The organism is Holdemania sp. 1001302B_160321_E10 (genome assembly GCF_015552275.1).
Classification (GTDB): Bacteria; Bacillota_I; Bacilli_A; order Erysipelotrichales; family Erysipelotrichaceae; genus Holdemania.
Map to the genome: position 1 here is coordinate 1 of NZ_JADNEM010000004.1, position 113,004 is coordinate 113,004.

The window sequence follows — 113,004 nt, forward strand, 5'->3', positions numbered from 1 at the left end:
GGACGGCTGTATTCCGATATTTTGATCTCCCTTTTCTTCGGTACGCCATCTCGTTGGTCTGTACCCCGCTTTGTCTTCATGAATCTGGTTGGCTTCAACGATCATTTCTTTCATCTCCCATCACTTCTAATATTGCAGTTTTTTTGAAAAAGCCTCGCTCATTTCGATGAAATTTGATAAATATTAACCAATTTTGAAGAAAGTAATGAAACTATTTTCAATATTTACTCCTTGAAGGTAATCTCCTGCCCTCCCTCCAGCAGGAAAACAAAAAAGCGGCTCCAACGATGTCCGCTCTGCCTCCCTGAAGCGAGACCGGATTCATTCGATAAAGCCACTTTTTTACGATCATCTAATATTACGGTGAAATGCTATCCGATCAGGAAAGTCCGCTTATGCGACGGCGGAGTCCTTTTCGTAAGCCTGCGCCATCCGGGCCAGACTCTCTTCCAACAAAGACGTCGGACAGGCCAAGTTGATCCGCTCAAAGCCGCTGCCTTCCTCGCCGAACAAATACCCTTCGTCCAAGAACAACAGCGCTTTCTTTGTCATGAATTCTTCCTGTTCGTTTTGATTCGCGAAATAAGCCCGCAGATCCACCCATAACAGATATGTTCCTTCCAGCGGAGATACAACCGCCTTCGGGAAATGGCTGGCGAAGAATTCGACAGCCGTTTTGCGGTTGGTTTCCAACAAATCTAACAGCTCGTCCAGCCAGCCCTCGCAATGACGATAAGCCAGCGTTGCCGCTTCATAGGCCATGATGTTCAGATGACCGTTGATATAACTGCTCATCGTGGCCTTGTAGGCTGCGCGCAGCTCAGCGTTGGGAATCACGATATTCGAGCACTGCATCCCCGCCAGATTGAACGTCTTCGAGACCGACGTGCAGACGATCATGCGGTCGCTCAATTCCGGCGACAACGAAGCGAAGACGGTATGCTCGTAACCTGGCAGAATCAGATCGAAATGAATCTCATCGGAAACGATCAGAACGTCGTGTTTCAGACACAGTTCGCCAACCCGCATCAGCTCCGCCTTCGTCCAGACGCGGCCGATCGGATTATGCGGACTGCAGAAGATCAACATTTTCACTTCCGGATCGGCCAGCTTGGCTTCCAGATCGTCAAAATTGATAGAATATACGCCTTCCTGATTGATCAGACTGCTGGTCACCGTCGTGCAGCCGCAGGCTTCAATCGTCTTTTTAAACGGATAGTAGACCGGTGTGAGGATCGCAATCTTTTCACCCGGTTTTACAAACGCGCGGACGGCGACGTTGATCGCCGTGACGACGCCCGGAAGCAGAACCAGCCACTCTTTTTCGATTGTCCAATGATGGCGGCGCTGCATCCAGTTCACCGTTTCCGTGTAGTAATCCTCACCAGCGTCGGTATAGCCTAAGATCCGGTGATCGAGAAACTGTTTCAGACCTTCAATGATCTCCGGCGGATTCATTAATTCCATATCCGCGACAGATAACGGAACGATTCCTTCCGGCACTTCCGGGTTTTGCTTACGCATCCCTTTCCACTTGCTGGAATTCTGGGGCTGTCGGTTAATTCGGGTTGTGAAATCATAGCTCATACGCATTTCCCCCACTTTCTGACTTCAGCTTACAACCAGGACTTGAAACACAGAACTTATTTCCGGATATAACCGCTCTTGATGCAGGCTTCTCTGACCGCCTTGGAAACGGCCGGGACGACGCGGGAATCAAACGGCGATGGAATGATGTATTCTTCCGTCAGCTCTTCCGCCGGAATCAGATCGGCGATCGCCTGAGCGGCCGCAATTTTGACGTCCTCGGTAATCCGGGTCGCTTTCGCGTCCAATGCGCCGCGGAAAATGCTCGGGAAGGCTAACAGGTTGTTGACCTGGTTCGGGAAATCGGAACGGCCGGTCGCGGCGATCAGCGCTCCGCCCTTTTTCGCTTCATAGTAATCAATTTCCGGTGTCGGATTCGCTAAAGCGACGATGAAGCAATCTTTGTTCATCGTGGCGATGTCTTCCTTCGTCAACAGGTTGCCCTTGGAAACGCCGATGAACACATCCGCGCCCACTAACGCCGCCTTTAAGTCCGCCGGGCTTTCGCCATGCAGATTGGTGTATTCGAGCAGCTCCTGCTTCAGCGGGTTGTAGCTGTCCTTTTTATCCGGATGCAATACGCCCTTGGAATCAAACGCCAGAATGTTCTTGAAACCGTAGTTGTACATCATCTTGATAATCGAGCTGCCGGCCGCGCCGACGCCGTTGACGATGACCTTCATGTCTTCCGGCTTTCTGCCTGTTAACCGCAGACCGTTGATCAGTGCCGCCAGCACGACGATCGCCGTACCATGCTGATCGTCATGGAAGACCGGGATGTTCAGTTCTTCAATCAGACGCCGTTCGATCTCCACGCAGCGCGGAGCGCTGATGTCTTCCAGATTGATCGCGCCCAAACCTGGGGAAATCAGCTTGCAAACCTTGATGATGTCTTCCGGATCCTTGGAATCGACGCAGATCGGAAACGCGTCCAGCCCGGCGAAGCGGTGCATCAATAACGCCTTACCTTCCATGACCGGCAGACCGGCGACCGCGCCGATATCGCCTAAGCCCAGCACCGCAGTACCGTCGGTGACAACCGCAACAGTGTTGCCCTTGCCGGTATAGCGGTAGGCATTTTCCGGATCTTTGTTGATTTCCAGACATGGCTGAGCGACGCCCGGCGTGTAGGCCAGCGTCAGATCTTCCGGCGTTTCGCAGGGAACCTTCGGTTCGATCGATAATTTGCCATGGTGCAGTTCGTGCAGTTTCAGTGCGTCTTCATAAACAGTCATTGTGTTATCCCTCCACTTTTTCTTTCTTCTTATTCTTGGCTAAACGTTTCTTGCCCGGAATACCCGGCTTGGTCATTTCCTGAACATCCATGATGATTTCCAGGTCATGCTCGGTAATCAATCCGCTTTCCAGCAGCACCTCGCGCAGCGTGCGGTTTTCGATCAGCGCCTGCTTAGCGATCCGGCTGGCGTTAGCGTAGCCGATATGCGGGGCAAAGGCCGTGATCGGGGAAACCGAGCGTTCAACGAAGAACAGGCAGTTTTCCTTATTCGCCTTGATGCCGTCGATCGCGTTCAGACGCAGCGTATGGCAAGCGTTAGCCATAATCTCAATCGACTCGAATAGATTCTTAAACAGCACCGGCTCGAAGACATTCAGCTCCAGCTGTCCGGCTTCCGCCGCCTTGGCGATTGTCACATCGTTGCCGATGACGTTGAAGCAGGCCTGGTTGCAGACCTCGGCGATGACCGGATTGACCTTGCCCGGCATGATCGAGCTGCCCGGCTGCCGGTCCGGCAGCTTGATTTCCGCTAAGCCGGCTTTCGGCCCGGAGGCCATCATCCGCAAATCGTTGCACATCTTGGACAGATTGACCGCCAGCACCTTCAGCGCGCCGGAGGCAAACGCCAGCGTATCGCAGTTGCGGGTGCCGTCGACCAGATCCTTGGCGGAGCTGAGCGTGATGCCGCTGATTTCTGAAAGCACCGGCACGATCATCTTCTTGTATTTTTCATCCGCATTCAAGCCTGTGCCGACAGCCGTCGCGCCCATGTTGACGGCCTTTAAATCGTTGAAGGCGACGCGGATCCGCTTGATATCGCGGCCGACCATCGTCGCATAAGCGTGAAATTCCTGGCCTAAACGGATTGGAACGGCGTCCTGCAGGTGCGTCCGGCCCATCTTGATCACGCCGTCGAATTCCTTCGCTTTTTTAAGCAGGGAATGCTGCAGCTCGGTCAATTCGCCCAACAGCACCTCAACCAACGCCAGCGCCGTCAGACGGCCGGCGGTCGGGAAGACGTCGTTAGTCGACTGACCGAAGTTGATGTGATCGTTCGGATGGATATAATCGTAGACGCCGATCTCGCGGCCGGCCAGCTGCGCAGCCCGGTTGGCGATGACTTCGTTGGCGTTCATATTAAACGACGTGCCCGCCCCGCCTTGGATGCAGTCGGTAATAAACCACGAATCCAGCTTGCCGGAGATGACCTCGTCGCACGCCTCGGTGATATACTTCAGGCGTTCGTCATCCAGGAATCCGCACTGGTTGTTGCAGTAAGCGCTGGCTTTTTTGACCTTGCCGATCGAGCGGATCATCTGCGTATGCATCCGCCGGCCGGTGATCTGGAAATTGGTCATGGCCCGCTGTGTCTGCGCGCCGTAGAGGGCCTCCTTCGGGACTTCGATTTCGCCCAGTGAATCATGTTCCCACCGGAACTGTTCCGGGGTTTGTTCTGTTGCGTTCATGCTTTTTGTGAATTCTCCTTTTCTTCTTTCCACTCGTCTTCCGTGAACACCCGGACGCCGTTTTGGATCAGCAGCTCGGTTGTCAAACCATGGCCTTCCCTCAGCGTGCGGGTGAAACTTCCATCATAAATCAAACCTTTGCCGCAGGAGGGACTTTTGGCTTTCAGCACCGCCAGCGTGATGTGATGTTTCTGAATCAGCGCCAGCGCGGCTTCGGCGCCCTTGCGGTACTCGGCAGTACAGTCCTTACCGGATTGCGTGCAGATCTGGCAGCCCTGGCGTTCGCACGGATCGCGCGGGATGCCCAGTCCGCCCAGCACTTCCGGACAGATCGCCACGGCTTCCCCGCGTTCAACCATTTCCTTCAGCGCTTGCACGGTATTGGCCTTGCCGTCATAGCGGCAGGCCCTCCCCGCCAGACAGGCGCTGACGGCGATCATTCAAAATCCTCAGCGTACAGATCGTTTCCCTGACTGTCGAAGCAGACGAAGACCGGGAAATCCTCGACCTCCAGCCGCCGGATCGCTTCGCTTTGTAAATCCTCAAACGCGATCGTTTCGGCTTTTTTCACGCGCAGGCCCAACAACGCGCCGGCTCCCCCAACCGCGGCGAAATAGACCGCCTGATTGCGGATGATCGCCTGCTTGACCGCATCGCTGCGCTTGCCTTTGCCGATCATGCCGGCCAGGCCCAGATCCAGCAGCTGCGGAGTATAGACATCCATGCGCGTCGCCGTGGTCGGGCCGGCGCTGCCAAAGGTCATCCCCGGAGGCGTCTGGGTGGGTCCGACATAGTAAATCATCTGATCCTTCAGATCAAACGGCAGCGGTGCTCCGGCGTCCAGCAGCTCCTTCATCCGTTTGTGCGCCGCATCCCGCGCCGTATAGATCACGCCGCTTAACAGCACCTGTTCCCCTGCGCGCAGGGACCGGCGGTCTTCCATCGTTAACGGCAGTTGAATTTTCTTCATTACAGCACCACCTTTTTATGCCGGGTTACATGGCAGTTGATGTTCACCGCCACCGGCATGCCCGCGATGTGCGTCGGGAACCATTCGATATTGACCTTCAGCGCCGTCGCGCGGCCCTTCAGCCCCATCGGTCCGATGTTGAGCTGATTGATCTGTTCAAGGCATTCACGTTCCAGCTGGCGGTATTGTTCGTTCTCATTCTCGCTGTCCAGAGGCCGGACTAACGCCCGCTTAGCCAGGTAGGCGGCATAATCCATCGTCCCGCCGACACCGACGCCGACGACCATCGGCGGACAGGCGTTCGGGCCGGCCAGCTTGACGGTTTCCAGAATGAAATTCCGGACGCCTTCGACGCCCTCAGCCGGCTTGCACATTTTGATGCGCGAGCAGTTCTCCGAGCCGAAGCCCTTCGCCGCACATTCGATTACGACCTGATCGCCTTCCACGATCTCCGTGTAGATCACCGCCGGAGTGTTGGTCAGCGTATTCTTCCGCTCAAACACCGGATCACTGACGACGGAATTGCGCAAATAGCTTTCCTGATAGGCTTCCTCTACGCCCTTGTTGACCGCGTCCTTTAACGATCCTCCAATAAAGTGAACGTCCTGACCGATCGTCAGCCAGACGACCGCCATTCCGGTATCCTGGCAGATCGGCAGCCGTTTCGTCCTGGCCAGCTCAGCGTTTTCCATTAACAGCGCCAGCGCCTGTTTGGCCCTGGGTTTGTCTTCCTTTTCGGCATAGGTGACCAGTTTCGCCATCACGTCGTCAGGATATTCAAAGGCGATGCCGCTGCAGCAGTCCCTTACGATTTCCTGTATTTCTTTGACTTCAATTTCTCGCATACTCCTAAGCCCTTTCTGTTTGTTATTGTAACACAAACAAATCGGGGAATGAACTGCTTAATCCGCGCATTCCAGGATGTTCCTTGACAAGATATAAATTCTTTCATCAAGGAACGCAGCACATTTGAAACCACTTTCAGAAACATCGTTTCACTGCCATTTTCAATGATTCGGGAATACAATAGAAATTGAGGTGAAAGCATGAAAAAAATTGAGATTGAAAAACTGGATCGGAATCTGATTTCCCTGATCCATAACGACTGGGCCGTGCTGACGGTTCAGGACGAGGGCAAGGTCAACGGCATGACCGTCAACTGGGTTCAGATGGGCTGGCTGTGGAACAAAGCGGTGGTCACCGTGTACGTTCGGCCGCAGCGTCACACCTACCCGCTGATCGAACGGGAAAACAGCTTCTCGCTGGCGTTCTTCGACAACGATCAACGGGAAAAGCTGGCGTATCTGGGCAAAGCCAGCGGCAAAGATGAGGATAAGCTGGCGCATGTCGGCTATACGACAACTCTGCTCGACGGAGCGCCGTGCATTGATCAGGCGCGTCTGGTGCTGGTTCTGAAGAAGCTGGCGACGATGGAAGTCAGCGACGCTGAGTTTATCGACAAAGCCGTGGAAGACGCAAGTTATCCAAACCGTGATTACCACAAGGCTTATACGTGTGAAATTGTCGCCGCTTATCTAAACGAGGCATAATTTTCAAACAATTCGCAAACGGATTTGATTTTCTTGTACTGTTTCCTTGTGCAGTGTCCTTGTGCAGTGTTCTTGTGCAGTGTCCATAAAAAAAGCTGTGGTCGCTCCGGCTGATTCCTGCCTGATTGATGACCACAGCTTTTTATCTTCTTTCTCAAAGTATGCAGGCGCGCATCTTTTTGCGATGCTGCTTTCCATGTCGATTTTTTTAAATTATAAGGATTGCGCAGATTCAGCCTAACAATGCCACTGAATTTTTGCCGGACAGGGTTCGTCCTTGACGGATTGAGCTGAAAGCGAAGCATACGCATCCTGCCAGATTTGACGGGTCAGCTCCTCCATTTCAGACGCAGGCAAATCCAGTCCCTGATCATAGACAAGGGCCGCGGCCGCATAGAACAGAAACCCCAGCGCATTGGTCGGCGTGGTCAGTGTGCCGCAGGCCGCAGCGATCGCGCGGGCAGCGGCCTGGGTGATCGGATCTGGGGTTTCCCGGGCGATCTGGCCGGCTTCCTGAATCCACGGTTTTCCTGTCTTTCCCGGCTGATTTTGCTGCACAACCATTTGACACGCCTGAATCAGCGCAGTCAGCCGGTTATCCCCGCCGGCTTTTTTCTGATAGATCGGCAAGATCCTGCTTTCAACATACCCAAGAGACCAGCGCGCCAGTGTGGTTTCACTCTGAGTTTCGATCAGCCGCATCATTGCGATGCATTCCGGCGAATTGACATCGCCCAACATTTTTCGTAATTTTGCCATTTTCCTTATTTCCTTCTGATTTAAATCAAAATGCCTTCGCAATGATCCAATTCGTGCTGAATCACCTGCGCGGTAAAACCGCTGAATGTCCGTTGCTTGATTCGGCCCTGTTCATCCTGATAGCGCAGCTGCAGCTTTTCAAAGCGCTGCGCCCGGCGCGTGCCTGACAGTGATAAACAGCCTTCCTCAGCCGTATATTTTCTCCCTTCGACCTTAATGACCTGCGGATTGATCAGCACCAGCGGCTGATCCGCAACAAAAACCGCGATTATCCGGACGGACTGACCGATCATGTTGGCGGCCATTCCGGCGCAGTGATCCGCATGCGCCCTCAGCGTGTCCTTCAGATCTGCCGCAACGGCCAGATCCATGTCCGTTGCCTCCCGGCTGGGGCGGCTGAGCAGAATCGGATCCGTTACTATTTCTCGAATCATGAAATAAATCACCCTTTCTTTTCAACGTTTGTTTTCTCCTGAACCGGTTTCTTCAAATTTCGTTTCAGGAGAATATCATGGCGCTGCGCCGCTGCCTGCAGCTGATTTACCGCCGCGGCAGCTTTTTCCTTTACTGGCATCGCCGGATCCAGCGACCGCAATCTTGTCATGACCGTTTCCAGCTCCGCCAAAGGAAGCAGCGTCACGGCCCGACAATAAAAGCTTTTGCGGCGGCCTTCGTTATAATCTTCCAGCAATTCCGCCAGGATTGCCAGTTTCTGTTCCATCTGTGCTTCAAAAGCGGCAGGCCCGATCCTTTTCAACTGATCCAGATCCTTCAGCCGGTGATGGCAGGTCACAAACGAAACGGTATCCTCAATGGCGGCCATCAGCTTGCAGGGATAGTGTTCGCATTGGCTGCAATATTCAATCCCGCCTTGTTCTGCGGCGCATTTCAAAAGCTTGCAGCGGGGTCTGCCCGGCGCTCCGCAGCCGGGACAATGACCGCCCAGATACAGTGTGCAGCAGCCGCAGGCCAGACCGCACAGCGAGAACTTCGGATAGGCCCGCAAGCCTTCATTTTTTATCGTCATTTTGTTTCTTCCTCTCCTTTACCGGAGCTGCCATTGATATTTTGCCATATCTACGCAGCCGTTGGGCTTAAATTCAACGCCCTCCGCTTCCAGCAGGCACCGCTGTTCATCCCATCCCGGCGCTGTCCGGCCCTGGCTGTTGACCACGCGGTGGCACGGATAATCACCGTAGAACGCAGAATGTGAACAGGCTTTGCCGACATGCCGGCCATGGCGGGGATATCCGGCCAGCTCGGCGATCTGGCCATAGCTGGCAACCTGGCCATAGGGAATCTCGCTGATCACCGCCAGCACCAGCGCTTCAAAATCTTCCTTCATCGCCGTTCTCCCTTTCAGTTTGCTTGATTAATTGTTTCCAGCAGCGAATCGCTTCCGATTCAAATTTATCGCGGTGATAGATCATCCAGTTCTGATTTTCCAATTCGATTCCTTCGATCTTTACTTCCGTCAGCTCGCCAGCCGCCAGGGGTGAACGAACCATCTGCCGGGGTAATAATGCGATCCCCAAGCCGGCCAGCGCGGCTTGCTTCAGAACTTGGGAATTGACGCTTTCCCAGGCGGGTTTGACCTGGATCTGGCGCAGCCGCAGCGCACTGTCCAGACTGTCGCGGATCGCGCTGCCCGGCTCCCGCAATAACCACGCCTGATCCCCCAGCTGGTCCAGCTTCAACGTTTCAAATCCGGCAGCCGGCAGGTCCGGACGGCAGACAAAGGCCAGCCGATAGCGGGAAAATGGCAGCTTCACAATGCTTTCTTCCTCACATATTCCTTCGGTAAAGCCCAGATCCACTTCATTCGCCAGCACTTTCCTGACGATTTCCTTCGCCCGATCCACCTGAACCTGCACCGGCGTCTTCGGACATTGCCGACGAAACTGCGTTATCAGAGAAGGCAGCCACATATTGGCGATCGTAATGCTCGATCCGATCCGTAATGGCGCCTGCTTTTCCAGATCAGCTGTGCTTTGTTCAAGATCTTCAATCGCTTCGAGAATGGGAACAAGCTTATGGTACAGCTGCATACCGCGTCCGTTGACCCTGCAGTGACGGCCGATCCGGTCTAATAACGTGTAGCCTAACTGCTGCTCCATTTCACTCACCACATGCGAGACCGCCGGCTGACTCATATATAAGACCTTCGCTGCCCGGGTAACGCTTCCCTGCTCGACCACGGCCCGAAATACTTTCCACTGCCGGATTGTCATCCTGATCCCTCCTTTGCGGCACGCTGTCCTATTTTGCCGCTGTCTTTTTAGCATAACTAAATAGTAATGGAAAACATAGATTTTTGCAATTTTACTTCATCCTTTATTTTACAGATAATAGATCCGGAGGGTGAAACTTATGAAATCATGGAAAACCGGACTCTGGCTTTTCGCCGTCAATTTGTATATCAGTACGTTTACGTTCGGAGGCGGATACATCGTCATTCCGATGATCCGCAAGATCTTTGTGCAGCAGAAACAGCTCTTTACGGAATCCGAGCTGTTGGAGATGGCGGCGATTGCCCAATCCTCACCCGGTGCGATCGCTGTCAACCTCTCAGTTCTGGCCGGCCGGCGTACGCTGGGCATGGCCGGAGCCTGGATCAGTGCGGTGGGGGCCGTTATGCCTTCGTTTATCATCCTGGCGCTGATTTCTTCCTGTTATGATGCCTTCCGCACCCAGCCGGTCATCAATGCCTGCCTTAAAGGCATGGAAGCCGGGGTTGCGGCGCTGATCGTGCAGCTGGTCTATGAGATGAGCGCTGTGATCTTGAAGCAGAAGCAAACGCTTCACAGCTTGATTTTACCCGTCACGTTTTTCTGCGGTTTTGTCCTGGAAATTCCGGCGATGACGCTGCTTTTGTTCTGGACGGGGATCTCGCTTGTACTCAGTTTTATCAATAATCAACGGAGGAACAGGGCATGAATCTGATTCTGGACTTGTTTGTCACCTTTTTAAAAATTGGTTTGTTCAGCATCGGCGGCGGTTATGCGACCCTGCCTCTGATTCAGCAGCAGGCTGTCGTCGTTCATCCGTGGCTGACGCTGCAGGAATTCACCGACATCATCACGCTGTCGCAGATGACGCCCGGTCCGCTGGCAGTCAACACCTCGACGTTTGTCGGCATGCGTTTAGGCGGGCTGGCCGGGGCGATCGCGGCGACCGGGGGCTGCGTGCTGTGCGGAATTTTGATCAGTCTGGCGCTGCAGCGCTTTTTCAGCCGCAACGGCGATCAGAAAGCGGTATTGCATCTGCTTGAAACGTTGAAATCGGCTTCTGTGGGTCTGATCGCCGCCTCCGCCGCGACGATTGTTCTGATCGCGCTGTGCGGGGTTTCCTCATGGAAGCAGCCGCTGCAATTCAACGGGACGGCACTGATTCTATTTGCGCTGTCGCTGGCGGCGATCGTCAAAGGAAAACTGGGTCCGATTCCCGTTTTGATCCTCAGCGCGCTGGCCGGTTGTCTGTTTTATCTCTAACCTTCCTTATTGAGAAAATCTTAAGTTCCAAAAATGAACGAAATCAGGTAGAATAAAAGCGCAAGACCACAGATTAAAATCAGGGAAATTCTAAATCTGCGGGTATGGAGGAGGAACTATGAAAAAACTTGCTGCTGCTTTATTAACAATCGCTTTATTACTGACCACTGGCTGCTCCGGAGGCACCAGTAAAGAAACCGGCAACGTCATCGCCCGGCACTCCGAGGATGAAGACGGTCTTTATTACGGCAACCTTGGCGATACAATGCGCAACGAATTCTTCGACTTCATCGTTGAAGACGCCGCGCTGACCGACAGCTTCGGCGGGTATACCGCAAAAGAGGGGATGCAGCTGTTATGCATCACTGTGAAAGAAACCAACACCTTTGGCGAAGCGCTGCCGATGTTTGATCAGGATTTCGTGCTGACTTGGGAATCGACGGAGGAATTGTACTATCCGTTAGTCAATCTTGACGACAAGTCGGTCATGCCGGAAGAATTTGAGCTGGCCAAAGGCAAGTCCGCGACGTACAAGCTGGTCTTTGAGGTTCCGGCGGAGGAACCGGAATTCCTGTTGATTTATCTGGAGGAATTCGACAATGATGAAACTGGCGACATGTTCGTCGTCACGCTCAACCCGAACGCTCAGTAAATCGTCCAGGCTGGTTTTCTAACCGGGGCGTTCGCAATCCGACAGGAAACGGGGTGCGGCTGAGCTTGAAAATCAGCCGGTAAGGGAGCGCCGGCACTTATCTTTATCCAGTTACAAATAGTAAAATCAGGCAGAATCAGCGCGGCCCTTTCGGGTAAGCCTTGGCAGGCGCTGGATTTCTGCCTTTTTTATATTCTGCTTTTTCTTGATTTTCAGCTTTTTTAACATTCTGTTGTTCTTGATGTCCTGTTTTTTCCTTAGTTGTTTATTCCTTATTTCCTGTTTTTTCCCTTATGTCCTGTTTTTCCCTTATGTCCTGCTTTTCCCTTATGTCCTGCTTTTTCATGAGGCTCTGTTTTCTCGCACGACTTTTCCCTGATCCTCCCTCTTATTCAAAACCTTCCCCGGCAATTCTGCTGCGCAAGCCAAAACACTGCCAGACCTGCCGCTAATCCACAATTTCCGCGCCTGTCCCGAATTGGCATGACTTCCTTCTGCTTTTCATTGGTCTGCCCACAGCGTGTCCGTCATGAATCACCCTATACCTTGCATTCCTTCCTTCATCTCGATACAATGAGGGTAACAGGAATGAGAAGGAGAATCGACGCATGAAACCGAAAATAGAAATTTGCTGCGGAAGCGCGCAGGATTGTCTGGCCGCTCAGGCCGGGGGCGCGGATCGGATCGAGCTGAACTCCGCCCTGGCTTTGGGCGGCTTGACGCCGACGCTGGCCAATCTGATTCAGGCGAAAAAAGCCGTGTCGCTGCCGATCATTGCAATGGTACGCAGCCGGGGCGCAGGCTTCTGCACCACCGACGCGGAATTTGAAATCTTATTGACCGACGCCGAACTGCTTTTAAAGCACGGGGCGGCGGGTCTGGCCTTCGGCGCATTAAACGCCGACCGCACCATCAATGCCGCGCAAACCCGGGCCATGGCTGACCTGGCCCATCAGTATGGCAGGGAGTTTGTTTTCCATCGGGCGTTCGACTGCACCGTTGATTTCGATGCCGCGATGCGGCAGCTGATCGACTGGAAGGTGGACCGGGTGCTGACCAGCGGCGGGGAAGCGAAAGCGGAACAGGGAATTGAAACGATCGCGAGGCTGCAGCGAAACTATGGCAGTCAGATTGAAATTCTAGCTGGCAGCGGCGTCAATGCGGGCAACGCGCAGCTTTTGTTAAAGCAGACTGGCGTTTGCCAGCTGCATTCCTCATGCAAAGACTGGCTGACCGATCCGACGACCGCCGGCAATCACGTCACTTACGCCTTTGCTTCGGCGCCGCATGAGCTGGATTATGATGTGGTCAGCGAAAAGAAGGTTCGTGAATTAACGCTGGCCGCCGCTGGATAAGTTCCTCTTTGGAATACAGCAGCTCTTGCCTGATGCACAAAGCGGCGGCTGAAAAGCCAAACGAAAACCGATTCTTCACCTTTGCATCAACCAAGGTCAGGAATCGGTTTTTTTCTTCTTCCGGGAATGTCCCGGCTGTTTTATGATTTTCACTTCGGGTTGAGGTTCAATCCATTCTTCTTTATCTTCATTGACCAGACCCGCGGTTTCCAGCGACGCCAGTTCACTCAGCTTCGGCCACAGCCCATCCTGCCGCGCCAGTTCTTTGGTCAGCATCCGGATCACGCGCTGATGCCCCGAGGAACATTGATGAAAGCAATTCAACAGCTCCACGTCTTTGTTCTGCAGCACGATCTCCTGGCTTTTCCGCACGCGCCCATGATAATCCAACAGATAGTTGAAATCGACGCCGAAGATTTCCGCCATGCCGAACAGCGTGTTGATATCCGGTTCCGCGACATTATTCTCATACCGGGAAATCGCGCCGTCGCTCAAGCTTAAATCCTGCCCCAGAGCTTCCTGGCTGATTCCCCGTTCTTCCCGCAGCAGACGCAGATTCTCGCCCAATGAGAGTTTTGCTTTCATCCGGCCCCTCCCTTCCTTGTTTTCGTATAAGAATCATATCGTAAAACAACGTAAAAATTTGCCATTTCTCGTTAATGGATAATCTTTATTTTTCTCTTTATACGAGATAAAATAGAGTTCGACCAGGAGGTGCTTATGGAAAATCCATTTCAGGTTAATTTGAACCTGCTGCCAAACGACGCAAAGACTGATCTTCCCCGGCTGGAAGCTCTGCTTTTCCTCTGCTGCAGCCATGCCGCGCTGCGTTGTCCCTACACAAAGACTCCCTGCGATCAGCGCTGCATCGCCCATATCGAGCAGACGCGAAAAGGTGCAGCTGAAACAGACTGACCGGATATTTACAGAATTTGTCTGACTTCAAGGCTGATCTTCCTCCTTTTTCTTTTGCCCTGCAGTCTCCTGAAAAGCCGGTAAATTTTAATTTGTGGAAAAGTAGCGCGGCGGACTTGTCAGGACGGGGGAAAAGTGTTATATTATCTTAGCAGTCACTTATCAAGAGTGCTAAAAGGAGGAAATCATTATGGCTAAAAAACAGTTTAAAGCTGAATCCAAGCGTCTTTTGGATCTGATGATTCATTCTATCTATACCAACAAGGAAATCTTTCTGCGGGAACTGATCTCCAACGCGTCAGACGCCCTGGACAAGCGGTATTACCTGTCGCTGACCGATGAAAATCAGCGCGTCGATAAGAGCGAATTAAAAATCCGGATCGATCTGGACAAGGACAACCGCACGATCACGCTGACTGACAGCGGCATCGGCATGACCCAGGAGGAACTGGAGACCAACCTCGGCACGATCGCACACAGCGGTTCGCTGGAATTCAAGCAGAAGCTGGAGGAAGGCACCAGCGATGTCGATATCATCGGTCAGTTCGGCGTCGGTTTCTACTCCGCGTTCATGGTTGCCCAGCGGATCATCGTCGAAACCCGCAGCGCCCAGAGTGAACAGGGTTATTCCTGGATCTCCAACGGCGAGGACGGCTACACCATTTCGCCGATCATGAAGGAGACTGTCGGCACGAAGATCATCCTTGAATTGAAGGAAGAAAGCGAAGACGACAAGGTCGACGAATATCTTGACGAATACACGATCAAAAACCTGATCCGCAAGTATTCCGATTATGTCCGCTGGCCGATTGAGATGGAAGTGGAAACGACCAAAACCGTCGAAGGCAAGGACGAACCGGAAACGGTAAAGGAAATCCAGACGCTGAACTCGATGGTTCCGTTATGGAAGCGCAACAAATCGGAAATCAAGGAAGATGAATACAACGAGTTCTATAAGAACAAATTCATGGATTGGGAAAATCCGGCCAAAGTCATGCATTATTCCGTGGAAGGCACGACGTCCTACAACGCGCTGTTGTTCATCCCGGCCAAAACACCGTACAACTTCTACAGCGCCGATTATGAACCGGGACTGCAGCTTTACTGCAAGGGCGTGTTCATCATGGACAAAGCCAAGGATCTGGTACCGGATTACTTCCGCTTCGTCCGCGGTCTGGTCGACAGCGACGATCTGAATCTAAACATCTCGCGTGAAATCCTCCAGCAGGACCGGCAGATGAAAACGCTGGCCAAGAGCATTGAGAAAAAGATCAAGAATACCTTGGAAGACATGCTGAAAAACGATCGGGAGAAATATGAAGAATTCTTCAAGAACTTCGGTCTGTCGCTGAAATTCGGCGTCTACCAGGACTATGGCATGCACAAGGATCAGCTGCAGGATCTGTTATTGTTCAAGTCCACGCACAACGATGAATACACGACGCTGGACGAATATGTCTCCCGAATGAAGGAAGGCCAGGATCAGATCTACTTCGCCAGCGGCGAGAGCATTGAGCTGATCAAAAAGCTGCCGCAGATGGAAAAGCTCCAGGACAAAGGCTATGAAGTCCTGTATTTCACAGACGACGTCGACGAATTCGCCGCCAACATCATGATGGAATACAAGGAAAAGAAGTTCAAGTCGATCAATCAGGGTGATCTGGATCTGGACGATGAGGAAGAAAAGAAGGCCAAGGAAGAGAAGACGCAGGAAAACAAGTCGATGCTGGACAAGATGAAGGAAGCACTGGGCGAAAAAGTCAAGGAAGTCCGCCTGTCCTCCCGTCTGAAATCCCATCCGGTCTGCCTGGTCTCCGACGAAGGTCTGTCGATGGAAATGGAAAAAGTCCTGAATCAGATGCCAAACCAGAATGAAGTCAAGGCTGGCAAAATTCTGGAAATCAATCCGGATCATGAGATCTTCGCGACGCTGCAGAAGATTTATGACAAGCATCCGGAACTGATGGACGAATACACCGATCTGCTTTATACGCAGGCGATGTTAATCGAAGGCTACAAGATTGAAGATCCGATCGCGTATGCCAATCAGGTCTGCGATCTGATGATCCGCGCCAACCAGGAATAAGCTTCAATCAAAACCCAGATAAAAAACAAGGAAGAAATGGAAGAACACCTGTCTAAAGCGTGTTCTATCCCTTCTTCCTTTTCTTTTCCCCCAGCTTAATGCTATAATTACATTTACTCAGGTTAGATTATTATTTAATGAATAACAAGGAGGAATAAGGCATGAATTCTCTGACAGAGATCAACGCCCGGCAGCTTCTCGGTCTGCTTGCGAACTGTTTCGACATGATCGATCCGCGCCTGATTGGCCATGAGCTGCGTTCAGCTTCCTATGCCGACCAGCTGCTGGAAGCCGCGGGGATTGAGGGAGAAACCCGGCGGGATCTGGACTGCCTTGTTTTTCTGCATGATATCGGCGCTTACAAAACGGAAGAAATTGCGCGGATGATCCAGTTTGAAACAGAAACGTGTTGGGATCATGCGATCTACGGCATGCTTTTCCTGCACCATTACTCTCCGTTTTCCACGATGGCCGACGCGGTCATGTTTCATCACAGCCGCTATGACAAAATGCTGGAAGCGGGAATTGATCGCAGAACAGCCCAGACTGCCAGTCTGATCAGTTTCTGCGACCGTCTGGATATCTTTCTCACCTATGGTCACGGAACCCTCGCTCAATTTTTACAACGAATCCGCCGCAGGGAATACGCAGGCTGGTTTTATCCTGCGCTTTTGGAACTGGCTGAGAAAGCCGACCTGAAATCCGTTGCGGCCGCGAGGCCGGATTTTCTGTTTCAGCGGGAACGGCAGTTCCCATTTTCATCGCGCCAGATAGAAACGCTGCTGACGATGTTGATCGTCGTCATCGACTTTCGTTCCCGCCACACGGTTACGCACACGATGATCACCGCCTCGACGGCAGTGCAGCTGGGACGCCGGTGCGGCGTTTCCGCTGATGATCAACAGGCGCTGAAAATTGCCGGAATGTTCCATGACTTGGGGAAAATCGGCATTCCGCTGGACATTCTGGAAAATCCCGGACGGCTGACCCCAGCGGAAATGACAATCATGAAGACGCATGTGGAAAAAACAGCGGCAATCCTGAACGGCTGGGTCAGTGAGGAAATCTGCGATATCGCGCTGCGTCATCATGAAAAGCTGGATGGTTCCGGTTATCCGGACGGACTAACACTCCAGCAGCTGACGCTTCCCCAGCGGATTCTGGCCGTCGCCGACATCTTCAGCGCTTTGACTGGGGAGCGCAGTTACAAACAGGCTTACCCGCTGGAACGCTCATGCCGGATTCTGGCCGAGATGCGGGATGCGGGCCAGCTGGATCCGCAGGTCGTCAACGCCGTGCTGGACGATCCGCAGGGATTAGACGCCCTCAATCAACAAAACTGCCGGGAAATTATCGACAGCTATCAATGCATCCAGGCTGAAAGCCAGGCTCTGTATGGCTGCCTGACGGATCTGACGCAGGCGGAGAGCTGCCTTAACGAACTATGGCAGAAACTCAAAGCGGACGCTTCAACACCCCATTCCGCAAGCGCAATGTTGAAAGAAGACTTCCTTTAAAGTTAAACTTCATCCTGAGGCCGGACAATCCGGTCTTTTTTCATTGTTGGCAAAGCTCTTGCCGCCTGGCAGCAGATTTCAGCCCCCCGGCGTGTCCGCTCCATCGTAAAAACGACGGGTGAACTTCGCTGAACGTTCCCCATCGTTTTCCAACGTGCCGCTTCGTTTATCTTTTCAGGCCATTTTCCTTTTCCGTTTCAGCCCGCGCTAACCACTGCAGCCTGTTTTCCAGCGGCTGCGGCTTCGCTGATATTTCTTTCCCGCTTCAAGGCGGATGTACTCATTTTCTTCGCCGCTTATTCACCGGTGTAATCGCGGTCGAAGGTGATGACCGTGTACCACTTTTTCTTCTGCCGACTTAATTGGGCATTGATCTGATCGCGGATCTCGTCAAAACTCAGCTTGCACGCAAACGGAACAACGATATCAAAAATCAGGTTCGTGTGCGTGGGTCCGCTGACCATCCGGAAATCATGAAAACTTAACTGTTCGTCAATCCGGGCAAGAATTTCCTGCATCATCTTCCGCGCTTCTTCAATCTCCTGATTATCCGTTTCAATCGGATCCATGTGAATCGTAAACATGACGTGCAGCTGCTCGTAAATTGCCTTTTCCACCTCGTCGATCGTATCGTGGATCTGAAGCAGATTGTCGTGAGCGCTGACCTCGGCATGCGCGCTGCCGATCAAATTACCCGGGCCATAGCTGTGGATGATCAAATCATGCAGACCCAGAATTTCCGGACGACTCAGCATGATCTGTGAGATTTTGCCCACCAGCTCTTTATCTGCCGGCTGTCCTAACAGCTCGCCGATCGTATCTTTTATTATGCCGTAGCCGGAAAACAGGACGAATATCGAAACGACCACGCCCATAATTCCATCGACCGGCCAGCTGACAAACGCTGACAGCACCAGAGAAACCACCGTCGCCGCCGTGGCGATCACATCGTTCAGGCTATCCTGCGCCGTCGCCAGCATCACCGACGAATCAATCCGCCGGCCCAGTTTCCGATTAAAGCCGCACATCCAGAATTTCACGCCGATCGACGCCAGCAGCGAGATCAGCACAACCCAGCTGAACCGGACAGTTTCCGGATGAATGACCTTCATGACGGAGCTTTTTAACAGCTCAAAACCGACGATCAGAATGACCGACGCCAGCACCAGCGACGTCAGATATTCAATCCGGCCATGACCGAACGGGTGATCCTTATCCGCCGGCTTCGCCGCCAATTTGTAGCCAAACAGCGTCACGACGCAGCTGGCGCTGTCCGAGAGGTTATTGAACGCATCCGAGGTGATGGAAATGGAATGAGCGATTGTTCCCATGACCAGCTTCACCGCAAACAACAATACGTTGCAGGCAATCCCGGTCAGGCTGCTCAGAAATCCATAATTCTCCCGAACTTTCGGATCCTCAGTCTGCGCATAATTGTTAACAAATTTTCTAATCAGAAATTCAGTCATCGAACTCACTCCCTTGAGTGATTAGTTTACCACAAAAGGTTCGGGTTAGCCCAGACTATTTTACGTTCAGCACTCCGGCGCGGGCCTTATTCACACTCCGGCTTTCCCATAAGCGCAGACGGACCGGAAAATAAGGCATAAAAACAAGCAGCGGAAACAGGGTAAGCGGCCAGACTGACCCGGTCTGGGCATACGCTGGTTCCATGACGTGAACGCGCAGCGACGGAGGCATCAGAAAAAACAAGCCGCAGAACAACAAGGCCAGCGCCGTCAGCCAGTCCAGCGACCAGCGGATTTCCTGACGTTCGCTTTTCTTCATGGAAGCGACCCATCGACATCCTGACATCGCGATCACGCCGTTCAAGACTACCCCGATCTGCCAGCCTGGATTTCCGGCCATCGGCTGCAGCGCCAGAATCACCCCGCCGGCCAGCCCGGATAAAACCGCCGCTTTCCACGGCCAGCGCCGGCGGCTCTCCGTTTGAAAGAAAACCAGCGCGCAAGCCGTGACCGCAAGCAGGAATACTCCTGCGCTGCCATATCCGGAAATCAGATATCCCATTCCCGCCAGCTGTCCGCCAGCCGCCAACATTCCTTTATGTTTTAACTCCATCGTTTGTCCCTCCCTTAATGCGTCCTAATCATACCACAGCCGCGATTTTTCATTGTCCGATTAATCGGACAGTGATACAATATTTTTAAGAAATTTTAATCAGGAGGGGATCTTTCGTGGCGAATCAGCGGTCGCAGAAACAAAAGCTGTTGGAAATCCTGCGTCTGCTTGAACAGGAAACAGACAGCGATCATCCGATCAAATGTGATGAAATCATCGCCTTACTTAATCAGAAAGGGATCAGCGCCGAGCGCAAGTCCGTGTATTCCGATCTCGATATTCTGCGTCAGGCAGGCTGGGATATCCGCTATCAGAAAAATCGGGGCTACTGGCTGCGCCGGCGCTACACCCTCGCGCAGCTGAAACTGCTCAGCGACGCCGTCGGCTCACTGGCTATTCTCTCCGCTGACCAGGCGGAACAGCTCAACGCGACGCTGGGGCAGGAATGTTCGCGCTATCAGCAGCCGCAGTTAACGCCGGTTCTGCCGGCCCGCCGCGATTCTGACGTCGACATTCTCGGCAACATTGATCAGATCCTGAAGGCGCTGCGCGAAAATGTGGAAATCGAGTTCCGGTACTTTGACATCACCGTGCATAAACAGAAACGCTACCGCCGTCAGTCGCAGTCCTATCAGCTCTTTCCTTACGCGCTGATCCGTGAAAACCAGCGGTATTATTGCGTATGCTACTCGTTTCATCATCAGGGCTTCTCCCATTACCGGCTGGATAAAATGGAACAGATCCGGCTGAGGAGCGAACCGCTGCCCCGGATTCCTTTCGATCTGAAGGAATATGCCGCCCGCAGCTTCGGCATGTACGCCAGCGACCCCGTCAACATGACGCTGCGCTTTGATTTATCTCTGGCGAATACCGTTTTCGATCGGTTCGGTCAGGACGTCATGATCACGCGCATCACCGATCAGGATTTTGATGTCAATTTGACTTTGAGCGTCGCCCCGCCCTTTTTGGGCTGGTTGTTTCAGTTTGGCCGGAAGGTCCAAATCCTGCAGCCCTCTTCGCTGAAGGCAAAAATGCGGGAAGCTGCTGAAGCCGCGCTGGCTTCGTTAAATGACGAATCGGTAAAGCCGCCCTTTGCGGACTAATGCCTTGCAAGCTGGCCGCTGATTTTCCGACATGGCTGCCCACCTGTATCCTTGAACATCCTTCACGCTTCAAAAGCCGGGATGTTGAAGCTGTCGGAAATAAGCTTTAATCACTGGCAAGAGCGTTTTTTATCCGTTTTTTCGCTTTTAAAACCATTGAATATCGTTTATTTTGTGAACAGATCTTCCTTCCATTTTGGTAATTATCTGAAAATTCAATGTTTTGAACAGATGAAAATGATATAATAAATGCACATTCAAAGGAGAGAAGCCTATGAAGCTCTGTATCGGTTTGTGCGACGATAATCCGCTCCATCTGCGTATGATCGCGCAGGAACTCCGACGTTTGTGCGAAATGCGGGAAATCGAAGCTGAGATTCACCCCTGGGACAGCGGCGCACAGCTGCTGAAAGACCTGGAATCCTACGAAATCCAGCTCTATATTCTGGATATCCGGATGCCGGGCATCACCGGAATCGAGGTCGCGAAACAAATCAATCTGGTCCAGCCCTCAGCGCAGATTATTTTCATTTCCAGTTATCTGGAGTATTTTTCCGACGTTTACGAAACCGAACATCTGTATTTCGTCCTGAAATCGCAGATGGCGCAGCGGCTGCCGGATGCCCTGGACCGGGCGCTGAACAAGCTGGGACAAGCCCAGGCCGGTGTCAGCTTCATGCTTCGCAGCCGCAGCCAGGTCATTCCGATTCCGATTCATTCGATTCTCTGCATCGAAAAGGAACTGCGTAAGATTATCGTCACAACCACGCATGACCACTATGAAATGTACGCAAAGCTGCAGGAAGTGCTGTCCCAGCTGCCGCCGGATGAATTCTTCCAATGCCACCGTTCCTACATCGTGGCATTCCGGCATATCGAACAGATCTGCGGCAATGAAATTCTGCTTTCCAACGGTAAGCATATTCCGATTGGCAGGACTTTTATGAAACCGCTGAAAGAAGCGCTGTTAAAGCGGCAGTTTTCGAAATGAAACCCCGGCATACAACCAGGATTTCCCAGCATTGAAGCCTTCTGTCAAAGCGCAAACCTGACGTTTGCGTTTTTATTTTGGACGTTAATGCCGATCTTCACTTTTTCTACGTTATTGCCGATCTTCACTTTCCTATCCACCGTAAATCCTTGCTTTTTTGCCCTCCGCCAGCTTTGCGGCAGCGGCGAAGCTGGCGGCAGACTGGCTTTTAACCGCCGGGTTTTACAAATCGGGCAAGGCCAAAAACGCATTGAAAAGAAAAGAACGCAAGAAAACAGCCGGGTCCGTCATTTTCAGGAAACCGGCTGTTCGTTTCTTCTTAAAATCCGCCGCATTCAAGCGTCAGGCCGTCTACTCAAACCGCAAGGCATCAGGCTGCATTAGGCAAGGTCTGCGGTTGAATTTCACAGACATAATATTGCAGCTTTGCCTGATCAGCCGGATAACGCTTATGGAAACGCGTACAAATCCGCTGCGCCGCGATCTCGCCGTCTTCCTGCCGCCGCAGATTCATCATCACCGCGTACTGACTTCTGGAAATCCGGCAGAAAATATCGCTGCTGCGCAGTTCGCTTTCCAACACCCGGCTCAGATATTCCAGCTGATCGTTTTCCGGCTGCGCGCCTTTAATGCTCCGCAGTTCCATCATCATCAGATAGAAGCTGTCCCGTGACCGCTGAATTTCCCGCACCCGCGCCTGATACAGCTTTTGAAAAACGGATCGATCGCAGAAAAACGCCAGCGGCTCGCTGATATCCTCGTTCAGGGAAGAAACCAGTTCCTCCATCGTCACCGCTTCGCCGTTTTCCACGCTGATAAAATAGATCAATGCCTGCGACTTGCCCTGGAATTCAATTCCATACTCCTTCCGAAACGCCGCCGCGACCTGTTCATAATAATGAATCGCTTCGTTGTATTGCCGCTGTCGGATCATCACCCGGAGCATCAGATAGTTGACCTGATCGTTAAACGGTTCGACTGCCAAAAGCGCCTTGTATAAATTCTGCGCTTGTTGAACCAGCTCGTTCTGTTCCAGATCCTCCGCGATTTTATCGGTGATGTTCAGAACTTTCTGCCACTGTTTTTCCCGTTCCTCCACAATCCACGCGTCTTCCAGATCCGCTAAAAATTCGCCCTGGATTAAGCTCGTCAACGTTTTGGCGTCGCCGCAGTCGGGCCGCAGCGCGATCTTGTCCAGATGCGCAATATCCAGATCGAAATCCGCCGACGGATTCAATCGGTAACCGCCCCGGACGGTCTGGATCCAATCCCGGCCGCCTCCGCCCGGCAGTTCTTCCAGCGCTTTGCGCAAGCGGAAAATGGCGAACTTCAGCGCGTTCAGCGGATTCCGGCTGTCCGGCCAGAATACTTCAATTAACTGTTCCTTGGTGATGGCCCGGTCGCGGTGAAGGATCAAATAGGCGAAAATGGAAGCGATCTGCTTTCCCATTGAAGCCCCGAAGTTGATTTCCTTTCCCCGCACCCGAAGCGTAAACTTTCCCATCATCGTGATTTTCCACTTCATGTTCATCCACGTGTACCTCACATTATCATCAGTGTAACAAATTTTCCGGCAAATGAGAAATACAATCTCAAAATTATTTGAGGTTAGCCAGAATCACGGCCGCAGCGATCAGATTTTCAAGCCCCGCCAGAACTGCAATCCGGACAAACGAAGGTTTTGATACCTTGTGATGAGCGATGATCATGCCTGCGGCCAGCCCCAGTGCGCCGCCCAGAAAAGCGAGCGTAAAAAACACCCTTTCAGGAACCCGCCAGCGATGGGTGCGGGCGCAGAATTTATCCCACAGACACAACACGATTTCCACCAGGTTCACAAACCAGAAGGCATAGAAGCCAAAATTCATAACACCGGCTGATCCTTCGGATCATGGTTGAGTACCTCGCAGCCGTCGCTGGTCACCAGCACAAGGTCCTCAATCCGTACCCCGCCGACGCCCGGCAGATAGATCCCCGGTTCAATCGAGAAGCACATGCCTTCCTCAACGATAATTTCATCGACCGCGCTGACGTCGAATGGTTCATGCACGCTTAAACCGATCCCATGTCCGGTACGGTGGATGAAATACGGACCATAGCCCGCTTCCTCAATCACCTGACGGCAGGCCCGGTCAATGTCGCAGAACCGCACGCCCGGCTTCACTGCCGCAATTCCCGCCAGATTCGCCCGCCGCACGGTCTCATAGACTTCTTCCATTGAGTTCTGCCCGACGAAGTATGTCCGCGTCATGTCCGAACAATACCCTTCAAATTGACAGCCCATGTCGACGATCACCGACATGCCTTCTTCTAAAACCTTATCTGACGGCACGGCATGCGGATCGGCGCAGTTTTCCGCAAACGCGACGATCGTGTCGAAGGACGGATCGCTGTCCGCCAGTTCCCTGAATGCCGCGTTGATTTCCTGTTCCAGCTGCTTCTCACTCTTGCCCACCTGAATCAGCTCGCGCACCCGTGCCATGACTTTATCGTTATTCAGCGAAGCCTGGCGCATCTTTGCCTGCTCGGACGGATCCTTAACGCTGCGGATGCGGTCGACAAGATTACCGTCGACGATTTCCAGATCCGGGCGCAGCGCCATCAGACGGATCAGAAAGCCTGCGGACCAGAACTTGTCGATCCCGACCTTCCCGCTTAAGAATTGGGAAACGACCTGTACCCCATCCTCGGTATCGTTGTAGCGGACAAGCTCAAAGTCAGCCTGAGGGGTCATCGGAAACAGCTCGTTAAGCACCAGCTTCGGCAACCCTTCCGTCGTAACGACTAATGCGATCAGCCGTTCGCCGCAAGAGAAGCGGCGCCCGATAAAATATTCGACCGCGCTGTGATCGGAAATCACACAAGCACGCAGCCCTTCCTCCTGCATTTTCTTTTGAAGTCGTTCTACCCGTTCTTTCATGATGTTTTCCTTTTATCCTTTCTTTTTACTTCGTTTCAAACCGGGAGCAATCCGGTTTCTGTCTTTCTGCAAGCACTGACGGCTCTTCCGCCAAGAGCGGCGCTTGTTTCCTTACGGCGATGTCTTCCGCATGCGACTTGAGGGACGCCGGTTCCGCTTTCTCTGGCGTTGATCCGGCTTCCTCGGCCAGAACCACGTTGAGCCATTTGCGGTGGGCTCCGACGATCGGTATCGTGTCCAGCTGATCTTCAGCGATCCAGAAGCAATGCTCCGGCAGCGCTTCGTTGACCTGATTGTTCCATAGTCCGCGATAACATTCCATATTCCACACGCGATGGGAAAACACATGCTTGCGCCGTCCCTTATAATCGAGCTGATCCGTGAGTTCCAGCGGCACCGCGCTTTGCGGCAGACGGTACAGTCCTTCCATCAGCCCGTCCGACCAGTCGTCGCTCAGCAGAATCTGATGTTGATCGTTCTCGATCCAATACGTATACAGCTGCAGTTCCAGCGGCGGTTTCGCCTTTTTCTTAACTGGGTATTGACGCCAGCTGCCATCCTGCCCCGCGCCGCACATCGGCGCTAACGGACAAAGCAGGCACTGAGGATTTTTCGGCGTGCAGACCAGCGCGCCGATCTCCATCATCGCCTGGGTAAACACCGCGGGATCGCTGCCCTCCATCCAGTCGTACACCTGACGCCAGACAAAATCAACCGTCGTTTTCTTCGTGATATCCTCGCCATATCGGAGCACGCGCGTCGTCACCCGCAGGACGTTGCCATCGACAGCCGGTGCGCGCAGGCCGTAAGCGATGCTGCCGATCGCCCCGGCAGTGTAAAAGCCAATCCCGGGTATCGTCCGCAGCTGTTCGACATCGGCCGGCAAGATTCCGCCATAGCGCCCGGCCACAACCTTCGCGCCCTCATGCAGCTTGCGCGCCCGGTTATAATAGCCTAACCCCTGCCAACCATGCAGCACATCTTCTATCGGCGCCTTGGCTAACGCTTCCACGGTCGGCCAGCGCTCCATCCAGCGCCTGTAATACGGAAGCATGGAATCGATCCGCGTCTGCTGCGCCATGATCTCGCTGACCCAGATTGCATAGGGATCACGGGTCTGGCGGAATGGCAGCTCGCGATGATGGATCTTATACCATGCGCATAGTTCTTCCTGAAAATTCATTTTCTTCACCGCGCTTATTGTACCGTGTTTTCCGTTAAAACTCAAACTTCACGCAGCAGGATTGGACGTTTGTTTCCGACGGATCCGCCGCCACAGTCCGTGAATGATCAAGCCGCCGGCGATCATCGCCAGAAAATAACAGAAATTCCCCGCCGGAATCCCCCAGAGCCGGGCGATCTCGCGAAATACCAGCTGGGTATTGGCAAGCTTGGGTGAGAGATAAAACATCGACAATTCACCATATCGGGAAAGGACAAGGTTCAGGATTTCCGCGATCCCCGTAAGTCCTGCGAGCAGTCCGAGCATTTTCACCGCGCCCCAAACATCATCCTCCATCGCTGCGCTGGTTCCGCACAGAATGCCGATCACGATCAGCAGATCGTGCCACAGAAACGAGAACAGCGTCAGAAACACATACCGGCTCATCATATCGGATGGATCAAGATATACGGCAATTCCGCCCAGCAGTGCATAATTTGCCAGAAATGTGATAATCGTTTTTCGCCTTTTTTTAAGCAATGGCAGAAGCAGGCAGAGATACATCGGCATGCTGCACAGCTGAAACGGGAAGTACCACCAGTTATAGACGCCCTGATCGACGATCAGAAAGCGGAACAGCTGCTTGAGAACTTCCCCGCTTGCCAACAGAACGCCGAGACAGAATAACAGCTTTTGTCTGCGGCTTTCATTCATCCCCCGCAGCCGCCACGCGCCAAGCGCAAACACTACCGCCACCCCGATCATCGCCGCATGAAAACTTCCATAAGGCACAGGAGCCTCCATCATTAAGCCCGACTTCAGATAACCAGCGCGCATAAGCATCCCTTCTTCGTCTTTATTATAACGCGCGGGTCAAACCGTGGTAAAATAGAAACAGGTTCGAAAGAAACAGTTCGGTTTTCCAAAAAACAAACGATCCCCGTCAAAAGTGTAAAGCAATCCGGGCGCGGACCGAAACGAAACCCAAACGAAACCGGAAAAGCTTGAAAACTCGATTTAAAAACAGGATCATGAACACAAATCATAAAAAAAATCTGCAAGCGATTTAGAAAAAGGAGTGGATCATCATGGAAGAAACGCTGCAAACGCTGCAAAGCATTCTTGATCAGGGCCGGCGCATTGTCTTTTTTACCGGCGCGGGCGCGTCCACGGAAAGCGGCATCCCGGATTTCCGCAGCGTCGATGGACTGTATCGCCAACAGTACGATTACCCGCCGGAGGAAATCATCAGTCATCATTTTTTCAAGGCGAATCCAAAAGAGTTCTACCGGTTTTACCGCAGCCGCATGCTTTATCCCAACGCCCGGCCCAACGCCGCTCACCGCTTGATGGCCGAGCTGGAAAAAACTGGCCGGTGTCTGGGCGTCGTGACGCAGAATATCGACAATCTGCATACCCTCGCCGGCAGCCAAAACGTCGCGGAGCTGCACGGCTCAATCATGCGGAATTACTGCGTGCACTGTCATCATGAGGAAGGTCTGGATTTTATTCTGAATACGAAGGATCTGCCGCGGTGTCCGATCTGCGGCGGTCTGATGAAACCGGACGTCGTTCTGTATGAGGAAGCGCTTGACGAATCTGTCATGGACAAAGCGTTAACCTGGATCCGGCAGGCGGACGTATTGATCATCTGCGGCACTTCGCTGGCAGTCTATCCGGCTGCCGGGATGGTGCGGTATTTCACCGGCGATCAGCTCGTCGTCATCAATAAGACGGCAACGCCAATGGACGATAACGCCGATCTTTGTATTCAGGCGCCGCTGGCGGAAACGCTGGGCCAGATGCACGTTGAATCAACAAACCATTCCTGAAAAGGACTACGAGGATCGCGCTCCGCAAGTGAATCCTGCAGGATGGCTTTTACCTTTATACCGCAGTGTCCGGCAGGCTCCCTCATGGACTCAACTTAAAAGGAATTCCCGTTCAATTCGTGGAATTCCCTTTTTGTATTTGTCGAACGATCTTTCGGACTTCTGCGACCGCCTGTTCCTCAAGCGCAGCGATCTCGCTGGCGCTGAACGGCCGCGCTTCCCGCCTTCCTCAAATTGAAGTCGCGGCGGCATAATAAAGTCCCTCCACCTGAAAATAAGCGATACTGGAATAAGCAAAACTCCCGGTGTCCCCGGTATGGAAATCAGTCTCAACAAGTTTAACGAGCACCTCGGTATCCTTCTCCAGAAAGCGCGTCGTGGCAACGGTTTTATCTTGAATTTCCAGAATTTTTCTCAGAATATAGCTGTGGAACTGAGGCGTGCTTGAAACTTCCAGATTGATGTAATCGTAAAGTTCATCCGGATCCGCGGTCAAGTTCTGAATGCTGAACACCTTGTTCGTCTGAAAATGCAGATGCGGAAGATTGAAGAACAGTTCGTAAAGCTCGTCCGCTTGTTCCAAATCGAAACTTGATTCGATCTGAGCCAACGTAACTGCCGGCGGCGTAAACAACGGATAAAACAGAACGATAGCGAAGCTCAAAGCATACGCTGATCGCCATCTTTTCTTCATCATTGCGTCTCCTCCTCAGTTCAATGGCCGATCGCAATAAACGACAGCCCTTGACAGTTAAAACTTTGTTATCCGGATAAAGAATCTTCCTTCTAAAGAATCTTCCTTTTAAAAACAACGGGTTTGTTCCGCCCGTTGTTATGTGATCGCTGTGTGTTTCAAAAAATAACCTGGCTTTAATCCTTCACGTCATAAGCACTGAAGACGCGCTGGCCATTGTAAACCTCGGTGCCCCTGGCCTGCAGCATTTCATCGACGGTGACCAGCTGATAACCCGCGTCGATCAGCTGCGGAAGCAGCGATTCGACCGCCGTCACCGTTTCCGCGTGAATGTCATGCATCAGAACGATCGAGCCATCCTTGACCGCGGCCATGGTATTCTCCACCGTCTGTACCGGGTCGAGGGTTTTCCAATCCAGCGTGTCGATACTCCACATGATTAACGGATAAGCGGAGTTTTCTTTCACCGTTGCGTTCGCCGCGCCGTAAGGCGGCCGGAAATGCTTGATCGTATATTGCCAGCCGGTCAGCTCCTGCACCAGTTCGGTCGTGCGGTTGAGCTGAAATAACAAATTGTCGCCCTTCAGCTTTGTCAGCTTCGGATGATTGTAGGAATGAGAAGCCGCCTCGCTGGCGGAGTTGATGACCATCAGTGTGGTTTCCGGATATTTCTCCACCCGCATGCCCTGCATGAAGAACGTGGCGGCGGAGTCGTAATGCTGCAGAAGATTGATCAGCTGCGGCGTGTTGGTCGGATGCGGCCCATCGTCGAAGGTCAGCGCGACCATCGGTTTATCAGGATCGATCACCCGCGGCGCAATCCGGACGTTATTTTCCGGCAATGTACCCTGCCCGAGATCCAGCAGGAAATGCTCGCCCAGATTGGATATCGGAAACTCCCAGCGGTAGGCGTTTTCTCCCAGTTTGCCCGCTGGAAAATTGAAGATCAACGTGCCATCCCGCAATGTGAAATCCGCAAAATTGCCAGAATCCCAGGCCGTCGCTTCGATCAGCGGCAGCGTGTATGCAGTCTCTTTCCAGTGATCGTCTGCTTTCAGCTGAGCCCGCAGATTCGCCGACAGCCATTTCAGCGCGTCTTCATCGAATAATGACGAAGAATCGATCCAGTGATGTTCGCTTAAATCATACAAATACGACTGCCGTTGTTCCTGTACCGTTTCATTTTCATTCCGTGAAATCGTATATTCCAATGACACATAACGATCCTGATTCACATTCATCTGATAATCCGCCTTGATCATCAACGGTTTCTTTTCCTTTTGATAGCCCTCGGTCTGCGTCTTCAGGTCGTTGAAAAGCGTCTCGGCGTTGTGCGCCAGTGCCTCTTGAAAGGTACTGTCGGCACTTTGCGGATAATAGACCGCAAGCAGAACATCCTTGCTTTTATCCTTCAGTTTCTCCGAGGAAGAGATCTGCGGTTTCAGAAATGACGGCTCGCGGTTTGTCAGAAGCCAGGCCCCTCCGGCTCCGATCAAGACCAGCGCGACAATGGCGATCACCATCAGAATCGCCAGATTTCCTTTATTAATCCGGCGTCCTCTTTTTCTTCTATTCTGTGTTTTCATTCTATCCAATCGTCCTTTCCGTACGATAGAAAATTTCTACCCCTTTATAAGATCATTGAAAAGCGCAGAAAGTTTAAATTTTCCGCTTTCTTTTTTATTGTCGTCCACTTTTCGGCTTGTCAGACATTTTTCAAAATTTGAACTGTCTGTATGTTCATTTTAGCTAAAATCATTCGGGAACTCAATGACAACGACTTGACGAAGTCTTACAAATTCATGACGGAAATCGGACTGATCTGATTCGCGCTGATTTCAGGTTTTGACGATTTCCCAAATTTCACAAAGTGGAAACAAAAATGACGCAGCGCGGCGTGGTTCTTACTCGGTTTCGGGTAGACATAGAATATCCATACAAAGAAGCAGGCAGGATAAAGCGTTAAATGAAGCTTTATCCTGCCTGACGTTTTCTTTGCCCAATTTCGAGTAAGAACCCGCGGCGTCGGACTGGCATTTTTAAATTGACATCGAAAATCAGAGGGGTTATCATCAACTTAGATGTAGTATCATCCATTTTTTACTTTTTCGTGTTTATCTAGTTTGCTTTTCTGCGTTTTCCATTCGCATCCAGCACATTCACAATCGTTATGAATATAGAAAGGAGTTCTGATCATGGATCAAACAGCTCGAAAAATAACCAAAATCGCCCGCGAAGTCCGCAAGTTCACCACCCGTTCGTTAAAAGCAGAAGGTCTCGGAACGGCGGAACTGGATTTCATTCACGTCGTTCGGAAAAATCCCGGCATCACTCAGGCGGGCGTCCGCAGCGTGCTTGGAATTGACAAAGGAGCCTGCGCGCGGCGGGCGGCCAATCTGGAACAGAAAGGCTATCTGATCCGGACTTTGGATCCTGACGACAAGCGGGCCCGGCGCTTAATGGCCACAGCGAAGGCAGATGCTCTAAAGCAGTCCAAAGCCGCGATTGAAGCCGAATTTTACGCCTGGCTGCTGGAAGAGTTCAGCGAAGCGGAAACGGAGGTCTTCGTCAGCTTGTTAAACCGGCTGTATCTGCGCTGCAAAAAGGAAAGCCAAGCTGGATTTCCACATGTGAGCCAGCGGCTGGATTCCCCGAAGGAGGATTGATCCATGGCAAACAAATCAAAGGCGCAGCGCCGGCCTGATCGGCTGAGCACCTATTTTTACCAGGAGCGGGGCGTCCTGACCGGCGTCGCGTTTTCCGGTATTCTTTACAACCTCGGCCTGACGGCCGGGCCCTTTTTTGAGGGACAGCTTACCCTGTGTCTGACGGCGGTTCTGGCGAAAGAAAAAACCGGGGCCGATATGGCGGGATTGGCGCTGGCGTATCTGGCGGTGATCCTGATTGTCCAGGGAGCGCGTTGTCTTAAGCGGTTCGGGGTCCGGCGTTTTGCCAATGATACGGCCCGTTCGATGCGGCGGGTGCTGTACCGCAATCTCGTTTATCAAAATCCCGCCGCTTTGAGTGCGGATGAGGCCGGAAGCCTGATGACCAAGGCCATCAGCGACGTCGACGCGTGCGCCGAAGGCATGCGCAAATTTACGACGGAGGTGTTCGATACCGGCGTGGTCATGATCGCCTATCTGGGAATGTTGCTGATTTACGACGTTCGGCTTACGCTTTTAGCCTGCCTGTTCATGCCGCTGGCCGCCTTTTTGGCGGAGAAATTGAAACATCCGATCACCCGCAGCGCAGCGGCTTACAAAATCAGCGTCAGTCAGCTTAACACGATGATGCTCGATCGGGTGAGCAATGCGCTGACCTACCGTGTCTTCGGCTGTGAAAATCAACGGAATCAGGCAATCGGAAAACAACTGGCCGTCGTTGAAAAAAACGCCGTCGTTTCCAATGTCTGGGAAAACGCGATGCAGCCGCTGTACAACATCATCGCGATGATCGGCGTCCTGTTTGTTCTGATCCGCGGCGCACAAAACATGTTGGGCGTTGGCTGGGCCGTCTGGGATATCGCCGCCTTTACAACTTATCTGGCCTGTTTTACCCGGCTGGCATTAAAGAGTTCACATGCCGCCAAGCTGTTCAATGCGGTTCAGAAAGCGAAGGTATCCTGGCAGCGGATCAAGCCGCAGCTGCAGCCGGTGATCCTTCCTGATTCAACCCTGCCGCCCGCTGTCGGCCCCGTCAAGTTAAAAATTGAAGATTGTACCTTCGCTTATCCCCATCAGCCGCCGTTGTTTGAGCATCTGACGCTGCAGGCTCAGGCGGGACAGATCATCGGGATCACCGGTCCTCTGGCTTGCGGAAAGTCAACGTTGGGCCGGTTATTCTTAGGCGAACTGTCCTACACCGGCAGCCTGCAGATCAACGGTCTGGAAATATCGCAGCTCAACAGCGTGCAGATCAGCCGGCTGGTCGGTTATCTGGGCCATGCCCCGCAGCTGCTCAGCGACACGATTGAAGAAAATCTTCAGCTTGGCGAGAATCTGGACTGCATGTCCTGGTTAAAGCTCACAGCGCTGGACGCAGAAGTTGCCACGATGCCCAAAGGACTTCAGACTCGAATCGGTGATCAGGGGACGCGTCTGTCCGGCGGTCAGCAGGCCCGCCTCGCTCTGGCGCGAACCTTGGCCCGGCCTTGTCCGGTGCTGGTGCTCGACGATCCGTTTTCCGCCGTCGATCCCGCCACGGAAGCTGAAATTCTGCGCAATCTGCGCATGCTGGCCCAAGACCGGGTCATATTGCTGATCTCCCATCGTCTGGTCCATTTTGCCCAGTTTGATCAGGTGCTCTGGCTGGAAAACGGCACTGCCCGAGTCGCCGATCCTGCGACGATGATGGCGGAGAATCCCGCTTATGCCCAACTGGTTGAAAAGCAGCAGAAGAAAGCAGGCGCCGACGATGAAAAAGAATAACGCTTCCCTGACGCTGAAAGCCAGCGTCCGCACCGTGATCGTCCAGCAGCGCCTGTTCCTCTCGCTGCTGGTAATCGTGATTCTGGCCGGGACGGGCGCCGCCCTGCTTCCGCCGTTGGTGCTCGAGCAAATCGTCAACCGGCTGACCCATCGGCAGTCCATCGGTTTTCCGCTGGCGCTGGCATATTTTCTATTTCTGGCGCTGGCCGGCGCGCTGGAATCTCTGCAGACGGCGCTGATCACCCGGACCGGACAGAAAATCACCCGGCAGGTTCGTCAGGATCTGTGTGCCAAACTCGATACTCTGCCGGCTGCCTGTTTTGCGCGTGAGGATCCGGGGAAAACCGTTTCTCTGTTGGTTAACGATGTCGATGCGCTGAGCGCGCTGTTTGACGACGGCGTCCTCAACATGGCTGCCGACAGCTTGAAAGTGATTGGAGTTTTGATCATGATCTTTACCCGCAGCCTCGGATTGGGTTTGATTCTGATCGTGATCACACCGTTGTTGTTCGCCCTGACCCGACATTTTCAAAAACGGATGCTGCAGGCTCAGAAAACAAATCGGGCGGCGATCGCGCAGGTCAACCATCTCGTTCCGGAAACGTTGAACTGCCTGCGGATGATCCGCTCGCTGAACAAGCAGGAAATGATGGAAAAGCGGTATGACCGGCACTTGCAGCAAAGTTATCAAAGTCTGGAAAAAGCGAATTTCTATGATTCCGTCTACTCGCCGATCATCGTTTTCAGCAGCAGCGCTGTCATCGCCGTCATGATGGTTCTAGCCACGCTGTCCGGAGACTGGCAATCGTTGTTCGGCATGTCGGTCGGTTCAGCGGTCGCCGTGACGGCTTATGTCGGTAAGATTTTCACTCCCCTGGAAAACATCGGCATGGAAATTGAGAACATCCAATCGGCGGTTGCCGGCATTCAGCGGATCGAGACCTTCTTCCGCCAGCCGCAGCGAAAACAGCCCAAAACAACACTGGCGCTATCCGCCCTGCCGGCCGATGAACCGGCGCTGGCGCTGAATCACGTTACCTTTGGATATGAAAAGGAAGAAATCGTGCTGAGCGATTGTTCGTTCCGTGTTCGCCAAGGGGAAACAGTCACGCTGGCCGGCCGGACCGGAGCCGGGAAAAGCACAATTTTTAAATTGATCCTCGGCTTGTATTCGCCTCAGCAGGGATCCGTTACGATCTTCGGCACGCCAGCCGATCAGATCAGCGACCAACAGAAACGGCGCTTGTTCGGCTATGTGGAACAAACGTTGCGGCCGGTCAGCGGCACAGTCAGCGATCAGATTTCCCTGTTTGACGAAACGATCACCGCCGATCAAATTACTGAGGCCGTGCGGTTAGTCGGTCTGGACTCGGTCATTGACCAGCTGCCGCAGGGACTCGCGACGCCCTGGGATCCAGCGCTCTTTTCCCAGGGTCAGCTGCAGCTGTTAGCGATCGCCCGAGCGGTTGCAGCTGATCCGCGAATCCTGCTTCTGGATGAAATCACCGCCAATCTGGACAGCGGCACAGAAGCGTTGGTCATGGAAGCGCTGCGCCGGGCTTCGCTCAACCGTACTGTGATCTCCATTTCTCACCGCTTATATCAACAAAATGGAAACGGCAGACTGATTTCCATTTAGGAATCGCCGCTTTCTTTTCGATCCCACTGCAATAGGTTTTCTTACTCAATCACGAAAAGGGATAACAGGATAAGCAGGAACACTGCGTGTTTCAACTTCTCCTGATTTCAGATTTTTCCATGATTTAACGACAAACTCCCGCTCTCATGCGGGAGTCAGAACCGGAGTTTTATAGGAAAGGCGTCATGTAAAGCGGTAAATAAGTGATTCCATTTTCTTCTTTCAGATCACCTGGATGCAGCACATACGGGATATACAGCTGTTCTTTGTATTGAGAACAGAATTTCTTTAAAGAGGTCAGAGTGTAATTCTTGCTTGACTTAACTTCAATCGGTGAGATATTGTGCCGATTGGTAATCTTGCTTTTCGCCACTAAAAAATCAATTTCCATACGGCTGGAAGCATCATTCCGGGAAGAATTGGAGTAAAAATATAACTTATGTCCGCTAGCGGTGAGCATTTGTGCAACAACATTTTCCACAATCATCCCTTTATTAAATTCCAATTTATCAAATAGAAGTTTTTTATAAATTTCTTCACTGACAATTCCATTTTCATCGAAAGCATGACTGATCAGAAGCCCGGTATCAGCCATATAACATTTTAATGTCATCCTTTCCATGTTGAGTTTTAAGCCAAGCACAGGCGCTGTTGAATTGTAGGCGATATTGGTTATCATCGCGTCAGACAGCCAAAAAATCGCTTCTTCATAATCTCTGAAACGGGCTTCTTTTTTTAAGGAGGATAGTTTGAATTTCTTTTCATGTTTTTGAAGCTGCGAGGGGATATCATCAAAAATTTGTTCTACTTTCATCTCATATCCCTGTGCATGTTTGATGATATCTGCCCGGTAAAGTTCCAGGATATTTCGTTTTATCCGATCTACCCGGTCAAAATCTTTTGTACGAATATAAGTCTCTACGGCTTGAGGCATTCCCCCAACAATGAGGTATTGCCTAAAATAATCCATCGCTTTCCGATGGAGCGCCTGTCCCATCGGCCGGCGTTCTTCAAAACATTTGCGGATGAGGTCCATGAACATCTCATTATCCAGTGCCCAGAGAAATTCTTCAAAATCAAGAGGAAACATTTTAACATGCCGTTCTTCTGAAGGAATTACGATATCTTTAATATTCGCTTTAATTGACATTAAAGAACCTGTTTCAAGATAGTCATAACGACCATCCGCCACAAGGTACTTAATCGCTGCGCGAGCTCTTGGAAAAAGCTGAACTTCATCAAAGATAATGAGCGTATTATGTTCATAACACCGGACATTATAGTAATTTGATAAATAAAGAAAAAAAGTATCCAAATCATTGAGGTAATGCTCAAACAAATCCGTGATCTCTTTAGAGACCCGGTTAAAGTCGATCAGAATATAAGTTCGGTATTCAGCTTTCGCAAATTCCTCAGCAATATAACTTTTTCCTACCCGCCGCGCTCCGTCGATCAGCATAGCGGTATGTCCTGCATCTTCACGTTTCCATTGGACAAGCGTATCATAGATTTTCCGTTTCATAAACACACCTCCGTATTTATCGGCAATATCCTTTTGGTTTCAGTATACCATAGAAAGAACTTATTTTACACGTTTTCAAGATTTTTAATCGCGCAATATCACACGTTTTCAAGATTTTTATAGCATTTCTATCACACATTTTCTAGAATTTTAAATAATATCGTATTCACATTTTCAATGTTTTCAGGATGATACCGCAATCCAAAATGTTTAAAAACAGGAATGGACAATCAAAGTGATACTAAAAACCAGACAAATCCGTGATCTCGCCGAGGCGTTTTCCGAAACTGTCTGGTTTTTCCTTTTTATCTTAAGGTCAAGCTATTCCCCGCCTTGATTCAGCGGCCGGAACAGAATAAACTCGTTTCCTGTTTCATCCTTGACCTGTTTTGGACATAGCCCAAAAACAGACTGCGGCAGACCGCTGATCAGAAAATCCTCCGGCGTGCCCGTGAACACCCGCGTCCCCTGATCCAGTACGCAGATCTGATCGGCCAGTTCGACGGCATCCGCCAGCTCGTGCAGAATCAAAACCACCGTTTTGCCTTCCGCCTTCATCCGGCGCAAAAGCGCATAGACAACACGGCGGTATTCCATGTCCAAACTGGCCGTGGGTTCGTCCAACAGCACCACCGGCGTATCCTGCGCCAGCAGCATCGCAAAGTAAGCCAGCTGGCGTTCGCCGCCGGAACAGTGACAGACTAAATCCTCCGCATGCGCCGCGATCTCGGCCTGTTCCATGGCCCGCTGTACTTTCTGTTCATCCGCAGCGCTTAACTGTCCGCCCCATCCCAGATAGGGCTGACGGCCGTAACTCGTCAACGTGCGCACGGTGATCGGCGGCCGCGGCAACACCTGCGGCAGCAGTGCGATCCGGCGGGATCGTTCCTGCGGGGTCAGAGAGCGCAGCGAACAGCCGTCCAGCGTCACCTGACCGTGCCAGCGGGTCTGCGTCATCGCCAGGCATCGCAAGAGCGACGTCTTACCGCTGCCATTGCGCCCTAGCAGCACCGTGATCTGACCCGCTTCCGCTTGAAAATCAACCTGCTTGAGAATGGTTTTAGATCCCAGCCGCAGGCTGATCTGCTGGGCCCTAAGCATAACGCCCCCGCCGCTGGAACAGGATAAACAGGAAGAACGGCGCGCCCAACAGCGCCATCAGAATCCCCGCCGGCAATTCCGCCGGGGAAAAGAGCGTCCGTCCCGCTAAGTCCGACAGCACGACTAAATTCGCGCCCAACAGCGCGGTCACCGGCACCAGCATCCGCAGGTCATGACCCGCCAGCTTCCGCGCCAGATGCGGCACGATCAAGCCGACAAACCCCAGCAGCCCGGCATACGTAACTACTGCCGCGCACAGCGCGCTGGCCAGAATCAGACAGATCAACCGCAGCGCTTTGACCCTTACGCCTAACGTGGCGGCCAGCTCATCGCCCAGACACAACAGATTTAACTGCGGTGCTAATCCCCAGGCAAGACCCGTTCCCACTCCGATCATGATCGTGGGGAAAACCAGATCCGCCCCCTGAACGCCGGAAAATCCGCCGATCGAAAACGCCGAATACGACGCCAGCGCGTCGGGAACCAGCTGTGAAAGAAAAGAGATCCCGGCGCTGAGCAGCGAGCTGACCGCGACCCCGGCCAGCAGCACCGTCGACTTGGACTGATGTCCGCCCGCGCTCACCGAAATTCCCAACACCAGAAACGTCGTGAACAACGCGCCCGCAAACGCCGCCAGCGGCAGAACCGCAAACGCCATCGGGAACAGGCAAAGCAGAACCATGACCGCAAAGCCCGCGCCGGAATTCACGCCGATGATATTCGGCGAACACAAATCGTTTCCCGTCGCGCTTTGAAGCAAAAGACCGGAGACCGCCAGCCCCACGCCGGCCAGCACAGCCCCGGCAACCCGCGGCAGCCGCAGCTGCAGCACGATCAGCCGCACCGTCGGATCGCCGCCGCCCGTAAAGACGGCGATCACCTCATCCAGCGGAAACCGGGCGCTGCCCAGCGCCAGTCCGCTCAGTCCCAGCACCGCTAAGAATAGAAAGAGAAACAGGATCAGAACCCGTTTCTTCTTGATCTTCATGAAAAGCTCTCCGGATACAACAGGCCGGCTAACACGCGGTAGGCTTCAGCCCAGCGGGCGTTGGGTTTATAATGAAACAAGTCTTTGGACAAATAGGTGCAGCGGCCGTTTTTCACCGCTTCCAGATCACGCCAGCCGCTTTCCTGAAGCAGGCTGTCCATATAAGCTCGGGCCGCTTCCTCATTGCCCTGGGGAACGATCAGGATCACATCTGGCTGATTCAGCAGAATGCTTTCCAACGCCAGTCCCTCGGACAAAGCGCCGGCTTCATCCGCGATGTTGACCGCGCCCAGTTCCTCCAGCATGCCGCCGACGAAGTGATCCTTCGCCGTTTTCGCCTTTGTCGCGGAATAGCCTGAGCCCGCCCGGATAAATAAGACCGAGATCGGTTCCTGGCCCCAGCGGGCCTGCGTCACTTCCGCCAGCAGCGTCTCGATCTCTTGCTGGACGTTGAGTCCGTAGGTCTTGTAGGCCTCAGTATTCCCGGTGATCTGCGTGAATAATTTTAATAAGGAAAGATAATCCGCAAAGCTTTCCTCTTTCAAGGCCGCGCATGGAATCCCATAGCCGCTTAACTGACCGCACAGCTCAGCCTGCGCACCCATATCCGCCGAAGCGATCACAAAGTCCGGCTGCTGGGCGATCAGCTGCTCCGCATCGATCTTTAACCCGGCGCCATCGTCCACCAGCGGCGTCTCAGCGTTGACAAATCCGCGTTTCACGCTGTCGCCGACCGTTACCGCGACGTCCCCGCCCGCCAGCTGCCACAGCTCGGCATACGAGGAAAACAACACCGCCGGCCGTTGAGGGGCCTGGGACAATGTGATTTCCCGATCCAGCGCGTCGGTAAAGGTCAGCGGATAACTTGCAGCTGCCGCGTTTTCTTCCGGCTGCGGTGCCGCCGCCGGTGTTGTTTGACAGCCGGCCACCACCGCCAGGATCATCAGCACGGCCAGAACCTTGACCGCTTTATTTTTCACTTTAAATTCAGACAAAAAAATGTCCGGTTTTCTGCTCATCTTCAATCCTCCTGATTTCATCATTTCTCCGGCGCATCACAGCCGGAAAAACGCAGTCCCTGCGGACTGCGGCAGTCCGCTTCCCGGATTCTTTTCAAATCCGGGAAGCCTGCCTGATCGTTGAAATGTCAATAATCACGCCAACATTCGATCGTCAAGATTGAACGTCAGCCGACTCACGAAGATTATTTTAAAGCCCTCGCCCGACATTGCGGTATGGCAAATCTCAATTCGTAAGCGAAACGAGCGTTGCCGCTCGTCTTTTAGTATTTCATTGTCTATCCATTAAATACCGTTTCTTCCGTGAATGAAAGAAACAATTCCTGAAAAGCTGGACAGCTGCCCAGTTCCAGATCGGAGATCGTCACGAACAGCGCGGGATAAGCCGCTGCCCAGCCCCGGCTTTCCTGCCGGACTTCCTGAGCGTGATGACCTGCACACAACATCAGAAAATTCAGTTCAATCCGCCGGGCTCCGCTTTGATTCCATTTTTCCAGCAGCTCGCCTAAGCTTGGATCGCCATGCAGCAGCGCGATCGACAGATCATCGCGGCCCGCCGCTCTCAGCTGTGTCTGCAGCACGGCATAAGCCGAATTCGCTCCCTGCGCGCAGCCATGTCCCAACAAAACCCGGGTCACCCCTGGCTCGGCGGGAAACAGTGCGTCCAGCGTCTGAGCGCAAGCCTGACTTCTTGAGGGTAACAGCGGCGGAATCAGGATCAGCTGATCAAAATCAGCCCGTCGTTGTTCCGCCTCACTCTGCAGCTTATCCCACTCCGCGCCTTCCGCTAACAACAGACTGTTCACTGCCACGCGCCGGCAGCCTTGTTCTGCAAGCTGGCTCAGCGCCTCGCCGACTAACGGCAGCGGTTTTCCCTGTGCTGCCAGATGCGCCTGAATCCGCGGACTGGTCAGTGCCAGCGCGTTAGGAAGCGGGGGAAATTGCTGAACCGCGGACTGATGCACAGCGGCGAAGCAGCGCTCAAACCGCTGCGGATCGGCGGTTCCAAACGCCGCGCTTACCCAACCGTCAAGCATGACCAAACTAGCACTTCGCTCCGCCGACAACCGTCTTCTTCAGGATGCTGTCCTTGTCGATCGAGCCGTTGAGCAGCTTGTCTTCCACATAATCGAAGCCCAAGCGCGCGATCGTATCGGCAAAGCGTTCGCCGGTAATCCCTTCATCGCGATAGAACAGGATCGCCCGTTCGACTAACGCCAGCACTTCTTCCTCGCTCGTGAAGATCCGCGACAGCGGTTTGCCTTCCGCGACCTTCTTGCCCCAGCGGCCGCCGATGTAAACTTTATAGCCGTAGGTGCTTTCTTCAATCGCCTTGAACGGACACTTGGATACGCATCGTCCGCAATGATTGCACAGGTCGGCGTCGATCTGAAGCTTGCCGTCGACCATCTTCGCCGCCCCGATCGGACAGGTTTTCTCAATCTGACAAACCTGACAGCCGCGGCACTTCGCCATGTTGATCTCCGGGATCCGCTGCCCAACGATGCCTAAATCGTTCAGATTCGGCTTGACGCAGTTGTTCGGACAGCCGCCGACTGCCAGCTTAAACTTATGCGGCAGCACGACATCATGATAGCCGATATAAAACAGATCGTGTAATTTCTGACTTAACTGGAACGTGTCGATCAGACCATACTGACAGGTTGTGCCCTTGCAGGAAACGACCGGACGAACCTTCGATCCCGTGCCGCCGGTTTCCAGCCCGGCATCGTTTAAGAACGTCATCAGCGCGTCCAGATTCGCGTAAGGAACACCCTGGACTTCTAACGTCAGGCGCGTCGTCATCGTGACTTCGCCGGTTCCAAACAGTTCAGCCGCTTCGGCGATCTTGCGCTGTTCCTCACTGGTGATCTTGCCGTTGCGGGTGATCACGCGGACGTTGAAGCGATCCGGATAACGCTTATCCTGTAAACAGCCCAAGCCCTTGACGCGCTTGATTTCATCCGGCGGAATCGCCGCCCCAGCAAACTGCACCTTCACTTCATTCATCGTGACGCCGCCTTCCAGGACGACCGTCTGGGTATAGCCGAAGTGACGCAGCCGGTTCTGAAGCAGATACGCGCGGCGGCCGCGGTTGCAGACCAACAACAGTTTGGCATCGCGGTCAAGACCTTCAATCGGACCGTTGACCTGAGCCAGATCCACCCATTTTGCGCCGGCGATCGTCGGCTTCGGCAGCACGTCGACAACCTGATAGTCCTTTGCGGCTCCATTGGCATAGTCCGCCGGCGTCATCGACATCATCGCACCGGACAGCTTATTTTCCAAGACCAGGCAAGCCTGGACAAACGGATGTATCGCGGTGGAGAACGGCGGTGCGTAGGAATAGTCCAGACTGTTGAACGCTTCCAGCGTCATGCCCGCGGCAATGCCCGTTACGGCGATGTCGATCATTTTATCGACGCCGCTGCCCAGCACCTGGATGCCCAGAAGCTGATGCGTCGAACGATCGGCGATCAATTTTGTCATAAAGAAGGAAGAACCTGGATAATAGTGTGCTTTATCATCGCTGGCGCAGACCACCGTGACCGGTTCATAGCCAGCTTCCCGGGCCTGCGCTTCCGTCAGGCCGGTGCGGCCGGCGTTAAAGCCTTCGCCCAAGCGCACGACGCCGGTGCCCAGACAGCCGCCATATGCCGTTTCCGTTCCAGTCATCGTGCAGGCTAAAGCCCGCGCGGTAATGTTGGCCGTCGATCCCATCGCCGACCACTGAGGCTGACGGGTCTGTTGGTTCCTTACCAGCGCGCAGTCGCCGGCGGCATAGACGTCAGGAATGTTGGTACGCATCATTTCATCAACGACAATCGCGCCCTTTTCCATCGCCAGACCGCTGCCGCCCAGGAACGTCGTCGCCGGACGGATGCCGATCGCCAGCACGACCAGATCCGCGCCGATCCGGGTGCCGTTAGCCAGCACGCCGTCCGCCCGTTCCGTACCGGTGATCTCGCTTAACGGTGTTCCGGTCAGAACCCGGATGCCATTCTGGCGCAGACGCCGGCGGGCATATCCCGCCATTTCCGGATCGAAAATCTTCGGCAGTATCTGATCCGCCGCGTCGATCACGGTGACCGCCAGACCCTGAGCCTGTAAATTCTCCGCAATTTCCAAGCCGATGAAGCCCGCGCCCACCACGACGGCGCTGCGGCAATGCCGGTCCTGAACGTAAGACCGCAAAGCGATCGCGTCATCCGGCGTCCGCATCGTAAAGACACCCGGCAGCCGGATGCCTTCCACCTGCGGAACAAACGGCGTCGCACCGGTCGCGATGACCAGCTTGTCATAGCTTTCCAGCCACGTCTGTCCCTGGCACAGCGCCGTGACGGTTTTCGCCTGGAAATTGACGCTTGTCACTTCACAGCGGGTCACGACCTCCACGCCCGTCAGTCCCGTATATTTTTCCGGGGTATTGACGATCAATTCCTCCCGGCTTTCAATCATCCCTCCGACATAATACGGAAGACCGCATCCAGCGTAGGAAATATCCGCGCTCTGCGTCAGAATTTTTACCTCCGCGCTGCGGTTTTGACGTTTGATCTTGGCCGCCGCTTTGGTCCCGGCCGCGACGCCGCCGATCACTAATACTTTCATACCCAGCTCCTCCTTATCAGACTGTGATTTTGTACAATCATTGAACAGTCTCTCACGTTGTAAAATTATAGCACAGGGTCTATAATAAAAGAAAATTGTTAATACTTATCTGTTGATTCGTTTTTCTTATGAGGTGAACCCATGATTGATTATCGAATCCCAACCTTTTTAGCGCTTTATGAACTGATGAATTACCGCCGCACTGCCGAACAGCTGAAACTCAGCCAGCCTGCCGTCACTCAGCAGATTCATGCGCTGGAACGGGAATATGGCTGCCGGCTGTTCACTTATGACGGAAGCCGTCTGTACCGCACCCCGGAAGCGGAAAAGCTGGCGCAGTATGCCCGCGCCGCCGTGTATAACGACCAGCGGATGCGCCAGGAACTGTCCGCTCCCAAAATTCTGACGCTCCGCCTCGGCGCAACCAAAACGATCGGCGAATTCATCATCGGCGAAGATCTCTGCCGCTTCCTCAAGCGGCCTGACCGCACCTTGGAAATCGTGGTGGAAAACACACGCGAGCTGCTTCACCGTCTGGATCAGGAGGAGTTGGACTTCGCGTTGGTGGAGGGCAGCTTCGATAAAAGCCGTTACGGCTACCGGCGCTTTCAATCTGCTCCGTTTGTCGGGCTGTGTCATCGCGATCATCCCTTTGCGGGCAGAAAAGTCACCGGTGAAGCCCTGGCCGATCAAAGCGTCATCCTGCGTGAAGCGGGATCCGGAACACGCGCGATCTTTGAGAAATCACTGCAGGAGAGCGGGTATTCACTGGATAAAATCGGACGGATCATCTGCGTCAACAATTTCGCCCTGATCGTGCGGATGGTGAGTGAAAACCTCGGCGTTTCCTTCGCCTATTCCGCCGTCGCCGCAGGTCATCCCGAGCTGACGACCTTCTCGCTGGAAGGCTTGAGCGAACAGCGGGAGTTTAATTTCGTGTATTTAAACGGGACGCACGCCGATCAGCTGATCGACGAGATCTTCCCGAATTCTTCTTGCCAACAGAGTGATTATGAAAGAGGTGGGTTATGAATTATCGGAAAATGAGCGAAGCCGACGCCCGGCTGATCGAACAGTGGCGCTATCCCGGCGAATACGCAATCTATGATGAACCACGGTTCTCAGAAATTCCCGCCAGTCAGCGCGAGCATTTCATCAGTTTCTTTGAACAGGATCAGCTGATCGGCTTTGTTAATTTATTGGAGGAAGAAACGGAGGTTTTTTTTGGTATCGGCGTTCATCCGCAGGTTTGTTCCCGCGGCGTCGGCACGGCGATCACCCGGGAAGCGATTGCGATTGCCAAACAGCGCTGGCCGCACAAGCCTTTGTATCTGGAAGTCAGGACGTGGAATCAGCGGGCTGTGGCTTGTTATGAAAGGGCAGGTTTTGTGATTACCAAAAAAGTCCAGCTGACGACTCAGTTGGGACCTGGGCTTTTTTATCACATGGAAACCAACCGGCCTGTTGAATCGGTCAGGGATACTGCCGCTAAATCATCGAAGTGATGAATCCTCAGCGCCCGCCAATCGGTTCATAAGTACTTTTACATGATTCCCATTACGAAAATAGCCGGGCAGCAGATCACAGGTCAACCGGCTGGACTATACATTGGATAAAATCATTCTCTTCGATTTAATTATCGTCAATTAGATCACTTTATAATAGAGCTTCATTCTAAACAGATTATAGAAAAGAATATCGAAGGACAATTCGTAAATTATCAGTTATAAAAGAAATAATTCACTTCATTTTTTATCAGATAGAACTGATAAAATAATACACCCCTTAGATATTTCAGGGTATAATTTAAAAATATTTCATTGCCGATTATGGAATTCGCGAAGCAATCTATGACGGAAATCTTAAAGATATCAATTTAATTCTGGAGAATATTGTTTGTATGGAATTGCTGCGCCGGGTTATACTGTGACCGTAGGCCGAGCCGCAGAAAAAGAAGTCGATTTTATCTGTGATAAAAAAGGTTCAAGATTGTATATTCAAGTTACATATCGTTTGGCTTCTGAGGAAACAATCCAACGTAAATTCAGCGTCTATGATTTGATCCGTGATCACTATTCAAAATACATAGTTTCCATGGATGAATTGAATTTGAGCAGGAACAGCATCAAGCACCAGAATATTCGTGACTTTCTCTTAACCGAAAATTGGGAATAAGAATTCAATTTCATCAAGGATTTACACTCTCGGCTTTCAAAGCAATACTGTCTGTTAATGTTCATTGTTGAAAGTGATACTTGTTTTCTGTCAGTCTTGTCACATCCTTTTTAATTTTTAATATTCATCCTCAAGTAAAAAATCCGCCAAATGCACAATTTTAACACCGTTGATATTTCCGGCAGCCAGTTCGTCCAGCGTTACCACATATTTTGGGTAGTGGTCTTTAATTTCAAGGAGATTGGCAACCTCCCGATCAGATTCCTCCGGCAGTCTGCGGCACACCTGAACGTAAATCCGTTCATCACGACGCACCGCTACGAAATCGATCTCTCTTGTTTCATTTTTGCCAATATAAACATCATAGCCTTTTCGCCGTAGTTCAAAGTAAACGATGTTTTCGAGCATGGCTGCAATAGACTTGGGGTTAAAGCCGATGATGCAGAATTGGAGAGAAGAATCGGCAAGATAAAACTTCTCCTGCGTTTTCAGTACAGATTTTCCTTGTAAATCGTATCTCTGGCAGCGATAAATTACAAAAGCCTTTTCCAGCCAATTCGGATAGTTGTAAACTGCTTCAACAGACAGGAAACGCCCCTCGCTTTTCAGAAACTTCACGATTGCATTCGCAGAAAAGGTTTTTCCTACATTTTCAACAATAAAGCGAACAACACGGTTGAACAAATCAAAATTCGCTATATTGTGCCGTTTTGTAATATCGCTTGTTATGACAGAGTTGTAAATGCCCTCTACGATCTGATAAGCAGCACGCTCGTCAAAGCTGCCGAGTGCAACAATGGGGAAACCACCCAACCGGATATATTCATTCAAAAGTTCTCTCGTTGAAAGACCGCTTTGTTTTTTAAACTCCAAGTACTCTGCAAAAGACAAGGTATAAACCGGAATAGAAATATATCGCCCTGTCAGATAGGTTGAAATTTCGCTGGACATCAATTTTGAATTGGAGCCGGTTACATAAATATCGGTGTCGGTATTTTCAAGCAGACTGTTCACCGCTTTTTCCCAACCGTCGATTTCCTGCACTTCATCAAGAAAAAGGTAATATCGTCCACCGCTATTCATCTGCGCCTTGATGCCTTCATACATATTTTTATCCGTCATACCGTCGTCAAAATCCTCCGAGGTATAACACATACTGATAATATGATCTGCGGCAACGCCGTTGTTCTGCAGGTCATCCCGCAGCATTTCTAAAATAGTGGATTTTCCGCAGCGTCGGATGCCGGCCAGTATTTTTACAAGCGGTACATCACGGTAGGTTTTCAGCAGTTCCATATACTGTGATCTTATAATCATCATATCGCCCCCCTGTTTATCACAAATAGTATAGCCAAAAAAACTACGCTTCAGTAAATAGTTTTTACCGAAAAACCATAAAAACTTTGGAATATTCTATGCTTTTTCGTTTTAAAATAAATTTATTTTCATTGAAAAACGGCACAGGTGATCTTCGTGTGTTGTCATCCTAGAGATACGTTTTTGTGTATGGGTTGGATTTGACGCTTACCTTAGATGTGTTGATTACCCATTTCCGAGTAAGAGCCTTTGAAGTCTCTTTCAGCTTTTTCTTTGCATTTTCTTTTTATTTATTTTGATTCTTTTCGCTCTTTTTTCACTCATTTTTCCTGATGTTCAAAAGTATATCAATCCTTTTAAGCATGAAAAAGCCACCATGATCATTACTGAAAACTCAGTGTATCAGGTGGTTTCATTAAAAATATAAGCTACATTCTAGTCTTGTAGCATAAAACCTTGAGAGAATGATGCTCAATCCCGCTGAGCTACGGTTGCGTTAGCGAAAAACCACGCCCTCATGCTTACGCTTGTTATTCCTCGCCATAGGTCCGGCCGGGAAGCATCGTTTTCATCGGTACGTTATCGGTTGTTTCAATCAGCTTTTTCAACAGCCAATCCTTCATCTTTGCGATTTCCGCGCTGTAACGCTTGTCGTCGACGACGTTCTTTTCCTCAAACGGATCCTGACTTAAATCATAAAATTCATCTTTTTCAAACAGCCGATAGACATATTTATAGCGCGGGCCGCGAACCATGAACGCCTTTGTGTGCTCCGGCATTCGGGTCTGCGCTTCCAGACGCGGCCAGTAAATTGACTCCCGGCCGGTGTAGCCCTCCATCGCCTGTTTTTCACCTTTGATTCGACCACCTTCACTTAAGACGTATTCATGCAGCTCAACATCATCCTGAAACAAAGAGGTCAGCGATTTTCCAAACTGCGTATAGTCCAGCTCATAGCCCATCAGCTCCGCAACCGTCTGCGGCATATCGTTCAACTCCACCATTGCAGAACAAGTCCGTGCCTGATACGGGGTACCCTTGGCGGGACGGATCATGCATGGAATATGCACAAGACAATCCTCAAACGTATTCTGAGTTTTCTCCACCAGCCCATAATCCCCCGTGAAATCGCCATGATCCGCAAACGCGATCACATGCGTATCATCGTAATAGCCTTCCGCTTTCAGCGCGCCGATCACGCGGCCGAGCTGATGATCCAGCTTCGCGACCATTCCGTAGTATGTTGCCCGGATTTCCCGGAAATCCGCGTCAGTCAAAGACGTCAGATTCTGATTCTTCCGGATCCGATAAAGCAGGCTCGGCTTATCCTTCAGCTCTTCAATATTCCGTGTTTTACGTTGGATTTGACCACGGTCAACCTGCGAAAACCACGGCTGTTCCACTTCATAGGGCGGATGCGGCAGATTCAGCGAAACATACAGGCAGAACGGCTCTTTCAGCTCCTTGTTCCGGATCATCTCCAGCGTCCGCTCGATTACCAGATCATCCTGCGTTTTCGCCGCTTCCGCCTGTGTCATCTCGCCGAAATAAAAGGAATAATAATGCGGATTCTCCGCAATCTCGGCAGGCGAAACAGTTTGGCCGATGCGATGAATCGCATTCGTGCTCATTTCATAACCGATATATTCAAGATCGCAGGTCGCCCGCATTTCCGCTTCGTCCTGACGGTTGAAATAATGCGATTTCCCCATCAAATACACATGATAACCATTCTTTTTCAAGGATTTCAAAAGGCTCGGGTCGTCCTTCTCCAGAAAGTAATGAATCGTCCGATGACCGTTGGTGTGCGGATACCAGCCGGTATTAAAGCTGCAGCGGCTGGGAACGCAGATCGGCGACTGACAAAACGCATTTTCGAACAGAATCCCTTCCTTGGCCAGCGCGTCGTAATTCGGCGTCGTCAGCTCGGTATTGCCCAGACAGCTCAGACTGTCCGCCCGCAGCTGGTCCGCAATAAAAAACAAACAATTTTTTCTTTTTTCCATAGTGTCCTTTCCTGTACCGGGCTTGATTGAAGAATCAATCTAAATCTTCGCCCCGGGAAGCGAGCACTTTTTTCAGCCAGGTATAGGAATCCTTCGGAATCCGCCGGCCGCTTCCCTTTCCCTCGTCGTCGATATCCGTGTAAATAAAACCATACCGCTTACTCATCTCGCTGGACGAGCAGCTGACGATGTCCAGCGGAGCCCAGAAATAATACCCCCGCAGATCCACGCCGTCCGCCAGCGCTTCCTTCATCTGCCGGATGTGCTCACGGTAAAACGCAGGCCGATAGTCGTCATGAATATGACCGTCCTCCGTTATTTGATCGAACAATCCGATCCCGTTTTCCGTGATATAAATCGGGCATTGATAGCGGTCGTAAAACAAATTCAGAAACGTGCGCAGGCCCAGCGGATCCACCGACCAGCCCCATGGGTTAGCGGGAAGCTCCGGATTGCGGAACACTTCGTTGCCCTGTTCAAAATGGGCCTGATCGCACAACCGGGTGTAATAATAGGAAAAGCTGAAAAAGTCGCAGTGATGACGCAATTTCTCCTCTTCCGCCGGCGAGATACGAATCTTCCAGCCATTGTCTTTAAAATAGCGCAGCGCATAGCCGGGAATTTTTCCGCGCAGCAGCACGTCGCCGTAGAAGTATTCCATCTGGTTATGCCGCACCGTCGCCAGCACATCCTCTGGCCGGCACGTTGCCGGGTAGGCCGGACCACCGCATAACATCATCCCGATTTCGTTATCCGGATAATGCTTATGGGCATATTCGGTAATCCCCGCACAGGCGATCATCTCGTTGACGACGCCCTGCATTTTCGCTTCCGCCAGATTGTCCACCTGATCGCTGGCAATGCCGAGATGATTAAACGATTCGTGCGTGATCAGATTGATCTGATTCACCAGAATCCATTTTTTGACCTTATCATGATACCGGTCGAGCAGCACTTTCCCGTATTTCTCGAAAAAGCCGATCGTCTCTTTTGAATACCAGCCGCGGTAGTTCAGCGTCAGAGCCAGCGGCATCTCGTAATGCGACATCGTGATCATCGGCTCCATCCCATTCGCCAGAATTTCGTCAATCAGGCGGTCGTAAAACTCCAGCCCTTTTTCATTCGGCTCGGCGTCATCGCCCTGCGGAAAAATCCGCGCCCAGTTGATCGACGTCCGAAACGACGTCAGCCCCAGTCCGTCCTTTCCCAGAAGTTTCAGGTCTTCTTTGTAAGTATGATAAAAGTCGATTCCGCGGCGTTTCGGGAAATTCCGTCCTTCCGCATGGACCGCGTTCTGAATGACTGCGGTCGTGATTTCAGCGTTGCTGCGTTTCTCCAATGGAATGTCTTTTTGATATTCGTTAATATCTGCGACGCACAGACCTTTTCCATCCTCAAACGCCGCCCCCTCCATCTGATTCGCCGCAAATCCGCCGCCCCACAGGAAATCCTTGCCGAATTGCATTTCACTCATCTTCGTTTTCTCCTTTCTCACTAAAGCAGCGAGATCAGTTCTTCACACAGCACATGAATCGTATCGGCGGACATCATGAGATCCTCGGCATGCGTTAAAATCATCTTGACCTGCACGGTTTCGCCTGCGGCTTCCTGCTGGATCAGCTGCATGTGGACTTTCTCCGCCTGAATCAGATGTCGACTGCCTTCCGCCAACAGCTCCCGCGCTTTCGACTTATCCGCGTCCTTCGCATGCCTCAAGGCTTCGACAAAGGAAGAGCGGGCTTCCCCGGCAAACGTAATGATCTGAAAGCAGATTTCTTCAAATTGTTCCTGATTCATGCGACACCCATCGCTTTCTTCGCGTCTTCCAGCACTTTCTTGCCGTCGATTTTGCCATAGGCAAGCATATCAATCAGCACGACCGGAATTCCCGGGAACTCTTTAACCAGGGCATCATAGCTGAATCGCAGCTGCGGTCCGACCATCAAGATATCAATACTGCCCCGTTTTTCCCGCACATAGGCGTTGCCGACCGCTTCGATCGTGCATTCAAAGCCTTGTTCCTGTGCGGCGGTTTTCATGCGTTTGACCATCAGACTTGTAGACATTCCGCTTGCGCAGACCAGCAAAATATGTTTCATCGTTTTCCTCCCATTTTCAGGCGTCCCTGCCAAACTGGAAAGGCGCTTTTATTCCGCGCCTTTTCCGCACTTTAATTTTTTGTTTCCAGTGTTCCCTGTTCCTTCAGCAGCTGCTTGTCGTACAGCTTAACAAACGGCAGATACAGAAGCACGTCGAGGACGATCAGTAAGATCCAGACGACCGCGGCTTTCCAGTCCAGCGTCGCCAATGCCAGCTGAATCGGAGACGGAAGAACCCACGGTACGTTGATGAACATCTTCCCGATGATATTCGTGCTCATTAAGAAATAGAAAATCGTCGTGTTGATCATCGGAACAAAGATAAACGGAATAAACAGATAGCTGTTCAGAACGATCGGATAACCGTAAACGATCGGTTCGCTGATATTGAAAATCGTTCCTGCGCCGCCCAAGCGCGTAATCGCTTTTAAATGATCGGATTTGGCGACGATCAGCGCGGCGATCACCAGGGCCAGGGCAGCGCCGCTGCCGCCGGTATTCATGATCGCGTTGTTCGGTGAATAACAGAAGATATGCGTCATCGACTGGCCGGCCGCATACGCCTCGGCATTCTCAGCCAGATTCATTAACAGCACGGAACTCATGACGGAATTGACGATATTTCCGCCATTAACGCCGATCACCCAGAGCGCGTTGAGCAGGAAGACATAGATCAACATCGCCGGCAGCGTGTCGGAGGCGCTCAATAACGGCTTGAAGACGTTCAGGATGAAATCCGGAATGATCACGCCGGTCGCTTTCAGGCACAAAACGTTAAGCAAATAGAAGACGATGACGTTGATGACCAGCGGTATCAGCTGTTCAAACGGCGCCGAGACATTCGGAGGTACCGAATCCGGCAGCGTGATTTTGATATTTTTCTCAAACAGGACATGCGTGATAAAGACCGACAGGCAGGACACAAACATCGCGAAGAACAATCCCCGTCCGCCTAAGAAGCCCATTGAAATACCGCCGTCGAAGGTGCAGCCGATCATGAAGAACAAGACGGCCGACGTCATGCACGAAGTCATTTTGTCCAGCTTGTAAGAATCGGCCAGATTGTAAGTGATCGCAAGCAGGCAGTAGACGGAAAGCATATTCATTGTCACATTGTTGACCAGTGCCGCAAATGTTCCCAAACTTCCCTGCGCCAGACTTTGCCACAAAGCAAGCACGCCGTAGAAGAAATTCCCTTCCCCAAGAATTGCCGGATCCGGAGCTGCCGTAATTAAAGTCGCCAGTCCGCCGACAATCGTGACCGGAATGGAAATCGTAATGCCCCGGACAATCGCAGATGTAAAATTATTGTTTTGAATGAACGCAGAGAATTTACCCAGTGGCTTTTCCAAAATCCCCATTATTTTCTGCATAATACCATGTGTAGAGTAAATCTACATCCTCCTTTCATAACAGGAACCGAGCTCATGTGTCATCTATTTGCAAATATTTTCCACATCTTCATTCTTACATGATTTGAGAAATTTATCAATAATAAAATGAAAAATTTCTTAAAACTGTTTTTTTCCCAGTTTCTTCCTCATTCTTTATGCTATAATATGAAATATGAATATCATTGATCGCATTGAAGCGGCAAAGCCGAATTTCACTAAAAGTGATGAACTGATTTACAACTGTATCAAGGAAGACTACTGGATTATCATCCGCGAAGCTTCCACTATCGTCGATTTAGCGGAGAAATGTCATGTCTCCAAATCGGCCATTTTGCGTTTCGCCAAGAAATTAGGTTATTCCGGCTATTCTGAATTCAAATATGACTTTTCGCTCGTCGGTCACAGCAGCGTGCCTGAGGAAGTCCATGAAAGTAAATTTGATTACATCCTGGACTCCTATACGCTGGCGATTCAAAATATCCGCCAGTATCTGAAAGAAAAAGATTTTATCACCTTGGCAAAAAAAATACTCAGCGCCAGGAAAATCCGGCTGTGCGGCTATAACCGTTCCGGTTTTACGGCAATGCAGTTTAAATACCGGCTGATCAACATCGACATTGAATCCGAGGTCATCACCGATACGCTGATGCTCCACTCGCTGGCTTCCTCCTCCGCCGAGAATGAAATCTTCTTTTTCTTCACGGTCCGAGGCGTCAGCTCCACTCCGCTGAACACGTATATCCAGACCTGTCATGACACAAAGAAAACGGTCGTAGTGGTCACGATGAATCCCAACACGATCTATAAAAAATACGCGACCCATTTCATCCTGCTGCCCAACATCAAGGTCAAGGGTGTCTTTCTGGACGAACAGGCCATCTTTCATATCTTTATCGAGATCCTGGTTTCCTACATCAGCGAACGGCTTTTAATTGAAGAAAACAAAGATCCCGAACAGGTGAAATGACCACGCAGAAAAAAGCCAATTCGTTTGGCTTACGTTTAGCCAGCCGCTTGTGTTCGATCGTTAACGACAGTCCGTCCGCCTCGGTCGAGGTTGTGCTGGCCGAATATCTTTTACAGCATTATAATACGCTGGGGACATTGAATATTTATCAGTTCGCTGAAGATTGCCATGTTCCCCGCAGCAGTATCCATCGTTTCTGCGGCAAGCTGGGTTACGCGAATTTCAGCGAACTCAAGCTTTCCTGCCGCCATGAACAAGATTCCTATCAGTATTTCACCGCCCTTTCTGAAAAAAGTGATTTCCGCGATCATCTGTGCGAAGAGATGATTCAGATGGTGCGCGATATGAAGGGCAGGATCAGCGAACCGTTGTTAAGCCGTCTGGCAGCGCAGATTCACGACGCCCGCACCGTCTATCTTCTGGCTTCCTATTCTTCCATTTCCGCGCTGAAGGATTTTCAGCGTCCGATGATTCTATGCGGCAAGCTGGTCCGCGTCGTCGCTTCGCCGGACGATCATGACCGATTGAAAAAAGCCTCGGCTGATGATCTCATTCTCGTCGTTTCCGCAATGGGAAAATTCGCTGAAGCTTATCATGATTTTATCCAGCCGCTGTCCGGCAAAAAAATTTTAATCACTGCCTCGCATCAGCCGGAAATCCAGACGCCTTATGATCAAGTCATCCTGATCAGCTCTATGGATTGCCATCACATCAAAACGGCGTATGCCAAGTATGGCGTCAGTTATTTCTTCGATAGTCTTTACAGCGTTTATTATCGTAACTATGGAATCGTTGCGGAATAAATTCGTCAAACAGCCGTCTGATCGCACGACGGCTGTTTTTCGAATGGGGATTATAGCTTATGCTAAATCGCGGCCGTTGGTCGCGATTACCTTTTTATACCAGGCAAAGGAATCTTTCTTATAACGCCGATAAGTACCCTGACCAAAATCGTCCGCATCGACATAGATGAATCCATATCGCTTTGACATCTGAATGTCGCTCATGCTGACAAGGTCGATGCAGCCCCAGGTCGTATAGCCCATCAGCTCGACGCCATCGTCGATTGCCGCCTTCATCGCTTCGATATGTTCGCGCAGATAATTGATCCGGTAGTCGTCATGGACTGCGCCGTCCTCCTTCAGCTGATCAAACGCGCCCAGACCATTCTCCGTAACAAAGCATGGCAAATGATACCGGTCATACAATTCATTTAAAGCAATCCTCAGGCCCATCGGGTCGATTGTCCATCCCCAGTCCGATGCCTGCAAATATGGATTTTTCTGCTGCTTGACAAAATTCTCGAACGGTTCCGTCTTACCCGGTTCACTGGTCACAACATTGGTGAAATAATAACTGAACGAGATGAAATCGACCGTGCCCTCTTTCAAGATGGCTTCATAATTATCGACAGGATCAATTTTAATATTTTGTTCTTCATAATATTTTTTTATGAAATACGGATACTCGCCAAAAACCATCACGTCGTTAAAAAACAGATTGAACTGGTCGCTTTTCTGAGTTAAGAATACGTCTTCCGGCTTGCAGGTCAGCGGATAGGTTTGCGAGCGCTGCGTCATGTTGCCGATCAAAATGCCCGGCGCTGTGTCATGCGCGTATTTCACGGTTAAAGCGCTGGCGATGAACTGATGATGCAGCGCCTGATGAATACAGGATAACCGATCCCGCTTACTTTTCTCAACAAACATGCCGCCGCCCAAATACGGACTCCAGCAGATCATATTGATCTCGTTGAACGTCAGCCAGTATTTGACTTCCTGCTTATATTCGTCGATCAAAAACTTTGTATAGGTTAAAAAATAGTCGATCACAACCTGATCTTCCCAGCCGTTGACCGTTTCAGTCAGCGCGGCTGGCATGTCGTAGTGGATCATCGTGACCAGCGGTTCAATGTGATATTTATGGCATTCTCTGAAAACCTGATGGTAGAATTCAACGCCTTCCTTCAACGGTTCTTTTTCCGTTCCCGTTGGAAACAGGCGCGACCAGGCTATCGACATCCGGAATGTCTTAAACCCCATCTCACCGAACAAACGGATATCTTCCTTGAAATGATGATAAAAATCGTTGCCGCGGCGGAAGGCCAGATTCCTCTGGCAAGCCTGCGCTTTATTTTCCAGATATTCTTCTTCCGTGATTTGCATCAGACTGCGTCCGTTTCTTTCCGCTAATGGAATATGCTTGAGATAATCAAGATGGGACGGGCCTCTGCCGCCTTCGTCAAAACCGCCCTCCAGCTGGGCTGCGGACGTTGCGCCGCCCCATAAAAAACCGTTTGGAAATTCCTTTTTCATTCGCTGCTTGAGCCTCCTTTTGTTGGCTTTATCTTAGCATTCACAGCTTGAAAAATGGGTACCAAACGACGCTACCCATTTCAGGGCGGCAACGCTTCCCCGCGGCTTGGAATTACAAATTGGATTATTGAAAGATAAAAACGACGTTCCCGGTTGAGATCTCATGAAGAATTCCATTGGTGTCAAGACGATTGCCCTAGGTTTTTTTTGAGTTCTTTTTTGTTGTCTCTTCTGCGCCCCAGCGCTTTTCAGTTTCATCTGACAAGGGCTGTTTTCAATAAGCTTCAGGCAACCTTAGAATATATTGCATATAAAAAACCGGAAATCCTGACAAGACTTCCGGTCGTTCTTGATTGGTGTTCCCGAGGCGATTCGAACGCCCGACACCCGCCTTAGGAGTAGACCCGATACGATGAAACCAAGTGCAACACAGTGCAAGAAAATCCTTGGAAATACAAGGTTTTTCACTGTTTCAAATCCTATCTGGTATTACGCTTCATAAGCATTTTCATAGGGATTTTACACCGTCCAATTGGCTCGAAATTAGCAAGGCTTTCGATTTTCGGTGGACGTTGCAAGTGCAAGCAAATTCCTCTATGTAACTTCTCGTGATACGAAATGATAGGAAATCCTATTCATTCTCGTGCGGAGGCGCTGATGTCTTTAGACACCATCTTAGGTCAGTTTACAAGGAACTACACGCAGACCACGAAACGGGGGCTGCTGACAACAAATAAAGGCTGAATATCAAGCACCGGGGAAGTGCGAGATATTCAGCCTGTTTTGTTGTTCGGGGTTTCCAAAGGGGCACCCTTTGGCACACGACTTTGCTTGCAAAGTGTAGTGTGTTATACGCTCTGTCGGCGTTGCTGCGAAAATGAGGTTGCCAACTGGGAGGGCAAGGGCATTTGAAGCAGCAGGAAAGCAAGGCTGTGATTGTGTGGCGTGGAACCGCAAACACAGGGTTGGTTTTATCAGCAGACAGGGCGTATATGAAAACTCTCGTTTCTCGTTCAACGCTGGACTTGTAGACACACTTCCACAAAAATTATGATTTATTTTCGGTTCAGAATGGTTTCCACCGTTTGCTGTGGCGTTTGATTGGAATTATCCAGCCAAAAACCAATTTTAGGGGGTGTCTGCATAAATGTATTGTATAACGCCTCAACTGTAAAACCGGTATATCCTGTTTTTCCTCGGTGCAGCTCTCTTTCTTTGATTACTTCCACATTCGGGCAAAGGACAATCACTTCTACCGGATAATCTTGCAGATAAGACAACATTCGGTTTAATTCATCGCCATAGTAGTTATCTTGAATAACCACTGAAAAGCCATCTTCAAAATAAGACTTTGCTACATCAGCAGTCAGTTTGTAACGAAGATGTAGCTGGCGAATGGCTTCTTCCGATGGGCTATCTGACATATCCTCTCTCCCGGAAACAATCATTTTTCGGAATACATCACCACGAAGATGGACACATTTCTCTAACGATTCTGCCAGCAATTCAGAAACGGTAGATTTTCCAGAAGCCATTAACCCTGTAATCAGGTACATTTTTTGATTCATTTGATTTTCCCCCTTTCCGTTTTAATCTCAAAATCGCTGCAAGAACCAATTAGAGTATGCTTTCCAAATAGCAGAGCAAATCTTCTTTCACAAGCGGTTCACAGTGACTAAGAATACAATACTTGCAATCTGTTGATTGAATCATACACATCAAAGATTTTAACTTGTCCTTGTCCATATATCCATCATTAAAGAAATCCTCACTGGTAGAATCCCCTAAAAAAAGAACTTTTTCTTCCGGTACATAAACACAAACAGTATCTTCTGAATGCGGCGAAACCGTATGAAAAATCTGAGCAGTGATGCCACCTAAGTCCAAGGTTAACTTATCGGAAAAAGATACATCAGACAGCACAATGGTCAGTTTATCCTGTCCGTAATATTCTTTCCTAAAATGAACATCTTCTTTTTTCAGGATTTCGATATAGCTGGGGTCCACTGCCTGTTTCTGCTGGTCTTTGAGAAACCCGTTTGTCCTGTCGTGGGCAATACTGATTCCATTGATGGCGTGCATCCCAAAGGTGTGGTCATAATGCCAGTGTGTGATAACCGTAAAATCCGGCTTGTTAAAATGTTCCACTTCAATTGCCCTGTAAAAATCCTGAACATGAGAAGCCGAATATCCGGCGTCGACTGCCAGAGAGAATTTATCTCCTTTGAGATAGGCTAACATTGGTCTGTCCACTTCGGGATCATGTTCTAAAAAATAGATTCGGTTGGTTAATTGATTCAATCCCATTTTTTGTCCCACCTTTCGGGCAATAAGTCTTTTAATGTAACTTCTCTGCCGTTATCAATGGCAACAATCGCATTTTCGTTTTCTATGTCTAACTGTGAAATCAATTCTCTGCATCTCCCACAAGGCGGCAGGATGCTGCCATCTTCATAGACAGCTACAATTTTTTTGATTTTCGTTTCCCCGTTCTTCAACATCTCAGCAATAGCTGCCTGTTCTGCACACATACCAATAGAACAGGGCACATCAATACATATGCCTGTATAAACAGCACCGCTTACCGTTTCCAAAGCACAAGCCACATGGCCCGCCTCCCCATTTTTCTTTAATTTAATGGGATTGATTGTATCTGTGGCAATATCATATAAATCTTTCATCATTACCTCTTTATTTGTGGCTTATTATGTTGTAAGTTAGTCTGTTTAATATATCATTTCAAAATAGATTTTTCAACCAGCATTATTAAGAATTTCAAAGGTTTTTTCAGACTCAATGATTCTATGTAATTTAGACCCGCCGAAGCAGGTCTTTTTTTATTTCAGCATAATCTCTCTATCCTCAGCGCCGAGCATATAAGCACCCTTGGCAAAAGCATCCCTTGCCAGAAGCTCTGCTACATCAACCCTATCGAACAGCATCCATATTTCTTTCTCTTTCGGAGTCAGTTCATGGCTATGGTCAAACAAATGCTCAAGTCCCAATCCTTCAAGCAATGCCGACTTTGCTGCTTTGTATTCCTCAGCTCTGCCAACATATTCGTCGTTCCTTTCCTTGGAAAATGCCTCGATATTGTCAGCTCTCAGATGCTCGTAATACTCGTCCATAAAGATTCTATCCATACTCGTTGACCTCCATAACAAAAAAATAAGGGCAGACCCTTTTACAGCTATTGTAGCTATGTAAAAGGATCTGCCCTTGCAGTTACTATAATGTTTTTGCCAGCGACTTCAGGAGTGCTGCCATTTCCGGATTTTGCAGAAGCTTCAGAAGAAGTTCTTTATCATCAGCGGAGCTTTCCGTTGCGGCTGGTTGAACCGGCTCAGGTGTTGCCTGTCTGCCTGAGTAGAACGCAGCTTCCATTCTTTCAGCGTTCAGTCTGCGGTCATCGTCGATGATATGGGAGTAAACATCCGCTACCATCTTGACCTGTGCATGACCGGAATCGCCTTGAACGGATTTCATATCGCCGCCGTTCAACTTCAGCTTGTAAGTGATACTGGAATGTCGGAGACTATGGAAAACCACTTTCGGCAGTCCCTTCTCCTCAATCAGCTTATTGAAAGCACGGTTGATAACCTGCCCCTCAATCGGCTTGCCATTGGAAGAACAGAAAACCAGATTGAAGTCTACGAACTCGTCACCGAAAAGGTCTTTCAGTTCTTCGATGTCAGCCTTTCGCTGTACCAACATTTCCGCTACGGTTTTCGGTAAGAACACCTTGCGGACACTTGTTTTGGTCTTAGGAGTTTTGAGAACCAATGCGGTATGCGTACTGGCGAAGGTCGGCGGGAACTTGAACATGATGTCCTTACCGTCCAGATCTGCCATCGCTTCACGATTTACTCTCTGCAACTCCTTTTCAACGAAGATGCTTGCCTGACCAAGTTCAATACTGGTAGGGGAAATGTCAATACAGTCCCAGGTAAGCCCCAGAAGCTCGCCCATTCGCAGGGAACAGGAGAAGGCAAGGTTAATAGCCAGACGAAGAATATCATCGTCACAGGCTTCCAGAGCCTTCTGGAGCACTTCTGCTGTCCAGATGTCCCTGGTCTTGCGTTCTTCTTTCGGCAGCGTAGCGTGCTCCACAGGGTTTCTGGTCATCAATTCCCACTTGACCGCCTGATTGAAAGCATTTCGCAATGTCTTGTGAACCTCTCGGACAGTATGCGGAGTCAGATATTCTGTACGGGCTTTTACATACTTAGAAGAAACCGCTTTGACAGAAAGCAAATCTCTGTAATACTTGTCCATGATTCTCGGCGTGACATCCTCCAGCTTCATATCACCAATGAGGGGACGAATATAGTTTGCAATCAGGCTCTTTCTGCTTTCATAGGTAGACATCGCCCAGCTGTTCACACCATAGATTGACATATACTCATCCAAAAGATCGTTGACGGTTTTAGCAGAAGGGGGAATAAAGGTTCCGGACTCCTGCTCATATTCAACCTGCAACTTCCTTTTCTTTGCTTCAGCATTCGTTTCAAAGGTTTCCCACTTCTGACGCTTGTTGCCGTTCTCATCGGTGTATGTATAAACCACAGAATACTTCTTTTTTCTCTTAACGATAGATGCCATGTAATCAGCTCCTTTCCTGTCTATCTTCCGCTAACTGGTAGCGAGCCTGATTCTGATACCATTTTTCAAAGCTCTCTTTGGTAGCTCGCTTATATCTGCCAACCTTGATAAGCTCAAAATCTCCATTGGCAACGATATAGTAAATGGTCTGACGATGTACCCCAAGCATTCTTGCCATTTCCGGCAGACCGTAGGTGGATGCCATAATATCTGCATCCAGTTCCTGATCCTCTACCGTGCGGTAATCGGTTTGAGAAGCATACCATCTTTCAAAGCTCTCCTTGGTCACTCTGCGCTTGCCCAGGACATCGACCACATCAAAATGCCCTTTAGCAACCAGCTCGTAAGCAGTCGCTTCTTTCAGCCCAAGGCGCTGTCCAAGCTCCTCCATTGAATATGTAGTTTTCTTCAGTTCCTCTCCGGGAGGGGTTCCATCGACCTTCTGATATTTGAACTGATTGGCATACCATTCTTCAAAGCTGTCGATCATCACCCTCATGGTGTTGCCGACAAGAATGGTTTTGAAGTAATTCTTCTTAATGAGCCAGTATGACTCCGTTTTACCAAGACCGAGCATCCTGCCCATTTCCGGGACAGACATACTCGTGCGTTTTCTCATTTCCGCCATCGTACAACCTCCTATGTAAAAAATGTAGCCATGTGTTTCTTGTCATGGCTACATTTTATCGAACTCTCAATATGTTTTGAAGTTTGTCGCCGGGTTGTACGACACCCTTGACAAATCTTACATTTGATGATCCAACCACTCATCAAAACTCTTTTTGGAGATTCTGATGCTGCCGCCAATGCGGACACTATGAAAAACCTTCTTTTTCACAAGGTTGTATGCACTGGTTCTGCTGATGCCCAGAATATCCTGAATCTCATCAACCGTATAGGTTCTCTTATCAAACTGAACTGCGTTAGCAGCCATCGCTTCTTCGGTGCGCTGATTCATGGCAGCGATTCTTTCTTCAAACATTTATGTTCACTCCTTCGTTTTCTTTGCTTTATGTTTTGTGGAACGCTTTTTCAGCTGCTCCATTGCCAGGCTGACGGATAAGGCTTTCTCAATCGCTACCATTTCACGGGGCGTTACCTTACCTAAGTAATTATCAATCCTGCTCTTATCAATGGTGCGAATCTGTTCCAGCTGAACAACGGACGCTTCTTTGAATGCAGGATTGTCGTAAATAACAAAGTGCGTCGGCATATTCGCTTTCTTATGGATTCTGGTGGTGACCGTTGCCACAATCAATGTGGGAGCGTGTTTATTACCGGTATCGTTCTGAATGACGATAACCGGACGGATGCCGCCTTGTTCCGACCCAACTACCGGGTCCAGATTGGCGCAATAAATATCACCACGGCAATATACCCAATTTTCTTTCATCATTTGCCATGACCTCCTTTCGTTGGGTATGTAATAACTGACTGCCCGAAAGGAATCAGGCAGTCAGTCCAAAAGTCTATGTGTCCCATATTTGCCACGCACCCCTGGGAGTGAGGGCTTACGCCCTCAGGGAATCACCGAACGACTGATTGCGAATCAGTTCCATAGGAATCTAACCTCTGCCGGGTTCTCCGCCAGCTCCGTAGAGAAGTATCTTTAATCCTGTTGCTTTCATGGCCGTATTGGGAGCAACCCAATATTTACAAGCCAGTATTGATCGCTGGCATCGGGAGAGAGACAACTGCTTTAATTTATAGAAGAAAGTCGTTCTGTTTCTCTGTCCGATACATCACGGCGTACCGCTGATGTGGCTGATGCTCTCGCACCGGCAACAGGAACGTATTCGATGACTGTGTATTCAGTTTTCAAGGAACAAGCAGCCGATTTTCTTTGGCTGTATCTAAATTGTACCTGTTCCTCATGCAAGTTTTTATTGCCTCGTAGGTATAGTTTTGAGGTTATTCACGACCTAAAAATATGTAATCAAGGGTTGTATCAAAGCGCACGACCAATTCGATTGCCAAATCAATAGAGATGCCTCTGTTGCCGGTTTCAATTCGTGCAATGGTGTTTGCGGCAACGCCCAACTGCTCCGCAAGCTGTTCCTGTGTAAGCCCATGTTTCTTTCTCAATGCTTTAATTCTTTTTCCGCTTTCAACCAAGTCGTAATACATTTTCGTTCCTCCGTGTTTTTGAATTTGTGAAGTTGCAAAATCAAAAACGGAGGGAGGAGATCGTGACCGGTTCTCAATGCCCTTTGCCATCTGCCTGTCCTCCTTGCAGGCATAAAAAAAGAGCCGGAGTAAATTACTCCAAGCTCTCATTCATGCCTTTGTGTTAAAATGAAGGAAGATAGGCAGGTATAAAAAAAGCCCCGTACCCATTACAGGCACGAGGCGTAACTCTCTCTATTCAATTTTATGCCGCTATCTCCCAGCATAGCCATTTTAACACTGGACAAGTCGGACTTTCAGTAGGGAAACCGTCGTATTTTCATCGGATTTTAGTCGGACTAAAATCCTGTCTTAGCACTCACAATAACACAATGCTTCTTCCTCCCTGGCACTTTCCAGGAAATCTTTCAATTTAGGAATGGCTGTTCCCCAAAGTGACAGACCAAATAACAGGATCGCTTCTTTCTTTCGGTCATAGTAGGTGCTGCGTTCCATATTCAGAACCTCCAGCATTTCTGATTCCTTGTACTTGAAGCGGTTGAGATATGCCTTTGAGATAATCTCGCAGTACAGAGCGCCTTTATCCGGATATTCTCTGATTTTCAACATAGCCATATCTACCAGTTCAATGATCCACTTTGTCTCGAATAAGCTGCGAATACGTTCTTCAAATCGTTCTCTCGCTTCATCCGGAGCAAAGTTCTCCAGATAAATCAATGCACCATCTAAGCTGTCACCGTAAGTACAAATAAGGGTATCACATACATCATTCGCACGATCAATGGTAGACCAGCACACTTCTCGATATATGGATAAAATCAGCTTTGCTCTTTCATACAGAACCTTCTCGTCAATGTTCTGCATCCGGCAAAGCATTCGAATATTGCTTAATACCTGTGTATTATATCTGCTCATTCAGAATCTCCTTTCAGCCTAATCCATAAAATAAGAATTCCTTTCTAACTCCTGTCGCTTGGCTAAAGGGAAACAAATACCATGGGACAAGAATGACTATAACTTCCGATGTATGATAAAAAAACAGAAGCAAGAATCGGAAGTTCTTGACTTTATAAAAGTTCAGATATATAATTAAGTGGAACTAAAACTTCTGTTCTGATTCTCATTATAACATCTTCCAGAAGTTTGTCAACAAATAATCGGAAGTTACGAATAAATATTTTTTGAAAGGAAGGACAGTACCATGACATTTGGAGAAAAAATTAAAGAAGCTCGTTTGGCTATGAACCTATCTCAAACGGAGCTTGCCCAGATGACCGGCATCTCTGAAAGATCCCTTTACACCTATGAGCAGCTCGGAACACTTCCCAGAAAAAGCAACATCAGAAAGCTTGCTGAAGCGCTGCATATCTCTGTGTCCTATCTTTTGGACGAATCTGAAACAGACAGCCAGAGCCATATAGATCAGGATATGTTTATTTTAGAGGCAAAGGAAAACTTCGGTTCTAAGGGAGCAAAAGAAGCTCAGGAAGTGCTGGGGCGTGTAAATTCTCTGTTTGCCGGTGGAGAATTGGACGAGGACGCAAAAGATGTATTCTTCCAGGCGATTATGTCAGTTTATATGGACTCTAAGAAAACAGCACGGGAAAAGTACACTCCGAAGAAATACAGAAAGCATAAAGATAAAGAGTAAAATCCTCAAGCACAGAATCTGTTTTCTGTGTGCGATTCGGAGGTGAAGCAAATGAAAACGGCAGAGCATATCATTGAAACTGTCGATAAGCTTGTGCGAAAATATCACACCAGAGACCCTTACGAGTTGTGTCAGCTGTTAGGTATCAAAATCCATTATTACGATTTACAGAAGAAATTGAAGGGCTTCTTCTATTACCAGTCCAGACAGAAGAATATCGTGATAGATCACAATGTGAACGGTATCCTGGAACGTATCTTAGTCGCACATGAATTAGGACACGCTGTCCTGCATACGAAAATTGCCATGATGCACGGCTTTCAAGAAATGGAAGTGTTTGATGATAAATCAATCGAAGAAAACGAAGCAAACTTCTTTGCGGCAGAGCTTCTGTTAGAAGATGAGGAAGTTCTGGAATGCCTTTCGGAACACACATTTTTTGAAACTGCTAAAATGCTCTATGTACCGGCAGCGTTATTAGATTACAAATTCAGCCTGCTCCATGAAAAAGGGGAGCTGGTAAATTCGATGTATATTCGTAAAGCAGATTTTCTGAAAGAAGATCTTCATGCCTACGATAACGACATTAGTTATGGCGATATATGAATATCTATTTTTATATCTTTACAGAAAAAGTCCACCAGTACGATGCGCAGTGCATCATGACTGGTGGACTTTTTAGTTGTCATCAGGAAGTCAAACAGGCTCATCGTCCGGAAGGTCAAAATCAGCATCCGTACATTTTCTGATAATGTGTTTTGTTTTGTCCATCGGCAAAGGCACATCTTCCTCCGCAAAGTATTCTTTCTTTACGACTTCAACTACTGCTTCGTGATTATCTTTACCAGCAGGAACAAGCACAAAATCGCCGACCTCAATGGTATCGTCATCCGAAATATAGTAGTAGCTCTTGTATCCATCTTCAAACTCTACACTGCAATAGATAATATCATTGTCACAGCGCCGTACCTTTCCATACACAGACGGGTTCATAATTTCACCCCACCCGTAGAAAGACATAAATTCAAAGATGGACTCCATAAACTCCGCCCAATCGTCCGGAAGTCCCTTTTTATCGTAGGTTCCTTGAATGAGCTTTTCATTTCCCTTTTGAGAAATAACCTTAATGGTGTAGTCTATGGTTTCAAGCGGATCAACCACCACATTCTCCGGGTTTCCTTCTATATGGTCAAAGATGCTTTCTGCATCCATATCTTCAAGAAGGCTTTCAACCCCGCCCTCAACTTTGTATTTTCTGCTTACAGAACACCCAGAACCGATATTCTGAATGTGTTCAACACTTTCGCTCTCTCTGTCCACAATTAAAGACTCTGTATAATCCCAGACAGCGTATTCTGCGTGTTCTGAAATAGGAACTTTTGGCTTGATCTTTGTGATACGATGATAGTTTACTTCGATTCGATTCACCATATCAGGCTTATTATTCCCATCAAAGGCATACAAATCAGGCATTTTCAAGCTGTCACGCAGCAGATCTGACAGGTCAATTCCATCCACTTCAAAAGACGAGCATAACGAACCGCTGAACTTATAGACATTTCCTGCGGTATTGGTCAGCTCCATATTCCAGTTTCCAATATCGGTTGCAAAAACTTCATCGTACCCATTGCTGAAATACTCTGTAAACGCAGAAAAGATTTTGTCGGAAGCCGCTTTATCAATTTTCAGATTCTGACTGTGAGCTTTTTCATATCGACCATCTCTGCGCTGTCCGAAAACATACGAAGAAAACCACACCTGTCCTTTTGAATTAAGGGTTATATGTTGCTCAACTTCTTCATCCGGTTCTGGGCAAGGACCATAACCAAGGCGGTTTGAAACAATGCGAATCTTTTTAAGCTCTCCTTGGAGCAGAAAGGGATTCTCGCCGGAAAGAAGGGCAAGGCGGCTCAATGCCAGAATAAACCACGAACGATTTTCGGGCTTCAAGATGTCTGCGGCATCGTATGCCCAATGATTAAAATATCGCCATTGGGAATAGATTGCCGATCCAAGTAGTTTAATGTCCGTAACCTCGTCAATGATACGATTTAGCACATCACAACTGCTTGCTGCATCGCCATATTTTTCTGAAAAGGCATGGCCGCAATCCATCTGGAATCCCAATGCCTGACAATCATCAGCCAGGTAATGGTCAACCAGCTCTATGTAGCTGATTTTCTGATTTCTGAATTTCTCAATCCACTTTGTGGCGAATAAATACACTTGCTCTAAATACTCCATTGCGACCTCCTTCCGAATCGGATTAAAACTCCTCCCATGTCCGACCGTTCAGGTCATTTGCGATTACATCGGTGTTAGGCATTGTTTTATATCCGAACATATCAGCAAGATTGAAGAACTTGCTTTTCTGAATCGGGTTCTTACTGCTTTTTCTAAAGTCCATCGGGTAGAACTTTTCAACGATGAAATATCTATGGCTAATCGTTCGAAGGTTATAGCCATAATGATCTGCACGACGGATTGCCTCGTTGATGCGTTCAATCTCATCTGTGGTAGGTTCGGCTCCGCTTTCGGCACGATAGGTCATGCTGCCGTTATTTTCAACTGCGATGACGGTTTTTTTCAGCTTACCAATGGCACGGATACTCTTGTCCTTATACAAGCCGATATATCCATGTTCTGAGAAGTTGCGGGACTCCTGGTCATAGAACAAATCCAAATCCATATTATCCTGAAAAGTTGTACCGGCTACGATTGCTCTCATCCATTTATAGCCATCCGGTATCAGCTTTTCATCAAAGCAATACTTCTTGAAATCGTCTAAAACGGCGATGATTTCCGTATCTCTGTCGTCAACAATATCCTCCATAGCGTCCACAAGCTGCTCGAATGTCAAGTTGACGTGCTTGATCGGATGGATAAGCCGAGTTGCATTTTCGCTATTATACTTTTTCAGTTCAACCGCCAGTTCATCAAACAGTTGCGGTTTCATCGGCTTGGGGTCAAGGGTGAGCAAAACCTTTATATCCTCAGCGCCAAACTGCTCCAGATGATTTACAAGCTGCTGCTTATAAAACTGATTGTAGAGCTTTGTTTCCACCACTATTTTGAAGCTCTTTTGGCTGATAACCGCATCCGGAACACTATCGTCACCAACGACCTGCAAATCAAAGGTAATTTCCGGGCTTTCGTCCTCTCCAAGAATAAGGCTGTTCAGCATAGAAAAGAACTTATCAGCGTTATAGTTATACAAACGAGAGAGCATCAGCATGGTGTTTGAGGTATCCACATTTTCTTTGGAGTGGTATCTCTGAAAATAATGTATCTGCATATCGCACCTCCTAAAACCCATCTGCCGTTTCGTCTGCGTTACCGGGTCAGTTGATAACTCAATTCCAGCAAGGGCTTGATTTCATCTGCCGAGACTGTACCATCGAGAAGAATGCTGATCCAATTCTCTTTGTTCATGTGGTAGGCGGGGAAGAATCCCTCTTTCATACGCAGTGAACCTATCATCATCGGATCGCACTTGATGTTCAGAACATCAACCGTTTTATCTTCTTGCAATCCCAGCTTTTTTGCATTGACTTCAACCACCAACGCAAACCACTTTTTATTGTTCTTATGGCGCAAAACACAATTCCAGTCATTCCACGGGTAATCCGGTTCTGCTCCATAGATTTCCTTTGCCCATTCAAATAGTTCTTTTCGTTCCATTGTTTCCATCCCTATATGATAAGGCGATACACCATAGATTAGGCTTCCATCACGTTATCTGTCCAAAGCTCGCACTGTGTCATTACGGTCTGAACAGCATCATCCATACCCTCCGGTGGGTATTTGTGTTTCTTCAACAGTCGTTTAATGAGAGTACGCATTTTGGCACGGGCAGACTCTTTGCGCTGCCAGTCAATCGTTTTATTCTTACGAAGTGTATCTGCCAGTTCTTTTGTAATCGCAATCAGTTCTTCATTTTCGTAAAAGTCCTTGATTGCTTGCGGTTTCGTAAGTGCATCGTAGAATGCCAACTCATCTGCTGTAAGACCAAGCTGTTCGCCCTCTTTGTGGGCTTCTGCCAGCTGTTTTGCGAGTTTCAGCATTTCTGCAATGACTTCTTCATTGGTGAGCATACCATTCAGATATGCGTTGATAGCTCGCTGCATAATCTCGCTGAACTTTTCGGACTTAACCACATTCGTTCTACGATAAATAGATACCTGTTCTGCTATCAGTTTTTTCAGCAGCTCGATTGCCAGGTTCTTCTCTTTCATTTTGCTGATTTCCTCAAGGAACTTCGGATCAAACAAAGAAAATTCCTCTTGCATATCAGAGAACAGGTTAATAACACCCTCGCTCTTGATGCTCTGCTTCAAAAGCTCATTGATACGAGCGTTCATTTCAGGCAGAGAGATCTTCTTACCGGTTCCCGCATTGGTCAGTCGCAGCACCAGGACACGCACCGATTCAAAGAACGCCGCTTCAAAGCGATCAGCTTCACATACCAGAGAGGAACAAAGAGAAAGAGCCTGATGAAGCATGAGGGCTTCCTTGATAAAGGTGTCTTTTTCTTCTTCCTTTTCACGGGCGATGATATAGTTTACCGCACCGCTGATGGTCTTTGCTCTTTCCAGATCGGTTCCGGTAGTGAACTTGGTGTAATCAAATCCATGGAATATATCACGGCAGACACCGAGCTTTTCGATAAACTTCGGATAAGCGACTTTGGCAACATCCGTATCACCATAGTTTTTCTTATCACGGGTGGTGTAGTCATTCATTGCCTGTTTTAATGCGGTAGCAATGCCTACATAGTCAACGACCAGACCGCCTTCCTTGTCACGGAACACTCGATTGACACGAGCGATTGCCTGCATCAGATTATATCCGCTCATCGGCTTATACACATACATAGTAGCCAGAGATGGAACATCAAATCCGGTCAGCCACATATCAACGACGATGGCAATCTTCATCGGACTGTTATTGTCCTTGAATTTTTTCGCCAGCTCGTCCTTGTGCCGCTTATTGCCGATAATATCATGCCATTCTTCAGGGTCGTTGTTTCCGCCGGTCATAACAATACCGACTTTTTCTGTCCAGTCAGGGCGCAACTCCAGAATCCGCTTATAGATCTTCATTGCAATCGGGCGGGAATATGCCACGATCATCGCTTTGCCTGTAAGCAGACCTTCCCGGTAATTCTCGTAATGGTCAAGAATATCACAGACCAGAGAATTGATAGTATTATCGTTGCCCAATACGGCTTCCATCTGTCCGAGAGTTTTCTTGCTCTTTTCAATAACTTCCGGATCAGCATTATGTGCCATGATTTCATACTCTGTATCAATCATGTGCAGCGTAGCTTCATCCAGATTGAGCTTAATGACACGGCTTTCGTAATAGACCGGGCGGGTTGCGCCATCTTCGACAGCCTGCGTCATATCATAAATGTCGATGTAATCACCGAACACCTCACGGGTGCTGCGGTCTTTCGAGGAAATCGGAGTTCCGGTGAAGCCAATGTATGTAGCATTCGGCAAGCTGTTTCGGATAATACGAGCAGTACCAACAACACGCTTGGCGATTTCTTCACCGTCCTCATTTTTGGTCATCTTAATCTTTTCGGTTAAGCCATACTGTCCACGATGGGCTTCGTCTGCCATAACGATGATATTTCTGCGTTCAGAAAGGGCTTCGTGAGATTCCTCAAACTTCTGCATGGTCGTAAAGATAATACCGTTTGCCTGACGACCTGCAAGGAGATCACGCAGATTCTCACGGCTCTGAGCGTGCATCGGGTCTTGGCGCAAAAAGTCCTTGCACTTTGCAAACTGTCCGAAAAGCTGATCGTCCAAGTCGTTTCTATCGGTCAGCACAACGATGGTTGGGCTATCCAAGGCTTCCTGAAGCAAATGGGCATAGAACACCATCGACAGTGACTTGCCGCTGCCCTGCGTATGCCAGAACACACCGCCCTTACCATCGGTAACGGTAGCTCGTTTGGTTGATTCGATTGCTTTTCTTACGGCAAAATACTGATGATAACCCGCCAGTATTTTGAAGGAGTTTACTCCTTCGTTGGAAAAACAGATGAAGTTCTTTATCAGGTCAAGCAGTCGCTCCTTTTGGAACATCCCCTCAAAGAAGGTATCAAACTGTGCATACTGTGTGTTCTCATAGCTTCCATCGACTGTTTTCCATTCCATGAAGCGATCTTCGCCGGAAGTAATTGTACCGGCTTTGGAGGTCATTTGGTCACTCATAACGCAGATGGCGTTATAAATGAACATGGAAGGGATTTCCTTCATGTAGTTGCGGAGCTGCCGGTATGCAGCAGAAGCATCAGTTTCTTCTCTGGACGGAGATTTCAGTTCTACAATAACGACCGGAATACCATTCAGGAAAAGCAGAATATCCGGGCGTTTGTTGCTGTTTTCAATGAAAGTCCATTGATTTGCTACGATAAAGGAGTTGTTATCAGGATTCTTGTAGTCAACAAGATAGACGATGGAGGAGCGTTCCTCGCCTTTCTCAAAATAGCGCACAGGAATACCGTTTTGCAGGTAGTCCATAAAGACAGCGTTTTTCTGCACCAATTCGCCGTTTTCAAAGTTCTTCAGCTTAAAAAGCGCATCACCAATAGCGTCCTCCGGCAGAGAACGGTTCAAACGATAGAGGGAAGCAACAAGTTCTTCCTCATACAGAGGATTGCGAAAATCCCTCTCTATGTCGGGGCCATACAGGTAACTGTACCCCATGTTCCGGAATAATTCGATTACGGAGTTTTCATAGTCCGCTTCGGTATATAATCTTGCCATATGCTTTCACCCCCTATATCAATGCAAGCTGTTTTCTCAGTTGCTTATCATTCTTTTCCTGTGACACGGCATCATACGATGCCTTGAGCTTACCTAATGCATCATACAGTCTATCCCGATATTCTTCTTCTGAAAACATTTTCGATAACACTTCTGAGGTATTAGGACGTTTTCCGTTTTCTTCTTCCATCTTTCTAATAATAATCTGATACTGATACATTACAGCCAATACACTTTCGTAATCTCTCAGAAAATTGCTATAAAGCGACGTAACATTGCCTTTGAAAATAAGTTCAAATTCCATTGCCATATTTCTAAGTTCTTCTCGTTTTTGCAAAAAATCCTTATGAAATGGCTGTTCCAAGGGATGCTCTATGGCTTCTGCTTGCCCCTCCATATATGTATTGTTTGTAAGCCATATAAAAACAACGTCATTTGCAAACTGAGGTTCTGCTTTCCTTTTCTCTGAAAGGAAAACGTAGTTTTCTTTGCAAAGGGAAATAATGCTATTTGCCATCATATATGCTTTCAAGCGGCGATCAAACAGTTGCTGTTTATTACTTAGTCGTATTTGATGAACCGATACACATATCGCAATGACAGCTGCAACAGATGTCATCACGGTACACCAAAAATTCCAATCTCTAAGCATAGATATTTCTCCCTTCTACAAATTTTAAACGAAAATTTAGCTGTTCTTTTGCAAACGGTATATCAAGAACGGTTTGGCGATGTTGATATAGCAGCCAAACAGGGAGTCCTTTCGGATATTTGCTCGTATTCCAAAGATAGAGTGGCTGTTTCTGAGCTGGATGTCACCACTTACTTCTCAACGGAGAATATGCTACCGAGGAAAGCCGGCTCTACCGAGGCTACAAGCCTCCCAACAACGCCGCAGACTACTGCTTGCCACAAGGGTGATACTTTGATTTCTAACATTCGCCCTTACTTTAAGAAAATTGTCTACTGTGAGGATGAGTGTGGCTGCTCGACCGATGTTCTTTGCTTCACGCCTAATCAACCTCAATACTCAGCGTACCTATTCAGCACGCTATATGCCGACAAGTTCTTCGCATTTATGGTTGCTGGAGCCAAAGGAACAAAAATGCCTCGTGGAGATAAACAGCAGATTATGACATATCCCATTGTTTTGCCGTCAGAAGTAGCGTTAGTCGAGTTTAATACCATTGCATTACCACTGATTAAGCAGATCTATTCCAATAGAGCTGAGAACAAACGGCTTTCGTTACTGAGAGATACGCTTCTTCCTAAGTTGATGTCCGGCGAACTGGATGTATCCGACATCGACCTTTAAGCCGCTAAATTTTCGTTTATCGCATTATTGCAATCTATTCTTGCTTGTATGTCATCTAAAATTGCAGCGATTTTCTGTTGATCTTCAATCGAAGGCAATTCCAATTCCAGATTGTTAATCATTTCTTTGGTAAGAGCGTTTCTTGTTGCACCACCAGCCGCTAATTGTAATAAATATTCTTTGTTTAACTGCAAGAAATACAACAGATAGCTTGGCACAGCCTTTTGCGGATTTGCTCGTACTATGCAGACATGCTGATTAACTCTTGCCGGTAAATACTTTTTATCTACCATACACGCTCTTGCAACAGAGTCACCTGTAATATTGAGTAGAACATCGCCTTCTTCAACAATTACATTTTTCAGTTTTTCTGCCTGCAAATCATTTATGAAAGCTAACCCATCAGCTGAGAAATCAAAATCCAACACATTTTGGCTTCGGATTAGGGAGATACCCTCCTCACAGTATGCTTCCTTTCCGCCTTTCGGTGTAGCACCGCTACCTATTTTAGTGCATATATCCTTAAATTTTACCACGATAGTTCACACTCCTAACCTATGTATTTGCGGTGAGCAATCTTAACATTGCTCTGTTTGACCATTGCATACTGCAAGGTCGTGTCTATTCGTTGATGCCCCAAGAGCCGTTGCAGCTGCTCCACAGGCATTCCTTTGTCAATCGCCATTGTAGCAAGGGTTCGTCTGAATTTGTGCGGATGTACTCTCGGAAGCGAAAGCCGCTTACCAAGTTCACGCAGCCTTGATTCTACACCGCCAATCTGCAATCTTTCGTATGGTGCTTTCAGCGACACAAATAGGGCATTGTTGCCATCCGTTCTCTGTGCAAGGTAGTTCTGAAGGTGGATTTTGGTTCTGGCATCAAAGTAGACCATTCTCTCCTTGCTGCCTTTACCAAATACCACACACTCTCGTTCCTCAAAGTTGATGTCATCCCGATTGAGAAGAACCAATTCGCCTACACGCATTCCGGTTGATGCCAGCATATCAATCAAAGCCAGATCACGCAGAGAGTCGCAATGGTCACGCATGGTTTCCAGTGCTTCATCCGTGTAGGTTTCTTTGATAGTCACAGCCGTTTTTACCTTATGAATCCTGCGTACCGGGCTTTTCAAGATGTAATCTTCATCTTCAAGCCAGGAAAAGAAACTGGATAAGATTCTGCGTATGTTGTCAATCGTAACCTTACTGGATTTTCGCTCTGTCTGATAGTCGGTCAAATAGGAACGCAGATCATTGGTTGTAATATGCGTGATTCCTTTTCCAATTTTCTCAGACATGGTTTCGATTGTCTTTCGGTAGTAGGAAAGCGATTTTTCAGAACATCCCTCAATTCGCTTTGCCGAAAGAAACACACCGGTCAACCGTGCATTTTCTTCACTTGCATCCTCAGCCGTACTATCAGTCCTTCGCTGAATCTCATATCCGGAAAGATTATGCTTTAGCACTCGCCGCAGCTGCTCTGCCTGTCCATTATCGAGATATGCCAGCATATCTCGTAGCACATCATTTACAAATTCATCGTTCATAGTCTATTCTCCTTTTATGATTAGGGAATGACTACGGAGTGGCAATCCTCAGTATAAACTCCTGCCACTCGCAGAAGTTATGGGTTAGGTCGTAAACGAAAATTTAGCGGCTTAGAGCTGGACGTCAGAGACATCGATTTCACCGGACATTAGCTTGGGCAACAAATTATCTCTCAATGTCGCAAGCGATTGATTCTGACCTTCCAAAATACGTTGCTGTGCAAAGATGGGAGCGCAAAAGTCGCTGAATTTAGCAAGAGTTTCGGCATCAGGAATAACCGCAGGGACATTTTTCATAGTGCTACCAGACACTTCTTTGAAAGTTGATCCAGATGCCATACCCTCAATAATCGGGAGAGTATTTTTCAAAAAGAAGTAAACAAATGGTGTTCCAACCTCCGATTTTGGCACAACTGATTTGAAGCCTTGATTTGTTGTTACTTCTCCAGCAGCGATAGCAATATAACCTATTGGCGCACGAGATGAGAACAACACTGTTCCTTCGGGCATAATTGTTGCACTGCTATTCTTCAAACCGAGTTCGGTTATGTCATTCTCGCCATGAGAAACGAACTTCGACTTGTTGATGGATAAATCTTTCGGTGTTATCCACGCTATACCAGTCTCAGTGTAATACTCAGGTTTAGTCTTTGAAGGTGTACTGCCTCCAACAACGGTACCGAGATCACTAATTGTTCCGGTAGTCCATTCTGGATCGGCTTTATCAACGAATAATTCTTGAAAATATGCCTGAGCTTGCTGCTCTAAATTTTCGTTTATCTTATCATTTATTAAAATCTTCTCATCTATTGATGACAAGATACTTGCAATTTTCTTTTGTGTATCAAGATCAGGGCAACGTACAACGCATTTCATCAGCTCTGGCTGGCGCAGTCCAACTACCGTTGTTCCTGTTGCTCTGCCATCCATTTCACCCTGAAAATCTGAAGTGGTCATGTAATAATACACAAACTTTGAATCATGTTCTTCCTTAACTCTCACACCAAAGAGTCTCTGGCTAAGAACAATTTTTTCTTCACTATCCCAATAAAGGATTTGCCCAAAGGGAGCTTCGGAAGTGATAATAATATCTCCTCGTTGAATCTCATCTTTCATCCATTTGTGATACATTTCCTCACTCACGAATCGAATGGTATCAGGTTGAACTATGTGACCTGTCTTAATGTTTTTTGCAGACAAAGCACGATAGCCACTTTCACTCCAATCGCCACCAAGTTTTTTTGGTGTTTTTCCTCGATAATCAATTACGAGTTCTGTAATTTCACCAAGAGGGTACGCTCTCCAATTAAATCTCATAACCAATCGCCCCCAGCTTCTTACGGATTTCTGCTTCGAGTTCATGGGACTTGGCAAACATATCAGAAAGCTCCGAAGTCAGGCGAGCCATTTTTTCATCAAACGGTTCGCTATCTTCTTCCTGTTCTTCAATGCCAACATAGCGCCCAGGAGTCAGAATATAGTCCTGCTTTTCGATAGTCTGCAAATCGGCTACCGCACAGAATCCCTTCACATCTTCCAAGGTTCCGTTCTGGAACGCTTCAAAGGTGTCCGCCAGTTTCTGAATATCTTCATCCGTGAAGTCTCTGTGTTTGCGGTCAACCATGTAGCCCATCTTGCGGGCATCAATGAACAGCGTTTTGCCTTTCTGCTTTTTGTTCTTGCTAATGAACCAGAGCGTAACCGGAATCGTCACGCTATAAAACAGCTGCGTAGGCAGGGCAACGATACCTTCCACCAAATCAGCATTGATGATATTCTTTCTGATCTCACCTTCGCCGGAGGACTGTGTAGACAGTGCGCCGTTTGCAAGCACCAGACCAATCTTGCCGTTCGGTGCAAGGTGGTGGATCATGTGCTGAATCCATGCGTAGTTGGCATTACCGGCAGGCGGTGTTCCGTACTTCCAGCGAACATCGTCCTGCAATTTATCCTGTCCCCAGTTGGACAGATTGAACGGCGGGTTTGCCATAATGAAATCCGCACGAAGATTGGCGTGGAGGTCATTAAAGAATGTGTCAGCCTGATACGGGCCGAAGTCTGCATCAATGCCACGAATCGCCATGTTCATCTTTGCCATCTTCCAGGTATCCGCATTGGATTCCTGACCATAAACGGAAATGCTCTGACGATTGCCGCTGTGTGCCTGGATGAACTTCACGCTCTGAACAAACATACCACCGGAGCCACAGCAAGGGTCATACACACGGCAGTTGTTGAACGGCTTCAGGATTGCAACGATTGTCTTAACGATGCTGGACGGGGTGTAGAACTCGCCGCCCTTCACACCTTCGTAAGCAGCAAACTGTGCGATGCAATACTCATAAGTTCTGCCCAGAAGATCTTTGCCTTCCTCTGTATCAGACATATCCATATTGGTGAACAGATCGACGACATCGCCCAGAACTCGCTTGTCCAAATCTGGGCTTGCGTAATTTTTCGGAAGCACATTTTTCAGAGATTTGTTTTCTGCTTCAATCTCTCGCATTGCTTCATCAAGGACTGTGCCGATTTCCGGAGTGTGAGCCGCAGCTGCAACCGTAGACCATCTTGCTTTCTCCGGAACGAAGAAAATATTTTCGCCTAAATACTCGTCACGATCTTCTTCAAAGCCTTCGCCCTCTGCAACAAGCTCGTTATATTTTCTTTCAAATGCACTGGAAATATAGCGAAGGAAAATCAGTCCAATGATTACCTTTCTATATTCAGCGGCAGGGATGTGTCCCCATAACACGCAGGCAGCATCCCAAATTTGTTTTTCAAAGCCAATGTTGGCATTGTTCTTTTCAGCCATTGCCGATTCCTCCACTCTAACAATTTAATGTAGTTATGCTTCTTCAGCTTATATTCTATCAAAGAGGCTATCCCATAAAACGGACATTTTACTTTTCATCCGGAACTATTTCCATAATATCGTCGAAGGTGCAGCCCAGGGTAGAACAGATTTTCACAAGCGTATCTGTAGTTACATTCTCACCTCGGTGCATTTTGTTGATGGTATAGTTACTCAGATTTGCCTGTTCAGCCAAATCTTTTTTCTTCATATCTCGGTCAATCAATAGCTTCCATAGTCTCTTATAGCTGACAGCCATCATTTCACCATTCCTTTCTTCCAGATATTTCGTTCAAAAAGTACCTGTACTTATAATTATAGCACGCAAATAGGTAAACTCAACAAGAAAGTGAGCTATCACTATATTTTATTTTCTCATCCCAAAGAATTATCCGATTTTTTGAAGTGACAAGGCTTTTAGAGTATCGAGAAGCGGAATTTTGGGGTTTTACAAATTGGCAAGCAGTGTAAACCTGTACAGGTTCACTCATTTTCTCAATTTTCCCTCCGGTTCAATCTCCGCAAATTTGCTTGTTGGGGCAGCTTCCCCAATCCCCTTTGAACGGTATCTTCGATACCGGCTACTCATTCATTCTGAATGTTTTGTCATAAAAGAAAAACCTGGACTGCATTTAGCGTCCAGGTTAGTATTGTAGTTTCATGTCATTATTCTTTCTTTTCAATCCAACTGATAAAGGTGCTGACCTTTTTCAGATCTTCGTCATTCAAGGTTTTCAGCTTCTCACACAATTCACGATATGGGGTTTTTGCATCGTCCAGCGGGGCGAAAAATTCTGCCGGAGTCATATCGAAATAAGAGATGATATTGAACAACTCTTTGAGAGATGGCAAGGCCGATCCGCTGGTAATTCCACGAATGTACGAGCCACTTTTATCCAAATCCAAACTCATCTTGTGTTCGGAAATATTCTTTGCTATTCGCAGTTCGGTAATCCTACTACGAATAAAATCGTCATAATGCGTCTTGGCCATTCCTGTCCCTCCTTCTTTCAATTATTGTAGTATGAATCGGAAGGCGGCGTTGGTAGTGTGAAAATGAATTTTCACTTTATTTCTTGCATATTTAATGATAGAATCATCAATATGGGATGCTTATTGGTGATAGCACTATGAAGTATATCCAGAGGAGATGATTTTATGAATATATGCACTGTCAGCTTCTTTGGGCACAGACAAATTGATGATGTTTTCAAAATAGAAAAACAGTTGGAAACACTAATTCGAGAACTGCTTCTAACCAAAGAATATGTCGAGTTCCTTGTGGGTCGAGACGGAGAATTTGACCAACTTGTTTCTTCAACGATTCGAAGATGCAAACGAAACACCCGTGATGACAACAGCGCACTTGTCTTGGTACTTCCATACGCAACAGCAGAATATCGCAACAACGAGCAATCGTTCCATGAGTATTATGATGAAATCGAAATCTGTGCCGCTTCCGCAGAAAAACATTTCAAGTCTGCCCATCAAATCAGAAACCGTTCGATGGTTGACCGCTCGGATTTGGTCATTTTCTGCGTTGAACACAATTCTGGCGGAGCTTATCAGACCATGCAGTATGCAAGGAAGGTAGATGCCAATATCATCAATTTGCCAGACGCAACCCGTTAATCCAAATACCATTTTCAAAGAAGGATGAACATGAATAAAAAGAAAATCGCACTTATTATTTTATCTGTCGTTATCGTTTCGGTTGGAATTATCGTTGCCGTAAGGATACAGAAAGAAAAAGAAATGGACTTCGGCGAATTTTCAGAACGCTTTGAACAAGCCGCAGAAGAAGTTCTTGGAGAAGATGTCAAGAAAATATCCAAAACAGAGCTTGCGGCAACACTCACTTATGGAGATAAAACTGACGAAGATAACAACATCTACTATCACATTTTGAAAACAACTTTTTACGAAGGAGACCCGGCAAAAATCACCGGATTACATACGGAAGCCCTGGGTGTGCTTTTCCCGGTTGACAGTATGGACAGTTGCGAGGAAATGATGATTCAGGACTGGTATGGTGCGCTTTACAAAAAGGATGACACTGCATATCTGTGTTGGACTTATTCCCCAGAAGTCACCTACGTTCTGGAATACACTCCAAGCAAAATAGATGATTCCGAAATCATCAAGATGGCTGAAAGTGCAGAGGAAATGGAATAAGATTAAACTATTCTGTAAACACTGTTTCTTTAATTGATAAATCACTTATACAGCGAACGGACAGGGATCTGTTTTTTTATTTCCCTGCATACATAATTCTATATAGCATTTAGCTTTCTAAGGAAAAAACGCAAAAATGAAGCCACGACCACTCCATGCGGAGAAACGGTCGTGGCTTTTTCTACCATTGAACAAGCTATCTATTTTTATTAGTGAGAAAAGACAATCCATGTTCCATTATTCAGTTTTGCCTTTCAGAAATCTGTTTGCGGTCTTATTTGCAATCTTCACCAGGAACAGCATTACCGGTACTTCAGTCAGAACGCCCACGGTAGTCGCCAGTGCTGCGGGAGAGGTTGTTCCGAACAAGGCGATTGCCACGGCAACTGCCAGCTCAAAGAAATTGGATGCACCGATCATGCCAGCAGGAGCGGCGATTTTGTGCGGCAACTTCAAAACATAAGATGCGATATAGGCAATGGCGAAAATCAGGAAAGTCTGCAAAATCAGCGGCACGGCAATCAGAACAATGTGTAGCGGATTTTCCAGAATGATATTCCCCTGGAACGAGAAAATCATCACCAGTGTCAGAAGCAGACCGATGGTGGTGATGCCGTCGAACTTCTTTACAAATGTGTTTTCAAAATAGTCTTTACCACGCTTCCTGATCACCAATGTGCGGGTCAGCATACCGCCAGCCAAAGGAATTACCACGAACAGAACCACCGACAGAATTAGTGTATCCCAGGGAACCGACACATTGGAAACACCCAGCAAAAACTTCACAATCGGCACGAAGGCAAACAGAATAATCAGGTCATTGGTTGCTACCTGTACCACCGTGTAGGCAGGATCGCCTTTGGTCAGTGTACTCCACACAAAGACCATCGCTGTGCAGGGTGCAGCCCCCAACAGAACCGCACCGGCAAGGTATTCCGTTGCGAGTTCCGGGGTAATGAATGCTTTGAAGATCACAAAAAAGAACAGGCTTGCAATGCCGTACATCGTGAAGGGTTTAATAAGCCAGTTGGTGATCCATGTAACGAACAACCCCTTGGGATTCTTGCCTACATTCTTGATACTCTGAAAATCCACCTTCATCATCATGGGGTATATCATCAGCCAGATTAGTATTGCCATAGGGATGGACACCTTGGCATATTCAAACTGATTAAGAAATGCTGGAACGCTGGGCAGATACTTTCCAATCAGAATACCCAGCACCATGCAGATGATAACCCAAACAGTCAGGTATCGCTGAAAGAAGCTGATACCTGTATCGCTATCTCGTTTCATATCCTCTATCCTCCTTTTTACAAATTCAAAACTTTCGATATGTTGTTTTTGATGGAAGCCGATTCAGGCACTCCCTGTATCGGCTTCCTTTTGTCAGCTCAATCTTGCTTTTAACTGGAGCATTTTCTGCTCAATTTGACGAATCGTTTCCAAAAACACTTCGTCACTTTGTCCACTGGGATCATCCAGTCCCCAGTTCTCCGCATACTGGCTGGGAACATCGGGACAGCTAACATTGCACCCCATGAAGATCACCACATCCGGGGCAGGAATATCAGACAACAGTTTGTTATGCTGTGTCAGCTCCATGTCGATGCCATGCACCTGCTTCATCAGCCGCACCGCATCGGGATTGATGTGGTCTTTCAGAGCAGTACCGGCAGAGTAGCTGTCGAACACATCGGATGCCAGTTTCTTGCCCAGAGCTTCCGCAATCTGGCTGCGGCAAGAATTATGGACGCAGACAAAAGCTACCTTGGGTTTGCCCTCACAGTTCAGCTCAGGTTTGTAGGTTTCATAATCATAGTCGATGTCCAGCTTGCCGTCATCACCAAAGTAATGGATGGCTTCCATCGGACAGTTGCGCTCACAGCCGTGACAGCCGTGGACGCAGCCAAGCCCATAGACAACCTTGGGCATACCGGTTTTGGTATCGGGCTTATAAACACCATGCTTGCACATATCATTACAAGCCATACAGCCGACGCATTTGTCATAATCAATGATTGGATACCATCCTTTACTCATAACACACCCTCCTTAGAAGCCCAGTTTGTGCAGCAGCTTCTCCACATCCGCAGTTTTCAAAACCTTACCCATAGAAACAACCTTTTCATTGACCACCAGAGCAGGCATACTCATCACGCCGTACTCCATGATCTTTGCCATGTCGGTCACATATTCCACCTCAATAGAAAGCCCCATGTTCTGAACCGCTTCCTTGGTAGCTTCCAACAGAGCATGGCAGCTCTTGCAGCCGGAGCCGAGAACCTTGATGCAGCAAATTCCGTCTTTTGCTTCAGGGCAGCAGTCGTTTTTAATTTCTTCTGCCTCACTTGTCGGGCAACCGCAGTTGCAAGCGCAAGCGGGAGCCTTCTTTTCTTCTTCCTGCTTCTTTCCAAAATTGAACAGTGCCATAATAATACCTCCAAAATTTATTATTGATTAAAATGCGAGCCAGAACATATACAAGCCAATGAGCAGGATCGCCGTACCCATGACTATTTTCAAAACAAAAGCAGCGCTGTTGTATCTTTTACTGCTGTTGATTTTTTGGACAAAGCCGATGGATGTACCAGCCACCATAACCAGTGCGCTGTGTCCGATGGAATAAAGCAGCATCAGCAAAATGCCCCAGATCAGATTTCCTTCCCCGGCTACAATGGCAAGCAGTGCAATCAGCACCGGTGTAGAACAGGGTGAGGAGAAGATTCCCCCCAGAATGCCCATCAAAAATGCTCCTACAAAGCCTTTCTTTTTATTCATGGAAATGAGATTCACCGAGGGGATGAAGTTAAAAATCTCCCATGTTTGAAGTGCCATCAACACCATCAGGACGCCGAGAATCATGTACCAAACTGGAGAAGATGTTCCCATCAGTTTGCCGGCAGATGTGGCAATGATGCCAAGGGTAACAAAGGTCACGGCTGTTCCTGCCGAGAATATGACGGAATAAGCAAAGGCTCTTTTGGTGTTTTTCTCTCCAACACCACCCACATAGCCGATAACCAACGGCACACTGGACAGAGAGCAGGGCGTTACTGATGTGAGAACTCCTGCTAAAAGTGCGAGAAATGGAGCAAGCCAAAAGTTGTTCTGAATGACTTCGGCAATTTGGGAAAGCCAAGTGTCAATCAAACTATTCCACCCCCATTTCTTTCAAAATAGCCCACATCTGTTCCTCGGTCAAGCCGCCTTGATGAACGGTAAAGATGTGTTCGCCGGTTTCTCTATGGCTATACATCGTAAATCCAATCTGAGCAGAGAGTTCTTCGCTTGGGACGAATGGTGTGCCATCTGCATTCACAAGAACCTGGGTAGGAATGACCTGGACCGGGACATTGCTTGCCGCTTCGGGATAATCCCACACATTGATAAACTTAATAAATGCTTTTCCCTGAAATTCCTTGTTGGCCTTTTCCAGAACGGGAGCCATTTCCTTACAGGGGATGCAGGAATCCGCACCGTAGTCAATGATTGCAGGCAGACCGAAAGATGCCAGTTCCTCAAAATCAATGGCGTCCTGTTCACGAAGTCCAAAGTCAGCACCTTCCAAGCTTTCCGGCAGTTCGACCTCGGTTTGCAAAAGTGTGTTATCATCGGTCACATCTGCCTGTTCTTTCTGATTCTTCACAAGCCACATTCCACCGATCAACGCCACGATCAAGACAGGGATTATGATTTTAACGATAAGTGATCTCTGTTTTTCCATGTTTTCATTCTCCACAGCAGCAACACCCCTGTTTCTTTTCCATAGAGTCGCCGGTGTCTCCCACATAGGAGATTGCCCCGGAAGGGCATTTCTTCTGGCAGCCGTGGCAGTGGTCGATACAGCTATCAGGATTGACCACTACCGGAACGGGTGCCTTTTGTTTATCATAGACACCGTGAGGGCAGAACTCCACGCAGGTTCCACACTCCACACAAGTCAGAATGTCAATGACAGGATACCATTTTTTCGCCATGTTTGTTTCCTCCTCTTACACAAGTAAATATTGAATTGCATTGAAGAAATAACCCACAATGATAATTCCGACCGTACAGATCGCCACAAAGATGCCCAGCAGCTTGGGCTTTACCGCCTTGCGGAGCATAATCATGGAAGGAAGAGAAAGGGTCGTGACAGCCATCATAAAGCTAAGCACCACACCAAGTAATGCGCCCTTTGCCAGCAGAGCTTCCGCAATCGGAATCGTGCCGAATATATCAGCATACATAGGAACACCGGCAATAGTCGCAAGAACCACACCGAAAGGATTGTTGTCACCAAGCACCTTGACGATAAATTCTTCCGGAATCCAGTTATGAATGAAGGCACCAATACCCACACCAATCAGAACATAAGGAGCAACCTTTTTGGCGGTCGATACCACCTGCTCCCAAGCATACTGTATTCGATCTTTGAAATGTAGTTCCTCTTGGGGTACATCCAGTGACCGTCCGTTACGGATGTATTCTTCCACCTGGTTTTCAAGGTGCAGCTTTTCAATCAGTGTGCCGCCGGCAACGGCAATCACCAGCCCCAGCACCACATAAACGACAGCGACCTTCCAGCCGAAGATGCTCATCAGCAGCACCAGACTTCCCAAATCCACCATGGGGGAGGAAATCAGGAAGGAAAATGTCACGCCCAAAGGCAGACCGGCGCTGGTAAAGCCGATGAACAGCGGAATGGACGAACAGGAACAGAAGGGTGTTACGGTTCCCAACAAGGCTGCAACACAATTTGCTCCAATGCCATGGAAGCGACCCAGAATCCTTTTTGTGCGCTCCGGTGGGAAGTAGCTCTGAATATAAGAGATAAGCAGAATCAGGACTCCCAACAGCACCATGATTTTGATAACATCGTAGATAAAGAACTGAATACTGCCGCCCACTTTGCTGGTCAAGTCTAACCCACAGGCTTCCAAGACACTGCCAATCAGACGATTTAACCATTTCATTCCAAGGACTTCATTTTGGAAGAAGTCCCACCCCGTGCGTAATGCTTGCATATTTGTTTCCTCACTTTCATTTCAAATTCAAAATTTTCGATTTGATATGCCTGTAAAAAGCCATCTCCGCATTGGGATGGCCTTTTACCTTACTTACAGCATCCTTTGCATTCTGTGCTGCTTTCTGATACTGCTGTAATCTTTTTCAGTAGCTCGATTGCTTTTTCACTGCCTTCTTTACTGATTTGATAATGTGTCCATTTGCCTTCTTCTCGGCTTGTGACAATACCGGAATCGCAAAGAATTTTCATGTGGTAAGAAAGGGATGACTGAGGCATACCCATTTCATCAATTAACACGCAGGCGCATTTTTCTCCGGTATGCAGTAATTCCAATATCCGCTGACGACGCTCATCGCACAGAGCTTTGAAAACCTTTGCACGTTCCTCGTATACTGTTTCCATGCCTTCACCTCAAATCTAAATTTCTTGATTTGATTATACGCTTCAAATCAAAAAAAGTCAATATGAATTTTTAAGGTGTCTTGATCATAAAATCGAAAAATAAAAAAAGAACCACAGCCTACACTCCAAACCGGAGCGTGGACTGTGGTATTTTCAATTATCGCAGTGGCTTCTTTTGCTCTTTTTCCTGTTCCTTCTTCTTGTCAATATTCAGAATCGTCTCGACCGTCTGCTTGGCAATTAGGTATTCCTGCATATCTTTCTTGACCTGTCGATACTCTGCATAGGCTTGTTTTTTCTCAACCAACAACTGATTGAACTCTTCATGCAGAGCCTTACGGGAAGGAACCTTTTTGCCCTCCAGTTGGTCAAAGGCTTGCTTTGCCGCTTTGTGAAGCATCAGCTCATCACGATGCTCTTCAAAGAACTTCTTGCTGTACCCGGATTTGCGATATGCTTCATAGGTTTTTCTGGTCTTGGAGTAGTTATTGATGTGTGTCTGCAAAACGCCGATTTCTGCCATCCGCTTTTCAGCCGCCTTGATGTCAGAGGAAAGCTCAGAAAATCGTGAAGTCAGCTTATCTGTTAAAGCGACTAAATCTTCATAGCTGTCCACACCTTTTTCTTTCAAAAGGCAGACTGTCCTGGCAGCTTCCTTACGGTTGTATTTCTTTGCCCAGCGCTCATACCCGGCAGATTTACCTTCAGCCATTTTCGCCTGGATGTCAATAAGCAGATTGAACTGCTTGGGAGCAGAAGCCTGACGGGTTGCACTTCGGGGCTTACGACGGGACTTGCCGGCAATGACGGCACGAAGTTCTTCATCGGAGTAATCTTCACCCAGAGAACGCAGACGAATGAATCGCTTCTGTCCCTTTCCACGGAACGCCGGTTGCTTACCGTCCTTGAACTCAAAACCAAGCTCATCCATCTTTTTCAGAAACTCGGCATAGTTCCTTGGCTTCTCCTGAAGCACTTGGTCGATAGCATCACACAACTCGTCCCGCTGGGTACGCTTCTTAGGAAATACGGTTCTTTTCTGACGCTCCCGATAGGGCTTCGGCGTGATAATGGAAAGCCCATGCTCTGTGCATACACGGTCACTGAGCTTTTGAACGGCTCGACCAGAAAGGAAGAAGTTGTTGAACTTCCGGAAGCAGTCAATGGATGTGGAATTATAGATGATGTGGTTGTGTATATGGGCTTTGTCAATGTGCGTCGCAACAATGAAAGCATGATTGCCTTTCGTCCAGCGCATTGCAGTTTCATAACCAACCCGGTTTGCTTCTTCCGGGGTTATTTCTCCGGGCTTGAAAGACTGGCGAATTTGGTATGCGATGATATTGTTCTTCTGCTGTCTGCCGGTGATGTGCTGATACTGCCTTTTGGAAAGCAGAAACTCTTCATCGGCAGTCTTTGGATCGCACTCATACGAACTGATAAATTCACCGTCGTTGGTCTTTGCGGCGTTTTGGGAGTAGTCGGTACGATCAGCCAGACACTGAGCAACCGATTTGCCTTTGTTTACATGGAGTGCAATCAACCTTGTTGCTGCCATTCATTCACCGTCCTTTCCAAAAGAAAAAGCCACCGGTCGGTGACTCTCTCATACACTATCTCAGCATCTTTTCTCTATCTTCTGCGCCACGCAGATATGCAAGTTTTACCAAATGCAGCTGAACCGAATACATACTATTGATGGTGTGTTCACATTGCTTCCAAAGTTCGATATTCGATTCGCCTACAATGCTTGCCAAGGTCTTAACCGCTTCATCTGCCAGTGCTTGCAGCTCTGCATACCGTTCATCATCCCCGGCGATTTCTCCAGTTGGATCAGTAAAAGCTATGTCAAAGTAGTGTTCCATAAATGCTCTATCCATAAGATTCTCCCATCTTAAAAAGAAATAAATTCCTTGATATGGTTTCCCAAAGTCTCGAATTTTACAACTGCCCAGACCAACAGGAAGATTGCCAGGATTGCGACCAGCCCCATGCCAACAAAGATTGCCAGAGATGTCCAGAGCGCTTTTACAATACAGTAAACTGCACACCCGGCAATAACCAACAGCAACAATCCTATCACATAAGAGGAAATGTTGGTGAGCAGATTTCCGATGATACAAACGACTTGTACAACGAGCAGCACAGGGAGTGCCAATACTTTCAATATCATCTTCATAGGAACAACTCCTTTCTTTCTACCTATATTTTACCTGATTATGGTCATACGCACAATGATGTCAAGGTATGTAAAGCCGCAGCCGAAACTGCGACTTCCCGACAAGTTGTCGGCAATTATTGGATACTGGACAGCCGAACCAGCACCTCCTTCATGTCGGTCCAGATTTTTTCCAGTCGTTCCTGCAAGTCCTTGATGTCGGCTTCATAGATGCTGCCGGTCTCATTGGCTCGCTTTGCGTACTGGTTCAGGTTATTGGAGCAGATTCGCAGGAGCGAAACCAGTGCTTTCACATCCTGCAAATCCAGATTGATACAGTAACCGTCCAGAGCCATTTTTCTCAGATATGCCCCCATGCTGCGGATGCCAAGCTCGTCCATCTTCTGATGGATTCGCTCGACTTCCTCCTTGGATGCAAGAAAGTGAACATCCTGGTCACGCTTTGCCATTACAACACCTCCTCGTAACCCTCAGAGCGTTTTGCAGGAGGGATATGCTCGGACTTGGATTTCAGATCAGCCAGAACAGAGGGGCGTTCCTCTTCGCTTTTTTCAGCACGGCTTTCCACCGTGTCCTCCATATTGAGTGCCGCATCCAGCTCCGCAAGCCGCTGGCTTTTGGCTACAAGTTCTGCTTCCTGGGGAAATGGTTTTCCAAGCTCTGCTTTTGCAGCTTCCTGCTGATTGTAAAGATTAGTCAGCTGTTCATTGGCTCTTTCCAGCCGTTCAGGAATGCCAGAAAGGGCGTTGTCCAGTCGGGTGATATTTCCTCTGGCATCCGTGCCAAGGGCTACACGGTGGCTCATAGAGCCTTTCAGAACGATGTCAAACTCACTTCGGAAGCTGTCATAGGAAAGCTCCATCTGGAAACCACGGTAGCTGCCCAGCGGAACCGGGTCAGCACTTTTTGTCTCCTTGCAGGCGGCAAGAATGATTTCACCGGCATCAGCTTTTTCCGCATAATACTTGCCCATGATTTCCATACCACAGAATCCCTCGGAGATCTGCGGATGTGCTTCCACGGTCTTAATGTCCGCTTCAAAGCCATGAATATAGCCAGTCTGCTTTTCAATCTCAGCCGGGAAGTATTTCAGGAGCTTATCCTCCATGCGGTACTGCTGGCTCTGGTGGTCAGCTTTCAGCACTTTCAGCCTTGCCACATCAATGTCCAGGTCCATCTTTTCCTTAATGAGAGGATTACCGGCACACAGCGCCTTGATCTCCGCATAGGACAGAGCCTGCTCGTCCACATCGTCACAAGAACGAACCGGAGATTTGGAGGTCATGATCTGGGAAATGAACTTCTGCTTGTTCTCCAGGGTCTGGTACAAATATGCGTCGAATGTCCCTTCAGTAACATACTGATAGACCTGAACCTCTTTGTTCTGGTTTCCCTGACGGATGATACGACCGTTTCTCTGGGTCATATCGGACGGACGCCAGCCCACATCCAGATGGTGAACTGCCACCAGTTTGTCCTGCACATTGGTTCCTGCGCCCATTTTCTGCGTACTTCCAAGCAACACACGCACCTGTCCGGTACGAACCTTGGCAAAGAGTTCTTTCTTCTTTGCTTCAGTATCTGCATCGTGAATAAAGGCGACTTCCTCGTCAGGTACACCGTTTGCGATTAGCTTGGTTTTGATGTCGTCATAGACATTGAATGTTCCGTCATTTTTAGGCGTGGAGAGGTCACAGAACACCAGCTGTGTCAGCCTGTCAGTCTGCCCGTCCTGCCAGATACGGAGGATATTTCCCACACAGGCATTGAGCTTGCTGTTCGGGTCATCCGGCAATAGCGGGTTCATCAGCCGCTGATCCAGTCCCAGCTTCCGCCCATCGCTGGTAATCTTGAGCATATTGTCCACGGACGGATCAATAATACCGGCATGAACATCCGCAGCTCTTTCAGAAAGGGAAGCAACCATATCCTTCTGATACTCAGAGGGCTGTACCACAACGGTCTCAAACTTTGCTTCTGGAACCGGAAGATGCAGCTGGTCAGAGGTCTTGATGTCCGCCACTTCCTTGAACATATTCATCAGTTCAGGAAGGTTGAAGAACTTGGCGAATCGGGTTCTGGCACGGTATCCGGTTCCTTCAGGAGCCAGCTCAATGGCTGTCGTTGTCTCACCAAAGGTGGATGCCCAGGAATCGAAGTGGGTCAGGTTTTTCTTCTGGAGCGTTCCATACTGGAGATAGCGCATGACCGTGTAAAGCTCGGTCATGGAGTTGCTGACCGGAGTGCCGGTGGCGAAGATAACGCCACGACCGCCAGTGATCTCGTCCATATAGCGGCATTTCATAAACATATCCGAGGATTTCTGGGCTTCTGAGGTGGAGAGACCTGCCACGTTCCTCATTTTTGTGTAGAGGAACAAGTTTTTGAACGCATGGCTCTCGTCCACAAACAGCCGGTCAATGCCCAGCTGTTCAAATGTGATGACATCATCCTTTCTGTCGGCGGCAAGGAGCTTGTCCAATCTGGCTTCCAGAGATTTTCTGGTTTTCTCCATCTGCTTGATGGTAAAATTCTCGCCACGCTGATATTTCAGTTCTGCGATTGCACCCTCGATCTCATCAATCTGTTCCTGCAACTGCCGTTCCTGCCGTTCGGCAGACAGCGGAATCTTCTCAAACTGGCTGTGACCGATGATAACGGCATCATAGTCGCCGGTTGCGATACGGGCGCAGAACTTCTTTCGGTTTGCGGTTTCAAAATCTTTCTTTGTGGCAACAAGGAGCTTGGCACTCGGATAGAGGTTGAGAAACTCATTTGCCCACTGCAAGGTGAGGTGGTTCGGAACCACAAACATGGATTTCTGGCTCAGGCCAAGTCGTTTGCTCTCCATAGCCGATGCTGCCATTTCAAAAGTTTTGCCCGCACCAACTTCGTGTGCGAGCAGGGTATTTCCACCATAAAGCACATGGGCGATGGCATTTCTCTGATGTTCCCGGAGAGTAATATCCGGATTTATACCGCCGAAACGAATATGACTACCATCATACTCACGGGGTCTGGTGGAGTTGAAAAGCTCATTGTACTTCGTAACCAGTGCTTCCCGGCGGCGAGGGTCTTTCCATACCCAATCCTGAAACGCATCCTTGATTGCCTGCTGTTTCTGCTGGGCGAGGGTTGTATCCTTTTTATTCAGGACACGCTTCTGCTTTCCATCCGCATCTTCGATGGTGTCATAAATACGAATGTCTTTCAGGTTCAGCGTTTCTTCCAGAATCCGATAGGCGTTGGCACGGTCTGTACCGTAGGTCACATACGCCGCCACATCATTGTAGCTGGGAGAACTTTTTCCGTTGATGCGCCACTCTGCGGTCATTTCGGAGAATTTCACCTCAATCGAACGGCGCAGGTAGTATGGGGTCTCAAAGGTTTCCTGCATGAACTGCTGGATATAGTCGGCATCAATCCAGGTAGCACCCAGACGTACATCAATCTCAGACGCATCCAAGTCCTTCGGCTGTGCCTTTTGCAGAGCTTCAAGATTGACAGCAAAGGCAGAATCACGATTCGCCGCCATTTCTGCGATACGCAGCTTGCTTCTCACATCACCGGAGAGGTATTCATCGGCAGTCTGCCAACCGGCTTCCACATCATCGGGAGCCATTGGGTCTTTGAAGATAACTCCACATAGCTCTGTCTGGATGGCTTCATAGTTCCCAGGAGTGCCTAACAGCTGTGCCATATACGGCAAATCGACCTTGCCACGCTCACCGATGGAGATTGCCAGAGCTTCGGAAGGAGTGTCCACACTGGTCACTCTGCGTTCCGGTTTGATGGTACGCTTGGTGAACATATCGGCTTTGCTTTTCAGATTGCCGTCCTCATCCACATTTTCCAGAGAACACAGGAGGTAGTAAGAGGAATCGTCAGAGAAAGCCTGACCGTTGGCACGGTTGTTAATGAGACCGTTCTTTGCGGTAAAGGCATCATAAGCATCGTTCAACTCTGCCTGCTTGCCCTGAATCATTTCGTCCGGATAATCTTCCATCTGATACGCAATCAGCTCGTTGACAATACGGCGAAGCTCCACCATCCCAACCACACGCTCTTTTGCCTTTTCATTCAGGTCAACATGGCGCATGATGGAGTTTTCACGGAAATAAACCTCACCGTCCACTACCGCATAAGAGTAATTCTTTACATCCGGGGTGGCAGGAAGGGTCTTGGTTTCCTTGCCCTTGTGGTCAGCCACCGGCAGCTCTACCGCCTGATAGGTTCCCTGGATGTGAGATACCGCTTCTTTCAGAAGGTCGGACAGGTCTGCACCCGGAATCGGACGGACGGTAATATCGTCCTTGCCGTAAGGAGTGCTTTCCAGAACCGTATCACCCAGAACCATTTCAGGGTGGTCTACAAAGTAGCTGTTCATGGTGTGTCCTTCTTCGGTGCGGTTCAGATGCACCCAATCCGGAACGATGTCGATAGGATGGTCACGCTTTTGCAGGAAGATGATGTCGGACACGACTTCCGTACCGGCATTTTTCTTAAAAGCATCGTTTGGCAGACGAATAGCCCCAAGCAGTTCTGCTCTCTGCGCCATATATCGTCTTGCATCCGAGTTCTTGGAATCCATGGTATAGCGGCTTGTCACGAAAGCTACCACACCGCCGGGGCGAACCTGATCCAGAGCCTTGGCGAAGAAATAGTTGTGGATAGAGAATCCCAGCTTGTCGTAAGGCTTATCCGATACCTTGTAGTTACCAAACGGCACATTGCCGATAGCCAGATCGTAGAAGTCTCTGCGGTCTGTCGTTTCAAAACCGGCCACCTTGATTTCTGCGTTGGGATAGAGCTTCTGAGCGATTCTGCCGGTGATGGAGTCAAGCTCCACACCATACAGGCGGCTGCTCTGCATCTCAGGAGGCAGCATACCAAAGAAGTTACCGATACCCATGGCTGGTTCCAAAATATTGCCAGTCTCAAAGCCCATCTGCCCAACTGCATCGTAGATGGAGCGAATCACCGTAGGACTTGTATAGTGTGCGTTCAGCGTGGAAGCTCTTGCCGCAGCATACTCATCTTCGGAAAGCAGGTTCTTCAGAGTGGTGTACTCCTGCGCCCAATTTCCCTTGTCAGGGTCAAAGGCATCTGCCAGACCGCCCCAGCCGACATAATTCGACAAAATCTCCTGTTCTTCCGGAGTGGCGTTTCGGTTCTCACGCTCCAACTGGAACAGGGTCTCAATGGCTTCGATATTTCTTGCGAACTTCTGCTTCGGCCCACCTTCACCGATGTGGTCATCTCTGATGTGGAAGTTCACCGCAGGAACAGGCGGGACTTCTCTGGTAGTAATAGACTGCTCAATCTGAGCGATGATGTCCATGACTTCGGCATTCTGCCATCCGTCCACCTTGGCATAGTCCTGAATGATAGTGTCCTTGCCATCCACGCACTGAACGAAATCCAGACTGCCCGGTAAAGGCTTTCTGGTATTCATCGCACCCAAAGCTTTCATCTGTGTGTCAGGCAGTTCATGGTAGGCTCTCAGGGCATCTTCAAAGGAACTGTATTCCTTGATGTCCAGCGCACCACGCTTCTGGATGTCCTCGGCTACATAAAAATGGTCAATGAAATGTTCCGGCTGTACAGGCTCGGCAATGCCATAGACCTGTGCGTGTGCCTTTTCATCAGGATAGTCGCCATAGATACGGATGCACTTATGCTCCTGCTGATCGTAAAGGGCAGCACCGTCATACTTAAACCCGTCATCCTCCATGGTTCCGTCTACATAGCCCTGGGCAGCTTTTTCCGCTTCTTCCAGAGTGTAGTAGTCCAGTTTATCATCGAAGCCGTTTTCAAAGTGATGGTAAGCGGCAACCAGATAACGGGGAGCCATGCGCTCCTCATAGCTGTTAATCATCTCAGGGGTCAGCCACTCCGGTTTGTCAGGAATCGTTTCATACAGTTCACGCATCTTGGCGATCTGTGCATGGCGGTTGCCAGCCCACAGATGTTTTTCGCTGTGCTGCCCTGCACCAAGGAAGTATTCGCAGTCCATACGCAGACGGTCTAACAGCTGATACTCAGGGGTGCAGTCCCTCGGTGCGGTTTCACCCAGAAATTCCTCTGTAGCGGATTTTTCTTCGGCTTGGGCATCAACCTTTACCGTATGGTTTCTTTCATCCTGAGAGAGCATTTTTTCAAAGTTCTCACGGTTCTCCGCACGGAAGATGGGATAAGCAAGCGTAGGGTCACGCAGCTGAACTTCTCTGTCCGTTATCTGCTCCACACGGAAAGCAGTATCGTCCAGATATACCGTATCACCGACCTGATAGTTCCATGCCGGTTCCTCTTGGGCAGGTTCTTCCACGACCTCGGCAGGCTCTGCCGCAGGAGCTTCAGGCTGAACTGCTTCCATAGCTGCTACGGACTGACGGACTTCCTCAAGGTAATCATTGGCAAGCCATTCATCGTCAAAGTATTCCGTTACACCCTCAGGGTCAACATAGTAAGCGCCGGTCTGCTCATCCCAGATGGCATACTCGCCATCCTCGGTATCGACAACAGCGAAACGCTCGTTGACTTCTTCCAAAGGATCTGCCTTGGCAGCTTCGATTGCCTGTCGCTCGGCTTCTTCTTCAGGGGTGAGATAGCGACCTTTCTTCATTAGGGAATCAATTCGCTGTGCCACCTGCGTCCAGGACATCTTCACATTGTCGCAGCCGCTTTTGTTATAACGGACACCCTTGGCGTCGTGATCTTCACCACTGTGCGTTGCACCGGAACAGGCATGGGAATGACCGCCTGTACCATACTCATGCTTTAGGAACTCTGCCTTTTCTTTGGTGGAATGGTTTTCCTGCCAGTAGTTGTAGATACGGGCTTTCCCACCGAAAAAGCCACTTCCACGACCAGTCAGGTCTCGGTTGACTTCATCATCGGTAATGAACTGACGGACAAGGGGTGGATGCACCATATCGCTCTGATACTCCCTGAGAGGGGTATCCAGTTCACCGATACGCTTTCCAATCTTATCAAGCTTATGATAGCGGAATCGAAGCAGGTTGGGGTTCTCGGCAAGGGCTTCTCTGAACTCGGCATACTGCTGAACCAGAATGGACTGGAACTGCGGGTCAGCCAGTTTCTCTGCCAAATCCGCTGTTTCATCAGGGAACCCACGGAACTTGCCCTGATTGAGAATCGCCAGATAGTTTCCTTCCTTGGCTTCGCCACTCAGGTCACGATAGAGATACCAGATGGATTCAGCCAGTTTCTGACGCTCATAGCCCGGTGCTTCCACCAGTTCCACATTGGTAGCAAACTGACCGTTTTCAAGCAATTCCCCGATACGGGTTGCGGCATCTTCCCAAGAAATGATCTGCGCTCTGGGACTGTCAATGGCAGAGGAACCTTTGGCAAGGTGAATGCCATCCTCGGCATACCACGCAGAAATGTTTCCGCTGTCCTCTTTGATACCGAAACCGCCGTGATAGACTTCTTTCAGAGTCTGGGCGATTTCCTCCACGGACTTCTGCTTCATATACTCCAGAGCTACGATTTTTCTGGCTTCATCCGTATTACTGCCAAGCAGTAAGAAGTGGTCAATTTCCTCCTGGGCAAAAGAAAAAGCAGAGGGCTTGAAGCTCTCTGCTTGGTCGATAAAACTGATTTGTTCATTTTCGGAGAGGAACAGGTTGAGCGTTAGCTGTTGATAAGCTCCGTCATCACGACTTCCTCTGCCTGTGCTTTCAGGCTGTTCATGTGCTGCACCCACGCCATCTGATTGGTCTCTTTGTCCGGTGCTGGGTTCTGCTCCAGATACTGCTTCATCAGCTGATCCATTCTGGTGTTCGCCGTGTCCTCGATCTCCCACAGATGCGGGAACAGGCTCTCCGTCAGAATCATGTCGTTCAGGAGCATCGGATTGTTCTGCTCCAGAAATGCTCTGCGCATCCTGCCATACTTGCCCAGAACTCTGTCGCTCTGGTTCTCCAGTACCATGTTCGGAATCTGGTAATCCCCAACCTGTCTGTAATTCATTTCGTTCATCATATTCGCTCCTTTCAGCAGTTCTGCTCTGCTCGTATTCACCAATCGCTTTTTCGATCTCCCCGAACATCCTTGAACTGATGGCATTGACCGCAGTACCAAGGGCATTTACGGTCTGCCTGCTGTTAAAATCAAAGACCTTCTGGAAATCCTCATGCTCGAAGTAGTTGTCGGGATTCTCCACCAGTCGGCTGTACATTGCGTAGGATACGCTGTTTGCGACCGCTGTTTTGAAAGCCACTTCGATGTTAAGTTCATCATACTCCTCAAGGAAGCTATTGGCAACGATGTCGAGGAACTGCTTTCTGTTGTCAGCCCAATACTCCGAAGCGAGACTCTGTGCGATGTCCTCAAGCTGCGCTTCAAGCAGACCGTCTGCTTTCACGCCGAAGGTGCGCTCCATGGCATCCATGACATACGCACGATTCTCAGCTGTGACCTCCCACGGTTTCAGTTCAGGAGAAGAACGGCGAGTGCCGGTGTCAGCCACATCAAACACATAGCGCAGGTAAGGCTTATCCCTGTTGGTTACAAACAGGGCAATGCCGGTGGAACCTCGTCTGACATATCTGCGATATTTCTCATCGTTCCATTCTTCATAGGGCTTACAGAAGGTAGCACCCGGACGCTGGGCATAGATCATCACCTGTTCGGGATAGGTGAAATCGTAGTTACGAGCCATCGTAGTCAGAAAAGATGTCCAGTTATCCTTATTGGCTGTGATCCTGTTGATGGTTTCTTTTGCCATCCCCGAATAAAATCGCTCTTTAGCGTTCATTTCTTACCTCCAATCCTTAAAAATCAGGATAAAGGTTCAGCCTTTCAAAAGTCTCATCGTCCATATCGGACAGTTTTCGGAGAACAGAATCAGCCAGAGAACGAAGCTCTGCTTCATCCTCGGCAAGCTGCACCTTCATCTGTGTGAGTGCTTCACGAAGCCCCGACACCGTGCCGGGGCTGTAAAGCATCATCAAATTCATTTCATCGTGTGTGAAGTCTATCATTCAATATCCCTTTCCGGGTGGCTTCTGGAAGGTTTGCGGGGTGTGTCGAAAACCGGCATTTCTTTCAGCTGTTCCAGAACGGAAGGTCGTTCCTCGGTGGCAGGAGCCTTACCGTTGTTGATGACGCCATCCAACATCCCGTAGTCGTCCTCCATAGCCATCTCTGCGTTTTTCAGATAGTTTTCGGGTTTCATAAAGTCCTGAAGCTCCACAAAACCGAAGGCATCAACGTAATAACAGGATACCTCACCGGCTACCTTCAAGGCTACGATGTCGCTGACCGACATACTGTGACCACGGAAGTCCTCAGGATGGTCGATATTGAATTTGGTGTACAGTCCTTCCAACTGTTCTGCAGCACCGGCAGACTGTTCGATAGGACCATTGTAGACCACCTCATAGTGGTCAATGGTCGGCTGTTCCTCCAGTTTCTGAATATGCCAGTACGGCATGAAACGGAACTGCTCAGTCTCGTCAATGCGCTTCAGCTGAAGAACTGCGTAAGAGTCGGTGGAGCTTTCCAGAAAAGCCACCATTCTTTCGTCAGATGTGGTGTTCCCGTGAACATCATCCCATTTCTCAATTTTCATAGGCTACCTCCTTATCTTTCAGGTTCTTTGCGTTTGGGAGAGGGACTGGCAGGCGCAGTCTTTTCTGCGGCCAGTGCCAGTTTTTCCATGACCGACTCACGCTTTGGAGGGTCGATCTTATCAATCTGACTTCTCAGCACCTTGGCAACCTCCACGGCGGTTTCCTCACGGGACTCGGCAATGGCTGTATCCAGGAATTCACGATACGGAGCAGTCTTACCGGCAGCAAGATCTGCCTTGATTTCTTGGATATGCGCCTGCACATCATCAACCTGATCCATATACTCATAGGGATCGAAGTTCTCGGCAAAACGGTCGAGCTTAAAAGCAAGTTCTGCGAGAGGGTCGTTGACCACTACCGCCTGTCTGCCGACCTCAAATCCCTGTTCCATGACATCCTCGTAGACCATGGCACGAAGCTCTCTGTGTGCCAGATTGAAGGACTCCAGAATATCAGTTCTGACCTCAATCATGGACATATCGGGATTGTCCACCTGACCGCCATCAATCTCGTTGTAGTTCTCATCGAACAGGGTGTAGTCATAGCCATCGTCACAGGTCTGAATAGCAAGGATTCTGTCCTTGCCAACCTTCCAGGCAGCTTCATCCCCCATGATTTCAGGCTCTGCCATATAGCTTGCGCCGTTACGCTCCATGATTTCTGCGAATTGGCAGATGTGGAACACATTGGTGCCGATCTGGGTGTGATACTCGTCGATAAACTTACAAGGCTTTACGAGGGTCTCATCGGGATAGTGAATCTGGATGCAGCCACCGTCAGGAACACGGAACAAGTCCTTATAGTGGCTGTCGATAAATCGGATGTCCTTGCCATCCGGGTTAAACTCATTCGTCATTTACGCTTTCCTCCATTGTCAAATTCCATATTGAAACTGGTCTTGCCATCCTCGGACACTTCCATATACACCGTGGCATCAAAGGTATTGCCCGTCTTTTTCGACTTGCAGCCTTTCAGCTTCACCTTACCGGAAGCAAGCAGTTTCTGCGCCGTAGCGTTGGTCATGCTCTTGCCGATACTCTCGAAGTAGCGGTTGTTTTTCCAAAGGGCAAACTTGCAGCTCCGGTTGGAACAGAAAAATGCTTTCGCCTTTTCCTCTACAGCACTGCCGCAGACAGGGCATTTCCCAACGGCATTGCTTTCCTTTGACATCAGAACCTCAGAATCCCGAATAACCTCGTAATTCTGAATCAGACCGGCAATCACATCTTTAATCTCATCCATAAAATCCTCGCTGGCGTATTCGCCTTTCTCAATGAGCAACAGCTTTTCCTCCCAATCTGCTGTCATAGATGGGGACTGAATCTGTTCGGGCATGACTGTTACCAAAGCTGTACCCTTGTGGGTCGGAATCAGATGCTTGGTTTTCTTATCGCCTTTCCGTTCCAAAAAACCAATGCGAACCAGTTTTTCGATGATACCGGCACGGGTTGCAGGGGTTCCCAGACCTTTACGCTCCACCTCATCGGGCATTTCATCCGCACCGGCAGTTTCCATGCTCTGCAGGAGCGTATCTTCGGTGTAGTGCTTCGGAGGGGAGGTTTTTCCTTCCTTAATTTCCGTGCTGATGACAGCTATTTCTTCGCCAACGGAAACAGAAGGGAGTGCCTGTTCCTTTTCATCAGATTTTGTCGAACCGCTTTTCCTGGCAAGAGCTTTCCAACCATTATGCAGAATGGTTTTTCCCCTGACGGAGAAGGGAGTGCCGCCGCAGTCCAGTTCAATGACTGTTTCTGCATATCGGTGCGGATCTCCCACAGCCACAAAAAGACGGGTGGAAATCAGCTGCAAAATTGCAAGCTCGCCCTTGGGAAGCTCGTTCAGATTGCATTTCTGCAATTCTCTGGTAGGGATAATGGCATGGTGGTCTGCGACCTTTTTGTTATCCACAACCTGCTCCGCATGGACAGGTACGTTATCCACACCCGGAGAGGGGAATGTGTGGAAAGCCATAGTTACGAGGTCTGGCAGATTGTGTGCCATATCGTCTGTCAGGTATCTGCTGTCAGTACGAGGATAAGTGACCAGCTTCTTTTCATAGAGATTCTGTGTATAATCCAAAGTCTGATGTGCCGTATAGCCCAGCACACGGTTGGCATCTCTCTGTAAACTGGTCAGATCATAAAGTGCAGGCGGCTTTTCACTTTTCTCCTTGCGTTCCGCTTTTGTGACCGCAGCGACAGAACAGTCTCTGCTGACAGCTTCGGCATCCGCCTTTTTCTTGAAGCGTTCGCTTGCTGCCGTAAACCCATCCAGTCCAATCTGAACCGTGTAAAAGGGTTCCGGCTTGAAAGCGGCAATGGCAGCTTCACGCATGACTGCCATTGCAAGGGTGGGAGTCATGACTCGACCAACATTCAGGGTTTGCCCGTAAAGGGTTGAAAAAAGTCGAGTAGCGTTAATGCCAACAATCCAGTCGGCTCGCTCTCGACACAGGGCTGCTTCATACAAAGCATCATATTCAGTTCCAGACCTGAGATTTTCAAATCCCTCCCGGATAGCGGAATCTTCCATGGAAGAAATCCAAAGTCGCTCAAATGGCTTTCTGCACCCGGCTTTGTGGTACACCAGACGGAATATCAGCTCACCCTCACGACCAGCATCTGTAGCGCACACAAGGCTGGCAACATCATCTCTGGCCATGAGCTTTTTCAGGATACCGAACTGCTTCTTTGTTCCGGTAGAAACCTCATACCGCCAGTCAGCCGGGAAGATCGGCAGGTCAGCATACGTCCATTTGCTGTATTTTGCATCGTAGGCTTCGGGCTGTGCCAACTCCACCAGATGACCGACACACCAGCTGACAACATAGCCGTTGCCTTCGAGGTAGCCATCTTCACGCTCGGTGGCACCTAAGACTTTGGCAATACTCTGGGCGACTGAGGGTTTCTCAGCCAATACTAATTTCATTTGCATCTGCTCCTTTCCAAAAAAATTAGCAGCCACACACCGTAGTGCATGACTGCTATGTAAGTTCTTTATTCAGTTCAACAAACTGGAATTTGTCCCTATCAGATTCTTTTGGAATAAAGGACTTCTTCTGTGTCAAACGCAGGCTTTGAAGTATCCGTTAACGCAAACCCGTTGGCTTCGTAAAAAGCTCTGGCGCGATAGTTTTCCCTAAATACCCACAAAAACACTTCGGAATATCCGTTTTCCTTGATATCTTTCAGAACTCGATTCATCATTTGACTGCCGTACCCTTTATGCCAGTTTTCAGGCAGACTATGGATGCAGATTAACTCTGCTTTCCCGGTCAACTCCGCATCACGAGCTGTGTCCCAATAAGCGATGCAATGGGGCGTTCCATCCACCGAGAGAAGATATCCGTTTCCTTTGTTCTCATCCAAAAGCCTCTGATACATAGCGGTCGCTCGGTCGATGTCCGTACACTTTTCCAGAGTCTCGGCATCAAGGATTCCGGCAAAAGCTGCCTTCCAGCTTTCAGTTTGAATATATGCCAAGGTGTTTGCATCACCTTGCTGAACTTTCCGAATAACTGCTTCCATTTTAGCAACCTCCACAAATCTCGATTTGATGAACTGATTATATCATATCAAAGTTCAAAAAGATAGATAGAAGCTATGTAAAGGCAACCCGAAGGCTGCCCCAGGCATCATGCCTGTTACGGATTATACCGGTTCGTTATCCTCCTCATCCGCAGAGAAGTCAACATCCTCGTCCTCGTATTCCTCGCTGTAGCCGTAATCCTCGTCATCGCCTACATAATCAGCGTCAGGATCAGGCTTTGCAGCTTCTTTTTCTTTCTTCTTTTCCTGTAACTTCTTAAAGGCGAAGAAACCACCGCCGCCGACAAGTGCAAGCAGAGCAAGGATAGCCGGAATCATATTGTTCTTAGGCTTCTCCACTGGCGCAGGCTCTGTGACCTCAGGCTCCGGTTCCGTCTCAACCGGCTCAGGAGTGGTCTCAACCACAGGCTCGGTGTACTTGGCAGCTTCGTCCTCGCTCATCAGCATAAGCAGGTCGGCTTCGTCCACCTGATTCAAGAAGTGAACCGTCTCGTTTCCTTCATCGTCACGGTCGATGATGATATAAAAGTAGTTGCCGTTCTTTGTGACCGCAGTAATGAACTGTTTGCCGGTTTTGTCAGGCGAGCCGACATCATCAACCAAAGTCAGGTTGCCATCAGGAGTAAGGGCGGATTCACTGGTATCTGCGCCGGTATCCATGTTCTGCATGAACATACTCATGAACATCATAAGCAGTGCCATATCCATTTCGCTGTTCTGCTCGGCTTTCTCAATCAGCTCCAGATAGTCACTGTGGACATAGCCATTCTTTTCAGGAACCGTGATCTGATACCAGTCGCCATCAACACCGATCACCTTTACTTCCTCGCCGGGGCGAAGCTGGTCGATGATCTCATAATCCATGCCTGCACCGGTACGCACATTCAGACGGGAGCCGTTTGTTACTACCTTGCCGGTCCCCATGCCATCGTCCCCGGTTTTCTCGGCATCATACTTCCAGTCCTCGCCATTGAAGGAGAATACCACCGTACCATCTTCATCGACGGACACACTGTAAGGAACCTCCTCCGCAGTCTGCTCCGTGTTTTCCTCAGGTGTAACCTCCACAGCTTCGGTACTGGAAGTCGCCGTTTCCTCGGTATAGGCAAAAGCCGTTGTCGAGAACACGCTCATACACATCACAGCCGCAAGAAAAGCGGCGCTAAGTCTTTTAATCTTCATTCTGCATCTCCTCCTCGTTCATAGCGTTGATTGTCTCAGGCTTCGGAGCCATATCCGCAGCAAACATACGGAGCAACTCAGAAAGCTGGTCAGGGGTCAGGTTCGCAGCGTGAACCATCTCATGGATTTCGGAATTTTCCTCCTCACGGTATCTGCGTTCCAGGTCTTTTACTCTGGCATCCCATTCAGCCCGTTTCCTTCGGGCTTTCTCAAGGTCTGCACCAATTCTGTCTAATTTGGCACCCAATAGAATGTCCTCCTTAATTCCGGATTCTGCCGAAGCAGTAAAAATGCTGTTGCCAGTAACTTGTTTCAATCGAAGCATAGGAAATCGGGTTTCCGCAGTGAATCATCATCCCATTGCCGACATAAATACCAACGTGCGATGCACCGGAGGTATCATAAGTGCCCTGGAAGAAGATAAGGTCTCCCGGTTTTGCAGAGCTTCGGGGGATAATGTCACATACACCCATCAGACCGTTTGCGGTCAATCTGCCAACGCTCCAGCCATTGCCGCAGTTATTGATGACCCACGAAACAAAACCGGAGCAGTCGAAAGAAGTGGAGGGGCTGCTTCCACCCCAGACATACGGGTATCCCAGATACTTCTCAGCTTCCCGGATCATGTTGGCAAATCGGGTATCTGTCAGAGCTTCACCCGGAATGTCATAGTCGGTGTATTCGCCGGTGACTGCATAGATGTCGTCCCCGAAGATGTCCGGGCGGTTCCCGCTTGTCTGGAGGAGTACACGGTATCGCTCCATTTCATCCTCCGTCAGACCGGAGCTTCCGATCACACGGTTCAAGCCCTTGTTTACCAGCTTCACATTCAGGATATAATACTCATACTCAACCTCAACTTCGTACTCATATTCCTCCGTCGTGGTCTCGCCGGTTTCCGGGTCTGTGGATGTCGATGTGCCGGTACGGGTCTCTGTGCGGGTTCGGATTTCCACTTCCTCTGTCAAAATCAGCTCATACTGCTGATCGAACAGCCACCGCAGAGTGCTTTGCACTTCCTCACGGGTGTAATCCTCAAACTTCACCGTCAGATACGCCGCCAGCTCATAGGGATTGTGGTTGATCTCATCAAGGTCATAACGGTATTCATCGTAACCGCTGTGAGTGCGCTCAATGTTGTTGATCTGATTTCTCAGGGCAGCTTCCAGCGCCTTATAATCATTGTCCGCCCCAATAATGTCCTCGTCATTGGCAGTAAAGGAAGTCCCCAGAATCACTTGCGTTCCACCCTGGAACATGGCAGCACAAGAGGAAAACATACTGGAGATAACCATAAAAAGCAGTCCCGCCGCCAGAACAAGCAGAATAGCTTTGGAGTGCGTGGTGCAAAACTCCGTGACTTTTTCTGTGATTGTCCTGGTTCCCTGGGCTGCTTTTTTCGTACCCTTGGTAGCTGTTGTCTTTGCCGTACTGTTACCGGCTTTGGCAGCTGCATATTCTTTCTTGATTGCCTGTTTCTGCCGCCAGCGGGAAAACGGGTTGGAACCGACATCGGGATTGTCCTTCTTGAACATTTCATACAACGCATCTACATTGGCTTTATCTGACTTCTGCACCAACTTATCCGCCTTATCATGGGCTTTCAGCTTGTGGCTGTAGATGGCGTGATCGACGGTGTAGGCAGTGGATTCCACTGCCTTTGTCGTTTCCTGAACCGACTGAACACCGACATTATCATCTTCATATTCAGATACTGCCCGATGTGCCTTGTAGGTGAGCGCCGCAGCTGTGCCACGGGTGGCAAGGTGTTTTGCCGAAGATGGACGCTCCACAGCCACGCTGTTGTCCGCCTTGCCAAAACGGAGCTTTGTTTTCCGGGAACCGGCGGCATCCGTTTCCTGACGTAGCTTGGTTGCCTTCTTTTTGGAAGCCAGCTTATTTATCGCTTTTTCTGCTTTGTCAGCCGCCTTATCCGCACGGTCAGCAGCTTTCTTCACCTGAGAATCCGCAAGGTCATCTTCGGTGAAACGGAGTCGTGTCGGTTTCTTCGCCATGCCTTACGCCTCCTTTGTTGCCACCACCTCGTTCAGCTTCGTGGTCATAATGCGGTAGAGTTCCGTATCGGTCGGGAACCGGTCAATGAACGGCAGGATCACATTGCCATAGAACAGAAGTCCTTCGCCCTCACCGGAGTTGGTCACATAGGACAGCTGGTGGGGAGAGATATTCAGACGCTTCGCCAGAATCCCTCTGTCCTCGCTTGCCTGATTCAGCATATAAATGAAGTCAGAGTTTTCGAGAATATTGGCAATCTCCGGGGAACGAAGCAGGTCCTTGACATTCTGGGTAATGCCGGTGGGCAAACCGCCCCATTTACGGAATCTTTTCCAGATTTCTACGGAGTAGGTGGCTGTCTGCTCCTCCTTCAGAAGCAGATGGAACTCGTCAATGTAGTATCTGGTGGATTTACCGGCACTTCGGTTGGCTGTCACACGTCCCCAAACCTGATCCTGAACAATCAGCATACCGATTTTCTTCAGCTGATTGCCAAGCTCCTTGATGTCATAGCAGACCAGACGGTTATTGATGTCCACATTGGTTCGGTTGTTGAACAGCTTCAGCGAACCCTTCACATAGATTTCCAGTGCAGTCGCTACATGATGGGCTTCTTTCTCGTCCTGTTTGAGAAGTGCGTTATACAAATCCTCAAGGACGGGCATATTTTCAGGAACCGGATTATCAAAATAGCTCTGGTAAATCTGATGCACGCAACGGTCAATAACCGTCTTTTCAATGGGCTGCAAGCCATCTTTACTGCCCATAATCAACTCGCAGAGGGAGAGGATAAAGTCCGCTTTCAGGGCAACAGGGTTATCATCCTCAGAGTAGTTGATGTTGATGTCCATGGGATTGATATAGTTGGTACTGGAAGAACTGATCTTGATTACCTGGCCTTCAAACTTGTGAACCAGCGCCGCATATTCTGCTTCCGGGTCGCAGATGATAATGTCATCATCCGTCACGAGGAACGCATTGGTAATCTCACGCTTTGCAGAGAAGGATTTGCCGGAACCAGGCGTACCAAGGATAAGCCCGTTGGGATTTTTCAGTTTCTTTCTGTCCACCATAATCAGATTGTTGGACAAGGCATTCAGACCGTAATACAGGCTTTCTGCACCATTCTGGAACAGTTCCTGTGTAGTGAACGGCACAAAAATAGCCGTGGAACTGGTAGTCAGACCACGACGAATCTCAATCAGATTCTGTGCCAGCGGCAGACTGCTCATCAACCCCTGTTCCTGCTGGAAATCCAGTCGGCGCAGATTGCAGTTATGCTTCTGGGCGATACTCTGTGCCTGGAACACATTGTTTTCCAGCTCCTGTTCGGTGCGCCCGGTGTTCATCACAAGGAATGTCAGCATGAACATTCGCTCGTTCTGGCTCTGCAATTCTTTCAGAAGCGCTTTCGCATCTTTACCGTAGGTGGCAAGATCGGAGGGAATGATGTCCATATCGTAGCCGGAACGGACAGCCTTTTTCTGTTCCTCGATTTTGGAACGGTCAAGCTCTGTGATGGTACGCTTGATGGTCTTGATTGCCGCTGTCTGATCAACCGACTGGATGTGCATGGTCACGATCTGGCTGGACTCCATATCCAAAAAATCAGCCAGCATTCGGTCAGAAAGGTCAGAAGCGATAATTTGCAGATAGGACATCGAACCGTAGATGCTACCCATCTGGAAGGTACGGCTGTTCTTAAAGGCAAACGCCGTAGGTGCAATGAAGTCCTTTACAGACAGCCCGGATTCTACAAGGTACTTCCAGTCAAAGAAGAACTTGTCGTTGTCACCCATGTGGAACATGGAGTGCATCAGGCGAAGTCTTTCCTTGCCGTTCATCGGGTGAGCAATAACACCCAAACGGCGGAAGTTGTTGAGCAGATCATTTTCGATGTGCTGAAGTCTCGGTTTTGCCTGTCGCATGGAGTCCGCTTCAATGCCGAAAGTCAGGAACTTGGTCTTTGTCAGACCGTTGTTACCCTGAGACAGCTGCTTTTTCAGCATCTGACTGTACTCGGCACGGACAGAATTGAACGCATCCTTGCGGAACGGAATGCGGATACTCTTTTCAAAGCTCTCCGCATCGGTACTCATGTTCATAAAGGACAGCTCAAAGTGGATGGAACTATCAAAGAAGTTCAGGAATCCACACCACTCATCAAAGATGGCAGTCTTATCTTCCTGCTGTGCCAGCTGATAGTTGATGTCCTGAAACTGAATGGTCTTGGTGTAGAAACTGTCGGTGACTCGGCAGATGCCATCGGGGAACATTCTCTGGAAGGGAATGGACTGCTGGGCGGTCTGCGGTACACCATTGTCTTTCTTGGCTCGTTCCACAACAGCCTTAATTTCTCGCTGCTGCTTGCGATTCAGATTTGCAGGCATCTTTACTTCTCTTGCCTGCGTTTTCTTCTTGAAAAACAATCGCATTTACCTCCTTTTCGAGTTGATACTGACGCATCAGAGCGTCGTAATAGTTGTTCGTCTGGTAAGGGCGAACCTTGGGACGAATGAATTTTGCCTGAATGAAATGCCCTGCGATGACCTCCAAGGGCTGTCCGTCCTTTTCGTACATTGCCAAAAAGAACAGGGGCAGCATGACGATAATCATGGTCATAGCGGCAAGGCTGACATTTCCCATGCTCTTGACCAAAAAGAACAACGGCACTCCGATGAGCGCCGCTGCTCCGAAACAGATCAGCTGTCGTTTGGTCAGATTGAAAAACGCCTTGGTTTTCACCCTCGTCAGGTCACGGGGTACGGGGATATATGCTGCCACACGAAACCTCCTTCCTTAGTGGGCTGAGAACACACCCTTGGCGAGTGTGCCGGTCTTAAACAGGGTGAAGCAAAGCAGAACGGTGTAGCCCATGACACCCCAGATAGAACCGATGATGTCATCGCTGAACGCTATCGACTGTACCAGTACCGCATAGATGCCCACGCAGATCATAATGAGGAACCCTTGGAAACCGATGGCGAACAGGGATCTCAGGTAGTTCTGTCCGACGCTGCTCTGTTCTCTGTTTCCAAAAGTGGAGAACGGGATAGGAGCAAGGCTTACCATCAGGTAAATCTCGATCATACGACCGTAGACGATAACAAAGATGATGATTGCCAATGCGGACATCGTGACCTGCACGATAAAGGATTGCAGAAACAATCCAAGCAGAGGACCCAATTCCATCGCCATAAGCGTATCTTCCAAGTTCTCAAGAGCCGAAGCATCTATCGCTGTGTTTCCCGCTATGATGCCGCCACTTGCGTTTATGACGTTCTGCGTGACATCAAAAACCGCCATGGTGATATTGAATGTGTTTGTGATTAACATGACCGCAACGAAGGTCTTGAACACCCATTTGAAAAATGTCCATGTCTCAAAGTTCGCCAGATTGTTGTGGTCAATAATCATTTGAATTAGCTCGTAGCAGGCAATGAATGTCAGTATCAGACCTGCTATCGGGATAATCACTGACTCGGAGATGTTGCGTACCATGGCAAAGACACCCGGCGAGAAGTTCGCCGGTGTCATGCCCACGGAGGTTGCTATCTCGCCAACCTGGTTGTTGACGGACTCAAACATCCCCGACAGATTACCCATGATGGCTGAAACGAGCATTTCTTTCAGCCAGTCAGTTATCTGTTGGAGTATGCTGTCCAAAGGCGATTACCTCCTTTTTGCTGATTAACCAAAGAGACCGGAGAGCAAAGGAACCAGAGTGATACCGATGAGGGCAACGCCGCCGCCCGCCATGAGCTGCTTCATACCCTGAGACTTTGCTTATGTGTGATAAAGAAGCAATAGAAGTGCAAAAAATTTTGCCGTTCCTATCCGACACTTGGCCATTGTGTCGGATAGGTCGGGCGGTTATTCGGGCAAGTCAATCTTGCCGACAAAGCTGTAATAAATCTCAATGTCCTGCCTGCGGGTGCCGTTCTCATCATAGCTGCACTCATGCACCACAATTTTCTCGATCATTTCCCGCAAGAGAGTGGGGGTCAGTTCTTCAAAGGCAAGGTGCTTGCGGACAATGCCCATAAATTTCTCGGCGTTGACGGTAGCTGCCTGTGACTTGTCCAGTTCGGCTTGCAGGGCGGCGGCTCTCTTTTTCAGCTCCGCTTGCTCGGCTTCGTAGTCAGCCGACAGTTCCATGAAACGCTCATCGCTGATTTTGCCGTTTACATTGTCCTCATACAGCCGCTTGATAATGCGGCTGATTTCAGAAATGCGTTCCTGCGCCTGTTCAAGCTGCTTGATGGCTGCGGCGGTCTTTCGCTTGCCGCCGATCTCGTTCTGCTGGACAAGTAGTTTCACAAACCGGCTCTCATGCTTGGCTGCGTATTCGGTCACTTGCCGGAGATTTGCCAGGACACCAGCGGTCAACAGATCGGTGCGGATAAAGTGCGCCGTACAGTTGCGGGTGCGCTTCTTGTAGCTGCCGCAGATGTAGCAGTCCTGTTTGCGGTCTTTGTTCTGATACCGCTGCTGATACAGCACATGGCCGCAGTCGGCGCAGAACAAAATCCCGGAGAACAGCCCCACTTCATCGTAGCGGTTCGGGCGTTTGCGCTGTTTGCGTAACTCCTGCACCCGTTCCCATGTTTCCTTGTCGATGATCGGCTCATGGTGGTTCTCGAAAATGGCCTGCTTCTCGACGGGGTTCTCTATGCTGTGCTTGACCTTATAAGAAGGCTTTTCCGTTTTGAAGTTCACCAGACATCCGGTGTACTCTCGGTTTTCGAGGATATGAACGACGGTGTTGGTCGCCCATTTGCACTCATAGCCTGGGTGATAACGGCGGGTGCTGCCTGTCCGCTGATATTCCAGCGTCCCCGGCGTGGGGATTTGCTGCTCCGTCAGCATACGGGCAATCTTGGTCGGGCCGTTCCCGGCAAGGCAAAGCTGGTAAATCTGCTGCACCACCGGGGCGGCTTCCTCGTCTATAATAAAATTCTCGTCCTCGTCCATCACATAGCCGTAAACCGGCTTGCTGGTAACAGGCTTGCCGCTCATGCCTTTTGACTTTTTCACTGCCTTGATTTTCTTGCTCGTATCTCTCACCAGCCATTCATTGAACAGATTTCGCAGCGGGGTAAAATCGTTGTCCATGCCCTCGCTGGCACTGTCCACATTATCGTTGACAGCGATAAAACGCACACCCTTTTGAGGGAACAGCATTTCCGTGTAAAACCCTACCTGCAAGTAGTTTCGCCCTAACCGGCTCATGTCCTTGACGATGACCGTACCCACTTTCCCGGCTTCAATGTCCGCAAGCATGGCTTGAAATCCGGGCCGCTGGAAGTTCGCGCCGGAAAAACCGTCGTCGGTGTACCAGCGCAGATTGGTAAAGCCGTTCTGTTTTGCGTAGGTTTCGAGTATCCTTTTTTGGTTCGATATGGAATTACTCTCGCCTTGCAATTCATCCTCGTGGGACAATCTCGGATAAAGGGCGGTAATGAGGTTTTGGGTGGCTTGTCTTAACATAAAATCCTCCGTTTCCGACAGCCAGCCCCACTATTCCGTGGTTTCATTGTACCACGGAACGGCGGGGGCTGTACAGCGGCAAAAGCGTTAAATTTGCTTCTTTACAGCTTTTCAATTTTCCGATTTTTATGGTATGGGTTGTCGTCCCATATTTGCAGTAGAAAAGTTCATAACTCCGTGGTATACTCTGATTTAACAAAAAAATCAGAAGTTAAAGGAGAAAACATGAAGTATACAATAGATGAATTAACCGCGGCCAAAAGGCAAATTGATTCAACTCTGCACAAGCTAAGAGAAACAGTAAAAACATTTGAATCAAAGGATAATTCCGAGCGTTATAAATCACAAATCACATTGGCAAAGAGAAGAATAAAAGCCTTTGAAATTGCAAATTATTTTATAGAGAATGAGATTAAGAATTGCTAAAGCACTTCCGATTTTCGTTCCAGCGGTCATGCTCCCTGGCATGGCCGCTTTTCCATGCCCCGGTTCACGCCGGATAAGTCGGCTCCTGTGTAGCAGCGGCTTCCGCTTCCAGTACCCGCGCCATTTTGTCGGCGGCTGTGGTTGTGGTGTCTTTCTTGAAATAGCCGGACACGACAAGGACGGAATTGCCCATGCGGATTTCCGTCACACAGTCAGGGCGGCGGGTGGTGCGGGTGTCGTGCTGCTTGTTATCTGCCATAGGCAATACTCCTTTCAGTCGGTAATCAGTTTCTTCATGCTCTCCATTTTCCGCTTGGCGGTTTCCTGCCGGAAGTTGTCGCCGGTAAAGCGTACCGGGACGCACATGGAAAGCAGGCGGTCATAAATCCGGGAATGGGCGGTGTCCTCCGGGTTGTGCAGGTCGTCCAGCGTAAGGTTGGTCGTGACGATCAGCGGCTTGCCGCTGCGGTAACGGCTGTCAATCACATTGAACACCTGTTCCAGCCCGTATTCCGTCCCGCGTTCCATGCCGAAGTCGTCAAGGATCAGCAGCGGATAACGACAAAGGCGGGAAATGTACTCGTTGCGCCCCTCAAAGCTGGCGGCAAGGTCATTGAGGATAAGAGCAAAGTTCGTCATGCGGACGGGGATTTCTTTCTCCATGAGGGCGTTTGCGATACAGCCTGCAAGGTAGCTTTTGCCGGTGCCTACGCCGCCCCAGAACAGGCAGCCGATATTGTCTGTCCGCATATCTTCCCAATGCTCCACATACCGGCGGGCAAGCCCGGTCTGCGGGTTCCTGCCGTTGTCGTTCTCGAAAGTCCAGTCCCGCATGGTGGGGTCGGTAAAGCCCCGGCGTTTCAGTTCTTCCACGGTGTCAAGGTGTCTGCGCCGCTTTTCGGCGGCTTCCCGTTCCTCGCGGGCGGTTCTCTGGCAGTCGCACTCTGCCGGGTGGCGGTCGCGCCCGAAGATAGCGGCCTTATCCGGCGCAAAATAGGCTTCTTTCGGCTTGCGGCACTTGCCGCAGTACAGTAAACCGTCCTCGCCGGTGTAGTCCTCCGGCTCCGGGATGGTGGTCGTCATATTCTCCAAAACCGCGTTGATTTCATTCTTCATAAACTCTCGCCCTCCTTGCATGAGTAGTCTGGTATGCCCTTTTTAGGGGCTTCCTTTTTGTCGTTCCCCGCCCATATCCGCAGGGCGGCGGCATAGTTCTGGTAGCTTTTCCCGTTGGCGGCAAGGTAGCGGCTCATTTCCTCGATGAACCGTTCCAGCCTGTCAGGGTACTCTGCCTGCAACTCGTCGTATTCGGTCTGTGACAGAAAAATATTTCCATATCGGCCATAGGGCGCGGACGGCCCCCCACTCACTCCCTTTGTTTGGCTCTCTGTAAGGTTGTTTATAGTAGTTTGGTTAGGGGACGGTTTTCCGACCATCATAAGGTCGGTTTTCTGACCATCAGTAGGACGGTTTTCCGGCTCTATGAGGGGCGGACTTCCGGCCATCAGTTGGTCTGAAAACTGTACCTGTGGCACTGGCGGTACTTTGACATAAAGCCGGTTCGGTGCGGAGAAGCCGCCCCGTTCCCGTTCCAACAGCCCCGCCGTGTCCAGTTCATTAAGCGCCCCCTTGATGGTGGTGCTGCCTTTATCCAGTATTTCTGCTATCTCCGCGATGGGATAGATAATATAAATCCTGCCCTCGTCGTCCAGCCACTTGTTTTTCTGGGAGAGGGTGGAACGGTCTAACAGCAGCGAATACAGCAGCTTGGCGGTCTGTGAAATCTCCATTTTCAGCAGGAAACGGGGATACGGCAGATAGGCGGGCAGCCGCGTGTCTGCCCTGATATAATCAGCGATAGGATCACCTCCCTGTGTTCGGGTTGATTTTGGCGTATTGTCACGCATTAAAACGCCGTTTCCGGGGGAAAAGGATAAATGTATCGCGTACCCTTTGACACCCACGAAAAAAGCCTTGATTTATGCGGGTTTGAAAGGCTCTAAAGCGTGACATCTCTGCCTTTGTTTCCGCTTTCTCTCGGCGGCTTTGATTTTCTTCATGCGCCCGGCGCAGTCGGGGCAGTATTTTCCCCGGTTGGATTTGGGGACAAAGGCCGCCCCGCAGACGGCACACCGTTTCCGGCTTCCCCGGCACAAGAGGGCTGCGGCCAGCTCCCCGTCAAGGGGCAGGACAGCCACACGGAACCAGTGGCACATGAGGGAAAAGGAAATGCTCTGGACGCACACGCAAGGCTCCCCGTCGTCCAATAGCAGGCAGTTCCCCTCATCGTAGTTACAGCACTCATGTACCAGCCGCCGCGCCCGCCGGTGCTGGCGGTAGTCCATGTGGGGCAGGTTATCGCTCATGGCTCTGCTCCTTTCTGCGGTGCGGCTCGTCCCGGCGCAAAATCTGGTCGATGTTCCGCTTGACGGTCTGCAACTCCTTGAACCGCTGTTTCTGTTCGTGATAGGTGTTATACAGGCCGTCTTTCTCGGAGATAAGCTGCTCGATCTCGGCCTGCAACGCTTTCCGGGCGGGCAGCTTGGTAATGCCATGCGCCTTGAAATACCGGGCTGCTGCGTCGGCTATGATAAAATCGCTCTCATGGGCCTGCCGGTATGCGGCGCGGGCTTTCTCGGATTTCTGTGCCCGCAGCCCGTCGCGGGCGGCCTTGGTCTGGGCGTAGGCCAACACCTGCCGCTGCAACTTCTTTTTCCCTTGCAGCTTCGTTTCCAGTGCTTTCAGTTCGCCGCTGGTCTGGCGCATTTTCTGATAGGCGGTGTCAACGGCGGCTTCTAACTGCTCCGGGGAAGTAAAGCCGTATTGCTGGTAGACGGACAGCGTTTTGGCGGCCTGCTTCAGATTGTGTATCTTCGCCCAGCGTTCATAGCCCCGGCCTTTGCCCTCGGCCATTTTCTGCTCAATGTCCACAAGCCGCTGCACTCCGTCCTGTTTCGGGGCGGCTATCTCGGCTCTGGCAACCTGCAAGCGGTCTTTTATGGTGCGTGGGGGATCGGGGGATCTGGCTGGCGCTTCGGCTGCTCTGGCGGCGTTTTGCTCTAAAACGGCAAAGACAGCGGCGCGGTCAAAATCGTCGCCCAGCTTCCGGGCGGTAATTGGCTTTGTCCTGTCCGGCGTGAGGTAGGAAAGCCGCCCCCGGCTCTCCTTGACGGTCACACCCTCCTGCAGCAACAGAGAGGAAAACTCGTCAAAGCTGGCGGCGGTGGCAAGGGCTTTCCGTAGGGTCTGCCGCAGCTTCTCCTTGTTCGTTTCAAACTTGGTCTGCCGGGGCGTGATACTATCGGCAATCATGGGGGCGTTCTGCTTGTCCAGCGCGGCCTGTCCCTTTTTCTGCGCCCAATACTCCCGGTCGGTGACGCGGTTCTTGCTGCCGTTCAAGAGGTCGATTTGATAAAGCCCCTCCCGGTGGCACATCTCCATGACTTCGGATTTGAAGTAGCGCAGGGCAGCGTCGGTACATCGGTGCTTGCAGCCGACTTTCGTATCGGCCGGCCTGTCCATGTAGGGCAGGAACGGCACTTCCTCAATCCGCAGGCTGTTTATGACGATATGCACATGAATGTTGCCGCTGTGGTTATGCCCGTCCGGGTGGGTGCAGACAAGGGCCTGGTGGCCGGGAAAATGCTCTTTACAGAATTGTTCCCCCAACGCCTGCGCCCGGTCTACGGTCAGGCCGTTGTCCGGCCCGTCCCGCGGGTCAAAGCTGATGATGTAGTGGTGGCTTTTCACATCTTCCCGCCGCTGGTTTTTCTGATAGCGGAGATTGGCCCGCATACACGCAACGGCAAAATCCTCCCCGTCGCAGTTCAGCGTGGACAGCCGGTAGTCCTCGCGGGGGATAAGCCTGCCGGTTTCATCAAGGACGGGCTTCATGGTAAACTCGTCATGCTCAAAGAGAAGATATTGCTCGGCGGCTCCGTAGTCGGCGTTTTTAGAGTTGATATGCTTGAGTGTTGCCAACCGCGTCACCTACTTTCTTGAGGACTTCATACTTGAGGACGGCAAGGTCGGATATGGCGGCGCGTACCTCGCCGGAAAGGGTGTTGTAGGGTACGCCGTATTCGTTCAGATACCGGGCAATCTGATTGAGGTTGCCGCCGATCCTGCCGTACTCGGCTGTCAGCTTCCCGACAGCGGAAAGCAACTCGTCATTGACCGACGACACATGGACAACCGGGCGTATGGTCGCCCGCCGTATCGCCTGCCGGAGAAATTCGGACTGGCTGATACCATAGGGCGCAAGCCGCGCTGTGAAGTCGGCATACTCATCTTCGGACAGCCGGGTTTTCACAACGCGGCTGCGGTGGGGCGTGTTGTATTTCTTTCGCATGGTGTGACCTCCTTTCTCGCCCGTAAGGGCGCATGAGCAGGGTTTGGGGAAGGCACTCCCCAACAAGTTTCCCGCGAGGGGCAAAACTGCAGAATTGCGGATTTTGGCACCGTGGTAGAAACTTGCTCTCCGTGACTGCAAACTTTCTCTCACTTCCGTCCGCCACTTTTTTGGAAAACTGCAACCACAAAAGTTTGTTTCTCTTTTTCTGCTACTACTAATCCTGTAAAGGGCATTCCTGCCCGCTTTCGCTAAAATGACACCGGACGCAGTGGTTTCTACCCGGTGTTGGAGAAATCCTTTCTCTTTGCCCTCTACTACGGGTAAATGCTCCAAATGCCAAACACCAGGGCAGAAAAATTCCCTCCTCGCTTACTACTACAACCGGCAGGGGGCAAAATGGCCGGGAGCGGAGCCGGACAACAAAAAAAGCAGTAAATCTTTTTCAAGACTTACTGCTTTCGCTGGCCGCGTCGGTGGCGGCTGGTATTCAGTTTTTATGACTTGTCCGGTGGTTCGTCAAGCCGGAACTTGAATTGACAGTCAATTAACCGCTGCTTTACATAGTCCTCCACCTCGGCGTTGACCTGCCCGTTCACTTTTGAGAAATAGCGGATATATCCGGCGTAGTGGAGCAGGACAGCGTTCACGGCTTCTGGGTCGCCCTCACGGGCTTTGAGGATTGTTTCATAGGGGAGAAGTCTACTCATACCGGCTCACCCCCATTTCTTCGCGTAGCCGCTGCAAGGCAAGCTGGATATGCCGCCCCGCTGTGCTGCGTGACCGGCCAATACACGC

Annotated in this window: 115 protein-coding genes and 2 pseudogenes (1 of these 117 only partly in view); 26 read left to right on the forward strand and 91 right to left on the reverse strand. The window is 49.5% G+C overall.

The genetic code is table 11. The features are described from left to right. Nucleotides 1–393 precede the first annotated feature (393 nt). From I2D94_RS03070 to I2D94_RS03095, 6 genes are read right to left on the reverse strand one after another with little or no spacing between them, the layout of a single operon-like run. The gene (locus I2D94_RS03070) at nucleotides 394–1,593 is read right to left on the reverse strand and encodes a MalY/PatB family protein (protein WP_370544604.1); all 1,200 of its coding nucleotides are present in this window, start codon (nucleotides 1,591–1,593) and stop codon (nucleotides 394–396) included. A 50-nt stretch (nucleotides 1,594–1,643) separates the two neighbouring features. Further along, nucleotides 1,644–2,822: an NADP-dependent malic enzyme gene (locus I2D94_RS03075; protein WP_195395570.1), complete on the reverse strand. Its 1,179-nt coding sequence runs from the start codon at nucleotides 2,820–2,822 to the stop codon at nucleotides 1,644–1,646. Nucleotides 2,823–2,826: 4 nt separating this feature from the next. Continuing rightward, nucleotides 2,827–4,290 (reverse strand): aspartate ammonia-lyase, encoded by a 1,464-nt coding sequence (locus I2D94_RS03080; protein WP_006060101.1) that lies wholly within the window; start codon nucleotides 4,288–4,290, stop codon nucleotides 2,827–2,829. Further along, a complete protein-coding gene (locus tag I2D94_RS03085; protein ID WP_195395571.1) occupies nucleotides 4,287–4,730 on the reverse strand; it encodes a DUF523 domain-containing protein in 444 nt (147 codons plus the stop codon). Before I2D94_RS03085 ends, I2D94_RS03080 begins: the two co-directional genes overlap by 4 nt. Next, the gene (locus I2D94_RS03090) at nucleotides 4,727–5,260 is read right to left on the reverse strand and encodes a Fe-S-containing hydro-lyase (protein ID WP_195395572.1); all 534 of its coding nucleotides are present in this window, start codon (nucleotides 5,258–5,260) and stop codon (nucleotides 4,727–4,729) included. The genes I2D94_RS03085 and I2D94_RS03090 overlap by 4 nt, the downstream gene beginning before the upstream one ends. After that, complete coding sequence (locus tag I2D94_RS03095) at nucleotides 5,260–6,105, reverse strand: fumarate hydratase (protein WP_195395573.1); 846 nt, start codon at nucleotides 6,103–6,105, stop codon at nucleotides 5,260–5,262. Before I2D94_RS03095 ends, I2D94_RS03090 begins: the two co-directional genes overlap by 1 nt. Before the next feature lie 201 nt (nucleotides 6,106–6,306). Here I2D94_RS03095 and I2D94_RS03100 point away from each other — a divergent pair, with 201 nt between their 5' ends. Further along, nucleotides 6,307–6,810, forward strand: a complete 504-nt coding sequence (locus tag I2D94_RS03100; RefSeq protein WP_072683687.1) for a flavin reductase family protein — start codon at nucleotides 6,307–6,309, stop codon at nucleotides 6,808–6,810. A 237-nt stretch (nucleotides 6,811–7,047) separates the two neighbouring features. On the opposite strand, the gene I2D94_RS03105 is transcribed toward I2D94_RS03100, so the two are convergent. Genes I2D94_RS03105 through I2D94_RS03125 form a run of 5 tightly spaced genes read right to left on the reverse strand, consistent with a single transcriptional unit; the run spans nucleotide 7,048 to nucleotide 9,800 of the window. Beyond that, a complete protein-coding gene (locus I2D94_RS03105) occupies nucleotides 7,048–7,569 on the reverse strand; it encodes a putative immunity protein (RefSeq protein ID WP_072683688.1) in 522 nt (173 codons plus the stop codon). Between the two features lie 20 nt (nucleotides 7,570–7,589). Next, complete coding sequence (locus tag I2D94_RS03110; RefSeq protein WP_072683959.1) at nucleotides 7,590–8,003, reverse strand: peptide deformylase; 414 nt, start codon at nucleotides 8,001–8,003, stop codon at nucleotides 7,590–7,592. Nucleotides 8,004–8,011: 8 nt separating this feature from the next. Beyond that, nucleotides 8,012–8,596, reverse strand: a complete 585-nt coding sequence (locus I2D94_RS03115; protein WP_195395574.1) for a DUF3795 domain-containing protein — start codon at nucleotides 8,594–8,596, stop codon at nucleotides 8,012–8,014. A gap of 18 nt (nucleotides 8,597–8,614) precedes the next feature. After that, the gene (locus tag I2D94_RS03120; RefSeq protein ID WP_195395575.1) at nucleotides 8,615–8,914 is read right to left on the reverse strand and encodes an MGMT family protein; all 300 of its coding nucleotides are present in this window, start codon (nucleotides 8,912–8,914) and stop codon (nucleotides 8,615–8,617) included. After that, nucleotides 8,898–9,800, reverse strand: a complete 903-nt coding sequence (locus tag I2D94_RS03125; RefSeq protein ID WP_195395576.1) for a LysR substrate-binding domain-containing protein — start codon at nucleotides 9,798–9,800, stop codon at nucleotides 8,898–8,900. Before I2D94_RS03125 ends, I2D94_RS03120 begins: the two co-directional genes overlap by 17 nt. Before the next feature lie 139 nt (nucleotides 9,801–9,939). Between I2D94_RS03125 and I2D94_RS03130 the strand changes: the two genes are divergently transcribed. The 4 genes from I2D94_RS03130 to I2D94_RS03145 all read left to right on the forward strand — a co-directional run bounded on the left by I2D94_RS03130 (nucleotide 9,940) and on the right by I2D94_RS03145 (nucleotide 13,067). Next, on the forward strand, nucleotides 9,940–10,506 hold the full coding sequence (locus I2D94_RS03130; protein ID WP_072683692.1) for a chromate transporter: 567 nt from the start codon (nucleotides 9,940–9,942) through the stop codon (nucleotides 10,504–10,506). Then, complete coding sequence (locus I2D94_RS03135) at nucleotides 10,503–11,060, forward strand: chromate transporter (RefSeq protein ID WP_072683693.1); 558 nt, start codon at nucleotides 10,503–10,505, stop codon at nucleotides 11,058–11,060. Before I2D94_RS03130 ends, I2D94_RS03135 begins: the two co-directional genes overlap by 4 nt. 118 nt (nucleotides 11,061–11,178) lie before the next feature. After that, nucleotides 11,179–11,712 (forward strand): hypothetical protein, encoded by a 534-nt coding sequence (locus tag I2D94_RS03140; RefSeq protein ID WP_195395577.1) that lies wholly within the window; start codon nucleotides 11,179–11,181, stop codon nucleotides 11,710–11,712. A gap of 608 nt (nucleotides 11,713–12,320) precedes the next feature. After that, nucleotides 12,321–13,067, forward strand: coding sequence for a copper homeostasis protein CutC (locus tag I2D94_RS03145; protein WP_195395578.1), 747 nt, complete (start codon nucleotides 12,321–12,323; stop codon nucleotides 13,065–13,067). 96 nt (nucleotides 13,068–13,163) lie between these two features. Here the strand turns inward: I2D94_RS03145 and I2D94_RS03150 are convergent, their stop codons facing one another. Then, nucleotides 13,164–13,652, reverse strand: coding sequence for a helix-turn-helix domain-containing protein (locus tag I2D94_RS03150; RefSeq protein ID WP_072683697.1), 489 nt, complete (start codon nucleotides 13,650–13,652; stop codon nucleotides 13,164–13,166). A 135-nt stretch (nucleotides 13,653–13,787) separates the two neighbouring features. Between I2D94_RS03150 and I2D94_RS03155 the strand changes: the two genes are divergently transcribed. From I2D94_RS03155 to I2D94_RS03165, 3 genes are all read left to right on the forward strand, one after another. Next, nucleotides 13,788–13,982, forward strand: a complete 195-nt coding sequence (locus I2D94_RS03155; protein WP_072683698.1) for a hypothetical protein — start codon at nucleotides 13,788–13,790, stop codon at nucleotides 13,980–13,982. 190 nt (nucleotides 13,983–14,172) lie between these two features. Next, nucleotides 14,173–16,068 (forward strand): molecular chaperone HtpG, encoded by a 1,896-nt coding sequence (htpG, locus tag I2D94_RS03160; protein WP_072683699.1) that lies wholly within the window; start codon nucleotides 14,173–14,175, stop codon nucleotides 16,066–16,068. Nucleotides 16,069–16,229: 161 nt separating this feature from the next. Then, the gene (locus I2D94_RS03165) at nucleotides 16,230–17,585 is read left to right on the forward strand and encodes an HD domain-containing phosphohydrolase (RefSeq protein ID WP_195395579.1); all 1,356 of its coding nucleotides are present in this window, start codon (nucleotides 16,230–16,232) and stop codon (nucleotides 17,583–17,585) included. Between the two features lie 296 nt (nucleotides 17,586–17,881). On the opposite strand, the gene I2D94_RS03170 is transcribed toward I2D94_RS03165, so the two are convergent. Together I2D94_RS03170 and I2D94_RS03175 are read right to left on the reverse strand one after the other, a co-directional pair. Beyond that, nucleotides 17,882–19,054 carry a cation diffusion facilitator family transporter gene (locus I2D94_RS03170; protein WP_072683701.1) on the reverse strand — a complete coding sequence of 391 codons (1,173 nt, stop codon included), beginning with the start codon at nucleotides 19,052–19,054 and terminating at the stop codon, nucleotides 17,882–17,884. A 55-nt stretch (nucleotides 19,055–19,109) separates the two neighbouring features. After that, entirely contained in the window at nucleotides 19,110–19,667 is a 558-nt protein-coding gene (locus I2D94_RS03175) for a hypothetical protein (protein WP_195395580.1), read from the reverse strand. Nucleotides 19,668–19,783: 116 nt separating this feature from the next. Between I2D94_RS03175 and I2D94_RS03180 the strand changes: the two genes are divergently transcribed. The 3 genes from I2D94_RS03180 (at nucleotide 19,784) to I2D94_RS03190 (ending at nucleotide 22,145) form a co-directional block, all read left to right on the forward strand. Beyond that, the gene (locus I2D94_RS03180; RefSeq protein WP_195395581.1) at nucleotides 19,784–20,770 is read left to right on the forward strand and encodes a WYL domain-containing protein; all 987 of its coding nucleotides are present in this window, start codon (nucleotides 19,784–19,786) and stop codon (nucleotides 20,768–20,770) included. 274 nt (nucleotides 20,771–21,044) lie between these two features. Further along, on the forward strand, nucleotides 21,045–21,761 hold the full coding sequence (locus I2D94_RS03185; RefSeq protein ID WP_072683704.1) for a LytTR family DNA-binding domain-containing protein: 717 nt from the start codon (nucleotides 21,045–21,047) through the stop codon (nucleotides 21,759–21,761). 87 nt (nucleotides 21,762–21,848) lie between these two features. Further along, entirely contained in the window at nucleotides 21,849–22,145 is a 297-nt protein-coding gene (locus tag I2D94_RS03190; protein WP_195395582.1) for a hypothetical protein, read from the forward strand. On the opposite strand, the gene I2D94_RS03195 is transcribed toward I2D94_RS03190, so the two are convergent. From I2D94_RS03195 to I2D94_RS03215, 5 genes are all read right to left on the reverse strand, one after another. Continuing rightward, nucleotides 22,132–23,286: a winged helix-turn-helix domain-containing protein gene (locus I2D94_RS03195; RefSeq protein WP_159432753.1), complete on the reverse strand. Its 1,155-nt coding sequence runs from the start codon at nucleotides 23,284–23,286 to the stop codon at nucleotides 22,132–22,134. The two genes, I2D94_RS03190 and I2D94_RS03195, sit on opposite strands and share 14 nt — an antisense overlap. A gap of 73 nt (nucleotides 23,287–23,359) precedes the next feature. Continuing rightward, complete coding sequence (locus I2D94_RS03200; RefSeq protein WP_195395583.1) at nucleotides 23,360–23,629, reverse strand: DUF1294 domain-containing protein; 270 nt, start codon at nucleotides 23,627–23,629, stop codon at nucleotides 23,360–23,362. Further along, entirely contained in the window at nucleotides 23,626–24,681 is a 1,056-nt protein-coding gene (locus I2D94_RS03205; protein WP_195395584.1) for a Xaa-Pro peptidase family protein, read from the reverse strand. Before I2D94_RS03205 ends, I2D94_RS03200 begins: the two co-directional genes overlap by 4 nt. 25 nt (nucleotides 24,682–24,706) lie before the next feature. Continuing rightward, complete coding sequence (mutY, locus tag I2D94_RS03210) at nucleotides 24,707–25,864, reverse strand: A/G-specific adenine glycosylase (RefSeq protein WP_195395585.1); 1,158 nt, start codon at nucleotides 25,862–25,864, stop codon at nucleotides 24,707–24,709. Between the two features lie 48 nt (nucleotides 25,865–25,912). Beyond that, nucleotides 25,913–26,680, reverse strand: a complete 768-nt coding sequence (locus I2D94_RS03215) for a YwaF family protein (protein WP_195395586.1) — start codon at nucleotides 26,678–26,680, stop codon at nucleotides 25,913–25,915. A 251-nt stretch (nucleotides 26,681–26,931) separates the two neighbouring features. Between I2D94_RS03215 and I2D94_RS03220 the strand changes: the two genes are divergently transcribed. Continuing rightward, nucleotides 26,932–27,675, forward strand: a complete 744-nt coding sequence (locus I2D94_RS03220; protein ID WP_072683710.1) for an NAD-dependent protein deacylase — start codon at nucleotides 26,932–26,934, stop codon at nucleotides 27,673–27,675. A gap of 229 nt (nucleotides 27,676–27,904) precedes the next feature. Here the strand turns inward: I2D94_RS03220 and I2D94_RS03225 are convergent, their stop codons facing one another. Both I2D94_RS03225 and I2D94_RS03230 read right to left on the reverse strand, forming a co-directional pair. After that, nucleotides 27,905–28,372, reverse strand: coding sequence for a hypothetical protein (locus I2D94_RS03225; protein WP_195395587.1), 468 nt, complete (start codon nucleotides 28,370–28,372; stop codon nucleotides 27,905–27,907). Between the two features lie 173 nt (nucleotides 28,373–28,545). After that, entirely contained in the window at nucleotides 28,546–29,955 is a 1,410-nt protein-coding gene (locus I2D94_RS03230; protein WP_195395588.1) for a polysaccharide deacetylase family protein, read from the reverse strand. Between the two features lie 609 nt (nucleotides 29,956–30,564). Between I2D94_RS03230 and I2D94_RS03235 the strand changes: the two genes are divergently transcribed. From I2D94_RS03235 to I2D94_RS03245, 3 genes are read left to right on the forward strand one after another with little or no spacing between them, the layout of a single operon-like run. Further along, nucleotides 30,565–31,035 (forward strand): MarR family winged helix-turn-helix transcriptional regulator, encoded by a 471-nt coding sequence (locus tag I2D94_RS03235; RefSeq protein WP_195395589.1) that lies wholly within the window; start codon nucleotides 30,565–30,567, stop codon nucleotides 31,033–31,035. 3 nt (nucleotides 31,036–31,038) lie between these two features. After that, nucleotides 31,039–32,799 carry an ABC transporter ATP-binding protein gene (locus I2D94_RS03240; RefSeq protein ID WP_195395590.1) on the forward strand — a complete coding sequence of 587 codons (1,761 nt, stop codon included), beginning with the start codon at nucleotides 31,039–31,041 and terminating at the stop codon, nucleotides 32,797–32,799. Next, nucleotides 32,786–34,438: an ABC transporter ATP-binding protein gene (locus I2D94_RS03245; protein WP_229056736.1), complete on the forward strand. Its 1,653-nt coding sequence runs from the start codon at nucleotides 32,786–32,788 to the stop codon at nucleotides 34,436–34,438. Before I2D94_RS03240 ends, I2D94_RS03245 begins: the two co-directional genes overlap by 14 nt. Before the next feature lie 169 nt (nucleotides 34,439–34,607). Here the strand turns inward: I2D94_RS03245 and I2D94_RS03250 are convergent, their stop codons facing one another. From I2D94_RS03250 to I2D94_RS03275, 6 genes are all read right to left on the reverse strand, one after another. Next, nucleotides 34,608–35,960: an ATP-binding protein gene (locus tag I2D94_RS03250; protein WP_195395592.1), complete on the reverse strand. Its 1,353-nt coding sequence runs from the start codon at nucleotides 35,958–35,960 to the stop codon at nucleotides 34,608–34,610. Nucleotides 35,961–36,281: 321 nt separating this feature from the next. Then, on the reverse strand, nucleotides 36,282–37,061 hold the full coding sequence (locus I2D94_RS03255; protein ID WP_195395593.1) for an ABC transporter ATP-binding protein: 780 nt from the start codon (nucleotides 37,059–37,061) through the stop codon (nucleotides 36,282–36,284). Next, nucleotides 37,054–38,049, reverse strand: a complete 996-nt coding sequence (locus I2D94_RS03260; protein WP_195395594.1) for an iron ABC transporter permease — start codon at nucleotides 38,047–38,049, stop codon at nucleotides 37,054–37,056. Before I2D94_RS03260 ends, I2D94_RS03255 begins: the two co-directional genes overlap by 8 nt. Continuing rightward, nucleotides 38,046–39,068 carry an ABC transporter substrate-binding protein gene (locus I2D94_RS03265; RefSeq protein ID WP_195395595.1) on the reverse strand — a complete coding sequence of 341 codons (1,023 nt, stop codon included), beginning with the start codon at nucleotides 39,066–39,068 and terminating at the stop codon, nucleotides 38,046–38,048. Before I2D94_RS03265 ends, I2D94_RS03260 begins: the two co-directional genes overlap by 4 nt. Before the next feature lie 278 nt (nucleotides 39,069–39,346). Further along, the gene (locus I2D94_RS03270; RefSeq protein ID WP_195395596.1) at nucleotides 39,347–40,105 is read right to left on the reverse strand and encodes a sirohydrochlorin cobaltochelatase; all 759 of its coding nucleotides are present in this window, start codon (nucleotides 40,103–40,105) and stop codon (nucleotides 39,347–39,349) included. A 7-nt stretch (nucleotides 40,106–40,112) separates the two neighbouring features. Next, complete coding sequence (locus I2D94_RS03275) at nucleotides 40,113–42,677, reverse strand: FAD-dependent oxidoreductase (protein WP_195395597.1); 2,565 nt, start codon at nucleotides 42,675–42,677, stop codon at nucleotides 40,113–40,115. 141 nt (nucleotides 42,678–42,818) lie between these two features. Between I2D94_RS03275 and I2D94_RS03280 the strand changes: the two genes are divergently transcribed. From I2D94_RS03280 to I2D94_RS03290, 3 genes are all read left to right on the forward strand, one after another. Next, entirely contained in the window at nucleotides 42,819–43,709 is an 891-nt protein-coding gene (locus tag I2D94_RS03280; protein ID WP_195395598.1) for a LysR family transcriptional regulator, read from the forward strand. Beyond that, nucleotides 43,706–44,182 carry a GNAT family N-acetyltransferase gene (locus I2D94_RS03285; RefSeq protein WP_195395599.1) on the forward strand — a complete coding sequence of 159 codons (477 nt, stop codon included), beginning with the start codon at nucleotides 43,706–43,708 and terminating at the stop codon, nucleotides 44,180–44,182. The genes I2D94_RS03280 and I2D94_RS03285 overlap by 4 nt, the downstream gene beginning before the upstream one ends. Before the next feature lie 391 nt (nucleotides 44,183–44,573). Continuing rightward, nucleotides 44,574–44,852, forward strand: coding sequence for an ATP-binding protein (locus I2D94_RS03290; RefSeq protein WP_195395600.1), 279 nt, complete (start codon nucleotides 44,574–44,576; stop codon nucleotides 44,850–44,852). A 117-nt stretch (nucleotides 44,853–44,969) separates the two neighbouring features. On the opposite strand, the gene I2D94_RS03295 is transcribed toward I2D94_RS03290, so the two are convergent. The 6 genes from I2D94_RS03295 to I2D94_RS03320 form a co-directional block, all read right to left on the reverse strand. Then, on the reverse strand, nucleotides 44,970–46,172 hold the full coding sequence (locus I2D94_RS03295) for an ATP-binding protein (RefSeq protein ID WP_229056737.1): 1,203 nt from the start codon (nucleotides 46,170–46,172) through the stop codon (nucleotides 44,970–44,972). A gap of 527 nt (nucleotides 46,173–46,699) precedes the next feature. Next, on the reverse strand, nucleotides 46,700–48,175 hold the full coding sequence (locus I2D94_RS03300; protein WP_195395601.1) for a sulfatase-like hydrolase/transferase: 1,476 nt from the start codon (nucleotides 48,173–48,175) through the stop codon (nucleotides 46,700–46,702). Between the two features lie 34 nt (nucleotides 48,176–48,209). Continuing rightward, complete coding sequence (locus I2D94_RS03305; RefSeq protein WP_195395602.1) at nucleotides 48,210–49,649, reverse strand: glycoside hydrolase family 1 protein; 1,440 nt, start codon at nucleotides 49,647–49,649, stop codon at nucleotides 48,210–48,212. A gap of 20 nt (nucleotides 49,650–49,669) precedes the next feature. Further along, entirely contained in the window at nucleotides 49,670–49,972 is a 303-nt protein-coding gene (locus tag I2D94_RS03310; RefSeq protein ID WP_195395603.1) for a PTS lactose/cellobiose transporter subunit IIA, read from the reverse strand. Continuing rightward, a complete protein-coding gene (locus I2D94_RS03315) occupies nucleotides 49,969–50,274 on the reverse strand; it encodes a PTS sugar transporter subunit IIB (RefSeq protein ID WP_195395604.1) in 306 nt (101 codons plus the stop codon). Before I2D94_RS03315 ends, I2D94_RS03310 begins: the two co-directional genes overlap by 4 nt. A gap of 71 nt (nucleotides 50,275–50,345) precedes the next feature. Continuing rightward, on the reverse strand, nucleotides 50,346–51,647 hold the full coding sequence (locus I2D94_RS03320) for a PTS sugar transporter subunit IIC (RefSeq protein WP_195395605.1): 1,302 nt from the start codon (nucleotides 51,645–51,647) through the stop codon (nucleotides 50,346–50,348). A 193-nt stretch (nucleotides 51,648–51,840) separates the two neighbouring features. Here I2D94_RS03320 and I2D94_RS03325 point away from each other — a divergent pair, with 193 nt between their 5' ends. Both I2D94_RS03325 and I2D94_RS03330 read left to right on the forward strand, forming a co-directional pair. Further along, nucleotides 51,841–52,635, forward strand: coding sequence for a MurR/RpiR family transcriptional regulator (locus I2D94_RS03325; protein WP_072683748.1), 795 nt, complete (start codon nucleotides 51,841–51,843; stop codon nucleotides 52,633–52,635). Then, nucleotides 52,632–53,438 (forward strand): MurR/RpiR family transcriptional regulator, encoded by an 807-nt coding sequence (locus I2D94_RS03330; protein WP_195395606.1) that lies wholly within the window; start codon nucleotides 52,632–52,634, stop codon nucleotides 53,436–53,438. The genes I2D94_RS03325 and I2D94_RS03330 overlap by 4 nt, the downstream gene beginning before the upstream one ends. A gap of 57 nt (nucleotides 53,439–53,495) precedes the next feature. On the opposite strand, the gene I2D94_RS03335 is transcribed toward I2D94_RS03330, so the two are convergent. From I2D94_RS03335 to I2D94_RS03385, 11 genes are all read right to left on the reverse strand, one after another. Next, nucleotides 53,496–54,950: a glycoside hydrolase family 1 protein gene (locus tag I2D94_RS03335; RefSeq protein ID WP_195395607.1), complete on the reverse strand. Its 1,455-nt coding sequence runs from the start codon at nucleotides 54,948–54,950 to the stop codon at nucleotides 53,496–53,498. Nucleotides 54,951–56,005: 1,055 nt separating this feature from the next. Continuing rightward, nucleotides 56,006–56,518 carry an AAA family ATPase gene (locus I2D94_RS03340; RefSeq protein WP_195395608.1) on the reverse strand — a complete coding sequence of 171 codons (513 nt, stop codon included), beginning with the start codon at nucleotides 56,516–56,518 and terminating at the stop codon, nucleotides 56,006–56,008. Nucleotides 56,519–56,567: 49 nt separating this feature from the next. Continuing rightward, complete coding sequence (locus tag I2D94_RS03345) at nucleotides 56,568–57,257, reverse strand: MBL fold metallo-hydrolase (RefSeq protein WP_135978103.1); 690 nt, start codon at nucleotides 57,255–57,257, stop codon at nucleotides 56,568–56,570. Beyond that, nucleotides 57,248–57,634 (reverse strand): cytidine deaminase, encoded by a 387-nt coding sequence (locus I2D94_RS03350; RefSeq protein ID WP_229056738.1) that lies wholly within the window; start codon nucleotides 57,632–57,634, stop codon nucleotides 57,248–57,250. Before I2D94_RS03350 ends, I2D94_RS03345 begins: the two co-directional genes overlap by 10 nt. A 153-nt stretch (nucleotides 57,635–57,787) precedes the next feature. Continuing rightward, on the reverse strand, nucleotides 57,788–58,093 hold the full coding sequence (locus I2D94_RS03355) for a hypothetical protein (RefSeq protein WP_002304425.1): 306 nt from the start codon (nucleotides 58,091–58,093) through the stop codon (nucleotides 57,788–57,790). An 85-nt stretch (nucleotides 58,094–58,178) separates the two neighbouring features. Beyond that, on the reverse strand, nucleotides 58,179–59,552 hold the full coding sequence (gene xerC / locus I2D94_RS03360) for a tyrosine recombinase XerC (RefSeq protein ID WP_195395609.1): 1,374 nt from the start codon (nucleotides 59,550–59,552) through the stop codon (nucleotides 58,179–58,181). Between the two features lie 4 nt (nucleotides 59,553–59,556). Continuing rightward, nucleotides 59,557–60,180: a helix-turn-helix domain-containing protein gene (locus I2D94_RS03365; protein ID WP_195395610.1), complete on the reverse strand. Its 624-nt coding sequence runs from the start codon at nucleotides 60,178–60,180 to the stop codon at nucleotides 59,557–59,559. Between the two features lie 117 nt (nucleotides 60,181–60,297). Next, nucleotides 60,298–60,534 (reverse strand): helix-turn-helix domain-containing protein, encoded by a 237-nt coding sequence (locus I2D94_RS03370; RefSeq protein WP_002304418.1) that lies wholly within the window; start codon nucleotides 60,532–60,534, stop codon nucleotides 60,298–60,300. A 6-nt stretch (nucleotides 60,535–60,540) separates the two neighbouring features. Then, entirely contained in the window at nucleotides 60,541–60,948 is a 408-nt protein-coding gene (locus I2D94_RS03375; RefSeq protein WP_110437431.1) for a type II toxin-antitoxin system PemK/MazF family toxin, read from the reverse strand. A 515-nt stretch (nucleotides 60,949–61,463) separates the two neighbouring features. Beyond that, nucleotides 61,464–61,769: a helix-turn-helix transcriptional regulator gene (locus tag I2D94_RS03380; protein ID WP_195395611.1), complete on the reverse strand. Its 306-nt coding sequence runs from the start codon at nucleotides 61,767–61,769 to the stop codon at nucleotides 61,464–61,466. Between the two features lie 261 nt (nucleotides 61,770–62,030). After that, on the reverse strand, nucleotides 62,031–62,594 hold the full coding sequence (locus I2D94_RS03385) for a hypothetical protein (RefSeq protein WP_195395612.1): 564 nt from the start codon (nucleotides 62,592–62,594) through the stop codon (nucleotides 62,031–62,033). A gap of 286 nt (nucleotides 62,595–62,880) precedes the next feature. Between I2D94_RS03385 and I2D94_RS03390 the strand changes: the two genes are divergently transcribed. Beyond that, on the forward strand, nucleotides 62,881–63,330 hold the full coding sequence (locus tag I2D94_RS03390) for a helix-turn-helix domain-containing protein (RefSeq protein WP_002304411.1): 450 nt from the start codon (nucleotides 62,881–62,883) through the stop codon (nucleotides 63,328–63,330). Between the two features lie 51 nt (nucleotides 63,331–63,381). Continuing rightward, nucleotides 63,382–63,936: an ImmA/IrrE family metallo-endopeptidase gene (locus tag I2D94_RS03395; RefSeq protein ID WP_195395613.1), complete on the forward strand. Its 555-nt coding sequence runs from the start codon at nucleotides 63,382–63,384 to the stop codon at nucleotides 63,934–63,936. Between the two features lie 90 nt (nucleotides 63,937–64,026). On the opposite strand, the gene I2D94_RS03400 is transcribed toward I2D94_RS03395, so the two are convergent. From I2D94_RS03400 to I2D94_RS03420, 5 genes are read right to left on the reverse strand one after another with little or no spacing between them, the layout of a single operon-like run. Beyond that, nucleotides 64,027–65,574: a hypothetical protein gene (locus I2D94_RS03400; RefSeq protein WP_195395614.1), complete on the reverse strand. Its 1,548-nt coding sequence runs from the start codon at nucleotides 65,572–65,574 to the stop codon at nucleotides 64,027–64,029. A 22-nt stretch (nucleotides 65,575–65,596) separates the two neighbouring features. Continuing rightward, on the reverse strand, nucleotides 65,597–66,625 hold the full coding sequence (locus I2D94_RS03405) for a hypothetical protein (RefSeq protein WP_195395615.1): 1,029 nt from the start codon (nucleotides 66,623–66,625) through the stop codon (nucleotides 65,597–65,599). Between the two features lie 38 nt (nucleotides 66,626–66,663). After that, nucleotides 66,664–67,011 carry an MmcQ/YjbR family DNA-binding protein gene (locus I2D94_RS03410; RefSeq protein ID WP_117517855.1) on the reverse strand — a complete coding sequence of 116 codons (348 nt, stop codon included), beginning with the start codon at nucleotides 67,009–67,011 and terminating at the stop codon, nucleotides 66,664–66,666. Between the two features lie 38 nt (nucleotides 67,012–67,049). Further along, entirely contained in the window at nucleotides 67,050–70,112 is a 3,063-nt protein-coding gene (locus I2D94_RS03415; RefSeq protein WP_195395616.1) for a type I restriction endonuclease subunit R, read from the reverse strand. Nucleotides 70,113–70,125: 13 nt separating this feature from the next. Beyond that, a complete protein-coding gene (locus tag I2D94_RS03420) occupies nucleotides 70,126–70,764 on the reverse strand; it encodes a hypothetical protein (RefSeq protein WP_195395617.1) in 639 nt (212 codons plus the stop codon). A gap of 48 nt (nucleotides 70,765–70,812) precedes the next feature. Between I2D94_RS03420 and I2D94_RS03425 the strand changes: the two genes are divergently transcribed. Then, complete coding sequence (locus I2D94_RS03425; protein ID WP_195395618.1) at nucleotides 70,813–71,427, forward strand: restriction endonuclease subunit S; 615 nt, start codon at nucleotides 70,813–70,815, stop codon at nucleotides 71,425–71,427. Here the strand turns inward: I2D94_RS03425 and I2D94_RS03430 are convergent. The 6 genes from I2D94_RS03430 to I2D94_RS03455 form a co-directional block, all read right to left on the reverse strand. Further along, on the reverse strand, nucleotides 71,424–71,963 hold the full coding sequence (locus I2D94_RS03430; RefSeq protein WP_370544605.1) for a restriction endonuclease subunit S: 540 nt from the start codon (nucleotides 71,961–71,963) through the stop codon (nucleotides 71,424–71,426). The two genes, I2D94_RS03425 and I2D94_RS03430, sit on opposite strands and share 4 nt — an antisense overlap. 14 nt (nucleotides 71,964–71,977) lie before the next feature. Further along, nucleotides 71,978–72,973: a site-specific tyrosine recombinase/integron integrase gene (gene xerA, locus I2D94_RS03435; protein ID WP_195395619.1), complete on the reverse strand. Its 996-nt coding sequence runs from the start codon at nucleotides 72,971–72,973 to the stop codon at nucleotides 71,978–71,980. Between the two features lie 111 nt (nucleotides 72,974–73,084). Then, on the reverse strand, nucleotides 73,085–74,290 hold the full coding sequence (locus I2D94_RS03440; protein WP_195395620.1) for a restriction endonuclease subunit S: 1,206 nt from the start codon (nucleotides 74,288–74,290) through the stop codon (nucleotides 73,085–73,087). Beyond that, nucleotides 74,280–75,785 (reverse strand): class I SAM-dependent DNA methyltransferase, encoded by a 1,506-nt coding sequence (locus tag I2D94_RS03445; RefSeq protein ID WP_195395621.1) that lies wholly within the window; start codon nucleotides 75,783–75,785, stop codon nucleotides 74,280–74,282. The genes I2D94_RS03440 and I2D94_RS03445 overlap by 11 nt, the downstream gene beginning before the upstream one ends. Nucleotides 75,786–75,873: 88 nt before the next feature. Continuing rightward, on the reverse strand, nucleotides 75,874–76,083 hold the full coding sequence (locus tag I2D94_RS03450; RefSeq protein ID WP_195395682.1) for a helix-turn-helix transcriptional regulator: 210 nt from the start codon (nucleotides 76,081–76,083) through the stop codon (nucleotides 75,874–75,876). 407 nt (nucleotides 76,084–76,490) lie between these two features. Continuing rightward, nucleotides 76,491–76,817 carry a helix-turn-helix domain-containing protein gene (locus I2D94_RS03455; RefSeq protein WP_195395622.1) on the reverse strand — a complete coding sequence of 109 codons (327 nt, stop codon included), beginning with the start codon at nucleotides 76,815–76,817 and terminating at the stop codon, nucleotides 76,491–76,493. Between the two features lie 165 nt (nucleotides 76,818–76,982). Between I2D94_RS03455 and I2D94_RS03460 the strand changes: the two genes are divergently transcribed. Both I2D94_RS03460 and I2D94_RS03465 read left to right on the forward strand, forming a co-directional pair. After that, entirely contained in the window at nucleotides 76,983–77,456 is a 474-nt protein-coding gene (locus I2D94_RS03460; RefSeq protein WP_195395623.1) for a hypothetical protein, read from the forward strand. Between the two features lie 30 nt (nucleotides 77,457–77,486). After that, the gene (locus I2D94_RS03465; RefSeq protein ID WP_195395624.1) at nucleotides 77,487–77,999 is read left to right on the forward strand and encodes a hypothetical protein; all 513 of its coding nucleotides are present in this window, start codon (nucleotides 77,487–77,489) and stop codon (nucleotides 77,997–77,999) included. Nucleotides 78,000–78,236: 237 nt separating this feature from the next. Here the strand turns inward: I2D94_RS03465 and arsB are convergent, their stop codons facing one another. From arsB to I2D94_RS03595, 28 genes and pseudogenes are all read right to left on the reverse strand, one after another. Then, a complete protein-coding gene (arsB, locus tag I2D94_RS03470) occupies nucleotides 78,237–79,295 on the reverse strand; it encodes an ACR3 family arsenite efflux transporter (RefSeq protein WP_195395625.1) in 1,059 nt (352 codons plus the stop codon). 93 nt (nucleotides 79,296–79,388) lie between these two features. Beyond that, nucleotides 79,389–79,793 carry an arsenate reductase ArsC gene (locus I2D94_RS18170; RefSeq protein WP_229056747.1) on the reverse strand — a complete coding sequence of 135 codons (405 nt, stop codon included), beginning with the start codon at nucleotides 79,791–79,793 and terminating at the stop codon, nucleotides 79,389–79,391. 171 nt (nucleotides 79,794–79,964) lie between these two features. Next, nucleotides 79,965–80,042 (reverse strand): annotated as a pseudogene (locus tag I2D94_RS18175) (4Fe-4S binding protein); the annotation flags it as partial. Nucleotides 80,043–80,054: 12 nt separating this feature from the next. After that, a complete protein-coding gene (locus I2D94_RS03480; protein ID WP_195395627.1) occupies nucleotides 80,055–80,432 on the reverse strand; it encodes a thioredoxin family protein in 378 nt (125 codons plus the stop codon). Between the two features lie 27 nt (nucleotides 80,433–80,459). Further along, on the reverse strand, nucleotides 80,460–81,152 hold the full coding sequence (locus I2D94_RS03485) for a cytochrome c biogenesis CcdA family protein (RefSeq protein WP_195395628.1): 693 nt from the start codon (nucleotides 81,150–81,152) through the stop codon (nucleotides 80,460–80,462). Nucleotide 81,153: 1 nt separating this feature from the next. After that, nucleotides 81,154–81,726, reverse strand: coding sequence for a co-chaperone YbbN (locus tag I2D94_RS03490; protein WP_195395629.1), 573 nt, complete (start codon nucleotides 81,724–81,726; stop codon nucleotides 81,154–81,156). 4 nt (nucleotides 81,727–81,730) lie between these two features. Beyond that, entirely contained in the window at nucleotides 81,731–81,979 is a 249-nt protein-coding gene (locus tag I2D94_RS03495; protein WP_195395630.1) for a ferredoxin family protein, read from the reverse strand. A 15-nt stretch (nucleotides 81,980–81,994) separates the two neighbouring features. Next, nucleotides 81,995–83,008, reverse strand: a complete 1,014-nt coding sequence (locus I2D94_RS03500) for a permease (protein WP_195395631.1) — start codon at nucleotides 83,006–83,008, stop codon at nucleotides 81,995–81,997. Between the two features lie 89 nt (nucleotides 83,009–83,097). Next, a complete protein-coding gene (locus tag I2D94_RS03505) occupies nucleotides 83,098–83,412 on the reverse strand; it encodes a helix-turn-helix transcriptional regulator (protein ID WP_195395632.1) in 315 nt (104 codons plus the stop codon). 157 nt (nucleotides 83,413–83,569) lie between these two features. After that, on the reverse strand, nucleotides 83,570–84,970 hold the full coding sequence (locus I2D94_RS03510) for a relaxase/mobilization nuclease domain-containing protein (protein WP_195395633.1): 1,401 nt from the start codon (nucleotides 84,968–84,970) through the stop codon (nucleotides 83,570–83,572). 55 nt (nucleotides 84,971–85,025) lie between these two features. Continuing rightward, nucleotides 85,026–85,292 carry a hypothetical protein gene (locus tag I2D94_RS03515; RefSeq protein ID WP_195395634.1) on the reverse strand — a complete coding sequence of 89 codons (267 nt, stop codon included), beginning with the start codon at nucleotides 85,290–85,292 and terminating at the stop codon, nucleotides 85,026–85,028. 14 nt (nucleotides 85,293–85,306) lie between these two features. After that, the gene (locus tag I2D94_RS03520; RefSeq protein WP_195395635.1) at nucleotides 85,307–85,591 is read right to left on the reverse strand and encodes a hypothetical protein; all 285 of its coding nucleotides are present in this window, start codon (nucleotides 85,589–85,591) and stop codon (nucleotides 85,307–85,309) included. Nucleotides 85,592–85,707: 116 nt separating this feature from the next. Then, a complete protein-coding gene (mobC, locus tag I2D94_RS03525) occupies nucleotides 85,708–86,040 on the reverse strand; it encodes a plasmid mobilization relaxosome protein MobC (protein WP_195395636.1) in 333 nt (110 codons plus the stop codon). Beyond that, complete coding sequence (locus I2D94_RS03530) at nucleotides 86,040–93,089, reverse strand: LPD11 domain-containing protein (RefSeq protein ID WP_370544607.1); 7,050 nt, start codon at nucleotides 93,087–93,089, stop codon at nucleotides 86,040–86,042. The genes mobC (I2D94_RS03525) and I2D94_RS03530 overlap by 1 nt, the downstream gene beginning before the upstream one ends. 161 nt (nucleotides 93,090–93,250) lie before the next feature. Further along, on the reverse strand, nucleotides 93,251–93,706 hold the full coding sequence (locus I2D94_RS18180; protein ID WP_370544606.1) for a TnpV protein: 456 nt from the start codon (nucleotides 93,704–93,706) through the stop codon (nucleotides 93,251–93,253). A gap of 686 nt (nucleotides 93,707–94,392) precedes the next feature. Beyond that, entirely contained in the window at nucleotides 94,393–94,602 is a 210-nt protein-coding gene (locus I2D94_RS03535) for a transposon-transfer assisting family protein (RefSeq protein WP_195395638.1), read from the reverse strand. After that, nucleotides 94,599–95,192 carry a YodL domain-containing protein gene (locus I2D94_RS03540; protein WP_195395639.1) on the reverse strand — a complete coding sequence of 198 codons (594 nt, stop codon included), beginning with the start codon at nucleotides 95,190–95,192 and terminating at the stop codon, nucleotides 94,599–94,601. Before I2D94_RS03540 ends, I2D94_RS03535 begins: the two co-directional genes overlap by 4 nt. Nucleotides 95,193–95,203: 11 nt before the next feature. After that, nucleotides 95,204–96,049: an LPD16 domain-containing protein gene (locus I2D94_RS03545; protein ID WP_195395640.1), complete on the reverse strand. Its 846-nt coding sequence runs from the start codon at nucleotides 96,047–96,049 to the stop codon at nucleotides 95,204–95,206. Further along, a complete protein-coding gene (locus I2D94_RS03550) occupies nucleotides 96,046–98,121 on the reverse strand; it encodes a type IA DNA topoisomerase (RefSeq protein WP_195395641.1) in 2,076 nt (691 codons plus the stop codon). The genes I2D94_RS03545 and I2D94_RS03550 overlap by 4 nt, the downstream gene beginning before the upstream one ends. 101 nt (nucleotides 98,122–98,222) lie before the next feature. Then, nucleotides 98,223–98,720 (reverse strand): GNAT family N-acetyltransferase, encoded by a 498-nt coding sequence (locus I2D94_RS03555; RefSeq protein ID WP_195395642.1) that lies wholly within the window; start codon nucleotides 98,718–98,720, stop codon nucleotides 98,223–98,225. A 123-nt stretch (nucleotides 98,721–98,843) separates the two neighbouring features. After that, nucleotides 98,844–99,923: a CD1107 family mobile element protein gene (locus I2D94_RS03560; protein ID WP_195395643.1), complete on the reverse strand. Its 1,080-nt coding sequence runs from the start codon at nucleotides 99,921–99,923 to the stop codon at nucleotides 98,844–98,846. After that, complete coding sequence (locus I2D94_RS03565; protein ID WP_168934190.1) at nucleotides 99,913–100,170, reverse strand: DUF4315 family protein; 258 nt, start codon at nucleotides 100,168–100,170, stop codon at nucleotides 99,913–99,915. Before I2D94_RS03565 ends, I2D94_RS03560 begins: the two co-directional genes overlap by 11 nt. Before the next feature lie 13 nt (nucleotides 100,171–100,183). Further along, nucleotides 100,184–101,938 (reverse strand): C40 family peptidase, encoded by a 1,755-nt coding sequence (locus I2D94_RS03570; RefSeq protein WP_195395644.1) that lies wholly within the window; start codon nucleotides 101,936–101,938, stop codon nucleotides 100,184–100,186. 3 nt (nucleotides 101,939–101,941) lie between these two features. Beyond that, complete coding sequence (locus I2D94_RS03575) at nucleotides 101,942–104,329, reverse strand: VirB4-like conjugal transfer ATPase, CD1110 family (RefSeq protein WP_195395683.1); 2,388 nt, start codon at nucleotides 104,327–104,329, stop codon at nucleotides 101,942–101,944. Beyond that, nucleotides 104,289–104,723 (reverse strand): PrgI family protein, encoded by a 435-nt coding sequence (locus tag I2D94_RS03580; protein WP_195395645.1) that lies wholly within the window; start codon nucleotides 104,721–104,723, stop codon nucleotides 104,289–104,291. The genes I2D94_RS03575 and I2D94_RS03580 overlap by 41 nt, the downstream gene beginning before the upstream one ends. Nucleotides 104,724–104,738: 15 nt before the next feature. Beyond that, on the reverse strand, nucleotides 104,739–105,605 hold the full coding sequence (locus tag I2D94_RS03585) for a VirB6/TrbL-like conjugal transfer protein, CD1112 family (protein ID WP_195395646.1): 867 nt from the start codon (nucleotides 105,603–105,605) through the stop codon (nucleotides 104,739–104,741). Between the two features lie 24 nt (nucleotides 105,606–105,629). Beyond that, nucleotides 105,630–105,725 (reverse strand): annotated as a pseudogene (locus I2D94_RS18185) (Maff2 family mobile element protein); the annotation flags it as partial. A gap of 87 nt (nucleotides 105,726–105,812) precedes the next feature. Then, nucleotides 105,813–107,429, reverse strand: coding sequence for a recombinase family protein (locus I2D94_RS03595; RefSeq protein ID WP_002596236.1), 1,617 nt, complete (start codon nucleotides 107,427–107,429; stop codon nucleotides 105,813–105,815). 225 nt (nucleotides 107,430–107,654) lie between these two features. Between I2D94_RS03595 and I2D94_RS03600 the strand changes: the two genes are divergently transcribed. Then, on the forward strand, nucleotides 107,655–107,855 hold the full coding sequence (locus I2D94_RS03600) for a hypothetical protein (RefSeq protein WP_002596235.1): 201 nt from the start codon (nucleotides 107,655–107,657) through the stop codon (nucleotides 107,853–107,855). 64 nt (nucleotides 107,856–107,919) lie between these two features. Here the strand turns inward: I2D94_RS03600 and I2D94_RS03605 are convergent, their stop codons facing one another. The 8 genes from I2D94_RS03605 to I2D94_RS03640 form a co-directional block, all read right to left on the reverse strand. Next, on the reverse strand, nucleotides 107,920–108,114 hold the full coding sequence (locus I2D94_RS03605; protein ID WP_002596234.1) for a transposon-encoded TnpW family protein: 195 nt from the start codon (nucleotides 108,112–108,114) through the stop codon (nucleotides 107,920–107,922). A 14-nt stretch (nucleotides 108,115–108,128) separates the two neighbouring features. Then, a complete protein-coding gene (locus I2D94_RS03610) occupies nucleotides 108,129–108,971 on the reverse strand; it encodes an ATP-binding protein (RefSeq protein WP_002596233.1) in 843 nt (280 codons plus the stop codon). Beyond that, the gene (locus tag I2D94_RS03615; protein ID WP_006356266.1) at nucleotides 108,968–109,762 is read right to left on the reverse strand and encodes a replication initiator protein A; all 795 of its coding nucleotides are present in this window, start codon (nucleotides 109,760–109,762) and stop codon (nucleotides 108,968–108,970) included. Before I2D94_RS03615 ends, I2D94_RS03610 begins: the two co-directional genes overlap by 4 nt. Nucleotides 109,763–109,834: 72 nt before the next feature. Next, nucleotides 109,835–110,221 (reverse strand): cysteine-rich VLP domain-containing protein, encoded by a 387-nt coding sequence (locus tag I2D94_RS03620; protein ID WP_002596231.1) that lies wholly within the window; start codon nucleotides 110,219–110,221, stop codon nucleotides 109,835–109,837. Further along, nucleotides 110,211–111,836 (reverse strand): relaxase/mobilization nuclease domain-containing protein, encoded by a 1,626-nt coding sequence (locus I2D94_RS03625; RefSeq protein WP_002596230.1) that lies wholly within the window; start codon nucleotides 111,834–111,836, stop codon nucleotides 110,211–110,213. Before I2D94_RS03625 ends, I2D94_RS03620 begins: the two co-directional genes overlap by 11 nt. Next, nucleotides 111,808–112,206 (reverse strand): plasmid mobilization relaxosome protein MobC, encoded by a 399-nt coding sequence (gene mobC / locus I2D94_RS03630; RefSeq protein ID WP_002596229.1) that lies wholly within the window; start codon nucleotides 112,204–112,206, stop codon nucleotides 111,808–111,810. Before mobC (I2D94_RS03630) ends, I2D94_RS03625 begins: the two co-directional genes overlap by 29 nt. A gap of 497 nt (nucleotides 112,207–112,703) precedes the next feature. Beyond that, entirely contained in the window at nucleotides 112,704–112,916 is a 213-nt protein-coding gene (locus I2D94_RS03635; RefSeq protein WP_002586615.1) for a helix-turn-helix domain-containing protein, read from the reverse strand. After that, nucleotides 112,909–113,004, reverse strand: partial view of a sigma-70 family RNA polymerase sigma factor gene (locus I2D94_RS03640; protein WP_002586616.1) — the end only. Its footprint extends 327 nt past the window's final position; the window shows 96 of its 423 coding nt (coding positions 328–423); its start codon lies beyond the right edge, outside the window; its stop codon occupies nucleotides 112,909–112,911. Before I2D94_RS03640 ends, I2D94_RS03635 begins: the two co-directional genes overlap by 8 nt.

Excerpts from the sequence above, each read along its gene's own strand:
- I2D94_RS03070 (WP_370544604.1), bottom strand. The coding sequence starts at position 1,593 with ATGCGTATGAGCTATGATTTCACAACCCGAATTAACCGACAGCCCCAG.
- I2D94_RS03075 (WP_195395570.1), bottom strand. The coding sequence starts at position 2,822 with ATGACTGTTTATGAAGACGCACTGAAACTGCACGAACTGCACCATGGC.
- I2D94_RS03080 (WP_006060101.1), bottom strand. The coding sequence starts at position 4,290 with ATGAACGCAACAGAACAAACCCCGGAACAGTTCCGGTGGGAACATGAT.
- I2D94_RS03085 (WP_195395571.1), bottom strand. The coding sequence starts at position 4,730 with ATGATCGCCGTCAGCGCCTGTCTGGCGGGGAGGGCCTGCCGCTATGAC.
- I2D94_RS03090 (WP_195395572.1), bottom strand. The coding sequence starts at position 5,260 with ATGAAGAAAATTCAACTGCCGTTAACGATGGAAGACCGCCGGTCCCTG.
- I2D94_RS03095 (WP_195395573.1), bottom strand. The coding sequence starts at position 6,105 with ATGCGAGAAATTGAAGTCAAAGAAATACAGGAAATCGTAAGGGACTGC.
- I2D94_RS03100 (WP_072683687.1), top strand. The coding sequence starts at position 6,307 with ATGAAAAAAATTGAGATTGAAAAACTGGATCGGAATCTGATTTCCCTG.
- I2D94_RS03105 (WP_072683688.1), bottom strand. The coding sequence starts at position 7,569 with ATGGCAAAATTACGAAAAATGTTGGGCGATGTCAATTCGCCGGAATGC.
- I2D94_RS03110 (WP_072683959.1), bottom strand. The coding sequence starts at position 8,003 with ATGATTCGAGAAATAGTAACGGATCCGATTCTGCTCAGCCGCCCCAGC.
- I2D94_RS03115 (WP_195395574.1), bottom strand. The coding sequence starts at position 8,596 with ATGACGATAAAAAATGAAGGCTTGCGGGCCTATCCGAAGTTCTCGCTG.
- I2D94_RS03120 (WP_195395575.1), bottom strand. The coding sequence starts at position 8,914 with ATGAAGGAAGATTTTGAAGCGCTGGTGCTGGCGGTGATCAGCGAGATT.
- I2D94_RS03125 (WP_195395576.1), bottom strand. The coding sequence starts at position 9,800 with ATGACAATCCGGCAGTGGAAAGTATTTCGGGCCGTGGTCGAGCAGGGA.
- I2D94_RS03130 (WP_072683692.1), top strand. The coding sequence starts at position 9,940 with ATGAAATCATGGAAAACCGGACTCTGGCTTTTCGCCGTCAATTTGTAT.
- I2D94_RS03135 (WP_072683693.1), top strand. The coding sequence starts at position 10,503 with ATGAATCTGATTCTGGACTTGTTTGTCACCTTTTTAAAAATTGGTTTG.
- I2D94_RS03140 (WP_195395577.1), top strand. The coding sequence starts at position 11,179 with ATGAAAAAACTTGCTGCTGCTTTATTAACAATCGCTTTATTACTGACC.
- I2D94_RS03145 (WP_195395578.1), top strand. The coding sequence starts at position 12,321 with ATGAAACCGAAAATAGAAATTTGCTGCGGAAGCGCGCAGGATTGTCTG.
- I2D94_RS03150 (WP_072683697.1), bottom strand. The coding sequence starts at position 13,652 with ATGAAAGCAAAACTCTCATTGGGCGAGAATCTGCGTCTGCTGCGGGAA.
- I2D94_RS03155 (WP_072683698.1), top strand. The coding sequence starts at position 13,788 with ATGGAAAATCCATTTCAGGTTAATTTGAACCTGCTGCCAAACGACGCA.
- htpG (WP_072683699.1), top strand. The coding sequence starts at position 14,173 with ATGGCTAAAAAACAGTTTAAAGCTGAATCCAAGCGTCTTTTGGATCTG.
- I2D94_RS03165 (WP_195395579.1), top strand. The coding sequence starts at position 16,230 with ATGAATTCTCTGACAGAGATCAACGCCCGGCAGCTTCTCGGTCTGCTT.
- I2D94_RS03170 (WP_072683701.1), bottom strand. The coding sequence starts at position 19,054 with ATGACTGAATTTCTGATTAGAAAATTTGTTAACAATTATGCGCAGACT.
- I2D94_RS03175 (WP_195395580.1), bottom strand. The coding sequence starts at position 19,667 with ATGGAGTTAAAACATAAAGGAATGTTGGCGGCTGGCGGACAGCTGGCG.
- I2D94_RS03185 (WP_072683704.1), top strand. The coding sequence starts at position 21,045 with ATGAAGCTCTGTATCGGTTTGTGCGACGATAATCCGCTCCATCTGCGT.
- I2D94_RS03190 (WP_195395582.1), top strand. The coding sequence starts at position 21,849 with ATGCCGATCTTCACTTTTTCTACGTTATTGCCGATCTTCACTTTCCTA.
- I2D94_RS03195 (WP_159432753.1), bottom strand. The coding sequence starts at position 23,286 with ATGAAGTGGAAAATCACGATGATGGGAAAGTTTACGCTTCGGGTGCGG.
- I2D94_RS03200 (WP_195395583.1), bottom strand. The coding sequence starts at position 23,629 with ATGAATTTTGGCTTCTATGCCTTCTGGTTTGTGAACCTGGTGGAAATC.
- I2D94_RS03205 (WP_195395584.1), bottom strand. The coding sequence starts at position 24,681 with ATGAAAGAACGGGTAGAACGACTTCAAAAGAAAATGCAGGAGGAAGGG.
- mutY (WP_195395585.1), bottom strand. The coding sequence starts at position 25,864 with ATGAATTTTCAGGAAGAACTATGCGCATGGTATAAGATCCATCATCGC.
- I2D94_RS03215 (WP_195395586.1), bottom strand. The coding sequence starts at position 26,680 with ATGCGCGCTGGTTATCTGAAGTCGGGCTTAATGATGGAGGCTCCTGTG.
- I2D94_RS03220 (WP_072683710.1), top strand. The coding sequence starts at position 26,932 with ATGGAAGAAACGCTGCAAACGCTGCAAAGCATTCTTGATCAGGGCCGG.
- I2D94_RS03225 (WP_195395587.1), bottom strand. The coding sequence starts at position 28,372 with ATGATGAAGAAAAGATGGCGATCAGCGTATGCTTTGAGCTTCGCTATC.
- I2D94_RS03230 (WP_195395588.1), bottom strand. The coding sequence starts at position 29,955 with ATGAAAACACAGAATAGAAGAAAAAGAGGACGCCGGATTAATAAAGGA.
- I2D94_RS03235 (WP_195395589.1), top strand. The coding sequence starts at position 30,565 with ATGGATCAAACAGCTCGAAAAATAACCAAAATCGCCCGCGAAGTCCGC.
- I2D94_RS03240 (WP_195395590.1), top strand. The coding sequence starts at position 31,039 with ATGGCAAACAAATCAAAGGCGCAGCGCCGGCCTGATCGGCTGAGCACC.
- I2D94_RS03245 (WP_229056736.1), top strand. The coding sequence starts at position 32,786 with ATGAAAAAGAATAACGCTTCCCTGACGCTGAAAGCCAGCGTCCGCACC.
- I2D94_RS03250 (WP_195395592.1), bottom strand. The coding sequence starts at position 35,960 with ATGAAACGGAAAATCTATGATACGCTTGTCCAATGGAAACGTGAAGAT.
- I2D94_RS03255 (WP_195395593.1), bottom strand. The coding sequence starts at position 37,061 with ATGCTTAGGGCCCAGCAGATCAGCCTGCGGCTGGGATCTAAAACCATT.
- I2D94_RS03260 (WP_195395594.1), bottom strand. The coding sequence starts at position 38,049 with ATGAAGATCAAGAAGAAACGGGTTCTGATCCTGTTTCTCTTTCTATTC.
- I2D94_RS03265 (WP_195395595.1), bottom strand. The coding sequence starts at position 39,068 with ATGAGCAGAAAACCGGACATTTTTTTGTCTGAATTTAAAGTGAAAAAT.
- I2D94_RS03270 (WP_195395596.1), bottom strand. The coding sequence starts at position 40,105 with ATGCTTGACGGTTGGGTAAGCGCGGCGTTTGGAACCGCCGATCCGCAG.
- I2D94_RS03275 (WP_195395597.1), bottom strand. The coding sequence starts at position 42,677 with ATGAAAGTATTAGTGATCGGCGGCGTCGCGGCCGGGACCAAAGCGGCG.
- I2D94_RS03280 (WP_195395598.1), top strand. The coding sequence starts at position 42,819 with ATGATTGATTATCGAATCCCAACCTTTTTAGCGCTTTATGAACTGATG.
- I2D94_RS03285 (WP_195395599.1), top strand. The coding sequence starts at position 43,706 with ATGAATTATCGGAAAATGAGCGAAGCCGACGCCCGGCTGATCGAACAG.
- I2D94_RS03295 (WP_229056737.1), bottom strand. The coding sequence starts at position 46,172 with ATGATGATTATAAGATCACAGTATATGGAACTGCTGAAAACCTACCGT.
- I2D94_RS03300 (WP_195395601.1), bottom strand. The coding sequence starts at position 48,175 with ATGGAAAAAAGAAAAAATTGTTTGTTTTTTATTGCGGACCAGCTGCGG.
- I2D94_RS03305 (WP_195395602.1), bottom strand. The coding sequence starts at position 49,649 with ATGAGTGAAATGCAATTCGGCAAGGATTTCCTGTGGGGCGGCGGATTT.
- I2D94_RS03310 (WP_195395603.1), bottom strand. The coding sequence starts at position 49,972 with ATGAATCAGGAACAATTTGAAGAAATCTGCTTTCAGATCATTACGTTT.
- I2D94_RS03315 (WP_195395604.1), bottom strand. The coding sequence starts at position 50,274 with ATGAAACATATTTTGCTGGTCTGCGCAAGCGGAATGTCTACAAGTCTG.
- I2D94_RS03320 (WP_195395605.1), bottom strand. The coding sequence starts at position 51,647 with ATGCAGAAAATAATGGGGATTTTGGAAAAGCCACTGGGTAAATTCTCT.
- I2D94_RS03325 (WP_072683748.1), top strand. The coding sequence starts at position 51,841 with ATGAATATCATTGATCGCATTGAAGCGGCAAAGCCGAATTTCACTAAA.
- I2D94_RS03330 (WP_195395606.1), top strand. The coding sequence starts at position 52,632 with ATGACCACGCAGAAAAAAGCCAATTCGTTTGGCTTACGTTTAGCCAGC.
- I2D94_RS03335 (WP_195395607.1), bottom strand. The coding sequence starts at position 54,950 with ATGAAAAAGGAATTTCCAAACGGTTTTTTATGGGGCGGCGCAACGTCC.
- I2D94_RS03340 (WP_195395608.1), bottom strand. The coding sequence starts at position 56,518 with ATGAATCAAAAAATGTACCTGATTACAGGGTTAATGGCTTCTGGAAAA.
- I2D94_RS03345 (WP_135978103.1), bottom strand. The coding sequence starts at position 57,257 with ATGGGATTGAATCAATTAACCAACCGAATCTATTTTTTAGAACATGAT.
- I2D94_RS03350 (WP_229056738.1), bottom strand. The coding sequence starts at position 57,634 with ATGATGAAAGATTTATATGATATTGCCACAGATACAATCAATCCCATT.
- I2D94_RS03355 (WP_002304425.1), bottom strand. The coding sequence starts at position 58,093 with ATGGATAGAATCTTTATGGACGAGTATTACGAGCATCTGAGAGCTGAC.
- xerC (WP_195395609.1), bottom strand. The coding sequence starts at position 59,552 with ATGGCATCTATCGTTAAGAGAAAAAAGAAGTATTCTGTGGTTTATACA.
- I2D94_RS03365 (WP_195395610.1), bottom strand. The coding sequence starts at position 60,180 with ATGGCGGAAATGAGAAAACGCACGAGTATGTCTGTCCCGGAAATGGGC.
- I2D94_RS03370 (WP_002304418.1), bottom strand. The coding sequence starts at position 60,534 with ATGTTTGAAGAAAGAATCGCTGCCATGAATCAGCGCACCGAAGAAGCG.
- I2D94_RS03375 (WP_110437431.1), bottom strand. The coding sequence starts at position 60,948 with ATGATGAAAGAAAATTGGGTATATTGCCGTGGTGATATTTATTGCGCC.
- I2D94_RS03380 (WP_195395611.1), bottom strand. The coding sequence starts at position 61,769 with ATGGCAAAGGGCATTGAGAACCGGTCACGATCTCCTCCCTCCGTTTTT.
- I2D94_RS03385 (WP_195395612.1), bottom strand. The coding sequence starts at position 62,594 with ATGAGCAGATATAATACACAGGTATTAAGCAATATTCGAATGCTTTGC.
- I2D94_RS03390 (WP_002304411.1), top strand. The coding sequence starts at position 62,881 with ATGACATTTGGAGAAAAAATTAAAGAAGCTCGTTTGGCTATGAACCTA.
- I2D94_RS03395 (WP_195395613.1), top strand. The coding sequence starts at position 63,382 with ATGAAAACGGCAGAGCATATCATTGAAACTGTCGATAAGCTTGTGCGA.
- I2D94_RS03400 (WP_195395614.1), bottom strand. The coding sequence starts at position 65,574 with ATGGAGTATTTAGAGCAAGTGTATTTATTCGCCACAAAGTGGATTGAG.
- I2D94_RS03405 (WP_195395615.1), bottom strand. The coding sequence starts at position 66,625 with ATGCAGATACATTATTTTCAGAGATACCACTCCAAAGAAAATGTGGAT.
- I2D94_RS03410 (WP_117517855.1), bottom strand. The coding sequence starts at position 67,011 with ATGGAACGAAAAGAACTATTTGAATGGGCAAAGGAAATCTATGGAGCA.
- I2D94_RS03415 (WP_195395616.1), bottom strand. The coding sequence starts at position 70,112 with ATGGCAAGATTATATACCGAAGCGGACTATGAAAACTCCGTAATCGAA.
- I2D94_RS03420 (WP_195395617.1), bottom strand. The coding sequence starts at position 70,764 with ATGCTTAGAGATTGGAATTTTTGGTGTACCGTGATGACATCTGTTGCA.
- xerA (WP_195395619.1), bottom strand. The coding sequence starts at position 72,973 with ATGAACGATGAATTTGTAAATGATGTGCTACGAGATATGCTGGCATAT.
- I2D94_RS03440 (WP_195395620.1), bottom strand. The coding sequence starts at position 74,290 with ATGAGATTTAATTGGAGAGCGTACCCTCTTGGTGAAATTACAGAACTC.
- I2D94_RS03445 (WP_195395621.1), bottom strand. The coding sequence starts at position 75,785 with ATGGCTGAAAAGAACAATGCCAACATTGGCTTTGAAAAACAAATTTGG.
- I2D94_RS03450 (WP_195395682.1), bottom strand. The coding sequence starts at position 76,083 with ATGGCTGTCAGCTATAAGAGACTATGGAAGCTATTGATTGACCGAGAT.
- I2D94_RS03455 (WP_195395622.1), bottom strand. The coding sequence starts at position 76,817 with ATGGCCAAGACGCATTATGACGATTTTATTCGTAGTAGGATTACCGAA.
- I2D94_RS03460 (WP_195395623.1), top strand. The coding sequence starts at position 76,983 with ATGAATATATGCACTGTCAGCTTCTTTGGGCACAGACAAATTGATGAT.
- I2D94_RS03465 (WP_195395624.1), top strand. The coding sequence starts at position 77,487 with ATGAATAAAAAGAAAATCGCACTTATTATTTTATCTGTCGTTATCGTT.
- arsB (WP_195395625.1), bottom strand. The coding sequence starts at position 79,295 with ATGAAACGAGATAGCGATACAGGTATCAGCTTCTTTCAGCGATACCTG.
- I2D94_RS03480 (WP_195395627.1), bottom strand. The coding sequence starts at position 80,432 with ATGGCACTGTTCAATTTTGGAAAGAAGCAGGAAGAAGAAAAGAAGGCT.
- I2D94_RS03490 (WP_195395629.1), bottom strand. The coding sequence starts at position 81,726 with ATGGAAAAACAGAGATCACTTATCGTTAAAATCATAATCCCTGTCTTG.
- I2D94_RS03495 (WP_195395630.1), bottom strand. The coding sequence starts at position 81,979 with ATGGCGAAAAAATGGTATCCTGTCATTGACATTCTGACTTGTGTGGAG.
- I2D94_RS03500 (WP_195395631.1), bottom strand. The coding sequence starts at position 83,008 with ATGCAAGCATTACGCACGGGGTGGGACTTCTTCCAAAATGAAGTCCTT.
- I2D94_RS03505 (WP_195395632.1), bottom strand. The coding sequence starts at position 83,412 with ATGGAAACAGTATACGAGGAACGTGCAAAGGTTTTCAAAGCTCTGTGC.
- I2D94_RS03510 (WP_195395633.1), bottom strand. The coding sequence starts at position 84,970 with ATGGCAGCAACAAGGTTGATTGCACTCCATGTAAACAAAGGCAAATCG.
- I2D94_RS03515 (WP_195395634.1), bottom strand. The coding sequence starts at position 85,292 with ATGGATAGAGCATTTATGGAACACTACTTTGACATAGCTTTTACTGAT.
- I2D94_RS03520 (WP_195395635.1), bottom strand. The coding sequence starts at position 85,591 with ATGAAGATGATATTGAAAGTATTGGCACTCCCTGTGCTGCTCGTTGTA.
- mobC (WP_195395636.1), bottom strand. The coding sequence starts at position 86,040 with ATGGCAAAGCGTGACCAGGATGTTCACTTTCTTGCATCCAAGGAGGAA.
- I2D94_RS03530 (WP_370544607.1), bottom strand. The coding sequence starts at position 93,089 with ATGAAGCAGAAGTCCGTGGAGGAAATCGCCCAGACTCTGAAAGAAGTC.
- I2D94_RS18180 (WP_370544606.1), bottom strand. The coding sequence starts at position 93,706 with ATGCCCTTGGTACTGCGGTCAATGCCATCAGTTCAAGGATGTTCGGGG.
- I2D94_RS03535 (WP_195395638.1), bottom strand. The coding sequence starts at position 94,602 with ATGATAGACTTCACACACGATGAAATGAATTTGATGATGCTTTACAGC.
- I2D94_RS03540 (WP_195395639.1), bottom strand. The coding sequence starts at position 95,192 with ATGAAAATTGAGAAATGGGATGATGTTCACGGGAACACCACATCTGAC.
- I2D94_RS03545 (WP_195395640.1), bottom strand. The coding sequence starts at position 96,049 with ATGACGAATGAGTTTAACCCGGATGGCAAGGACATCCGATTTATCGAC.
- I2D94_RS03550 (WP_195395641.1), bottom strand. The coding sequence starts at position 98,121 with ATGAAATTAGTATTGGCTGAGAAACCCTCAGTCGCCCAGAGTATTGCC.
- I2D94_RS03555 (WP_195395642.1), bottom strand. The coding sequence starts at position 98,720 with ATGGAAGCAGTTATTCGGAAAGTTCAGCAAGGTGATGCAAACACCTTG.
- I2D94_RS03560 (WP_195395643.1), bottom strand. The coding sequence starts at position 99,923 with ATGAAGATTAAAAGACTTAGCGCCGCTTTTCTTGCGGCTGTGATGTGT.
- I2D94_RS03570 (WP_195395644.1), bottom strand. The coding sequence starts at position 101,938 with ATGGCGAAGAAACCGACACGACTCCGTTTCACCGAAGATGACCTTGCG.
- I2D94_RS03575 (WP_195395683.1), bottom strand. The coding sequence starts at position 104,329 with ATGCCTGCAAATCTGAATCGCAAGCAGCAGCGAGAAATTAAGGCTGTT.
- I2D94_RS03595 (WP_002596236.1), bottom strand. The coding sequence starts at position 107,429 with ATGTTAAGACAAGCCACCCAAAACCTCATTACCGCCCTTTATCCGAGA.
- I2D94_RS03600 (WP_002596235.1), top strand. The coding sequence starts at position 107,655 with ATGAAGTATACAATAGATGAATTAACCGCGGCCAAAAGGCAAATTGAT.
- I2D94_RS03605 (WP_002596234.1), bottom strand. The coding sequence starts at position 108,114 with ATGGCAGATAACAAGCAGCACGACACCCGCACCACCCGCCGCCCTGAC.
- I2D94_RS03610 (WP_002596233.1), bottom strand. The coding sequence starts at position 108,971 with ATGAAGAATGAAATCAACGCGGTTTTGGAGAATATGACGACCACCATC.
- I2D94_RS03615 (WP_006356266.1), bottom strand. The coding sequence starts at position 109,762 with ATGCGTGACAATACGCCAAAATCAACCCGAACACAGGGAGGTGATCCT.
- I2D94_RS03620 (WP_002596231.1), bottom strand. The coding sequence starts at position 110,221 with ATGAGCGATAACCTGCCCCACATGGACTACCGCCAGCACCGGCGGGCG.
- mobC (WP_002596229.1), bottom strand. The coding sequence starts at position 112,206 with ATGCGAAAGAAATACAACACGCCCCACCGCAGCCGCGTTGTGAAAACC.
- I2D94_RS03635 (WP_002586615.1), bottom strand. The coding sequence starts at position 112,916 with ATGAGTAGACTTCTCCCCTATGAAACAATCCTCAAAGCCCGTGAGGGC.